Consider the following 114731-nt stretch of genomic DNA (forward strand, 5'->3'; position numbering starts at 1 on the left):
GCTCTCCACTATAAATAATTATGGAGTTTAAGCTCATTTACTACTCGTCGATCTTCAGCAACCGCCTGGTCAATGTGATCATGGAAATGAATGTCATGACCCTTCACCCACTCTTGCTGGGTGGTGCGATTAACATATCCTAATTGTTGCAGTAACTCCATGTACTCGTTATAAAGTAAGCTGCTTGTGCTATTAACAGCGGACTCGACTGATCTTTTTGGAAAAGTAATCACGTCTCCATTCGCCTTGGGCATATAATGTTGAAGAATGAATCTAGTTTGCCACACATAAGGAGCTTCACTTAGGAACAATTGGCTCTTTACAGGCAGATAGCAAACGCTTGGTATAAGCGAAAAGTGAAGTCCTTTCAAATAAAGGAACTGCCTCCATTGTCTTTCTATACTACCCACACGTTTTCTATAGTGAGTACGAAACTGATACTGTTGTTTCTCCCACATAGAATAGAAGGGATGAAAAGAAGATAAAGAAGGTTTAAATAGTTGAGGAAAACGTATCGTTTGTAATGGGAACGTTTGAAAGGAAGCAAAGGAGGAACGAACCGAAGAGCTATTTAACTGATGGACTGTGGTCATAGCCTGTGCATTCACATCTAAAAAATACATACAGTATTGTTTTTGAAATAAATACACCATAGATTTATGAAATTGTTCATGCTGAATTATATATCTTCCTTTTTGTTTTAATTGATTTCTTCCTAAGATCCATAGCGGAAAAATACCAGCCTCCTGAAATCCTGCTGTGCGCTTTAATACATCATCGGGCGGGATGGTCGCACATTGAAGTTCGATCGCTATTTTCTTTTTATTATGGGTGAGAAGCAAATCAGGGCGCTGATTGATTTCTGACAAAAAAGGTTCTACTTCAATTTCATATCCTTGACGATATAACCATTGATATAACAGCAACTTACCAGTTTCGTGGTATTCACTTTCCCCTCGTTGATTTACTTCACACGTACTTGTAGGAAAATGAGCAAAATGTGGAGTGATTTTTTGACCGGCGCGAATCATGAGGGTTTCTTTGCATACGGGGCAATAAAATGAGGATGTTTTCCTTTGTTTTTCTAATGCGGAAAATGAATATTGATAAAGGGCTGTAAGTTTGCCGCTTTTATCATAAGCATGGAACATAGAGCACCTCCTCTATGTATACTAATTCGACAATCCATACAAAAACCCTTTATTTACCCACAAAAAAAAGCACACTCCATGTGTGAGTGCGCTCTTACTTATCAGCTGGAAAATAATCTTTTACTTGATTCAATGCTTGTTCAGCAAAGATCGCTTTTCCATACTCCTGCAGGCGATAAATCGTCACAGACGACTCATGTCCAAATTCCATTAACTGACTTAAAATATTTTCTTGTTCATCATCACTCATATTTTCATCATTGAACTGAATATATAAATAATAGGTACCTTCAAAGTGATACAATGCGTGTTCAATTTGATCGGACTTGTTATCCATATAGTGACTCAATTGAATCACATCTTCAAATTCTTGAAAACGTAATGTGAAATTGAGTGGAGCCAATGCTTCTTGTTCATTCACTTCTTCTTCATCTTGTTCGTTGACTGCTTCGTCTGAATCTGAATGACCTAATTTATCTTCAAGTAAATGTTCTAAGTTCTCGTCTACAGGTACATCAATTGATTTACCCTCATCACTTGGGAGTTCGAGCTTTTGCCCATCTTGGGAAACCTGCGCTTTAGTAACGATCACTTCTAGGCCTTTGTCCATTGCTTGAACTTGGATCCAGAGCGGGCCGTCGGCTTGAAAGTTTTCCTGATCATTCACTTCATCCATCATTTCCCAGAATAGCTGTTCACTTCTTTCGCGATTGTACCAAATCTCTTCGCGGTCAAAGCCCAGCTGTTCGACATCATGATAAGAAACGTAAAACTTAACAGTGTTTTCATTTATGCGTTCGATTTCCATTTCTCTCTCTCCCTTCTATCGTTTAATAGGCGGAAGGGATCGTAACCCTAAGTCGCTTATTCTTACCTTACCCTTCAGGTCAAAGCTTCAACCATCGTGATGTTTTAGCGTAAGGATTGATGTACTTATATTGTATGACAGTAAATCTAAAATGGAAAACAAATTGCTTCGAATCAGCAGATAACTAGAACCCAAGCCCTCTTTGATTTCTCTATAGGGATGGTTGGTTTTTTATTCTAGCTTATTTTTTGAAATTTGTCACTACTTAGAGGGGTGTTTTTTTAATGAACTGGGACTTGCTTGAACCCATCCTGATTATTATTAGTATAGACATTATTCTTGGTGGCGATAACGCAGTAGTTATTGCGTTAGCCAGCCGTAATTTACCTGAGCACCAGCGAAACAAGGCGATTTTCATTGGGACAGGCCTAGCTGTAGCCTCTCGAGTCGTACTTACTACCGTTGCTTTATATTTATTGGCCATCCCTTATTTGCGTTTGATCGGCGGATTGCTTCTCATTTACATAGCGATCAAGCTTTTAATTAATGAGGAAGATACGACCTCCATTAAAAGCAGCGATAGTTTATTATCAGCCATAAAAACCATCGTATTCGCAGATATTGTCATGGGTTTTGACAATGTATTAGCTATTGCAGGCGCTTCACACGGAAACGTTACGTTAGTCGTGATGGGCTTATTAATATCTGTACCCATCATTATTTGGGGTAGTCGGATCATTTTAAAATTAATGGAAAAATTTCCGATTCTCGTTTACATCGGAGCTGGTATATTAGCTTTTACTGCAGCTGAAATGATTTTAGAAGACCCTCATGTCGAAGAGTGGATTCATGTCATTGCTCCGATCATGACCGTCTTTCCGTTTGTGGTTGTATTAGTAACTATCATGTTCGGTTATTTTTACAACAAACAAGTGGCAGAAAAATAAAAAACTGTCTCGATTTTTTTAATCGGGACAGTTTTGCATTTAGTTTACTAAGCGCTGTGCTTCCTTAAGTTGGAAGGTACGTACACTTCTAGGTAAGAAACGGCGAATTTCATCTTCGTTGTATCCAACTTGAAGACGCTTATCGTCAATAATAATTGGACGTCGAAGCAAACCAGGATTTTCTTGAATCAAGTCGAATAGATCCTGCATTGGAAGCTGATCGAAATCAACTTTTAGTTTTTGAAAGACTTTAGAACGAGTAGAGATGATTTCTTCTGTACCATCTTCTGTCATTCTTAAAATTTCTTTAATCTCATCAATCGTCAAAGACTCTGAAAAGATATTTCTTTCAGTGTAAGGAATATCGTGCTCCTCAAGCCAGGCTTTCGCCTTACGACATGATGTACAACTTGGTGAGGTATAAAGTGTTACCATATAGAAACTTCACTCCTCGAAATTTATTATGATTATTTTTTTAAGCAGCTCTAATTTAAAATTAGTATAATCTAATCTTATAGTATAACTATAACATAGTTGTCAACTAAAATCTATATGATGACAGGTAAAAGGCTTACATTCACAGAATTTTAACGATTAGAACAGCACACACTGTAATTTACCACATATGCGATAGATTTAAACCTCTTTTTTTAGATCTTTGTGAAGTTTTTCATTTTCAACTACGCTGAGAAATTGAAAATCCCTGCCTTTTCTATAAGACAGGGATTTAGATTCTCATTAGGTTCTCTTTAAATCTTTTAAAATATCATCAGTATCCCGGTTTTCGTCCAGTGTTAACACTTCGTCAACCGGCTGGTATGATTTTCCGTAAAATTCACTGTCTTTATACGTGTGAATTTCTTCGTACATCCGTTTCATCTGTTCATAGATTTCTTCTTCAGAGGCATCGTCTGGAGACCAGTATAGAATCTCCATTTGGTTTTCTTCGTTAGTAGCAAGTGATCGTCGAGTATAACCAATAGACTGAGCATGTTTGAATCCCTCTCGCTGGTAAAAATGCAGTCTTTTTGCTGTATCTGTTTCTTCATAATCAACAGGTTCTACTTCTAAAATAATCGGTTTCCCTTTTGCTTTCATTTTCTCGATTAATTTATGACCAAGTCCTTGACCTCTTGCATTGGAAGATACATATACATAGTCAATAAAAAGAAAGGATTTGAATTCTGCATACATTAATACGTGATGCTCTCCTTCATCTTTATAGTACACATCACTTTTTTCTTTTAGCAGGGTCTCCATATGCTCTTGCGATTTCATTTCTTCTACAGGAAAATACTGTTTCAGTTTATTATACCAACTCATTGATCTACTCCCTTACCAATTGATAGTTTCATTATAACTGATTATCCATTCATTGTTAAATAACGAGCGGCTCCTATTAGTGTGAACAAAAAAAGCACTGGATATCCAATGCTTCCAGCTTATAAAGAAACCTAAGTTCTCTCTTTTACCTCGCCAGTGTAAACATTTCTTGCATGAGGAAGAGGAAAGGGTTGCAGGAAACGACTCCCTTTCCAGGGGCGAATGGTGTGCCTCCTCAGGCTTTATCAGCCTTCCGGGGTCACACCTTATTCGTATCTCCCCTAGGAGTGTCGCCGTTTCCTACAACCCTTTTTCGAAATAGAGCACTGAAAAAACCATTTACTCAATCTGTACCCTTATGAAAACAGCTTTTGCATAAGGACATTCACTCTATGATGGTTCCAATATCTCACTTTGATCAAAGGAAAGGAAAAAGGGCCGACTCCTGCGGGACGAGCAGACCGAGGAGATTTTCCGTCTTGCCCTTCGGAAAGTAGCGCTTTTCCTATTCCTTTTCTCCATACCAGTAGGAAGGAACCATCCTATAAACTGAAAGCACTGGATATCCAGTGCTTCTTTTTAAGGAGTATAATCAACGTTTTCTGTGTAATTATTGGTTGCATTCCAAAGTAAATATTCTTCTATTCCATTATCTTGTAACGCACGAATTTGATCCTCTACTTCGGCTTTTCCATATTGGAAAGTAGAGCCAGAGTATAGCCAAGGTGCTTCAAAGTCCTGCAGCCATGGACGTGACACTGGAGCTTCTTCAAGCTCACCCAGGATTTGATTTTCCACCTGCGCGTACTCATCAATAATACGATAAGGTTCTGTGTCAGGCTTATCGATGCCGAAGTATGGCCCCCAGTGGCTTGGGTAAATCATCGAGGATATAACGTCTACGTTAGCCGAGATTTGTGAGAAGTTTTGCCCGATACCTGGTGATTCTTCAATGGTTGCAGCGTACCCGAAAATATCGACAGAAACATCAACATCATAATCACTTAAGTCCTGACGAGCGTATTCTACAAAATCAGTAACCGCACTCACTCGTTTTTTTATATTATTTTCTTCTGACTCCGCATAATCTCCTTCACCATAATCAAGTTCTTCATCCCGATTTTCAAAGCCTTCAGGGAATCGAACATAGTCAAACTGGATTTCTTGGAAACCAATCTCAGCTGCCATTTTCGCAATTTCTAAATTGTATTCCCAAACTTCTTTTTCAAAAGGATTAACGAATGCTTCATTACGGCTATTCTTCCATACTTCTCCATTTTTTGTGAATGATAAATCTGGACGTTCTTCAGCTAATAAGCTGTCCTTAAACACTACGACACGAGCTATTGGATAGATACCTTTCTCTTCGAGCTTCTCAAGCATTTTTCTTGGATCGTCTATGTAAGGCTCTGCAATGTCTGCGTATGGTGAATCTTCAGGTGGTTCAAATGATATGTTCCCATGATCTTCTTTTACGTCAATTACCATCGCATTCAAATCTGTTGATTCAACAAGCTCCGTCAATTCAGCCATCTTTGCGCCTCCAGCTGAAGGCCCTGTGACATAAATCCCTCTTACCGCATCCGGATATTCAAACTCAAGTCCTGCATTAAATACAAAACGTGCAATTCGATCAGGTACATCAAGACTCTGCAAATAAATCTCTTTTCCCGTATGTTCTTTCACATCTTTTTGAGCCTTCGCTTCTGAATTATGTACGAATAACGTAGCGGCTAGTGCAATAATGCCAGCGTAGATGACTTTCCTTAGGTGTAATTTCCCCATTTCTACCTTCTCCCACTTTTTTTATTTTCTACTACTTATTATATAGAGAGATGTTTGCCATGAATAGACTAGTTTTGCATATTTTCGCTAATTTTTCCATAAAGTTACCAAATACCTAGAAGTCTCATGACAAAATACCTAAATACTCAACAAAAAAAGAACCTTACCGAAGCAAGGTCCTTTTTCTAAATCAAGTTACAGTACTATGCTCTTTCTGATAATATTCGAATTCTTTAGTTGTACAAAGCACCCAGTGATCTGGACGTACTTCACGAAACTCTGGTTCTTCGCTCGTGTCGTGATCATTTGGATCGTACGTGAAACGCTCACGTGACCGTTCATACACAGGATCCGGCAGTGGAATGGCGGATAGAAGTGACTGTGTATATGGATGAATAGGATTACGGTAGAGCTCGTCCGCGTCAGCGAGTTCCACTATTCTGCCAAAGTACATAACCCCAATTCTGTCGCTGATGTATTTTACCATCGATAAATCGTGAGCAATGAACAGATATGTTAATCCTTTTTCTTTTTGAAGCTGCTTTAAAAGGTTAACAACTTGTGCTTGAATAGAAACATCTAGTGCTGAAATCGGCTCATCCGCGATAATAAACGAAGGATCCACAGCAAGTGCTCTCGCAATTCCAATACGCTGACGCTGTCCGCCACTGAATTCATGAGGGTAGCGGTTTGCATGTTCCTTGTTTAGTCCTACCGTTTCTAAAAGTTCTTCTACTTTAGCTTTCCTTGCTTTCTCATTGCTTTCTAAGCCATGAATGTCCATGCCTTCAGCAATAATATCGGCTACTTTCATACGAGGATTTAAAGACGCATATGGATCCTGGAAGATCATCTGCATTTCTCTATTAAACTTCTTCAGTTCATTACGATTTTTTTTACCGTGAACGTCTTCCCCGTTAAAAATAACTTCTCCATCAGTGGCATTGTATAAGCGAATGATGCTGCGGCCAGTGGTAGACTTGCCGCAGCCAGACTCCCCTACTAACCCAAAGGTTTCTCCTTTGTAGATGTCAAAGCTAATACCGTCTACAGCTTTGACTACACTGTGTCGCCCAGTTTTAAAATGCTGTTTTAAGTTTTTGATTTCTAGTAATTTTTCTTTACTCATACACGATCACCTTTCCCACTGCCCGTAGAGGCCATTGCCGCCATTCGCTTCTTAATTGCTTCGGGCGGGTCAATGTCAGGCGCATGCTCATGCAGAAGCCACGTCGCTGCATAGTGCGAATCAGACACTTTAAACAAGGGCGGCTCTTGTTCTCGATCAATTTGCATGGCAAACTCATTACGCGGAGCAAACGCATCCCCTTTAGGCGGATTCAGCAAGTCAGGTGGTGAACCTGGAATAGCATAAAGCTCGGCATCTTCTGCATCTAGAGATGGCATGGAACCAAGTAATCCCCACGTATACGGATGCTTCGGATTATAGAAAATATCATCGACTGTTCCAATTTCAACGATTCTTCCAGCATACATAACCGCCACACGATCCGCTACGTTAGCCACTACGCCAAGATCGTGCGTAATAAAGATAATCCCAGCGTCCGTCTTTTTCTGAATATCCTTCATTAATTCTAGGATTTGCGCCTGAATGGTTACATCTAGAGCCGTTGTAGGCTCATCGGCAATGAGCAGCTTAGGATTACAGGCTAGTGCAATCGCTACAACCACACGTTGACGCATCCCTCCAGAGAATTGGTGAGGGTATTGTTTCATGCGGTTTTCCGCATCTGGAATTCCTACTAATTCAAGCAATTCTTTCACGCGGGCTTTTGCTTGAGATTTACTCATTTTCTGGTGTTTAATTAAACCTTCTGCAATTTGGTTTCCAACTTTCATCGTCGGGTTAAGTGAAGTCATTGGGTCTTGGAAAATCATTGAAATGTCTTTTCCCCGAATTTTTTGCATTTCTTTTTCACTTAATTTTGCAAGGTCGCGTCCTTCAAAAAGGATTTCCCCTTCTTTAATACGTCCAGGCGGCATCGGAATTAGTTTCATTAAAGCTTTGGTTGTTACTGATTTACCTGAGCCGGACTCTCCTACTATAGCTAACGTTTCCCCTTTGTTTACGCTGAAGTTTACCCCACGTACAGCCTGTACTTCGCCGCCATAGGTGTCAAAGGATACGTGCATGTTTTTTACATCTAATAATTTTTCCATTTTGTACACCTACCTCCTATTCGCGCATCTTCGGATCAAGAGCATCTCGAAGACCATCAGCCAGCAAGTTAAACGCAATCATAATAAGTGAAATGATTACAGCTGGGAATAATAAAATGTGTGGATAGATTTGCAGTGACTGGAACCCATCTTCTACTAATGTACCTAATGATGCTAATGGAGTTGGAAGTCCTAACCCAATAAAGCTTAAAAAGGCTTCAAAGAAAATTGCTGATGGGATCGTAAACATGGTGTTAATAATAATTAATCCTAAAACGTTCGGAATTAAGTGCTTTCTTAAAATCCGACCGTCCTGAGCACCTAACGTTCGGGATGCCAACACGAATTCCTGGTTTTTAAGTTTTAATATTTGTCCCCTGACAATCCGGGCCATCGAGATCCAGCCGGTAATGGTCAAGGCGATCGTAATCGATAGAATCCCAGGATCCAGTATGAGAATCATGAGGATTACGATGACTAAGTTTGGTATACCTACTAAAATTTCAATAAAACGCTGCATATAGTTATCAACACGGCCGCCATAGTAAGCTGAAATACCACCGTAAGCGACACCAATAATCATATCAATGGCTGCAGCCAGGAAAGCGATGTATAACGAAATTCTCGTACCTTCCCAAGCTCTTGTCCATAAATCACGGCCTAGACCGTCTGTTCCAAACCAAAAATTCTGCCCTTCCATATCTTTCGCGGCATAGACATCGTATACGGCTTCTACTTCAGCAGGTTCGCCATTTGTTCCGTCATTCAGAACGGTGGTTTGAATATGATCTTCATCATTGTTAAAGCGCATTAAAGCATTCGTTTCGGCTTGATCCAGAGATTCATGAGTTTGGACTGTACTTAATGTACCATCCATCCCTAGCCATCCCAGACCTTCAACTTTAGGCGGCATTTTCGCTCTTGATAAATCCTGTTCAAATTGATCATATTCATTCATATAAGGTCCTAGTGCTGCTAATGCTATTAAGATGATTAATACGCCTAATCCAGCCATCGCACCTACGTTCTTACGCAGACGGATAAATGAATCCTTCCAGAACGACAAACTCGGCCGGCTGATTTTTTCGCTATCATCATCTCTCGTATCAACTGGTACAAATAAATCCTTGTTAGGCTTATGATTTTCCATAATAGATACTACTCTCCTTCTGCAAGTCGGATTCTCGGATCAATGACTCCATAAAGCAAGTCGATGACCAGAACGATGAGGATGAAAAAGATGGCGAAAAACAATGTTGTCCCCATGATGATTGGGTAATCGTTTGTATTAATTGATTTAACGAATTGTTCCCCTATGCCTGGGACAGCAAAAATGTTTTCGATAACAAGTGTCCCTGTCATTAAACCAATAGCCAGCGGTCCTAATACTGTAATTAGAGGAATTAAAGCATTACGCACTCCATGCTTAAATACAACGCCAAATTTATTTACCCCTTTTGCACGAGCGGTTGTGATGTAGTCAGAGCCCATAACTTCAAGCATCTCTGTTCGCATAAAGCGGGCTGCTATTGCAAGCGGGAATATAGCTAATGCTATCGTAGGCAAGACTGTATGCTGCCATGTACCCCATAGAGCCACCGGAAACCATCCTAGCTTTACGCCAACAAAATACTGAAGTATTCCTGCAAATACAAAGGATGGGATAGATTGACCAATAACCGCTGTAAAAGTAGAACCGTAGTCCAATACTCCATTATGATAAATGGCTGAAACTAAGCCTAACAGCATTCCTAAAATTGTACCAATAATCATCGCTTGAAAACCTAATTGCAATGATGGGCCGATACGATCCAAAATAATTGTCGTTACTTCACGATTATCAAATTGAAAGGAAATCCCCATATCACCTTGCAATAAATTGACCATGTAGTTGAAATATTGAACTGGAATGGGCTCGTCCAAGCCATACTTAGCTAAAACAACCGCTTGTTGTTCTTCTGATAATTTATCGGCAGAGCTTAACGGCGTCCCCGGTAAAAACTTCATTAAGAAAAACGTAAAGGTTGCGATTAAAAACATCGTAATAACCATGTACACTAAACGTTGAGTAATATAACGTCCCATGCCAACACCTCCTGTTAAATTAACCTTTGTCGAAACCCCTTGAAATTAACTGAAATTTGTTTATTATCCGACTATTTCCTTTACAGGGAAAAAGAGAGTATACGCCAACATATGGACATATACTCTCTCCCTTATAAGTTAGCCTATGTTTGGCTCGTTTTTATTCCTTACCGTCAATATAAGCATATTTGTAAGTGTAGTCTGCACCCATCGGGTTAACTCCTACATCTTTAACGTAAGGCTTCCATAGTTGAGCAGCAGCGCGCTGGTAAAGAGGAGCAAGAACTGCATCATCTTCAATTAGCATTTTCTCTGCTTCTAGGAAGTTCTCAAAACGTTCAACTGGTTCTTGAGCTAACTCGTCATTTGCTTCTGCAATTAAAGCATCGTATTCTTCGCTAGCATATCCAGTCTTGTTGTTTCCACCGTCCGTAATCCACATGTTTAAGAATGTGTTTGGATCGATGTAGTCTGGACCCCAACCAGAGTTTTGAAGATCGTAATCCATTTCAGTGTCACGGTCTAGACGCTCTTGGAAAGGTACGGACTGAACATTAACTGTTAGCCCTTCAAGCTCTTCAAGCTGGTCTTTAATGTAAGCATCCATTTGCTGTGCTACTTCAGTGTCTCCACCTAAGTAACCAAGTTCTGCTTCTTCAATTCCTAGCTCTTCTTTAGCAGTTTCCCATAACTCTTGAGCTTCTTCTTTATTTGTTTCGATTAGTTCTCCGTTTAGTTCACGGAAATCTTCTTCAGTTTCTGGGTGCTGCACAAAGTTTTGAGGCATGTGGCCAGAACTTACTAGAGATCCGTTGTTAAGGATTGTATCTACCATCGCTTGACGGTCAACGATTCTTTGAATTGCTTTACGTGCATTTTCGTTTCCAAGAATTTCGTTTTCCTGGTTCATCTTCAAGTAGAATAAAGTCGGCTCTTCTTCAATACGGAACTCTTCAGAAGAACGGTATTCATCTACAAACTCAGATGAAAGACCAACACGATCAATTTCATCTGTTTCATAAAGGTTAACAGCAGAAGCTGTTTCTTTAACAACTGAAACGTTAATTTCTTCTAGGTTAACGTTGTCAGCATCCCAGTAATCTTCGTTCTTTTCAAGCTTCCAGCCATCGCTTCCCCACTCAGTAAACATGAATGGTCCGTTTGATAACAGCGTGTCCGCTTCAAGAGCGTAATCTTCTCCATGCTCTTCAACAAAGTCTTGGTTTAGCGGAAGGAAAGTTCCAAACGCCGTTAAAGACTCAAAGTATGGAGTTGGTTTTTCTAGAGATACTTCTAAGGTATAGTCGTCTGTAGCTTCTACTCCAAGCTCTTCTACTGGAGTATCACCTGCAGCGATGTCTTCAGCATTTTCGATAACTCCGCTCATCATATAAGGACCGTACTCAGATCCAGTGTCTGGGTCTACTGCACGCTGCCAAGCGTATACGAAATCATGTGCAGTTACCGGGTCACCGTTTGACCAAGTAGCATCGTCACGAAGGTTGAACGTCCAAGTTAATCCATCTTCGCTTTCCTCATGGTCTTCTGCAATTGCTGGTTCAGGCTGAGTGTCTAATCCAAGACGATAAAGTCCGTCTGTCGTAGAACCTAACCATTGGAACGCAACGGCGTCAGTAGCCATTGATGAATCCATTGTTGGAATTTCTGCAGAGTCGGTAATGTTAAGTATTTGTTCGCTATCCCCGCCTGATGATTCTTCTGTGTCTTCTCCATCGCTGCCGCTTTCCGCGTCAGATTCAGATCCTGAATCGTCGCCTCCAGAACAAGCTGCGAGGAACATGCTGAGTGCTAATGCAAGCACTAGCAATAACCAATTTGCCTTTTTCATGTAGAAAATGACCTCCCCTAAAAAATAAAAATTTTGACGTGGCACGTTGTCCACATATCGAATTATACAAGTTTTCAAACAATTTTGCATTCCTTTTTTTCAAAATTTTTGCTGAAAGCCTTATATTATTACGTTTAAATGACATAAAATAAGACTAATTACCTAGTTTATTTTACGATTTTTCCGGTTTTATTTTGATAACTATTCAAATAGATGAATAAAAAAGTACCGTTATTTTGTAACCTCAGACATATAGCGCCGAAGTTTTCGCATAGTTGAATATCACATGCATTATTCAATATATGAGGAATTTTCAGTTATTTACTTTTATTTACATGTTTTTTAGAGTGTTCATAGATGATATAATATCTCTTAGTTTAAGATCGTGAAGGATGTGTGACAAAGTGGTATTCGTGCGGAATAAATGGGGGTTTGTTGCCATTAACCTGTTGTTGATCAGCTTAATTTTCAGTCTGCTGGCTCCAGCTTATGATTTGGTTACTTTTATTGATTTGTTGTTTTACTTATGTTTTTTTTATCTGTTCATTGGTTTATTGCTATGGACCATTAAAGGTGGCTTTTTTGATGCGATTACGTACAGTTTTAGAAAAGTAACCAATCGCGTAGCAAAAAATAAAGATTACCTTGATGACTTTGAAAACAAACCGCTCCCTTCCCAAATGTTTAAGAAAAAATTTGTGCATTTCTTCTTATTTCAAGGAGCCATTTTATTAATTGCCCTACTGCTTCTATTAGTGGTTTACTACAATGGATAAGCTCCGCTTGCAAACCATCTTTGAATCATCTATAATTTGATCAAGATTTTAATATGAAAGCTGCGACGAAAAAGATTTAGTAGCTATACCAATCGCTTTTGAAGAGAGGCTGTGGGTGGTGGAAACAGTTGAGCCTGGTATAGTGAATTGGGACTTTGGAGCAGTCCGTTTATTCGGCGTTAACGAATGTGAGCTGACTTTTTAAAAAAGTAATTAGGGTGGCACCGCGAACCAATCGTCCCTTCCATAACGGAAGGATCGATTGGTTCTTTTTTTATAACTATTAGAGAGGTGATTGATGATGAAAACCATTTTTTCAGGTATTCAGCCAAGCGGTACGTTGACGCTTGGAAACTATTTAGGGGCCATGAAACATTTTGTTGACTTACAGGAGGAGTATAAATGTTACTTCTGTATTGTTGATGAACATGCTATCACGGTGCCGCAAGACCGATTAAAGCTGAGAGAAAATATTAAGTCTCTTGCGGCTTTATACTTAGCTTCTGGGATTGATACAGAGCGTTCCACTTTGTTCATTCAATCTGAGGTTCCCGCGCATACTCAGCTTGGATGGATGTTACAATGCGTCAGTTATATTGGTGAACTCGAACGGATGACGCAGTTTAAAGATAAATCAGCAGGTGGGAAAGAAGCCGTCTCTTCTGGTCTGCTTACGTATCCTCCGTTAATGGCTTCAGATATTTTACTTTATCAAACCGATATTGTGCCGGTTGGTGATGATCAGAAGCAGCACTTAGAGTTAACGAGAAATTTAGCTCAGCGATTCAATAATAAGTACAATGATATTTTCACAGTTCCAGAAGTTCGAATTCCTAAAGAAGGTGCCCGCATCATGTCCCTTCAGGAACCCACGAAGAAAATGAGCAAGTCAGATGCGAATCAAAAAGCATTTATTTCCATGCTGGATGACGAAAAACAAATTACGAAAAAGATCAAAAGTGCCGTCACTGATTCAGAGGGCCTCGTGAAATATGATAAAGAGAACAAACCAGGTGTATCCAATCTGTTAACCATTGAGTCAGTCTGCTCCGGTGAGACCATTGCCGATTTAGAGAAAAAATATGAGGGCAAAGGATATGGAGATTTTAAAGCTGGAGTGGCAGAGGCAGTAGTTCATGTGTTAAAGCCGATCCAAGAGCGTTATGGTGAACTTATTCAATCCGAAGAATTGGATCATATTCTTGATCAAGGAGCGGAAGAAGCTTCGTTTAAAGCCAATAAAATGCTAACAAAAGCTAAAAAAGCGATGGGTCTTGGACGTGTGAAAAAGAAAAAATAAGAAAAGCCAGAATTGAGTTCATCACTCAGTTCTGGCTTTTTAAATGTTTGGTGCTTTTTTGATTTTCTGATTGCCACATCGTTTCAAAGAATGGCTGCCCTTTGATTAATTTTCCGCATAACTCTTCGTGTTGTTTGCTCCAGCCTTCCATTGTTCCATAGTATAAGCGCTGCCAGGCTGCTTCTGCTGTCAGTTCCTTCATCAATTCATACTGTGAAGGATCCCATTCTGTTAACCAATAGCCGACTTCTTCCGGGTGATCTGTATGCCGGAGCTGATCAAGTGCCATCATTAATAACTGCTTTAATTGTCTTTCTCTTCGGGTTAATCCTGCCATTTTTTCTGGAGATAATGATAAGATGTGGTATTCTTTAGGTGTAGGGTTATCTAATTCATAGATGGACGGGCGTTTTCCCTCCACCATGTCAAAAACGAGCCGCTCTTGCCGCGGGATCAGTCTGCTCTTCTTAACAGGAAGTGAATAACCTAATGTATCAAATACCAGTACGCTTCTTCCATCTGTTACGACAGCTGCATAATCGATTGTTTTGCGTTCTTGATTTTTCTTCATGTAGGTACGTTTGTGAATATCATCAAGCATAGACTTAGGTAATTCCTGAAGGTCATTCTCGATAAACTCAAACAAGTCTTCATCAATGAGTAACAAAGGAATCTGATCAACTAATTCGATCCCATCTTCTTTTCGCCACTCGTGAAAGTGACACACGTTGTAGCCATTCTCTTCTCCTTCAAACCAATTCACCCACAGATCATGCATATATAACATAGCGCAACCTCTCTTTCATACCGTGAACTCTTTAGGTTACATTATGACCAATGTTGGTTTTTTTATTCTTAACATCCATCATTTAGTAAATTAATCTCTCATAAATATTAGAGCGAGTAAGCTAAAGGCTAGTCCAACTGGGAATAAATAACATTCAGGTCTTGATTGTATGAGCAGTAAAAATTCTATCCAGGTTAACCCGGCAGGGACAAGGTTTAAGTATGTAATGGTCACCGTGCCTCCTGCTACTGAAAAGCCAAAACCCACGAGCAGCAGCATCCATTGCCACATCGCTTGTCCCCCTTCCCTTTGTTTATTTTATGTGGGAGTGTAAAAAGCATGTCTACCAATATCCGACTTGTTCCTACATATTCCTCTTTACTTACAGAGAAAATACAGGTAAATTTAGAAGGGGAGCTTTTTTTTGGAAAGGAATGATGTTATGTCAGAGCAACGCTCCTTGCGTACCCGTCGTAAACGGAAACGTAAAAAAAGATTTTTTATTGCTATTATTTTTCTTATGTTTATCACTGCCATAAGCTATACAGGCTATGAATATATGATGGGGAAACAAGAATCTCAAGGAAGAGTTTCCGGCGATGACGGAAGCGATATTAAACTAGACGATATCTCAAGTAAATATAAAGATGAATTTAAAGGCGTAGATAATAATGACGGGAAAACGAACGTCTTATTATTAGGTGTTGACCAGCGAAGTGACGAAACACCGAGATCTGATACGATTATGATTGCTCAGTATGATGAGAACGGTGAAAAAGCTAAAGTGGCTTCACTAATGCGTGATTTATATGTCAATATCCCCGGTCATGGTTATAACAAAATTAATGCAGCCTTTGCTATTGGCGGCCCTGAACTGATGCGCCAAACCATTAAAGAAAATTTTGGGATTGACGTAGAATACTATTCGATCATTGACTTTGATGGGTTTACTCACATTGTTGATACACTTGCTCCTAATGGTGTAGAAGTAGATGTAGAAAAAGACATGCAATATAAAGCATCCGATACGAACATCGACCTTAAACAAGGTACACACGACTTAAACGGGGAAGAACTGCTTGGGTATGCACGGTACCGCAGTGATTCTAAAGGTGATTTCGCCCGTGTAGAGCGGCAGCAAGAAGTTATTAAACTCTTAAAAGATGAAGCTGTCTCGCTCAACGGAGTAATGAAAGCTCCTCGGTTGATCGGAACTCTCCAGCCTTATATTGATACAAATGTTGGGAGTGGAAAGATCTTAGACTTGGGTAAAGATTTGCTGTTCAATCCGGTAAATGATATTGAGACTTTTAGTTTACCGACCGATGACAACGTTAGGAATGAGCGAGTGGACTATCCTATAGGACTTGTTCTCGCTCACGATGAAGAAAAAAGTGCTCAAGATATACAAGAATTTTTTAATGAATAGTAAAGTGAAGGCATTCGACCATTAGTGGTCGGATGCTTTTTTGTTTGACGTATGTAAGTAAAGGAGCAGCGAACGATTCTTACATTTCCAAGTTCAAAACATAAAAAAGCTTGTAGAGAAAATCCGAGTTTCTCTACAAGCTGATATGAGCAGACCGCTGTTTACGGTCAATTAACCATTAAATTTCTGAAAGATAAGAGTGACATTGTGACCGCCAAAGCCTAAAGAGTTACTCATTACTGTATGAATCTCTTGTTTTCTCACTTCGTTTGGTACATAGTCGAGATCACATTCAGGGTCTGGTGTTTCGTAATTAATCGTTGGCGGCAGGAGACTTTCATTAATAGCTTTTAAGGATATGATTGCTTCTACTGCACCTGCTGCACCAAGGAGGTGACCCGTCATTGATTTCGTTGAAGAAATCGGTAACTTGGCCGCATAGTCTTTAAACACATTTTTAGCGGCTGTTGTTTCGAACTTATCATTAAGGTCCGTTGATGTTCCGTGTGCATTTAAATAGTCGACCGAATCGGCTGTAATTCCGGCGTCATCTAAAGCATGATTCATAGCGCGCGTTGCTCCATCTCCTTCAGGGGCTGGAGAAGTGATGTGATACGCGTCTCCGGTTGAACCATAACCTGTAATTTCACCATATATTTTAGCTCCGCGTTTTTGCGCTGATTCCAGAGACTCAATGATAAGAATTCCTGCCCCTTCTCCCATCACAAAACCATCTCGATTTTTATCAAAAGGCCGGCTCGCTGTATTTGGATCTTCATTTAAAGAAAGAGCTCGGGCTGAAGCAAATCCTGCGAATGACATTTTATTCATAGGAGCTTCAGTTCCACCCGTAATCATAGCATCAGCATCTCCACGCTGGATCACTTTAAAAGCATCTCCAATCGAGTTTGCTCCTGAAGCACAAGCCGTAACCGAACAAGAGTTGATTCCTTTAGCTCCTAATGCAATGGAAACCTGCCCTGCTGCCATATCAGGAATCATCATTGGAATGAAGAATGGGCTGACTCGGCGATACCCTTTTTTCTGAAAGGTTTCAAATTGAGATTCGTACGTGTTCATTCCGCCGATTCCTGACCCGATCCAAACGCCAGTACGGTCGGCATTGCTTTCATTAATTTCTAGTCCAGCATCTTCTACAGCCATATGAGAAGCAACCATAGCATATTGTACGAAAGGATCCATGCGTCGTACTTCTTTTCGATCAATATAAGTGGAAGGGTCAAAATCTTTTAATTCTGCTGCTACTTTTACAGGATAATCATCTTTGTTGACTTTGGTAATTTCGCCTACCCCTGACTTTCCTGCTTTTATGCTGTTCCACATTTCTTCTACTGAATTACCGACAGGAGTAACAGCTCCCACCCCGGTAATTACAACACGTCGTTTTTCCATTACACTATTCCTCCTTGATTACTTACCCCATCTGAGTGCAACGGCTCCCCATGTTAGGCCGCCACCGAATCCGACGAGTACAACAAGATCGTTATCTTTGATTTTACCTGCTTTCACATCTTCTGACAAAGCAAGCGGGATAGAAGCTGAAGATGTGTTCCCGTATTTATTCACCTTCACTGACATTTTTTCTACAGGAATACCTAAACGCTCTCTCGCCGCTTCCATAATACGAATATTAGCCTGGTGAGGTACGAGGTAATCCACGTCTTCTTCTTTTAGACCGATCTTTTTCACGACATTTACTGAGGATTCTGGCATTTGACGGACGGCAAACTTGAATACTTCACGACCATTCATATGAAGGTAATCTTCTTGGTATAAATGAGGACCACCGCTGCCATCTGCTCCTAGTTCAAAAGATAGGATCCCTTTATCATCACTGACAGGACCGATCACAGCGGCTCCTGCTGCATCTCCGAACAAGACACAGGTGTTACGGTCTTCCCAGTTCGTAATTTTAGAAAGCTTTTCAACACCGACTACGAGCACATTTTCATAAGCGCCTGTGTCAATGTACTGCTTGGCGGTAATTACACCATACATAAATCCTGCACAAGCGGCACTAATATCCATCGCTGCTACTTTTCTAGCTCCTAATTTATGCTGAAGCACAGTAGCTACGGAAGGAAACGGATTGTCAGGTGTAACCGTCGCAACAAGAATTAAGTCGATCTGGTCTGCTGTCATATTCGCATCGTCAAGAGCATTTTGAGCCGCACGAAGCGCCATATCAGATGTATCCATATCATCTTCAGCAATGCGTCTTTCTTCGATTCCAGTCCTGGAACGAATCCACTCATCACTTGTATCTACAATCTTTTCCATATCTTTGTTGGTTAATACTTTTTCAGGAGCGTAATGGCCTACTCCAATGAATCCAGCGTTCATATATTCATCCCCTTAAAGGTAATTTTTATCCCGTATGAACGAGCAGCTTTATCCCTCACTATCATAGAGGAACCTGACTTCATTGTAAATTACCCTTCTTTTTTATACTAATTATTATGACTTGGTACTAATTTTAATGTATATCTTTCCTTTAATCAAGCCTTTAGACGTTAGAAAAACACGGGAAAGTATCCCGTGTTAACGTGTGTATGGAAATTGTCCTTTTTCTATATATAATTCTACGGCATCATCAATCTGAAGCTGAACATTCTCAGGTACAGCAGGACTGAATGACCCGATTTCTATTGCTCCATCCTTAAAACCAAACGTAATAGGCTTGTTTGGGAGCCCACCCTCAAGATAGCGATCCATAGCCATTACATAGACGCGGTCAACACGCTGCACCGTGCTTGTAAGGACCGTGTTTTCTGCTATCCCTGATTGATCTTGTACGTAGCCTATCGCGAAGAGTTCATCCTCCTGGGCCTTTTCTATGATGGGAATGTTGAATCCATCGCCTGCCGGATAAAAAACGTCTGCCCCGTCCTTTTCCATCTTTTCATACAGAAACTTCGCTTTCTCTTCATTTTCCCAATCATACGTATACTTTACATCGATTTCTGCCTGTGGGTTATGATAAGTGGCCCCTGCATAGAAACCTTCCACTTCAGGCTGCCATTCAAAAGCAGCGATTAAGCCGATTCGGTTGGACTCTGTCATTTCGCCAGCAACCATTCCAGCAAAGAACCCCATCGCGTCCGCACTAAAGTTTAAGCTTGTCACATTCTCCGCCGTAAATGCTCCATTAAAATAAATAAATTGTACATCTCCATAATCCTCATGTAGTTGTTTAAAATGAGATCCATACATTTGACTATGACCGAAAATGACGTTGACGCCTTGATCGACCAGTTCGTCCACAGCTTCTATCGTTTCTTGATAGGATTGTACTCCTTCTTTAAAGTATACATCCACATCAAAGGTATCTTTAATCGATTGAAGTCCGAGGTAGCCCTGCTGGCCCCATGCCTCATCGTGGATTGTCGTCTCTACTAAAAGACCGACTTTATCCGCATGTCCCATGGCTGTCGGCTGTTGGCAGCCAGTTGTGAGGAGTAATAATATAACCATTAATCCATAAATTCTCACATACGTACACCCCTATAAAGTTATTCCTTTCTCTATTATAGGGTTGTTTCATATAATGTAAATAATCCTTACTGATTTAGATGTCGTACGGCCCAAATTCTTTCTAACACTTCTTGAGGCTGAGTTTCTCGTTCAGTAAGAGAGAACTTTTTCTCTGCTAACCTCAGGATCTCTCCTTTTTCCACGTGATCGATTACTGTTTCAAAGAAGTCGCCTACGTATAAAGCGCCTCTCTCAAGAATCCATAGTTTTAAATCATCAATCGTTTCAATTTCCTTATCCTTCATATCCATCCACTCACCAAATAAAGGAGGCAAATCAATGGTGACCTCATCAAAAAGTTTATACTTAATCACAAGTGTTTCGTTAGAAATTAGAAGATGAGATTCATCATTTGTATAGTGACTATGGTTATCCCGTTCTTCGATCGTATTAAAATGCTGAAAATTACTATTGCGACCTACATACATATACAACTGCTCTTTCATTGGATCATCAATTTCATCTACACCGACGACTTCATGGCCACTATGGAGCAGCTGCCTTGCGCAATGATAGCCCATCCAGTGAAAGCAGTTAAATAATACAACAACCAAACAGACGCCCCCTTTCTATTTGTTTCTATATTATTCGTCGCTTTCATAATTCATGCTATCTAAAGCGATTCCATATTTATTTTTTATAAGGCTTCTGGTAGAATGAACAAAGAATGTGTAAACGAGGTGAGTAGGTATGCGTATGATGTGGACCGTATTATGGGCCTTTCTATTAAGTTTTATGATGGCATACGTTGTCAGCAATATGGCTGGGTCGGAATTTGCATTCTCCCAAGTCATTATTATGACAATTATATTCAGCATTGCCGCAATTGTACTTGGTGAAGGGGTTATTAAGGAAGAAGAAGCTTAGTCTCCTTAGAAAAACGTTGCTACCTTTTAGCAGCGTTTTTTTATTGGTTATATGGGTTTTTTTAAAAGAAATAACATGCATGTGTGATGAAAAACGAAGGTAAGTCGTACATATAATGGAAAGTAAATTCGAATCAATATATTTCGTGAGTTTATTCAAGGGGGACAAGTTTAGATGGAACAAATTTGGTTGATTATAAAGTATTTATTTCTAGGAATATTTCAAGGTTTTACGGAACCCATTCCGATTTCTTCTAGTGGTCATTTAGTCATCGTGCAAGAGTTAATGGACTTACGAATGGATGGTTATGCTTTTGAAGTGCTCGTTAACTTTGGTTCACTAATAGCCGTTATCCTTATTTATCGTGAAGATATCCTTCGGTTAATCCGTAATGGCACAGGTTTTCTACTAACGAAGGACGAGCGTCAAAAAGATGACTTTAACTTCATTATTTACTTACTTATTGGTACTGTACCGGCCGGTGTGATCGGTATATTATTAAGCGACGCGTTTGATAATTTAAAAGGAACACAAACAGTTGGGGTTACTTTAATTATTACGGGGATTGCTCTATGGACGATTCGTAACTTAAGAGGTCTTAAAAATGATGGAATGCTTACGTGGAAGGATGCATTAATTGTCGGACTTTCCCAAGCTGTCGCTCTCATTCCAGGTATTAGCCGGTCCGGTGCCACTATTGTTGCAGCCATGCTGCTTGGGATGAAGCAGCAAACGGCTCTTAGGTTTTCCTTTCTTTTATTTATACCTGTCAGTTTAGGAACGATGCTGCTGTCGATCGACGATTTACTAGCCGCTGACTTTGCTGTAATGTGGCCGAGTTATCTCATTGCTTTTCTTGCATCTATTGTGGCTTCCTACGTATCACTAAAATGGTTTATGAACATTATGGCTCAAGGAAACTTGAAATATTTCGCGATTTACTGCTTTGTCGTCGGTGGACTTGTCTGGTTCTTCTTATAAAGGGGCCCCCTTGCTTTCTGACAAGCAGAGATGTCAAAAAACGAACGATCGAGCAACTCTATTGCAGCGAGGGAGCATAAAGGTACCAGGTACCGAAAAGCTGTAAAAGAGCGAAGTGCCAAGTGTGAATTTCGGTACCTGGTACCCGGTGCGCAAGCGGAAGCTGAGGCCGTGCCCACGGAAAGCGGAGTGTTTTAACGGAGCGATGGTGTGGAGTCTCATTAACATAAATAATCCGAACTGATTTCTCAGAATCGTTCGGATTATTTTTTGTTTTATTTAGTTATGTCCCCACCCCTTTTCTATCCTCCGCTTACAGGAGGGATAAAGGCGATCGTATCATTTTCTTTAATGGTTTCCTCCCCTGGAGCAAACTCCTCATTAATAGCGACCATTGATTCATGTACTTTACTAAGATTATATTCCTGCTCTATATAATCTTTCAATTGCTTCACACTCTGACCTGATGCATCAATTTCAATGGATTGTTTCCCCATCTTTTCTTGTAGTCCGGCAAAGAATAATATTTTATTCAAGAAAAGTCCTCCTTCTCCGGTTTTCCTGCAGAATAAGCTTTCGTTTCTTTTTGGTCGCCGATCCACTCTTCCCCATCTTCCCAATGTTCTTTTTTCCAAATCGGCACAATTTCTTTGATTCGCTCAATGGCATATCGGCTCGCTTCATAAGAATCCGCTCGATGCGGGGTCGACACAGCAATAACTACAGCGATGTCCTCGATATCAAGCCGGCCGACTCTGTGAACAATCGCTGTTTTTGTATTTGGCCATTTAGCTGAAATTTCTTCGCCGATTTCAGCTAATTTTGCTTCGGCCATCGATTGATAGGCTTGATATTCTAAAAAAAGAGTCCTCTTCCCTTCGGTTATTTCACGTACAGTTCCTATAAATGTATTAATCGCTCCGGCCTCAGGACGAGACACGAGCCCGACTGTTTTCTCAATTGATATTGGCTCTTTTGTTATAGTATAACAACGACTCATTGCCACTTCCCCCTTTTTATGTACGAATAAATATCTTCTATAGAAGCACGCCAATGATCCATGTGATAAACAGGAATCTCGAGATTTGTTACGAGCTCTCTATCCCATGTAAAGACAACCTGCACATTAGGAAGTTCAAGCAGCTTCACATCGTTTTTATTTTTCAAAATCACGGCTTTTGGATAACCTTCATGCTTAAACCCTTCTACAAAAATCATATCGGGTTGTAACACGGCATACCAGTCAATGAGCTGTGAGAGTGAAAGTTCACGATTCATGAGCATTTGGGTTTCCCCCGCCCCAGTGACACTCGTTATAAAAGCCCCACATCTATGTAGTTTGACACTATCGACTGTTTCCTCCGGCTGCGAAAGTGGTGATGGATCTCCGTGGTGCTTAAGGCAAGCGACATGATCCCCTAACTCAGCGGCATACTTCACCATCTCTGTCATCCAGGTCGTTTTCCCGCTATTTTTATACCCAACGATTTGAAAGACAACGGGTCTCACGTACGTTCACTTCCCTTCTATGGCTAAACAAAAACCCCTTCCACAACGGGAGGGGTATTGTTTGATCAATCTGGAATGCCTAGAGCAATTTTCGCGTAACGACTCATACGATCTTTGGTCCAAGGCGGATTCCATACGATGTTGACTTCAACTTCGTTGACCTCAGGAAGGTCAGCAAGACAACGTTTAACATCTTGTTCGATATGACCAGCTAAAGGACAGCCCATGGCCGTTAATGTCATTGTCACTGTAGTATTGCCATTTTCATCCATGTCAGCTCCATAAACGAGACCTAAATTGACGATATCAATACCAAGTTCAGGGTCAATTACATTTTCAAGGGCGCCCATAACATTTTCTTCAAGTGCTGCATCCATAATAGTACCCCCTTCTCATTAGTTCATGTTCTATTATAAACAAAATTCTTCATAGATTAAACCACTAACGTTTATAGTACGATTTCTAACCAGTTGACCATCTCTAAAACACCGAAGCGGCTTACCTTATGGTCTACCCCGACATCTCGTAAAAATCTTATATTTTCAGGGTTTTTATATTCCTCTACGATTTCGTTATAGAAATCATACGCGTGTTCAAAAGGCACAACTGGATCCGCATCACCGTGCCAGAAAAATAACGGACGTGCATTTAATTTTTGTTTATTAGCTGATAAATCTATGCTTTGCAGCGAGCTATAAAGGTCATTTAATTCCATTTCGGTAATCGGAAGCTGTAGTCCTGTCTGTTCCACATCTTTAATTAGTTTTTTGGCAAAGTCAACAGGTTTAGGTGACCCCATCATGACTGTGGCTGCTTGAATCCACGGATACATCGTTAAGGCAGCGCTTGTCGTCACTCCCCCCATTGATGTACCTCCAACACCAAATCGACGATTTAATATAAGATCACGTTGATCTAACTCATCTTTAATGTCTTGTAAATCCTTCAGATTTTGATAGACGATGTCCCAAAATTTAAAGCTTAATTCTTCTTTGGATAAATCATCGGTCCGATCGCCATGATACATACTATCAGGTAATACAACACGAAAGCCTTTTTGGGCAAGTAAATAGGCTTGTGGTAAATTGTGCTCTTTAGCTGAAGTAAAGCCGTGAAAGTATGTAAAAACAGGCAGCGGCTGCTCATATTTTTCTGTTTCTACAATAATTAGTGAGGGTATGTTCTTTATTGTTTCCCGATAAATGCCAATCATGAATTCCTATTCCTTTCTTCCAATCTTTACATGAACATCATCGAAATTTACATGTTCTTTTGTATAATTAATATCGTAACACCGAGTGTTTCAATTGGAAAGGATTAGGCTCTGTAACGACAGGGAATGACTTTGCGATGGAGGCTGCAGCTCCCCTAAGATTGCATTCACGTTTTATTATCGCTAAACTGTTACTATGAATGAGGTGAAAAAAATGACAAATCAACATTTAATTGCATTAGATTTAGATGGAACACTTTTAACAGACGACAAACGCATTAACCCTGAAACGAAAGAAGTTGTACTTGATGCGATCGATCATGGACATATCGTATGTATCGCAACAGGGCGGCCTCACCGTGCGAGCATTGATTTCTATAAAGAACTTGGGTTAGAAACACCAATGGTCAATTTTAACGGAGCTCTCATTCACCATCCAAAAAATAAAAACTGGGATGCTCTTCATTCTCCGCTTTCGATACGAACGGCCCATAAAATTATTCACAAGTGTCATGAATTAGGCGTACGAAATATATTAGCGGAAGTAAAAGACACGGTTTACTTGGATCAGTACGATTCAGAAATTATGGAAATCTTCCATACAAATGATGATAATCCTGTAAACGTAGGTAATCTGCAATCAAATTTACAGGATGATCCCACTTCACTGTTGATCCATCCAGAAGAAGAAAAAATAAAAATTCTTCGTGAGGAGCTGGATACTCATGCTGAACTCATTGAACATCGTAAATGGGGTGCACCCTGGCATGTCATTGAGATTGTTCGTGCAGGTATGAATAAAGCGGTGGGCCTTCAAAAAATTGCTCATTATTATCACATCCCTCAAGAGCGAATTATTGCATTTGGCGATGAAGATAACGATTTTGAGATGATTGAATATGCTGGTATTGGCGTTGCGATGGGGAATGCCATTGACGAACTTAAGAACATGGCCAATTATGTAGCCGATACTAATGAACAAAATGGAATTGGTGAGTTTTTAACAGAATTTTTAAAATTAAACCGCAAAGCCATGTAAGTTATTTTTTTCCTTGAGTAACCTTTTTAGCCGGGGCCATACTAAGCTTGGACGCACAAAGCGTTCAGGCTTTTTTTGTGACAGGAGGCGAATGTCATGGATAAGCAAAACAAAGATGACAAACGTTGGACTGAAGTACGTCCATTTGATGAACGTCAAATGGAACCGAAACGACTATCCGATGCAAAACGCAAGGAAATGGAAGCAGACCAACACACAGTAGGAGGGTTTTAAAATGGCCAATTCCCTATTTGAAAACGCACGTAATGCGGTAAACCGAATGACGCAGGGTCGTCAAAAAGGTAACCACACAAGCCAAGAAGATATGCAAGCTGCCAAACAAGCGATTCAATCTGCATATAGCCAGTGCTCTCAAGAAGAGAAGCAAGAGCTACAGCAATTAGAACAAAGACTTGAAGCCGAACACAACGGTCAGCAGCAGCAACAGCAAAATAACATGCGTTAAATCTTATAGATCAGACTCTTTGTGAGTCTGATCTTTTTTTAATACTTTCCATTTTAATGACTTCAGTTAGACTAGAAACCACTTGAAGATTTGGATGTTTGTACGTAAATGGCGTCGTTTGAATCAGAAGAGCTTTCATATTTAAAATGAGTGCTGGGGCAATCTCATTCATAAAGTTATCACCGACGGAGACCACTTCTTCTGGAAAAAGTTCATATTCCTGCAAAATACGTGTAAAATGTTTCTTCGTTAAGGATGGCTTTTGAGCTGAAACGATAATTTCATCAAAAATATTATTCAGTTGCAGCTCGTCCAGCAGCTTGACAACATCGTAAGACTCGCTATTCGTAAGTAAAATTAATGTTTTATCCTGCTTCCACTTCCCAAGCATACGTTTTAATCCTCTCGTCTTTGTGAGGGCAAATTGATCCGAGACCATAAAATCTTTTGTTTGCACATAGCTTTCATAACAATCTTTTAAAGATAGTCCATGATGAACGGCAATCGAAAAAGGCAGCCACCAGCCATCACCAATGGCGATGATGTTCTCAAAATCAAAAGAAACCTCCTCTGGATAGTGATGGGCCACTTGTACATGAGTCCACGGTTCACCTTTCCAGGTCTTAGCTGCAACGACTAAATTTGTATAAGGATCAACCGTCAATATAGCGTCTGTCTTCAAATCATAGGCTTTACCTATCGACAGAGGATGTTCCCCTTGCAATACCTTTATGTAATCCTCTTCAAACGCCTCATGCTTCCCATAGCTGAGTTTCTCTTTCAACTGATTGGCATAATACTCAAAATGATGTATATCCTCATATAATGTTCCATCTAAATCAAAAATGATACATTTCACTTGGTCAAACATGCGCCTCTCCCCTTTTTCATTTCTTCTCTTCTATTATTGTAAAACGCTGTAAATCTTATTAGGGAAGCAAGTAAATTATTGTAATCAAATGGTAAAGCCTCTATGCAACTGGATGGAAGAACAGGACTAAACGAAATGAAATGACTACCTTTTTATGGAGAAGGCCTCTTGGAACCATCGCTTAGTTGATAACCTGCTGCTTTGATTTTGTTCGGCCATGAGGAGAAATAAAAAAGCTTGTAGAGAAAGCTGACGTTTCTCTACAAGCTGAACTGATATCACGTACGGTAATAAGAAGACTTTAATACAATCGCATAAAGGAGGTGACCTATGACCCAATAAATGATAGCGGTTACATCTGTCACTTCAGGAGTTTCTTTAATGGCAAGCACGGTTAAAGGGAAATAAGTAGAAGCGGCCATCCCAGATAAAATCAAAGCAACTCCCCATTGCCGTTTAGATGTTACTTTAATTTTTTTCATAAAAATATAACAAAACAGTATCCCAATGATCCACGAGATAATCATATGAAATAACCATTCCACAAACACCGGCCACTCGATGGAACCAATGACCGGAATGAAATCCACATTCATTAATAGGGTATAAATTTTCTTTTCGGTAATCAACTCGACAAACCACATGTAAATTCCTAAGGCCAGTCCAGAAGTTGTGCCAATGTAAATTCCCCATTTAATGAACATTGTCCATGCCTCCACTACATTTAATACGCTTCTTGTTTTCTAAGTTCCCGTAAGATGGTTTCTAAAACCTGGCGTAGTTGGCCTTCATCACATGGATAGTCAATATTCCTGAAGTATAAAGCACGCAAGAAGTGTTTACTGTTGTTAATAATTATTTCTTCAGCCGGATCATTCCAGCTTTTTCTTTGATATAACAACGTCTCTAACCACTCCACTCTTTCTTCTGGCTCGATCTTTTTAAACATGGTTAAGACGGCCGTCACCATACGTTCTTCTTCATCAAACAAATAGGGCTTATCAATTAAAAACTGACTACGGATAATAGGAAGCATGTCGATAACTTCTTGTCTCGTAATTTCATTACATGCGGCTACACTATCCAACGCGTCAGCCGCATGAGCCATAGAGTGGGCCCAGCCCTTTCCTTGAATATAGCCGCGATGGTCTTTCTCTTGTTCCATATAACGTTTTAAATTCTCCCATACACGATGTACTTCCGCTTCTCCAAGCAATCCAGTCTGCTGATGCTTTTTCATAATTGGCGGAATGAGCAAGACGGCAAAGCTTCTTTTAAAGACGGCATTTTCTTCTCTTGCTGACATCTTTATTCGATAAAACAAGTAATTTTTATTTAACACCGAGCGCAAAATATTCTTCAATTGGTCGTTGTTATAATAATCGCGCTCGATAAGTTTTGTGAAAATGGTATGAATCAAGTCATCCCGCAGCACTGGATCTGGAGACCCTATACGCTGCAGCATAATGGTCGTTAACTCTGACAAGTTCTGTCCTTGCGGGATTTCATAATTATTTTCCTTAATCTGTTGCAGTACATCTACTAATTTGGCTTCCATCTCATACCTCCCTGAAATTGTTCATATTGTATCATATTACTTATAAATTATTGAATCAGAAAGGCTCCCAGTTTAGTGTTCTTCAGTTTTCTGCTAAAATGAGTGAGTATAGAGAAGATTGGAGGAATAATCATGGCAATAACAATTGAAGAAACACCAAACCCGAACGCACGTAAATTTACAACCGACTCCCTCATTTTTCAAGGAGACGGCAGCGTTTCCGTCATGCCTGGACAAACGAGTGAATACGACATTATGAATCAACTTATGGAGCTTGAAGGCGTAGACAACGTCTTTGGATTCCAGAACTTCATTACGGTAAACCGTTTACCTGATGCAGATTGGGATGTACTAACTCCTAAAGTAGAAGGCGTTCTAACTGAATTCGGTTATTAGAACAAAGGCGCAAGTGCCCTGGTAGACACGAAACGCATAAGCAAAACGGCCGGAGGAAGGTGGTCTTCTCTTCCGAAGGGCGGATTGCTTATGACGCGAGTGTCTGGGCGCTGGAGCAGGATACCGCTCTTTTTAAAAAAATGTCCACAGCTTTGAATTTTATAATTTCCTAGACAAAAAAGGCTGACGCTATGTCAGCCTCAGCTTGTAGAGAAACTTTAGGTTTCTCTACATTTTTTTTACGAATGTGTAAGTTTCTTTCCTTCGATAGAATAAAGGGTTTTAGGTAACGACTCCCTTCTCATGCACGAAAGATGTACATCCTCCAGCCAAAATGGGGGAACCGTGATTACGAGAGCATTTTTAAGACTCAAAATTATCCAGAGGAACAAAATTCATATTAATGGGCTGTCCTTCCCCATCCCGGTCAAACATCGTCATGATAAGCGCCCCGTTTTCAGGAAGGTCTTCTTCATTAACCGTTATATCAAGTTCAAACGGGGACCACTCTGCATTCGGATCATCTACTTGCGCGGTTTCTTCTTCTATATATACATTATGACCATCATCGACGCTGTAGAAAAACTCTCCGCCGTCCACTTTAGCTTCTCCTGAGATATTGTACTGGCCATTTTCCCCTGTGAGTGTAAGCTCCCGGAAGATTTCTTCCCCATTTGCGGCAGCTTCTATTTCTTCTCTCACTTGTTCTTCCCCTTCAGCTTCTTCCTCGGCGTCTGCCTCTTGACCAGATTCTCCGCTTCCTACAGTCACAGAATCGGTGATTTCAAAAGGTTTCGTCTCAAGAGGCTGATCATTAATCGAAGTCACTAAAAATGACATGGTTGCATCATATTCTCCAGCAGGCAATTCCTCTTCTAACGTTTCGTTCGCTTCCAGCTTATCACCAGGGTCCAGCTCTTCAGTGGTCAGCTGCTGCGAAAATGCTTGTTCATTAGAATATTTGTAAACCTCTTCTCCATCGGCATTCTCCAGAACAATTTCATATTTTTGACTAGAATTAAAGCCAAGAATAATAGGTTCATCCGCCTCATTTGTAATGTGGAAATTGAAGTCAAGCCCTTCCTCTGTAGATTCTACGTTAGAATCAAAGGTTAATTGTTCAATAAGCGAAACAATATTTTCCGGCTCTGGTTCTTCGCTGGACTCGGAAGACTCCTCTTCTGAATTATTTTTCTCTTCTTCATTGGCATCGTCATTTGAACAACCGACTAAAAATACGACTAAACATCCTGCCACAATCGGAATCCATTTCTTCAGCGTCAACACTTCCTTTTCTCCGTGAGTTTACTTATCATCTTTTCTAAAGAAGCCAAATATACCTGTCGTTTGAACAATATTCGTAAACGCTTGAGGATCGACCTCTGAGATAATGCCTTGCAAGTCATAAAGCTCATAACGTGTTATAACCATGACAAGCATGTTTTTATCTTGTTGAGTAAAAGCACCTTTCGCAGGCAAAGTAGTAATTCCCCGCACCATTTTCGCATGAATGGCTTTTTCGAGGTCTGCCGCTTTTGTTGTGATAATCATTGCTGTCAGTTTTTCGTGACGAGTATGAATGGCGTCAATAACACGCGTCGTAACATATAACGTCAACAACGTATAAAGTGCGTTCTCAGGCTCATAAAGAAGACCTGCTATAGCTATAATAGCAGAATTGATAATTAAGAAATAAATGCCAATCGGACGATCTTTCATTCGTGATAAAATCATAGCCACGATATCAAGACCACCCGTTGAAGCACCCCATTTCAGTGTAATACCGACACCGAAACCACCGATAACACCGCCAAACACAGCGTTAAGAATAATGTCTTCTGACAACTGCAGAATCGGGATGATCTCTAGGAATAAAGTTGTAAAGGCAACAGATATCACACTGTACACCGTAAATCCTTTACCGACTTTATACCAGCCTAAGACCGCAACTGGAATGTTAAGTATGAATAAGATAAGACCTGTACTTACTCCAGGAACGTTTAAAAAGTCTTGGAATATACTCGTCAGTAACTGAGCAACCCCGGTAAATCCGCTTGCGTAAACATTGGCTTCAATAAGGAACAAGTTTAGAGATACGGCGTTAAATACAGCACCAATGAGTACGATTAAAATTCGTTTAATTTCAAATGAAAACATGTCGACCTCCTATCCAGCTTAAAAGTGCTATTCTTTTTTTATCACCGTTAAAATTTAAAATCAAGCTTTTCATTATCGTTTCCCATAAAAACATTTCAATAATCATGCCAGTTTTAAAGATTTCGCTTTACTATCCTCCCTCATAAGCCTACACTTAAAAGTATACAAACAAATGACGGTAGGTGAAAAGATGAATGTATCAATTATAAGTGATTCAGCATGTGACCTATCTTTAGATTATTTACATAAAATAAATGTTGAATGCTTACCATTAGGTGTCACTATTGGAGACAAAGAGTACGAAGATGGCAAAACCATTACTCCTGAGAAAGTTTACTCGCTGATGAAGGATGGAGAAGCGCCCAAAACATCCCAAGTTTCACCTGAAGCGTTTCGTCAAACCTTTACGAATTATGTTGAGAAAGACCAGCCATTCCTTTATTTTGCGCTATCTTCTGAATTGTCAGGGACTTATCACACCGCCAAAATGATTGAACAAGAAATTAAAGAAGAGCACCCTGACGCAAAATTTGAAGTCATTGATACAAAAGCTGCTTCATTAGGATATGGGCTGATTGTTATGAGGGCTGCCGAGCTTGCTCAAGAAGGAAAAAGCTTCGAAGAAATCCAAGAAATCGGTCAATACTACGCAGAGCACATGGAGCACATTTTCACGGTTGACGATCTCGAATATTTATATCGCGGGGGACGTGTGAGTAAGACAGCCGCTTTTGTCGGCAGTTTGTTACGAATTAAACCCCTCCTCCACGTAGAAGATGGAAAGCTCATTCCACTTGAGAAAATCCGAGGGTCTAAAAAAGTACTTAAACGTATGGTTGATATGATGAAAGAACGTGGTTTAGTACTAGACCAGCAGCGAATTGCAATCAGTCACGGGGACGACATCGAGACAGCTCAAAAGCTGGCCGACATGATTAAAGAAGAATGCGGGACAAAAGACATTCATATTGAAATGATCGGCGCTGTTATTGGTGCCCATGCCGGCCCTGGAACGATTGCTTTATTTTTCCTAAATGATGAACCTAAATAACCCCGTTAAAAAACGAAGAAGCCCCGTTGCTTCTTCGTTTATTCGTTCAGCGTTTTTTCTCTCGATTGTGCAGACTGGCGAAGTTCAATTGTAAAGGGAACAATAATACGTTTAGCTGGCTCGAGCTTGTTCTTTACTTTATCGATTAGACACTTCGCCGCTTGATAACCCAGTTCATAAATGTGGATATCCACAGTCGTTAAAGGCGGGCGGGTTACTTCTGATAAATACACATTATTAAAGCTGACAATCGAAACATCTTCAGGTACCAGCATACCAAACTCTTCAAGCATATTAATAACACCAATGCTCATTAAATCATCGGCGATCACTAAGCCTGTGGGCGGCTTTGGCAAGTTAAATAGTTCACTTACGGCCTGGCTCCCTCCGGATTTCAAGAACTCCGTATGCACTCTGTATTCTTCTAAATAAGGAAGGCCTGCCTCTTCAATTGCCAGCTGATATCCTCTCATCCGATCGATAGTCACGATTAAATCTGTAGAACCGCCAATAAACGCGATATTCTCGTGACCGAGATCAATTAAATGGTTGGTGATGTTTTTTCCACTTCGAATGTTGTCATTATCTACGTGAGTAATTTCGTCAACTCGTTCACTCGGTTTCCCAATGACGACAAAAGGGAAGTCTTTCTCCAATAGAAAATGAAGCACCGGGTCATTCACTTGAGAGTAGAGTAAAATAATGCCGTCCACACGGTTGGCATAAACCATCCGTTCTACCCCTTCAAGCATCTCTTCATCTTTCTCTCCCGTTGATAATAAAATAGAATAATCAAGCTGATGGGCCACCGCACTAATACCTCGTAACACCTCGGGAAAGAATGGGTTTTGTAACGCTTTATTTGCACTAGAAGGCATCACCACACCTAACGACTGAGTCGAACGGTTTGCTAATCCACGCGCGTTGGCGTTGGGATGATACCCCATCTCTTTCATTGCTTTTTTTACTTTCTTTTTCGTAGCCGGACTGATGCGGGGATGATCCGCAATTACCCTGGAAACGGTTGACGGAGCTACGCCAGCTGCCTTTGCTACTTCTTTGATCGTTACTCCCATATCCTTCACCTTCTGATTAATAATTGGTCAACTCTTATCCTTAATATATCATACTATTCGGCCAGCGTATGCTAAGCCCCACGCTTATTCTTTAAACTTATCCAAACGACTGCAATGACAAACAGCAGCAGAATGCCTCCGACGAACCCAATAAATAACCAGTTAAAGCCTTGATCCTCTTCCACTACAAATACATCAGAAGTTTCACGTGCCATTCCAAGCTTATAAACTCCATCATTAGACTGCCTGACCACTCCGTCTTCTAATAGACCGCGCATTTGATGATCATCTGGTAAATCCGTTAAATCAGTAGAACGCGTGCCAGAAGCGTTGTTAATGGCGATGACCATGATTTCATCCTCAAATTCTCGTTTGTAAACGGACATTCCATCCTCATTATAAAGCTCCTCGTAATCACCTCGTGTCAAGGCAGGGAATTCATCACGCATAGAATTCAGCTTCTCAATCCGCTGCTCTAATTGCTCATCTCCCCCTTTAAAATTCATCATTTTACGATTGTCCGGATCTTCTCCACCGTCCAGAGGCACTTCACTTCCATAATACGTAATCGGAAAACCTGGAGCCGTAAACATATGCGTTAAAGCCAATTTCCAGCGAGTGACCGGATTTTCGTTCTCTTTTCCAGCCACCCGAGTAAACCTTTTATTATCATGATTATCAATAAAGTTACCTAAAAGATACGGCTCTTCATAATACTCTTTATTCCTCTGCCACACATTAGACAGGGATGTGAGAGAACCATCCGAAGCTTTAAACGTTTCAGTCGCCGCATTATAATAAGGATAATCGACGAAACTATCAATCCCTGTGGATTCATAATCTGCTATATATGTAGGGTCGTCACTCCACACTTCGCCTAATAAAAAGAAATCTTCATCGACCGATTTCACGTGATCATTAAACTCTGACCAAAACTCTTTAGGAACGTGTTTAACCGTGTCCAGTCGAAATCCATCCACACCCGTTTCTTCAATCCAAAATTCAGCCGCATCAAACAAGTATTGCTTCACTTCAGGATTTTCCGTATTTAAGTCCGGCAGTCCAGAGAGCCAGCCATCTTCTAATCGCTGTTGATCATCTCCCATAATCGACTGTTCTTCATGAAACCAATCATCTTTCTCTTCATCATCAAGCCAAGAATGCTGGGAGCCCGTATGATTAACTACAAAGTCAAAGATGACTTTTATATCACGATCGTGTGCTTCCTCTACTAGCTTTTTCGCGTCTTCCATAGTTCCAAAGTGCTCTTCCACTTCCATGAAGTCTTCAATCCAGTATCCATGATAGCCTTTTTCTTCATTTTCCATGATAGGCGTCAGCCATATCGACGTGAAACCTAATTCTTCAATGTAATCAAGCTGATCAATAATTCCTTGAAGATCACCACCATGGTAAGCGGCGGGATCATCGGTGTCCACTTCGTAGTCGTTTTCCTTATCGCCATTCATAAACCGATCCACCATAATAAAATACATGCTTTCGTCCTGCCATTTACGTTCTTCTTTTTCAGCCGCATGGGAGTTATGGGCGCAAAAAAGAAGAAACGGAATGAGCATGAGAATCGTTGCAAACTTTCTCATCTTCCGTTCCCCCTATTTATAACTTATGTCTTTAAGATTATCCCTTTGTACCTCCAGCCGTCAATCCAGAAATGAAATATCTTTGTAAAGACAGAAAAAATTGATATTCGAACAGCAATAAAAACAGAGTCTCTAAGGTCCCTGAGAAGTGAGACTTTCCTTCTTGCCCCTTTTTAAGCAAACGATGTGGACTATTTAAATAGAGAAAAACCCGAGCAAGTTAAATGGTTCGGGTCTTTTTTAGATTACTATTGTTTTATTACAGCCACCTTATTTGATTTGAATATTGTAAGTGGTTAGCCAATAATTAATTTGACAAAGGTGAGCGATTAACTGCGGTCCAGTCATCAGCTGTCCAAACCAAGGGGTATCAATGGTTTTCCCTTCTGACTGATTCAATGCTTTTAATTCATTATGATCAAACAAATCAAAGATTGGAGCATGCGGCACACTCAAAATTTCATCCATCCATTCAGTTACAGCCTTCGTATAGTCAGGGTTAAATGTTTTAGGATAAGGGTTCTTCTTTCTCTTTAACACTCCTTCAGGTAAAATTCCTCTTAATGCTTCCCTTAACAAACCTTTTTCCTGTTCTCCATGATGCTTCATTTCCCAGGGAATATTATAAGCATATTCTACGATTCGGTGGTCACTAAAAGGAACTCGAACCTCCAGGCTCGCCCCCATACTCATCCGGTCTTTTCTTTCTAGTAAGGTCTGCATGAACCAATTCATATTCAAATACAGCATTTGTCTATGCTTAGAAGCAGCAATAGATTCCCCTTTTAAAAGCGGAGCTTCATTAATTGAATCCTGATAACGGTCCAGCATGTATTGTTCTAAGTCATATTGCTGGCCTATGTCCTTTCGAATAAGTTTTTGCCGCTCCTGGATTGAGCGAATCCATGGGAACCCCTTTCTATCCCTGTCTTCTTTGCGATAAAACCATGGATAGCCTCCGAAAATTTCATCTGCACATTCTCCTGACAACGATACTGTCACGTGGTTTTTTATACGCTCACAAAACCATAATAAAGACGAATCAACATCCGCCATCCCCGGCAGATCCCTCAGCTCTACTGATCTTTTCAGTCTAGAAACAAGGTCTTCGACGCTTGCTTCTAATGTGTAATGTTTCGTTTGGTGTGCTTTCTGCACCATTTGAATATACGTAAAATCACGATCAGGCTGAAAAGCATTACTTTTAAAGAATTTCTCTTGTTCTTCATAGTCAATGGAGAACGTTTCTAATGAGCCCAGTCCCTCTTTTTTATAATGATCTGCCGCTATGGAAGTAATTGCACTAGAATCAACACCGCCAGAAAGGAATGTACCGAGCTTTACATCACTTACTAATTGCCGCTCAACAGCATCAATAAACAGCTGCCTCACCTGTTCGACCGTTTCTTTAAATGAAGAATGATGAGCATCACTTGCAACATTCCAATATCGTTTCACTGCAAAAGTTCCTTGATGCCATATTGCACAAAAACCCGGCCTGACTTCATGGATTCCTTCAAATACCCCGTGACCAGGTGTTCGGGATGGTCCTAGCGTAAGAATTTCAAGAATACCTTCCTCAGCGATTCTCGCCTGTTTTTGAGGGTGAGCAAGAATAGCTTTCATTTCTGAAGCAAAAAGCAGCCCGTCTTTTTGTTCACTATAAAATAAAGGCTTTACCCCGAGACGATCGCGTGCTAAGAATAGCCGCTGCTTGTGAACCTCCCACACGCTAAAAGCAAATATTCCATTAAAGTGATCAAGACATGCCTCGCCCCATTCCATATAACTAACGAGAACGACTTCGGTATCTGAATGGCCTCTAAACGTCCAGCCTTTCGCCTTCAATTGATTTCTTACTTCATCCGTATTGTATAGCTCTCCGTTATAACAAAGAACATATTCCTCACCATTAGCCTGCCTCACCATGGGCTGAATGCCGCCTTTAGGGTCAACAACAATTAAACGCTGATGTCCAAATCCTGCCGGCCCTTTCACCCATTTTTGATAATCATCTGGACCTCTATGCTTAATCGTTTCAGCCATCTTATCGATCATGAGAAGCTTTTCTTCTTCTCTGCTTTGGGTATTCACCCACCCTACAAACCCGCACACAGGCGTCACCTTCCTTTTTACGTAACGTACTCAGTTGACGAACTAAGCACTCGGTCTTTTCCTCGTATAAAAAAAGCATCATAGTATAAGGTATGACGCTGGGCTTGGATGCTATGAATTTTTTTAAAAAAAGCGTTGACTTTATCATTGATAATGATTATCATTATTATTGAGAAAAGTGATCATTGTTACCCCCAATAACAATGATCTTAAACAAACCATCCCCCCCCCCCCCTTTACATGAAAAAACCTGCATGCGACGAAAGCATGCAGGTTAATTTTTTTAGGCAGGCAGTATACCTAATGGTAAAACTCCAAAACCAAGGATAAGTGCCAGAATTCCCGCGATAACAAGCTGGGCCCACCATGCGCCGGCTGGTTTTTTCTTCTTGTATTTTACTGTGACCATTTCCATTGCTGCAATGACCCATAAACCAACAAGTAATTTAACAACAGCTAATCCAATTTGGTCAGACCCCATATATTCCGCAAACAGGGATCCACCAGAATATAAGATTAATAGATAGGTTGCACGTAAAATCATTTGTGAGATCTTTGCTGCTTTTTCATTACCACTTCTTGTAAATGTTGTTGCTAGCCCTACTAGGGCAAAGGCAATTACCCATGAGGTAATATGTAAGTGTGCCAACAATATTCCTCCTTTTTCTTCATGAATCTTCCTTCATCATACCATGTGTGTGTCCTTTTTTCTTGAAAAAAGCTTAACTGAATAATTTCTTATTAGTGAGAAAATTGTTACTAAACCTGTTATACTGTACGTGAAGTTTTATTTGAATTTGGAGGGATATCATGGCAGTTCAAAGTCAACAAATTATCGATCAGACTCAAGAATATGGTGCAAAAAACTATCACCCTTTACCTATTGTTATTTCCAAAGCAGAAGGTGTATGGGTGGAAGATCCTGAAGGCAACCGCTACATGGATATGCTTAGCGCATATTCTGCTGTCAATCAGGGGCATCGTCATCCTAAAATCATACAAGCACTTAGAGATCAAGCCGATCGTGTAACCCTTACATCTCGTGCTTTTCACAATGACCAGCTGGGTCCTTGGTATGAAAAGGTTTGTAAGTTAACGAATAAAGAAATGGCTTTACCGATGAACACAGGTGTGGAAGCTGTAGAAACAGCGATCAAAGCTACTCGTCGCTGGGCTTATGATAAAAAAGGTGTACCAGACGGCCAAGCTGAATTCATCGCTTGTGAGGGTAATTTCCACGGCCGAACATTGACAGCTGTATCCTTATCATCTGAAGAAGAATATCAGCGTGGCTTTGGACCGCTTCTTCCTGGTATTAAGCTGATCCCTTATGGTGATATCGATGCATTAAAAGAAGCAATTACGGAGAACACAGCTGGCTTTCTACTCGAGCCGATTCAAGGGGAAGCCGGGATTGTCATGCCGCCTGAAGGTTTCCTAAAAGAGGCGTATGAAGTATGTAAACAAGAAAACGTACTATTTATTGCTGATGAAATTCAAGCAGGATTAGGCCGCAGCGGAAAAATGTTCGCCTGTGACTGGGAAGACGTTTCTCCTGATGTCTTAATTCTTGGTAAAGCTCTTGGCGGCGGCGTGTTCCCGATTTCCTGCGTCGTAGCGAATAAAGAAATTCTTGGTGTCTTCAATCCTGGATCCCATGGCTCTACATTTGGTGGAAATCCGCTGGCAAGTGCCGTATCCATGGCTGCTCTTGATGTCATCGAAGAAGAAAAGCTGGCCGATCGCTCGCTTGAGCTCGGAACGTATATGAAAGAAGAACTTAGCAAAATCGATAACCCAATCATTAAAGAGATTCGTGGTAAAGGGTTATTCATTGGAGTTGAGCTGACGGAGGCGGCAAGACCATACTGTGAAGACCTTAAAGAAAAAGGACTTCTATGTAAGGAAACACATGAAAACGTTATTCGTTTCGCCCCTCCATTAACGATTGATAAAGCTGATCTCGATTGGGCGATTGCACAAATTAAAGAAGTACTCAGCCAATAAAATAAAAGCTTCGGCCGCGGCCGAAGCTTTTTTCTGATTAGTGGAAGTGGTTTTTTGACATTTGAGAAAGGATTTTTTCCATTTCAAGCACTTTTTCTAACATTTCCTTAAATCAGTCAATGGAAGTAATTTTTTTCTGTCCCCACGGAGCAACGACAATCTCTACCACTCGGCTTTCCACTTGTTCGAACGAATCACCAGTATCCTCTTCAATAAAATAACGGTCTAAGCCAATATTGACGTGCAGGTTATTCTGGGACATATCGCTCCAATCATACTTTGCTTTTAGCTCCACTTGACCTTCTTCTGTAGCAGAAGAGGCTGGAGCAGCTTGAACGACCTCATACTTTCCATCTTCCCCTTCTTCTACAGTTACGAACACCATATCTCCTCGCTCTGGATCCTCACTTCCTTGCCAAAGCTCTGCGGGGAAACTTTCAATATCATAACGCAGCGTCACATAATCTCCATAAAACGGGTCCCGTGGATCAATAGGCTCTGTTTCTAGATAGATGGTTTCGCCCCACCGATCCATTGCATAATAAGAGGCTGACATTCCGATAAGGAAGAGAGCTTGTAAGCTGACAACGACATAAAATAGTGTCCACTTCATGATGGCTCCCCTCCTTTAACTTGGCGACGTTTTTTCTCCAAAAAGTAACTGAGGATAAATAGCAAAATGCCTCCGGTGAAAAAGAAGATCGAGCGATCCATAAACGCCCATGCCAATTGAAAATAAGCAACGAATGTTGTAATGAGAAAAGCCAGCGTTCCTTTCATAACCCACTCTGGTTGTTCCTTTCGATAGCCAGCAAGCAGCCATCCGAGCGAATAAGCGAACATAAGCAGCAACGACAAAAGATCGCCTGCCCCGATTCGAAACACTGGAATGAAGAGCACCAAATCAATCCAATTAAATTTTGTGGACTCCATGGCCGATTGAATCACAGCGTACATAAAGAGAATCGACCAGGCTAAGAAGAAGAAGTTTGAATACTCGACATCCTCACTTTCATAGCCTAAAAGAAACACTTGAAAAAGATTCAATGTAAAGATAGACAATACAGCGATTGATCCAAAGGTTTTCAAATGGAGCTGCCCATAAGGCAAATGACTCACGATATAAAGGGCGAGGAAAAGAAGAATCAGCCAATAATAAGACCAGCCATATGAAAAAACAAACACCATCGATTGAATGACATAGCTGATAGCAAACAACCCGGTTAAGAGACGGTTCCCATTTTTGTACAAAACCCAGCCAAGCCCTGCAACAAACAATAGACCAAGTGGAATGTAAAAGTCTTGATACGTACTTCCGCTATAAATTTGGCCAGCTGTAACAATAACTAACGTAGCTAAAAATAAAATGGATTCTTTAAAAACAAGCAATAAGCCAAAACCAGCCAGCGACCAGATTAAAAAAGGAAAAGCACTAAATGACGTAAAGTGATACATTTGTCCGGTTAAAAAGATGCCAGCTCCAAACACACATAAGGCAATAATAATGAAGCTAAGTCCCACTGGCTTTGAACGCCGTTGATATAACATCGCGCCAGTTCCATAAAAAACAAGCAGGAAAAAGAGGATAATCGCCATTTTCACAAGATCTGATAAAGCGGACCAATTTGATGCTATAAACGTAAGAAAACCTAAACCGATAAATAATGCGGCAAAGGTAAGTAAAACCGGATGTCCGGTCTTTTTTTCATAACGTTTTAGAATTTGCACCCTTTGCCCAGAAGTGATCACACCATCTTTTACCCAGCGCTCTGATTCCTTCTCTAGTTGTCCGCGGTTCACAAGATCATCCCTTTCCTAAGAGGCCTGACTGTCAGAACGTTTAAGAGGCTGTTTCTTACCATACGTCATTGTTCTCCATAACCATTCCAGCGGTCCATATTGGTATTTATTAATCCATAGCTTGCTCAATACCACTTGAAAGCTAAATATAATGACTACGATTCCTACACTCGCAAGCGGAGTAACTTCTCCGTACCACCCAAAGCCAACAGAATAAAATAAAATAAAACAGATCACCGATTGAAAAATGTAGTTTGATAGTGACATTCGTCCAACCCACGTTAAAGGCTTCACCAGCTTTTTACCCACTGATGAACGAAAAGCTAAAGTGACCGTTAATAAATAAAAAACAGCTGAGGAAGATCCGCCGATATTATCCTGCATCAATTGAAACCATTCGGGATTCCCTATCACATATGGTCCGGCTTTAAATAAAATAAATAATACCCCGGTCATCACCCACCATCTTTTAATCGTGGCCAAATGGTCCTCCGGGTGATGCAGCCATTTCTTTTTAGCAATATATGCGCCCAATAAAAACATAGGTATTAGAGATAAAGCAAGCAGAGGTAAAGTGGCTAAATTGTTGCTGTACGTCCAATCAGCAAAATTTTGCTGCCAAATATTGAGCAGCGATCCTTCTCCATAATTTTGTTTGGCCGCTTCCACTTCCGCATACGAGCTAAATGCGCCGAGCTTACTTCTCACGGCATAGAGCCCTAAGGTTAACGGGAATGTGAGAACACCAAGCATAGTGAAGGCAGTAATGATCAGAGTCTTAGGTGAAGCATTAAAAAAGGCAAACATAGCAAATCCGAATAATCCGTAAGACAATAAGATATCCCCATGCCAAATGAGAAAGGCGTGAACCGCTCCAAATCCAAGCAGTACCATCAGCCTGCGAAATATGATGGGGCGGTAAGAAACATGTTTTTGTTCTAATCGTTCCTTCATCATATAAAGACCGAAGCCGAACATAAGTGAAAATAATGTATAAAAACTAGCTTGAAAAAAGATATCAATGATCGTTTGAACGGCTTGACTGGTCTCCGAAGGGAAAAATTGATCTTCGCCGCCGTACAAGAAATAAGGTGCGTTAAAGGCAGGAACATTCACCATAAATATGCCCAAAATTGCCAAGCCGCGAGCTGCATCGATCCAGCTCAGCCGATCTCTATCTTGTAAAGGTGCCCCCTGTTGTTTCACTAAGATTCCCCCTTATTAATTTCATTTTACTTTTATTACGATATTTACACAATGTTGGTTCATATAGATGTAGAAAGGAGAATATTTATGCCTGCAAAAGTTGGCTTCGTTAAAATCATTACCGTATCTTCCGCTGGTGTCTTTAATATTGGAGATGTGTTCAGCATGACTCCTCATGCTACTTCGAAAACTTTTGCCGGAGGAGGTTCATTTAATACAGGTAATGGGATTCGAATCCATTTAGATAAAGCAGAAACGTATATTAATGATAAAGAAGTTATCGATCAGTCTTTAAACGAATAAGGGGGGATTTAATGTGAATATGACGATTTATCAAACCATCTCCATTCGCTACATTAAGATTGGAACAGTCGCTAACTCTTCCATTATTCAAATTGGCAGCTCAGGCGTTATTCAAGCACAAGCTGATTTATATAACACAGGTACGTTTACTGAGCCAGCAAAAGAACCAGAGCCCAAAGATGGAGAAGTGTACATTCCTGAAGCAGACTCCGGTCCTCTCGTTCCGCTTACGTAGGCAAATTTCGGTGTCAAACAGCATAAGCTAAAAAGGGGTGAATGCTAATGAACAACTATTATTCCTGGGATCAGTGGATGCAGCAAGTCATGGAACAAATGCAAGAGCAGCAGCGGCTTATTGAAGAACTCACCCAAAAGCTTGAGCATTTACAATCGAAAGAACAGACGAAAACAGTGATCGAAAAGATTGAATACCATTTTGATCAATTAAAAATTGAAACACTGGAGGGCACGTTACAAATTGGCCTGACGCCGAACGGTTCTCCGGAAACGAATATAGAAGACTTGTATACCGGACAAACTGCTGAACCTTATTTAGATGAGCTAATGGGACACTCGGTGCCTCAAGCGATTGATGATTATGTAAGAAGCCATCACCTCTCTCTTCCCGGGGATCACCGAGACCATATGATTAAGGATATTAATCAACAATTGCCTGAACGATTTGAGGCGCATAAAAAGCACGAACCAAACCTTTCCAATGAGCAAATCGCCCAGCGGCTCGCAGAAGAAATTAGACGTTCTGTCGGTCAATATTTAGACCAATATGAAAATGGGGGATCCGAATGAATTTCACCGTTCATAACTATGGATTAGATGTTGGGAACGTTCATGTAACAAGTGTAACGACGTCTTCGGTGTTTTTAATTGGTGATAACCGCACCATTCGATTGCGTTCTTATTTTGACACACCACCGGAATCCTTAATCATAGGTCCTTATACGGAAGAGACAGAGGAAATTGAGAATGACGAATAAGCGAATAGCTGATGTACACCAAGCTGAAATGACCACGATTACCGTCGGTTCTGGTTTGCTCATTGGCGACTTGGTGCATTACCATCCTCGAGCGAAAGTGTTGGCTGTCCAAGAAGAAACACGTACTTTTCAGGACTTTATCGATTTTGAAGATTTACCGTTTTTTCAAGCTGAGCTTTCACCACCGAAACCTCCCATAACTATTGACACCACTATTATCCACCATCATTCTTCCATTCGCGTACAAAATGTCCACATAAAAAGTGCTTCCACTGCCGGTCTTGTCCAAATCGGCAGCATCGATTATGTAGACGGTGAATCTAGACTAAAACATATTCGTATCCTAGAAAGCGAACAGTAAGGATTTTTTCACATACGCTATAATAGTAAGCAGATAAGGAGGACTTCGTTATGCCATCCATTATTGGTCCTTTCCGTATCAATAGTATAAGTGGAGGAGTCGTTAACTTGGGGGATTCGTTCTATATTTCTCCTAAGAGTTCCTCAAAAACGACAACCGGGTCAGGTTCATCCAATACCGGTGATTTTATTGCGACATATAACGGCTTTAGTAACGTACAGCCGGTAGATCCCGATGTCAATGATCAAAATGTAGGCGGCGCCTAGCGTCACCTCGGTACCAGGTACCGAGGCTCTTTTTTTACTGCCTCTGACCGCTTTTTTGTCTCTCGGTACCTGGTACCAATCAGCTCTCTTACCGCAAAAGAGCGGTACCGTCAGCACTCCCATCGTAAAACAGCAAAAAAGCCTTTCATCCCTTTACAGCGGGTGAAAGGCTTTTTAGGCCCTTTTATCTTTTCTTTCGGTTTGACGTTCTTGTCGTTATTTTTTTCTCAGGATCCTGCTTTTTCACCCAGCGCAAATACTTTCTCATTGTTGGGTGATCCGCTAACCGTTCCAGCGTGTGATAAAAATTGGCCAGCTCTTCATTTGTAAACAGAGCGTGGATTTGGCGATGACAGGCACTGCACAGCTTAGCTGTCGGCCCGTCTACTCCTCCATGCTGTTTTGGGATCAAATGGTGCTCCGTTGTCTTTACGGGGCTGCGCTGACACAATTCGCAATTTTCATCCACACTACTCCACCTCCACCGTAAGGGATCCATTAAAGAAATAAAGATAGCTTTTCTCGACCGGCTTCTTCCAGATCTTCTCTAAAGCCGTTTTATATAATTGAATCTGCGTGCGGTACCGTTCCTTTAATTGCTCCTGTACGTGCTCTCCTTCAGGAATGGCATCCGTTTTATAATCCAGGATGAGCCATCCTTCTCCATAAGGAATAACAGCATCGATAACCCCCTGGATAAACACTTTCTCTTCCGTCGCTTCTTCCCAGTCTTGATACACTTCATCTGCCGGTAACGTTAAACTAAAAGGAACTTCGCGCTCAATATGTTCAGCATTTTGCACCAGTTTCCCCATTGGTGTTTCAAAAAAGTTGGCGATGGCTTGATAGTTAATCTCATCAGCTTCTTCGCGGCGAAGAACTTCTTTATGAACAAGATGCTCGACAAACTCTTCCACTTCTTCGAGCGTTTTCGGTTGACGAAGAGGGAGGTGCTGCATGACCGTATGCATCGCTGTACCTCTTTCACCAGCTGATAACCCTTGTTTCTCCTGCATAAATCGAGGCCGCTTTACAAGAGGCGCTCGATTAGGTACTAAAAGCTGATCGCTTGAGTATTCATCAAGTACTTCTCGCTGTCGTTTAATCTCAGTTACCGTTTGTTTTGCTCGTGAATGAGCAGCTTTTTGGTAAGGATAAAGAAAATCAAGACGATCTACTCTCTCATCAGCTTCGACCTCAACAGGATTCCACTGTTCGATGTGCTCCTGCAGCTTTTCATCACGCTGCTGTTCCATCTCTTCTACCACCGCATACTCGCTGCCGTGGGCTAAGTGAATCTCCCATTCAGAGGCATCTTTTTCAATCTCCTCCGCTGTTTTCACCTCGACTTCATCTGTGCGCAGCGCTTCACTGTCCTGATGCCGAATAAGGGAAGGACCGACCCAATCTAAATAAGACTTGGCTTCCAGGCGGTGGTGCGGAGGCAGGACCCAGTCGGGATGGTCTAAATAGCTCATCCATTTCTCCTGTTTCTTTTCAAACGATGCTACATTTCCAACCATAACTAGTTTTTCTTTCGCTCTTGTTAAAGCTACATATAGAACGCGCATTTCTTCCGCTAATAACTCCCGAAGCTTCACACGTTTAATGGCATGGTAAGCAAGTGTCGGATACATGAGGCGTTTATTAGGATCAATATACCTCGATCCAAACCCATAATCTTTATGCAGCAAGTACCGCTCTTTTAAATCCATCATATTAAATTGCTTGTCCATAGCCCCAAGCAGTACAACAGGAAACTCAAGTCCTTTACTCTTGTGGATTGTCATAATGCGAACGACGTCCTCTTGCTCCCCAAGGGCCCGCGCGGCTCCAAGGTCATCTCCTCGCTCCTCCATCCGTTCAATAAAGCGAAGAAAGCGAAACAATCCTCTAAACGAAGTAGATTCATAGGAACGTGCTCGATCATACAATGCGCGCAAATTGGCTTGGCGCTGACGACCTCCAGGCATTCCCCCGACAAAATCGTAGTACCCCGTTTCCCGGTAAATCTGCCAAATCAAATCAGATAACGCTCCTTGCCGGGCACGCTCGCGAAAATCGTCCAATTGCTTAAGGAAATGAGTAATCTTTTTCCCTATTTCTGAACGTCCAGCTGCCAATTTAATCGACTCAAAATAGCTTACTCTTTTCTCCTCTAGCCTAAGCTGCATCAATTCATCTTCATTTAAGCCGACAATCGGTGATTTAAGTACAGAGGCGAGGGGAATATCCTGCAACGGATTATCAATGATTTTGAGCAGGTTAAGCATTACTTTTACTTCAATTGCTTCAAAATACCCTGTCGAAAGCTCAGCATAAACAGGAATACCCTGCTGCTTTAACTCATCAACAATGGTGGAAGCCCAAGTCATCGATCGCATTAATATCACGATATCCCGATACTGAACGGGACGCTTCACGCCGGTTTCTTTATCCACAACTTGCAGCGGCTCTTCCTCGCCATACCCAAGCCATGTACGTATTTTTTCTCCATACGCTCTTGCTTCTAACTGCGCTTTCTCTAAATCTTCGAAGCTTTCTTCTTGGGATTGCTCCTCTTTCGCTTCACGATCAATGATCAAAAGTTCAGCTTTCGCATAGTCGGATGGATTTTCATCGTAGACACTATTGCTGTAAATGAGCTCAGCTTCAGGCTCATAATTCATTTCCCCTACTTCTTCATCCAGCACTTGACGAAAGACGTAATTAGCCGCATCTAATACTTGTTTGCGGCTTCGAAAATTACGAGCCAAATCAATCCGTTCTCCATCATGATCCGCCTGGCCGTAAAGCTTATACTTGGTTAAGAACAGAGATGGTTCAGCGTGACGGAAGCGATAAATGCTTTGCTTTACGTCTCCAACCATAAATAAATGGCCAGCTTCTGGATCATCTGTCAGCAGTCGAAGTAATGTCTCTTGCACGAGGTTCGTATCCTGATACTCATCGATCAGTACTTCTGAAAATTGATCATGAAAACTTTTCGCTACAGAAGAAGGCACAAGGTTTTCTTTCGTGGATGTTTCATCTACTAAGATTTGCAGGCAATAGTGCTCTAAATCCGAAAAGTCAACGAGCGCTTTCTCTTTTTTCAACTGCTGATAACGCTCATGGAAATCCTGGACGACCACAGCAAGCTGCTTCATGACAGGATGCAGAGCTTTCATATCGTTTAAATAGCTCACAAGCTTACGATGGAACCATTCTTCTTTCATGCTCATCCATCGTTTTTTGTAACGATCCCTGATTTTTTTCGCACGCTCTTTTTTCTTTTCATCACATTCCATTTTCTTTCTCGACAGCGCAGCAAACTTGCTCGTACTCATGTACGTTTGCAGCTCCTCCCAGGAGATCTCGAGCGCCCCTTTTGCCTGTTGAACCATCTCAAGATCAAGAGCGGCCGTTTCTCCGTAGCTTGAAGGCCCGTCTGCTTCTCTCGTCAGATCAACCAGCTGCTGAATCTCAGCTTCCATGGAATCAAGCTGGCTTTTCACATCTCGTTTTAGCAGCTGAAGCCATGGCAGATCTTCTTCGTTTTGCACTTCGTTATCCTGATACATAGCCACCATGTCTTCCAGCCACTGCTCAGGCCACGGGTTTTGCATAGAAAAGGTATGAAGATCGAGAACGAGTTTCTCAACATCTAAGTCATTTCGGTCACTGGAAAAGCGATCTACAACGTCGAAAAACTGCTGCTGTTCCTTACCTTCTTTTCCGTACCAATCTTCAAATAAATCTTCCAGCACTTCCTGACGAATTAAATCGGCCTCCACGTCATCTGCAATTCTAAATCCAGGATCTAAGTCTAGAAGATAGGCATACTTTCGTACGACCTCCATACAAAAAGAATGCAGGGTGGAAATGGATGCATTTTGTAATAAAGATAATTGTTTTTTTAAGTGTCGTGATTCAGGGTTGCTTTCTAAGGATTTACTTAATGCTAACCCGACTCTATTTCGCATTTCTTGCGCGGCTGCATTCGTAAAAGTTACAACGAGCAGCGAATCAATGTTGACCGGCGCTTCTTTATTTAAGAGTTTTTGAATAATCCGTTCAACGAGTACCGCTGTTTTACCAGAGCCCGCAGCCGCTGAAACGAGAATATTTTTTCCTTGAGTGTAAATCGCGCGCTCTTGTTCTTTAGTCCAGCTGACCACGGTCATTCTCCTTTCGTTCCGTCATTTGCTGAATGACTTCCTCTTCTTTCAAGTGCTTAAGTTTGCGGAATTGATGATCCTCTAACGCCGGATCAAATTGGCAGACAGAGCGGAACGGACAATAGTCACAAGCTGCCTGATCATCTTTAAGGAATGGATTCAACGCTACTTCTCCATCCGTAACGCGCTGCCCCGCATCTTGCATGAGTTCACGAATATAGTTTCTCAGCTGGTCAAACTTTTCATTTTCCAGCGTTTTTGATCCTTTGTAAAATCCACCGCCTGCCTTTAGTCCTGCGGGAACGATTTGGCTGCGTCCTTTTTCCAGACTGGTATCCATCATGGAAACGAGCTGTTCGTCTTCAAGCAGCAAGCCCGACATTTTAAACTTCTTAAAAATTTCTTGCTCAATTTCGTCATCCGCAAGCCACTGTTTCCCTGAAATCATCGGATTATGAACATGAAAATAAAGCACACCGGCAGGCAGCGCTTTTGAGCCAAGCCAGTGCTCAGCATTTGATAACACAACATCTAAATACGAGAGCATTTGTAAAGCCAGCCCATAATAGACATCTACTAAGTCCAGCCCTTTGGCGCTGGATTTATAATCAATAATGCGTAAATACAGCTCTTCTTCGTTTAAGGCCCGATCGACACGATCAATGCGTCCTCGCAGCATCAATTCGTGACCATTCGGCAAACCGAGCGTTAACGGAGGAAGCTTCGAATTTTGCTCCAACCCAAAGCCCAGCTCCAACCCTACTGGAGAGAAGTGACTTTTTCTCGCCTGCTCACTTAAAATATATGCAGCTCTCGCGATCACGCCTTGAAGTTTATACTTAATATAATGATGGCGGTTCGAGCTGTGCAGGATTTGGTTTTGCAGGATGGGAGCTAGCAAATTAGTCGCTTTTTCTGCATACTTGGTCGTCTCTTGCTGATCTAATTGAGCAAAGTCACGCCCTTCCTGCTGTACCCACTCTGTAATCTGCTTTAAGGCTTCATGAAACAGCTGACCAATATCAGGCGCATCCAGTTTGTACGTTTTTCTCTCTTGTAAGTTCAAACTATGCCCAGCGAAATATTGATAGGAACAGCGATGATAGGTTTCAAGTCGTGACACACTCGTTTTTACCGGCCCATTGAATAACCGCTCTTTCGTAGGTTGAGACAAATGTACGGGCTTGTTTCGGTAAAATAAACTTTGCAAGACTCGATTCGTTAGGCCGTTTTTTTCTTCTTTTTTTATATACCAATTGAGGACATCCCACCAGACGTCTTCCATAGGATACCCTCTTAAATGCCGGGCTAATTGTGATGTTAACGCCGACCTCGTTTTCATTGGTGTTGAAATAAAGCGCGAAGCATCTTTTAGATCATCCGCATCCTGCAGCATCACGTGCTCCTGTACAGAAGGAAACAGTTCTTCCAGCCGCTGAATAATTTGAGAAGGAACTTTCGATTTACCTTCTTCATTGCTTAACGGATAGCTCACCCACACATAATCCTTAGCCATCGTTAGTGCTAAGTACATGTAAAAACGATCATCGAGTAACTGACGATTGGCACCATCAGCAAGCTGCAGACCGCTTCCCGAAAGAATCTCCCTTTCTTTCTCCGTCATCATGCCGTCACTAGATGGTTTCATCGGCCAAATTCCATCTGTGACACCAAGTAAAAATGAAGCCTTAATACCGGTAATACGAGAACGATCGACGTCCCCCACAATGACGTGATCCATGCTTGGCGGTACGTGAGAAAATGTTAAAGACTCCAGTCCGCTTTCTATCGTACTTCTGAACACTTGCAGGGAGACTGTTTCATCACCGGCAATTTCAACCGCTTCGTCGAGCAGCTGCAATACTTCATCCCACACTTGCTCCTGTTCCCGGCCCCTTTCAATTTCACCTCGTTCATCATATCGGTCACGCCACATTTCTAATTGCTGGGGGACACGTAACGTTTCCAGCCAATGATAGATGGCTTTTGCACGTTCAGCGATTGTATCTGCTTCACGTAATTGTTCATCAAATGGCTCAAGCACTTGAGTAATTTGGTCACGGTACGCATTGATGCGGTTTTGTTTTTCTTTTTCCTCGTCTGTTTGAGCTGCTTGTTCAAAGCCTCTAAAACGCTGAAAGATCCACGGTTCCTTACTAAACCAGCGATCTCTTTTTCGAATCCCATATTCGAGGACATAGTTTTCTAATTCATCAATTGCTTCTTCATTCAGCGGATACTGCTGATTGGTTGATGGAATAAAGCCCGTTTTCAACAATCGAAACACAGCATCATATCGGAAGTTTCCTTCAATTACATCGAGACCCGAGCGAATCAGTTCAATCATCGGATGGTTCAGCATCGTTCGCTTTTCATCGATAAAGACTGGGATTTCGTAATCCCTAAACAACGTATCAATAAGACTATGGTATACGTTAGGTTCACGAATTAAAACGGCGATGTCTTTGTAACGGCAGCCTTCCTCACGAACAAGACGTAAAATCTCCTGTGCGGCCCCTTCGACTTCAGCTCTAGGATGAACAGCTTCCGCGACTTTGATCGGAGCCTCCCTTTCAAAAACAGGCGCTGGTCTGTAGTCAAAATATTTTTCTAAATGCTGCAAAGCCGGCCTATCTTTAAAGCGTCCCTGCTGCATATCGAGCACTTCTACGTGATCGACAGCGATCCCGAGTTCTTCAGCCATTTGTTTTAATTTAAAGTACGTATCTTTTGTTTCATGAAAAAGGTCAAGCTCTTCATTTTCATTTTCCTGCGGGTGGTCTGTCGTTAAGGTTACTTTTACCGTGCGGCACTTCTTTAACAAAGCTTCGATTACCGCATACTCCTGCGGTGTAAAGCTATGGAAACCATCCACATACACGTCGGCCCCTTCCAAAAAAGCGGCCTCAGGAATTTTCCCTGATAAAAGCTGCAGCTGATCTTCACTATCTATGTACTGCTCCCGTAAAGCGTCAACTAAGCGATCATAAATATACGTTAAATCATCCAGCTTATCGCGCAGTCCTTCTTCGTGGCTCGTACGATGCATAAATTGATCCATTTGATTCATTTGATGATGGAGCATTTCCGGCGTTACCTGGTAACGTTTAAACTCTGTAATCATATTCTCTAACTGTTCGACAAATCCTTGCTTTTCAATCGCCTTCTGAAAAACCTTCCAGTCCGAAGTCCGCTCCTCAATAATTTTCCGAAGCATCATTTGAACCCCGGTCGAGCTGATAAATTTCTTCGTGCCTCCCCCGGTTTCCTGTAAAACGCGCCAAGCCAGCCGTGAGAAACTAAAAACTTGCGCTCGTATAGAACCTTCAATATTTCCTCCTGTCAGCAGCGCATATTCTTGCTGAAAGGTCATTTGATCAGGAACGATATACATAATGGGTGCTCCATTAGGCTCTTCTGCCAGTCGTGAACGAATTTCTTCTAAACAATGCGTTCCTTTCCCTGTACCTGAACGCCCTAGTGTAAACTGAATGCCCATGGGCTCACCTCTCCTCATTTCTTCTACTTATCTACTATCCTATCATTTTCCTTATTTCCAATGAAGCAAGTCACTTACCTCATTGAAAAAACCGTCCCAAAAAGGACGGCTTAAAATTGAACAGCTACTTGTGAAAATGGCCAATAGCGCATATCTACTTCTCCTACAATCTGTTCAATGGAGACAAATCCAAATGAACGACTGTCTAAACTATCACGCCGGTTGTCTCCCATAACAAACAGCTCACCTTCAGGAACTACTGTCTCTCCCGTGACCTCTTCCAACGTAAAATCCTCGGTAAACACTTCCCCATCATTGGGTCTCAGTTGATCTAAATAAGGTTCAGCTACAGCTTCCCCGTTGATATACAGGATGTCATTCTCAAAGGAAATTTCATCCCCCGGTAAGCCGATCACGCGTTTCACATAATCCTCTTCTGGATTCGCATGAAACACGATCACATCTGTTCGATCAATGTCACGTATGTCGTACGCGATTTTATTCACCATTAGTAAATTCCCGTCGTACAGAGTTGGTTCCATCGATTCACCATCTACTATATAACTAGCAAACAAATATGTTTTAAATACAAAAGCAATGAGCACCGCGATTAAGACTGCCTTAAAAATTGTCGTATACTTTTTCATGATTGTCTCCTCCAGGTTGGTTGCTAATTACACCTTACCCGTTTCACAATCATTTTAACCGCTCCGATGAGCTCGTCTCTCTGCCGTGCGTTGAATTCTTTTTTCTATTAATTTCCCCAGGATCCAAAATGCTAGAATACATACGCCAACCACAATGGACTTCACTGGATTTTGGGCAAAAGACGCCATGCTGCTCCCCACATAAGCAATCGTAAAGATCATAACGGACTTCCCTAGAACAGCCGCTAAAATAAACTGCTGCCGACTTACATTTGATAAACCAGAGACCACATTAATAATGGAAGACGGCGAAAACGGAAAACACATCAGTAAAAACAAAGGGCCGAAGCCATGTTCTTCTACCCAATTCATCACACGTTTGACCTGTTTATGTCGACTGACAAAATTAAAAAACCGCTGTTGTCCCAGCTTTCGCGAAAGAAGAAAGACTAAGATGGCCCCTGTTACGGCTCCAATCCAAGAATAAAGAAATCCTTTAAATAAGCCATAAACCACTGAATTAGCCAGCACAAAAGCTACGAGCGGTAATATGGGCAAGAACGCCTCTATAAGAGGAAGAAGAATGCCCGGCAATGGCCCAAATCGTTCAAGTTGTTCGAGTTGATCAATGGCATATTCAAATAATCGATCATTTTCTGCCATATATTGAATCTCATCTATATCAATCATTAACAGCTCCATAACGGCTCTCCTTATCGATGACAAGCAAAAATCTATACTTCTATTTTAATCTAAAACAGCACCCTGTGCCTACTATAATACAGTTTCCCCACTTCAAAACCTTTTTAATCGACAAAAATTGGTTGCATATACGAGAGATCATCGTGGTATAATATAGAACAAACGTTCGTATTTATAGGAGGAGAAAAACATGCGTCACTTAAAACAGAAAGAATTAGAAACAGCTTCACGCTATCTCTTCTTATCTATGGCCATTACGGTAATCCGTCAAGACCGGAAGCATATTCAGCAAGGAGATTTTAAAATTAAGGAGCCCTATATGGAGCTGCTCGGGAAGATGGAGCTCGAAGCCAGGGAAGAAAGAAAAGCGTTGAGATCACAAATGGAAGCGCAGAAACTCCAAGTGATTGAGTCTGGGCGTAATGATTCGTTTACTTCATTCTTGTTCTTAGCCCACGGGTACGAAGAGAAGAGAAATTACTTCAACCCGGCTATAAGGAAAAAAGTCGAAACCATTTTATTTGAGCTTATGCATAATTCTCTGCGACGACGTCGTTCTTTGGAGCGGAATACTTCAAACGATCTTCCAGGGTGAAGCGAAACTGTGCAGTACGCTGAATTTGGTTAGAGATCATTCCTACGGACACTGGAACATTGATGGATGTACCATTTGTAAATGTAATAGTAGTGGAATGATCGTTTTCACCTTTATATGTGCGAATATACTTATGAGCGATCCAGGAACATTCTTTGCGTTTAGGGGAGATAATTGGAAAGAAATACATGCTCATCTTTTGGGAAATGACAATCGGGGGTTTATGAGTGAAGCCGGCTACTTGCTTTGTACCGGAAATTCGTCCTTCTAAACTACTGGCAAAATAACGACACGAATGATCAACGATCTTACTGGGCCAATCCTTCAAATAAAAACATTGATCACTTTCAATAATTTCAGTAATGATCTGCCCTTGATCATCATAGCCTGCTACAAGAGCCATCGTTCGAGGGTTCACTTCATATTCTTTTTTATATACCAAGTCCATTCTTTTCAACACCCTTCTTTTTTTAAGATCGACAGCCTTCCAGCGTGCTGCCCACCTTTTCTCTATTAATTTACCAAAGTTCGATAAAAAAGTCTAAAAATTCTCAAAAATATTTTCTCTCTGTTATAATTATAAGAAAAAGTAAGAATTTTCCGTCATTAGAAAAGGAGGAATTCTGAATGTGGAAACGGAAGAAAGCAACCGAAGAAAAAACTCCGTTAGAAGTAATGGACTTATCGATTCACGACGTTCGAAAAGCTGTGCATAAATACGCAGAGCGAAAGCCGAATGAGGTGCCTTTAAGCGTCATCATTAATCAGGATTTAACGATCGACTATGATTTACTTTCCCCCTATATCGCTGGCATTCCCAAAAAAACGTACTACATGTCTAAAGAAACCTATGAATTGTTTGAAGAAGAGGATTATGAACTCGCTAAAGAAATGGATATGGTCCAGCAAGCAGTGGATTTGTATATTCAACAAACAGGGGACTCCCCAATTATTGATATGGATCCATACAAACGAATCAGTTACTATAAATTAGAGCGTCTCCACTTACTGACTCATCGACCTGAAAGGGAATTCTATTTAACCAATGAAGAATTTATGATTACGTACCAAAAGCCCAAATAAGGACAAAAAAAGTGCCAATGCTCCGGGAAGAGCATTGGCCAATGAGACGACTGGTTAACTTTTGAGTGAGGGAATTAATGTGAGAAAAAGCTTTCGCCTTTTCATCAACACCACTCATCAGTAACGTACATTACTGACCCACTTATGAAACCGACTCATAAGTGGTGTGTAACAAATAAGCATGATCGCTTATCTAATTCTTATTGTAATATATCTCTTCTCCTGATTCACCGAAAAAAATTTGCGGTGTTCCGCAAAGTGTTGCGCTATTGCCAACTAATGTCATACATCTCGCTGCGCGACCTCCACAATTACCGTTGCGAAAGCTTTTCTCGTAAACTCTTCCGTAAAATTTTCCCCGTTGTGTTTTTCGGTAACTCTTCCATAAAATGAATTCGATTTGGCTGCTTGTACTTCGTTAATGAGCCCTGACAAAATTCTTTTAACTCTTGTTCATCAAGAGAAGGATTAGAAGAGACTACAAAGCTGATCACCGCTTCCCCGCTTTGAGGATCAGGTGCTCCTACAACAGCTACTTCCGTAATATCAGGGTGGCTGTATAATACTTCTTCAACTTCCCTAGGATAGACGTTATATCCCCCCACTAAGATCATATCTTTTTTACGGTCTACGATATAAAAATAGCCTTCGTCATCTCGGCGGGCCATATCTCCTGTATAGAGCCAGCCGTCACGAATCGTGACCGCCGTTTCCTCCGGAAGTTTGTAGTAGCCTTTCATGACATTAGGGCCTCGAACAATGAGTTCCCCTACTTCTCCATCAGGGACTTCTTCGCCAAGCTCATCGACTACTTTATTTTCTACATTTTTTATATTCGTTCCGATCGATCCCGGCTTGCGGGGACGATCTAACGGATTGAATGTCGTTACAGGTGAAGCTTCTGATAATCCATACCCTTCCGACACCCTTACCTTAAAGTGTTTTTCAAAATCGTTTAATAACGCTACAGGCAGCGAAGATCCTCCTGAAATACAAATCCTCATATTTTCAAACGTATGGACTTGATCTTTCCCTGTCTGCAGCAAGTAATTATACATCGTCGGTACACCAGCAAACACAGTAGCTTTGTATTTCTCCGCAGCTTCAAACACTTCAGGCGGGGAAAACTTCGGTACAATTAATACGGTGCCTCCATTCATAATCGGAGCGTTCAAAGCTACTGTAAGACAGAACACGTGAAACATCGGTAAAGTAGCTATGACGCGATCGCTAGATGAAATTTGTAAATATTCAGCGACATCAACAGCATTGGAATACAAATTTTTGTGAGTCAGCATCGCCCCTTTTGGTTTTCCAGTTGTCCCTGATGTATACAAAATAACAGCGACATCTTCCTGTTCCAGCTCAGGGGCTTTAAAATTCACATCCCCTTCAGATATGGTCTTTGTAAACGATTTCATTTTTGCCTTTAATAAAGATTCTCTGGACTCTGCTCCAGTATCGGCTACAAAATAGTCTTGAACGGATAAATGGGCATCCATATGTTCAAACTTATCCATTAGGACATCCATGGTGATAACCCCTTTAACATCTCCGTTCTTTAAAATGTAACTCATCTCGTCCACCGTATACGTGGGATTAATCGGAATTACCGTAGCCCCCGCGCGCAATGATCCATATAGTGCAATCATAAATAAGGGACTGTTTCCACTCACTAAAGCAATATGGTCCCCTTTTCCATATCCTAATTCATGAAGTTTTGAGGCAAATTTAGTAACAGAAGCATTAAACTCTAGATAACTTACACTTTCTCCTTGAAATATGTAAGCCTCCTTCGACGGATCACGATCAGCAGTGCGCATCAGTTGAGCACTTAAATTCATACGTTCCTCCCCTTCCATGCTGTAATGAATGAATAGTCATTCATTTATATTTAAAAAATATTCACTCTAATTATAAAATACTGTCAATTGATGTGCAACATTGTGAAATTTTGAAAGATGCAGTTCTTAGTCCTCCTTTTTAAAAAGCTAAATAACAAAAGACCAGCAGAACTAATCCTGCTAGTCTTTTGTTTAATAAACCATATCAAGGAAATCTTCTTTTGTAATTTTACCTAAATAGTGAGGAATCTCGATATTCTCGAGCGCCTCATCAATAGCTGCGCGCTCATATTTCACATCCATGAGCTGCTCTTCAACTTCAGAAATATCTCCTACTCCAAAGAAATCGCCATAAATTTTAACGTTGCGAATATACCCTTTTGCTACATCAAGACGGATGTCATAGCTTCCTGCTCCTTCAATCCGTTTCGTGTGCTGAATGTTAAACTTAGGTGATTTTCCATAGTTCCAATCCCAATTGCGGTAACGATCATCGGCAATCTTGTAGATCTCTTTCCAGTCTTCCTCTGTTAATTGATACTGAGGAACATCCTTTACATCCTCCACATTAAAGATATAACGCAAAATTAACTGCTTAAACTCATCCATTGTAATCGATTCGTCCAGGTACTCCGAAATGTTTGCTACGCGGCTGCGAATCGATTTTATGCCTTTGGACTTAATCTTCTCAGTCTTTACATTCAATGCAGAAACAACATTCTCAATTTCAGAATCGAGCATTAACGTTCCGTGACTAAACATGCGGCCGCGCGTAGAGAATTGAGCATTTCCAGAAATTTTTCTTCCATCAACCACAATATCATTACGGCCAGATAATTCCGCTTGAACGCCTAACTTGTTAAGCGCCTGAGTAACGGGTTCTGTAAACTTAGCAAAGTCGTGAAAACTATCCCCATCATCCTTCGTAATAAAGCTGAAGTTAAGATTGCCAAGATCGTGATAAACAGCTCCGCCGCCAGATAAGCGACGCACCACGTGAATTCCGTTTTCTTCTACATAGTTTGTATTGATTTCTTCCACGGTATTTTGGTTCTTACCAATAATGATGGAAGGTTCGTTAATATAGAATAATAAATAAGTCTCGTTAATATCTAAGTTCTTTAACGCATATTCTTCGATCGCTAAATTAATGCGCGGATCATTTACTCCCTCATGATCTATAAATAACATCGTCTCATCCTTTCCAACGTTTCACTCTACTTTCCATTGTATAAAATTCGACGATATTTCACAATTTATTGAGCATCCGAGCTCCACGTTAACTCATTTTCAGCCAATTCGATATGACCTTTAAACACATCAGCTGCTTCTTGTTTCAGTAAATTCGTTTCTCCAAAATGAGGCAAATGGCTAAGCCATAACGTATCGACGTCCGCAAGATTTGCAATTTTGCCTGCTTCTTCGCTCGTCATATGCCCTGGTCCGCTTCCGTCCATCCCTTTATAAAAGTTCGTATCTGTTATAAGCAAGTCAGATCCTTTTGCAAATTGAGCTAACTCTTCAAAATAACTAGTATCTGCTGTATAAACGATTTGATCTGTATTACTACAGATTTTCATTGCGTAGCAAGGCACGGGATGCTTTGTTTGTAAAAATTCAATGGTAAACGGTCCGAGTTCTAAGGGCTGATTCGGATCATAAGCGACTCCTTCTGTATATTGATGGGTTAATGATTGTAAACCCTTTTCATCTTGCTCATGGCCGAAAATCGGCAGCACATCGCTCGTTTCTTGAATCGTATTTTGCACGAGCCAAGCATATTGGAGAACTCCAATATCCGCGATATGATCGTGGTGATAATGAGATAACACCACAGCATCCAAATCGGTTACTTCAAGTTTTTGCTGCAGCTGGGCCAATGCACCACTTCCACAATCAATTAATAATTTGTAATTCTCTTCTTCCATTAAGTAGCATGAGGTGGCGCTATTTACAGCTGGATACCCGCCCCAATAACCTATCGTAGTTACTTTCATACTTATCACTCCTAATCAGACTTTTTACCTATTTTTCAATTGTTTTATAACAGATGGTTGAATTCTGAATATTGTTATAATACAATGACTTTACAACAACTTATTGGAGGCGATTTCAAATGATGAATGTCATTGAGTTTTTCCGCAACCTACCTAAAAAGCAGTGTACAAAATGTGGCCATGCGATTCAGGAGCAGGCAGACTGTTACGGCAATGTCTGTGACGAGTGCAGTCATCCTGCCCGTTAATCATAGTATTCCACACCTCTAATGTTTTCGAACATGTAATTTTAATGAGCGGCTATTAAGCGGCTCTTTTTTTTGCATAAAAAATCCACCTCTTTTTTACGAAGAGGCGGATTCTTTTAAGGAGATACGTTCCGTTGACTTTCGTTTAAGCAGTTCATAAGGATAGACAAATCGCTGCTCATGCTGTTGCTGGCTGCTTTTCATTTTATTGACGAGCACCTGAATGGTTTTCATCGCCATCTCCGCGACAGGCTGTTGCACGGTCGTAATAGAAGGAACCATTAAAAGAGAGATCATTTGGTTATCAAATCCAACCACCGATAAATCCTCCGGGATACTGAAACCTGACTGAGCAGCTGCATACACAATGCCCGCTGCTACTTCATCTGATCCTGTAAATATCCCATCTACCTTTTTATTTTGCTGTTGGAGAAAGGCGAACACTTTTTGTCCATCTTTTACATCCAGCGCATCTTTGATTTCTAGGTTTTCATCAAAAGGTAAATGGAAATCAGCTAACGCTTGCTGAAAACCTAATTTACGCTCGCAAGTAATATGCGTCTCCTGACTTCCAGTGGCATAAGCAATCGTGGAGCACCCTTGCTCTATTAAATGGACGGTTGCGTCGTAGGCTGCCTGACGATGATCAATATGTACCATCGACACTTGATCCGTCTCCATGTACTCATTGCAAAGGACAATAGGACCTGATTCGAGATATGGTTCAATGGTTTTCCAGTCATTCGATAAAGAAGCCATAATAACTCCGTCGACTTGCTTTGTTTTTAACAATTGTAAGTAATCCAATTCTTTCTGTTTCTTATCATGCGTCTGGCAAACAATTACTTGGTATCCAAATTCCGAAGCTTCTCGCTCCATTGCTTCAATTAAATGACCAAAAAACGGATTAGTTACACGCGGAAGCAATACAGCAATGGTTTCTGTACGTTGACTTCTCAGCCGACGAGCTGATGAATTTGGTACATACCCCAGCTGGTGCATCGCATCCATGATTTTTTCTTTTTTCTCTTCCGTGACATAGGGTTGATCGTTAATCACCCGAGATACTGTAGTCCGCGACAAACCTGCCAGGCGGGCCACATCCTCAATAGTAGCCATTCTAACTCCCCCTGATTCAGCCACATTTTGAAATCGTTTTCATAACAAATCATACTAAGATCCACCTAAATATGCAAGAGAAAATTTACCATTGCAGGGTACCAGGTACACAATGCAGCTTAACGTGTACCTGGTACCCAGAGAAAAAAGAGAAAAAGGAAATAGAAAAAACTGCTGCCTATTAGGCAGCAGTTAGAGGTTGAGGTGCTCGAGGACTTGTTCGACGGCGGCTTCTCCCTGGTCAATGCAGTCAGGCAGTCCTATGCCTTCATAAGAAGCGCCAGCTAAGTAAACACCTGGCAACTGCCTGTTCATTTGTTCTGTGACTTGTCGGATGCGATCCTTATGACCGACAGTATATTGCGGCATGGAGTCATACCATCTCGTAACAATTGAAAATTCAGGCTGATCACTGATTTTCATTATTTGATTAAGATCGTGTAATGCAATCTCCGTTATTTCTTCATCTGATAAATCAACCACTTCTTGATCATTCGGTTTTCCAACGTAGCAGCGGAGCATCACTTTGCCTTCTGGTGTAGAGTGAGGCCACTTTTTGTGCGTCCACGTGCATGCGGTAATTCGAAAACGGCTGTTGCGAGAGACGACAAACCCTGTTCCATCCACGTCTTTCTTGATCGCCGAGGCGTCAAAGGCCATCGCAACGTTAGCAACAGATGTCGCTTTCAACTCTTTTAATGTATCCATGAAATCGTATTGGGAAAGCATACGCTGTGCTGCAAAATAAGGGACAGCAGCGATCACAGCGTCGGCTTTTTCCACGCTTCCATCACTTAATAGAACGTGATAACCCTCTGATTTTTTCTCAATGTGATCGATTCCTACATTTTTATGAATCGACTCTGGCTTCAACTGTCCTTCAATAGCGTCGACAAGAGATTGAAGGCCATCTTCGAACGTACGGAACATGCTGGGTTTCGGCTTATTTTTTGGCGGCTTCGGCACCGTTTTTCTTAATCCTTTAATTAAACTGCCATGCTCCTGTTCTAACTGATAAAAGTTCGGGAACGTAGCCTGAAGACTTAAATCATCAATATCTCCAGCATATATGCCTGATAATAAAGGTTCAATTAAATTGTCTACCACTTGATTACCGAGTCGGCGTCTAAAGAACAGTCCTAATGACTGATCGCCTTCGATCGGCTGCTTTGATTTTACGAGATCAAGTGCCGCTCTTACTTTTCCAGCAGGCGTGAACAGGCTGGAAAATAAAAAAGGCCGGATTCTCGTAGGAATGCCCATAAACGATCCGCTCGGCATTTTATGCAGCTTGTCTTTAACAAGAATATAAGCCTGCCCTGTCCCATTCGGAACCAGTTTATCTTCTAGGCCAACTTCACGAGCCAGCCGTGTCGCGCTTTTCTTACGTTCTAAGAAAGAATCTGGTCCTCTCTCAATCGTGAAACCATCACGCTTCACTGTGTCAATCTTCCCACCTAAATGATTGCTGGCTTCATACAATTGAACATCAATCGGGAGCTGTTTTTCACGGATTTCTTTTTGTAAATAGTAAGCAGCGGTTAATCCGGAGATCCCTCCGCCAGCTATAACTACTTTTTTACGTTCCATACTTAAACCTGCTCTTCTCTTTTAGCTAGGACAACACCAGCTAGCGTCCGAATAAATTTAGGGTGGGTATTCGGCATTTCTGGTCGGTAATAGTCTGCTCCAACTTCATGACAAACTACTTTACACTCATAATCATTATCGTAAAGAACTTCAAGGTGGTCAGAAACAAATCCTACAGGTGCGTACACAAAGGAACGATAGCCCTTTTCATGAAAAAGATCTCTCGTTAAATCCAGTACGTCTGGACCGAGCCAAGGGTCTGGCGTGTTTCCTTCACTTTGCCAGCCAATCTCGTATTGGGTAATCCCCGTTTCTTCAGAAATTAATTCAGCTGTTCTCTTTAACTGATCCGGATAAGGATCGCCGCCTTCTAAAATTTTCTCCGGCAAGCTGTGTGCTGAAACGATTAAGCATGCTTTTGCGCGCTCTTCTTCAGGCATTTTTTCATATTCAGATAAGATGTGTTCACTCCAGTAATCAATGAAACCAGGAGCGTCATACCAGCTTTCTACTGAACGGATCGTAATGCCGTGTTTTTCAGCTTCTTCCTGAGCACGCCCATTGTAAGATTTCACACTGTATGTGGAATAATGCGGGGCCAATACGATGGATACCGCTTCTTCAATGCCATCTTCAGTCATTTGCTGAACAGCATCTTCTACGAACGGTTCAATATGTTTTAAACCTAAATACATTTTAAATTCAACTTCATCTTGTTCTTCGTTTAACGTGTCTTGCAGAGCCGTCGCCTGGTCTTCTGTAATACGCGCCAGCGGTGAAATACCGCCAATCGCATTGTAGCGGTCACGAAGGTCTTGCAGCATTTCATCCGATGGCTTTCTGCCTCTGCGGATATGTGTATAATAACGTTCTAAATCTTCTTCTTTATAAGGCGTTCCATACGCCATAACGAGCAAACCTACTTGTTTCTTTTCCATTATAATTCACCTCTTAATTCTTTTTTGAATAGTCGTGAATGAGCTGGGTTAGTCGCTTTAAGGTTTCTGGTTTAATGTCAGGCGTAACCCCGTGTCCTAAGTTAAAGATGTGGCTAGGGTGCTGCTTTCCTTCATCTATGATGGCTTTCGCGCGCTCTTCAATGACATTCCAATCAGAGAGCAAAATCGAAGGATCAAGGTTTCCTTGAAGCGGCTTCGTAATCCCCATGTCTCTTGCTTCTTTAATGGAAAGACGCCAATCCAAACCTACAACATCAACAGGAAGGTCATTCCATTCAAGAGCCAAATGCCTTGCTCCCACTCCAAACATGATTAATGGAACCTCTGTTGATTCTAATTCTGTAAAAATCCGCTCCATTACAGGTTTAATAAATGTTCGGTAATCCTCTACATTTAAAGCGCCTACCCATGAATCAAAGATTTGTATAGCGCTTGCTCCTGCAGCAACTTGTGCACGAGCATAAGTGATCGTCGTCTCCGCCAGTTTGTCCATGAGCGCAAACCACGTCGTTGGCTCGCTGTACATAAGAGCTTTCGTCTTATTATAATTCTTAGAAGGTCCGCCCTCAATCATATAGCTCGCCAGCGTAAACGGTGCTCCAGAAAATCCGATAAGCGGGACATTTAACTGTTCTTGAGTCAATAAACGAATCGTATCCATTACGTAAGATACGTCAGTTTCCGGATCAATTGTTCCGAGCTTCTCTATGTCCGCTCTACTACGAATCGGATTGTCAATCACAGGACCGATCCCTTTCTTAATTTCCACATCGACTCCTATGGCTGGTAATGGCGTCATAATGTCTTTATAAAGAATCGCTGCATCCACATCGTATTGCTCAACGGGAAGTCGGGTGACGTAAGCCCCTAATTCCGGTTGATGCGTAATTTCAAAAAGTGAGTATCTTTCTTTTAATTTATTATACTCCGGCTGCGACCGTCCTGCCTGGCGCATGAACCATACAGGTGTATGATCCGTTGGCTCACCGCGAAATGCTTTTAAGATTGTGTCATTAAATGGTTTAGTCATCCCTAAAAACTCCTTTTTCACGTTCAACGTTTATCCGATTACAACTATACTGATTTTTTAAACAGGTGTATAGAAAAACGATCGTTTCGTCACTAGATTGTGCATTTTTTCACAGGTGCTAATTAACCGTAACTTCATTAGAAGGTTCACCCTCGAGTCCAGTCAGTGGATCATATGGAACTACGACATACGTGCGAGGATTCAGCAGGCTGAAGGTACTTACACGGTATTCTCCTTCTCCCTTCACATCCCCGACTAACTTCTTATCGTCTCCACCTTTCTCATAAATTCGATAAATGATTCGATCATCGTCACCAGGTGTCCATTCAATTGTACCTGATACAATTCTGAACCCTCCGAAGCTAACAGAACCTTTAGCATCCGTGATTTCGGGCAGTGTAATCGGTTCAGGTAAGTTTTCCGCACCTTCAGGACGTTTAAATGAAGCAGTCATATCTTTTTGATCATCAACTTCTGACAATATAGACTTCATGAGAGCTGTAGGGTATTCGCTTCCACCCGTTAGATAATAATCGTCTCCGGATTGATCATACCCCATCCATAGTGATCCCACATACTCTGGCGTGTAGCCTACAAACCACGCATCTTTGTTTTCTCCCTCTACAGAAGGATGCTGCTGAGTGCCTGTTTTTCCTGCCAGGGCTTTAGGAAAGCTTCCCGCCTGTGCTGTACCTGTTTCCACAGTCTTTTCTAACATCTGGGTCATGTTCCAAGCTGTTTCTTTATTAAACACTTGCTTTTCAGTTTGTTCATGCTGGTGAATGACCTCACCATTTCGATCAATAATCTGTTGAATCGTATAGCCATTGGTCACTTTTCCTTCGTTCGCAAAACTGCGGTACGCTTCTGTTAATTGCAGCGGCGTATATCCTTCTGATAACCCACCTAACGCAAGGGAAAGTCCCTCGTCTTCTGTTGATAATCCAAGGTCGTCTAAATATTTCTTCGCATAATCGATTCCCATTTGGTCCAGCAGCCAAACGGCAGGAGCATTTTTAGATTCGATAATCGCTTGATAGATAGACGTAAATCCATCATAGTTTCCATCATAGTTTCTCGGCGTATAATCTCCATAGCTTCTCTCTTCGTCTACTAATAATGAATACGGAATATACTTTTTGTCCATGAGGGCAGGGCCGTAGACGGATAGAGGTTTAATAACTGAACCAGGCTGTTTACGTGTTAATGCACGGTTACGTTCCCCATGCTTAAAGTCACGCCCTCCCACCAAAGCGGCTACTGCTCCTGTTTTTTGATTCATTAAAGTAAAAGCTCCTTCGACCTCTCCTTGAGATCCTGGTGCAAATTCTCCATTTTTCATTTGATCGGCAGCGATTCGCTGTATGTCTGGATCCATTTCAACGACGATCTTATAACCGCCGCGTTTAAGTTCGTCTCGAGAAATATGGTAAACCCTCTCAGCTTCGCGTATCGCGGCATCTACATAGCTGTTGCTCCATGTTTCTTCTTTCTCTTCCCTTCGCTCCTCACCTAACGTAGCTCCTTGAAGACTGACCATTTCTTCAGCGGCAATCATATCCAGTGCTTCCATACGAGCCAGCACAGTATTCCGCCTGTTTAATGCGTTCTCCGGATGATCAAAAGGCGAATACGAGTTAGGAGCCTTAGGAAGTCCAGCTAACAGGGCGCCCTGTGCAACAGTTAAATCCTTAATTGACGTATTGAAATAGGTTTTGGACGCTTCTTCTACTCCATAGGCCCCGCTCCCAAAGTAAATCGTATTTAAATAAAGCTCGAGGATCTCATCCTTTGTATACTTTCGCTCCAAGTGTATAGCTGCCATGACTTCCTTCGTTTTACGCATCCACGACTTTTCGTTCGTTAAAAAAAGGTTTTTAGCGAGCTGCTGAGTGATCGTACTTCCACCCTCTACCTTATCCATAGCAATGATATCTCGATAAACCGCACGTAAAATCGCTTTAAAATCCACTCCCGAATGTTCATAAAACCTTCCATCTTCTATAGCAATAAAAGCTTCTTGAACATGAGCAGGAATGTCATCTATATCGACTAAGGTTCGGTTTTCTGTATAAATCCTTTCTAATACTTCCCCTTCTTTCGTCTCAACCGTTGAGGCGGTATTTAAGGCTAAGTCTTTTTCTGAGACAATAAACCGTCCCCCAAAAAGTATGATTAAAAATCCAATGATTGCAAAGAACACAAAAGCCGTAACAATGACAGCCGGCCACTTTACCCGCCTGACCCAACGCGGCATTGGAGGTGCTTTTAATTTTGTTTTCAAGCCTCGTGCATCCTTTCTTCTTCCTTATGTTAAAGCTTGCAGAAGTTTTGTCTAACTTGCTACACTAAAAACGTGATGTAGGAAAGGAGACAAACTTATGACCGTATCTATGACAAATGGTACCTTAAACTATTTAGCAAAGCTACAGCAGGAACATCCTGAACTTTTTTTGATGCAAAATCAAGACAAAACCGTGGCTTTCTATGAAGGAGAGCAATCTTCTTTTTTTGCTGAAGGTCGAGATTATGAAATCGTTGAAGCTGTAGGTAATGTTCAGCCGACTGGATTTGTCGTCATGAACAATATTCCTGTCTCTGACGAAGGCCGCCCTGTATTTGAAGACCGATTCAAGAAGCGCGCCGGCAGTGTGGAAAGCATGGATGGCTTTCAGGCCATTCGCATTCTAAGACCTGTAAAAGGAAATACCTACGTCGTATTTACACAATGGCGCAATGAACAGAGTTTCGAAGATTGGAAGAATTCTCAGGCTTTTGAAAAAGCACACGAGAACTCTGGTCCTCAACATAAAGAAAAGCCTTCCTTTATCGACGGCAAACCTTATATTACAAAATATCAAATGATCCAGCCCGATTAACACATAGCAAAAGTGAGCGGCATTTACCGCTCACTCAGGTTGTCAAAAAAGCTTGGATGGATGATAACTTACTCTGATTAGGTTCCATATTTATCAGAAGAAAAGGAACAGGAAAAATCGTTGCTTTCCGCGGGGCATGACGGAAAGTCTCCTCGGTCTGCGACCTGCGGGCCTCTCCTGTCTGCGTGTCCCGCAGGAGTCGCCGCTTTTTCCATTCCTTTTATCTTTATGGACTTTCGGAACCATCGCAGAATGCATGCCCCTGCTGAAAGTCTCTAATTCCATAACGGCACGGCTTATCCGTCATTTTTATAGTGATCCTTTATCGAAAAAGGGGTTTAGGAAACGGCGAGACTCCTGCGGGAAATGTGAATAAGGTGTGACCCCGGAGGGCTGATAAAACCCGAGGAGGCACACCATTCGCCCGCGGAAAGGGAGTCGCTTCCTAAAACCCTTTCGCCTACCTAATGCAAGGAAGGTTTACGTTCTCAATGAAAAAAGGTTTATTTTCAAGCTGAGTGAGCGGCATTTACCGCTCACTTTTTTATTCACCTGCATTTTCTTCAAAAAAGCTTTCAAACTCTTCCATCGACTGTGCCCCGACGATACGGTCCTGTTCTTCTCCGTCTTCATAGTGAACGACAGTAGGAGTGGACTCAATGCTATACTTATTCCATTCACTCTCAAATTCAAGCAAGTTCATTTTTTTCATATCTACATTCATGTCTTGAGCGAGAGGCACAAGATCAGGTGTAGTCTCACGGCAATACTGGCATTCCGGGCTATAGAAGTAAACCGTTACCGGATCACCGGACTGCACTTCCTCCTCAAGTTCATCAGGAAGAATTTGGTTTCCATAGTCAGGATCATCGAGTTGATCAATCGTTGCCTGTTCCAGGTTGTCTTTTTCATAAGGATTATCTGCTGATTTCTGAGAGTTTTGATAGTTGACGACAAAAGCTAAGATGACGACCAGGGCCACTAGCACTGTCGCAAAAATAATCATATTCTTTTTCATTAACTGTTTCTCCTTTGCTCACGAATCGTTAGTACGTGACTAACAAAAATAATAATAAATGCTGTTCCTGCTAGAAATGGGATGGTTATAAAACCAAGCCAGTTAATATACTCCGCATTACAAGGCACTGCTCCGCAGGAATCACCTGCAGACTGAAAAGCAGGAACTTTTTGAATCATATAATGATAAAGGGAAACACCTGCCCCTATTCCGCTTAATACTAACCCTGCCGCCGCCGCTTCTGTATTTTTCCTAATTAACGAGGCACCATAGATGACAACTAAAGGATACATAAGAATCCGCTGATACCAGCATAATTCACAAGGTGTATAGTTCAGTATCTCTGAAAAAAACAAACTCCCCAGCGTAGCAGCTAATGAGACAGCCCACGCTGTAAATAGTAAGGTTTCGCTTCGCTTTTTCATTTCTAATTTCCTTTCTTCCTCTCTCCCACTGTTATTATACTAGGTATTGTTTTGAAATCAAAACAGGAAATGCAATCTGATTGTTTTTACGTTTAAACGAGAAAGAACAGGGAATATTTTAAATGTGCCAAGATTTTTCAGAAAGGATGATCATGAAATGGACGAAAAAATGCAACAATTAATCGATGGACTCAACGAAGACTTAGCGAATGAATATGCGGCGACCATTATGTATACTTACAACGCTGCCGTCGTATCAGGTTTATACCGATCTGTGCTCAAACCGTTCTTCGAAAGTGAAGTAGCGGATGAACAAGGTCATGCTTTATACCTTGCTGAGAAAATCAGCATTTTAGGAGGCACACCAACGACTACTCCTGCTGAAGTTAAGCAGCATACAGAAGTTAAAGCTATGCTCAGAGAAGCACGTGAAGCAGAACGTGCAACAATTGAGCGATATGAAGAGCGTAAACAGCAAGCTGAAGAACTAAACTTAACTGAATTGTCCGTGAAGCTCGATGACCTTATTTCAGATGAAACGGGTCATATGGAAGAAATCGATCGATTGCTTCAAGATACCCGTCTTCACGAATAATTTTAATTGCTAAAGAAAGCCTGTCGACTCGTTCGACAGGCTTTTTTGCATGTAGAGTTTCTTCCGTTTTCTCTCTGTGCATTGTTTGTCTCGTTATTAATAATGAAAGGTCATTTAGGCTGTTTCAATCTCGCCTTTAGTGTTTCCCCTTGCTTTAACTATTAAAAATAGTCTGATATATTAAGTACAACATAAAGACGAGGAGAGGTAGAAACTATGTGGAACAATATTTTTGAAGCCATTGATGCTCAATATGAAAATATGGTGCACACGCGCCGCTACTTACACCAGCATCCGGAAGTATCTTTTGAAGAAACAGAAACCGCTGCATTTATCCAGCAAACGTACGACCGACTAGGCATTCCATACGAAAAAAATGTAGGAGGGAATGGAGTCCTCGCTACATTAAAAGGTGGAAAACCAGGCAAGAAAATTGCGTTACGAGCCGACTTTGATGCCCTTCCGATTCATGAAGAAAACGATGTGGAATACAAATCAAAAGTTGACGGCGTGATGCACGCATGCGGCCACGACGGCCACACAGCCGCTTTATTAGGACTGGCTGAAGCCATTTTACCTTTCCAGGAGGACTTACCCGGAACGATCGTTTTTTTACACCAGCATGCAGAGGAATACGCCCCCGGCGGAGCCAAGCCGATTATAGAATCTGGAGCATTGGAAGATGTAGACGCTGTATTTGGTACTCACTTATGGGTCAACACACCTACAGGGGTCATTCAAACGACGAAAGGACCTTTTATGGCTGGAGCCGATCGTTTTCATATTACGGTCAAAGGAAAAGGCGGACACGGAGCCATTCCTCACCAGACGAAGGATGCCATTGTGATCGCTTCTCAAGTTGTTTCGTCTTTACAACAAATCGTAAGCCGACGAGTGAATCCATTAGACACCGCTGTGTTAACAGTCGGTACATTTGAATCAGGTGACGCTTTTAACGTTATTGCTGATTCTGCGTTTTTAACAGGTACCGTTCGTACGTTTAGGCCTGAGGTGCAAGAACTAATCATCGAAGAAATGGAAAAAGTGATTAAAGGAGCATGCACGGGGAACGATGCCGATTATGAATTTGACTACTTTAAAGGGTACACTCCTGTAGTCAATCATGAAAAGGAAGCCTCATTGATTTTACAGGACGCACCTAAAGCTGATGCTTCCCTTACCACGGAAGAAGTTGAGCCTGTCATGGCAGGTGAGGATTTTGCTTATTACCTGGAAAACAAACCGGGAGCCTTCTACTTTACAGGCGCTCAAATTCCAGAGCATTATTACCCCCACCATCATCCAAAATTTGATTTTGATGAAAAGGCCCTTCCACACGCCGCCAAAACCTTGATTCAAGCTTACCGTTCGTATCAGGAACAAACTTAATGGAGCAGGCGGAGACGATGAACGTTCATCGTCGTCTCCCCTAACTGTTCCAATAACCTTCCATTAGCTACATACCCTACCACAGCCCCTAACCCGGGTAAAAGCTGCATCAACTTTACGAGATCAATCGTATCTCGATACTCAATCTGCAGCGTTTTCCAATCGATTTGCTTCCTTGCCTCCCCTTCATTTTCCCAATTCACTAACAAGTCTCTCACCTTAACCCGCTGCTGATCACTAGAAAATGCGAGCATAAAAATATGAAGCAAAAATACTCTTTCCTCATATCGATGAACGTCCAGCCCATAATATTGACCCGCATCAAATAAGAACTTCATTTTAATGCTTAACAATAAAGGAAAGTCAGCCACTCCAAGCCAAAAACCGCCTGCTCCAGTACCTGCCCCTTCCCAGGAGGCCGTCGATTTATATTGCTTCAGACGTTCGATCACCAGTTGTTCCCGCTCATAAAATGACCAGTCTTCCTGTTTTTCAATGGGACGAATGTATTGCGACGACGTTAAAGATAATTCGATCATTTTTTTTATACTTTCCGTCACGACGGAATGAACACGCTCTGGAATTTTTTTATTCACCTTCGATTGGAATCCTTTTGATGTTCGTTGAATCACTCCAGAACGCTTCTCAAGCGATCGGCTCCAACGCAGTGCTTCCTTGTACTTCTTCTCTTCATAATTCCTCATTATATCCCTCCAAAAAATGCGGCCCATGAAGGACCGCATATGACTTACATAAGACGTGGTTTCACGTAGCTTTGAATAAAGATATAGGTGAACAACGTACCACCTGCCGCCACGATGAGCACACCTGACAAATTCCACTGAATTAAGAATAACAACGTAAATAATATGGTTTGAAAAAGCATCAGCTGCTTTAAAAAGGTAAGCATCGCTTGCTGCTTCCACTCTTTTTTTACAGGATATAAATCGAGCCACACAATAATTCGGTGATGATTCCAAAGCGACATCATTTGAAAAGCACTTAAGTAAAGGAAAAGAATCGCGAATGCAATCTTCACCCATAGATTAGGGACAAACCAAACCGCAAGACCACCGATCCCAATTAACCGAAAGTACATCCCTAAATAATCACTGCTTCGGATAAACGTAATCCGATACAAATACGTGAACGTCTCATTCTGACGATAATGAATGGAAGCGGTCAATAACCGTACAAGCGCATGTCGTTTCTTTACTGTATTTCGTAAATGGGGCACATCCGTAAACATGTTGGCAATCCGGTAAAAGGTTCGCATTCTAGCTCGATCCTTAAGAACTAGCAAATCAAAGACGAGACCGGCCTTTTTACTTGAGTATTGGAAAATATAAATCACTAAAACGACAAGAATGAGAGTAACAATACCGACAAATAAAAGTTCATTTTCAGCAAAGAAAAAAAACAAGCAAATAGTCAGTAAGGTTCTGATCGCTTGATCAGTCAAACGAATCGTTGGGTTTCTCTCTTTTAACATCCACCAATTCGCAAACATGTTCAACGCTTTAACGACGAGCAATCCGACAAGCATGTAAAGATAGTGGCTCATCCCTAATTCGGGATAGGATTCAAAATAAAGCGGTCCGAGAGCTGCGACGACAAGAAAGATCAAATAAAGCTGGATGACAAAGCTGTATCCTAAGCATCGCTTAAAATAATCCTTTAACTGGTGCTCAGCAGGTAAGAGAAACACTAAATCAGGTTCCTTTAATAAAGTTCGAACAGGACTGTAGCTGGCGGCTAGTCCAAAAACAATACCTACAACCCAAGCAGTAGGAAAGTTTTCCGGAAGCTCCATCAGCCACCTTTGATAGTAATAGGCAAGTGCTGAGATAAAAAAGAACATAGCGATCGCAATATGGCCGTTAAAAATATATTTTAAGTACCGGCTGGTTTCTTTAATATGAGCCTGAAAACGCTGGCTCCACAATTCTTTTGCATTAATCATCGGCGTCTTCCTTTGTTAACTGTATATAAATATCATCTAACGAGGCACGCGGCTTTCCAAATGATTGGCGCAGCTCCTCTAGTGTACCGAGGGCACGGATTTCACCATCGTGCAAAATGACAAAACGGTCACAGTACTTTTCGGCCGTCGCCAATATATGTGTAGACATGAGAATGCCCGCTCCCTTCTCCTTCATTTCCTCCATGAGTTCCAAGTAGGATTGAATGCCTAAAGGGTCTAACCCGACAAATGGCTCGTCGACAATGTAGAGATCTGGCTCAATTAAGAATGCACACATGATCATCACCTTTTGTCTCATACCTTTAGAAAAGTGAACAGGAAACCAGTTCAGCTTTTTAGACAAACGAAATTCTTTGAGCAGTGGATCAAGTCTCTTCTTAAACGTTTCTTCAGAAATATTGTAAGCCATCGCCGTTAAGTGAAGATGTTCGTACAACGTAAGTTCATCATATAGAATGGGAACTTCCGGAATATAGCCGAGCTGCTGGCGATAGCCTTCGGGATTTTCATCAAATGTCGTCCCATTAATAGCCACCTTTCCTTTTTTCGCCTGCATCATTCCGATCACGTGTTTAATCGTCGTACTCTTCCCTGCTCCATTTAATCCTATTAAACCTACTATTTCATTAGGAAAAACATCAAACGAAATCCCGTGCAGCACATTCTTATGAGTGTATCCTCCATGCAAATCTTCTATATGTAATAATGAGTTCAAATCGATCCCTCTTTCTCGCATACTTCTTTCTAATAAAATTTTATCATAATCTGATGAGCGTGGCACTTAAACGCCATAGAAGACTTTCAATCGAGAAATATATTCTTTTTATGATACAATTATACAAACATTCATGTAAGGAGTGACGGAAAATGACTCATGACAGCAACTGTATTTTTTGTAAGATTATTAACGGAGATATCCCATCAGCTAAAGTATATGAAGACGAAGACGTGTATGCGTTCCTTGATATCAGCCAAGTAACAAAAGGACATACTCTCGTTATTCCAAAGACGCATACAAAAGATATTTATTCAACAAATGAACAGGTGGCTGAAAATTTGTTCGCTCGTATCCCTAAAGTAGCCAACGCTATCAAGAGTGCTTTTCAACCTATTGGATTGAACCTCCTCAACAACAACGAAGAGCCGGCTGGGCAATCTGTATTCCATTTACATATTCACCTTATCCCTCGCTATGGTGAAAATGATGGATTCGAACCGAATTGGATCGTGCACTCGGACGATTACTCAAATGATGACCTTCAAGCAATGGCTAAAGAAATTAACGACCAAATCAGCTAGTCAACTTGTAAAATCAACTGGTTTTGCTATAATTATGTATGCATCTGCAATCGGTCATAAGGATACGGTTGAGGTGAAATAGATGAGTTTAGAAGAGAAGAGGAGAGAGAAACAAATGAATACACGTGTTTTAGTCATGCTTTCATTATTAGTCGGAATGGGTGCTGTATTGCATGCTGTCCTGCCGCCATTTTTCTTAGGAATGCGTCCAGATATGATGCTCGCGATGATGTTTTTAGGCATTATCCTGTTTCCTAAACTGCCGTACGTCGTGGTTTTATCCGCAGCTACTGGTATGATTTCAGCTTTGACTACGACGGTACCAGGAGGACAACTAGCAAACTTAATTGATAAGCCCATTACTGCGTTCATCTTTTTTGCACTGTTTTTAAGTTTGCGCAACGTGCTGAAGCACGCAGCGGCACCCGTATTAACAGCTGTTGGTACGCTCATTAGCGGAACTATATTTCTAAGCTGTGTGCTTTTTGTAATCGGAATGATGGAAGCTAGCTTTGGAGCCATGTTCGTGACGATTGTATTGCCTACAGCAATTATTAATACGGTAGCCATGGTGATTATTTATCCAGTGGCACAAACTATACTCAAGCGTACAACACCAGCTCAATCTATGAGCGTTTAAAGCAAAAAGGTGGTCTTAGTCATCACCCAAGGCCGCTACTTGAATTTGTAGCGGCCTGTTTTATTTCAATTATTAGGTTTTAAACGTACATATTAAGAGAAAATAATAAATAGTCATAGTTTCTGAAAGGAGTTTTTCTCATGGCAAATGCGAAATCTTTAGTTTTAGGGATCATTATCGGTGGTGCTGCAAGTGCTGCTTACACGTTACTCAATACTCCATCTTCCGGTCGAGACTTCCGGGAAAACGCTAGATTGAAAAGTGAAAATCTAAAGACCACGATCTTAAGCCTGAAGGAAGAGGGATTACAACTAAAGGATCAAATTGCTCAAACGTCAAAAGAAGGTGCTGAGCTCATTAAAGAACTCTCAGAAGACGTAAAAAGCTCGGTAGAAAGCTGGAAGCGCACGGTTGAACCTCATCAGAAAAACATCCAGAAATATTTAGAGCAAATCGAAGAAAGCTTAAAGGAGTTAGAAGAAAAAGCAAAAGCTGAGCAGAATACAGACCCTGTCGACGAAGATACTCAGCCGAGCCACTAATACCTATACAAAGAGAGTTTTCAGAGTGAGGGACCTGAGAATTCTCTTTTTTAATGGCTGCGTTTATCCCCACGGTGATAAAAAATGCAGCATTACTTACAACATCCTTTTCATAAAAAAATCCGCCTCCTATCTGGAGGCGGATTTTTCTGTTTTATTTTGTTAGGCTTGATCGCCACGCTGGGTATTTAAATTTTGCGCGAAGCGGTCAATAATTATCGCCAGGATTACAATACCAAGTCCTGCGACAAATCCCGTCCCTACGTCGGCACGCTGAAGACCTGTAATTACGGTCTGTCCTAAACCTTTAGCACCGATCATAGAAGCAATAACTACCATTGATAACGAAAGCATGACGGTCTGGTTAATACCAGCCATAATCGTCTTTTTCGCCATTGGCAGCTGAACTTTAAATAACTTTTGGGTCCCAGTCGTACCAAAAGCATCTGAAGCTTCAATGAGCTCATGAGAAACTTGTCTAATCCCCAAGTTTGTAAATCGAACGGTCGGCGGTGTTGCAAATATAACGGAAGCAAATACGCCTGGTACCATCCCGATACTAAAGAAGGCAACGGCAGGAATTAAATATACGAATGCCGGCATCGTCTGCATGAAATCGAGTACCGGGGTAAGAATCTGCTCAACGGGTTTACTTTTCGACATCCATATCCCAAAAGGTACACCAATAATGACTGAAATCAAACTAGCAAATATGACGAGCGTAAATGTATTCATCAACTCAGTCCATAGTTCTTGGTTTTGTATAAACCATAACCCCACTATAGAAAAAACAGGTAACCCCAATCGTTTCTTGGAAACGAAAAAGGCAAGTACAGCTACGACTGTAATAAATAACCAAATAGGAATAGACATCAATACAGTTTCAGCGAAAAACTCAATAAAATCACCGAAATCATCTTTAATAAAATCAAATATACCGCTAAACGTAGTCTTAATCCAATCGGTGGCATCAGAGATCCACTCTGCCACTGGAAGCTTAGGCATTAGTTCCATTTAGGTTCACCTCATTTCCAGCTAATGCTGCTATAACAGCACCGCGTACAATAATCCCAACTAACTTTTCATCTTCGACAACGGCAACAGGTACAGGAGAGTCATGAATAATTGTGAAAATTTCATTCATCGCTGTATCTTTTTGTACTTTTGGAACATCCGTACGTAAGATCGATTTCAATTCTTTAATTTCCTGCTTAGCCGCTTCTGATACATCATCAGCCGTCACATAGCCGTGAAGCTTACGTTTAGCATCTGTTACGTAAATACTTGAAAGCCCTTCTTTACGCATTCTTTCGAGCGCGGTTCGAGGACCATGCTTTTCAATGTCTACGGTTTCAGGCCGTTTCATGACATTTTCAGCTGTTAGAACCTTCGCGCGATCTACATCTTCTACGAACTTTTCAACGTACTCGTTGGCTGGATTGACTAAAATTTCTTCAGGTGTACCAATTTGTACGATACGGCCGTCTTTCATTAGGGCAATACGATCCCCAATTCGTAGTGCTTCATCTAGGTCGTGTGTAATAAACAGAATCGTTTTCTTCATGGTTTCCTGGAGTTCAAGAAGTTCATCCTGCATCTCTTTACGAATTAATGGATCCAATGCAGAGAAAGCCTCATCCATCAGCAGTACTTCTGGATCATTGGCTAACGCGCGCGCTAGTCCCACACGCTGCTGCATTCCTCCTGAAAGCTGGCCAGGATACTGGTGAATGTACCCACCTAATCCGACCAACTCAAGTGATTCTTGTGCTTTCTTTTTTCTTTCCTGCTTGTCCAAGCCTTGTACTTCCAGCCCAAATTCTGCATTTTCTAGAACTGTACGGTGAGGAAAGAGCCCAAAGCGTTGGAAAACCATACTCAGCTTTTCACGACGTACGTTACGTAAAGCTTTACTATCCATCTTAGCTAAGTCTTTTCCATCAATCATGACGCTTCCTTCCGTAGGATCGATTAACCGATTAATGAGTCGAACCAACGTCGACTTACCACTTCCGGAAAGCCCCATAATAACGAAAATCTCCCCTTCTTCTACATTAAAGGAGGCACGGTTGACTCCAACCGTATTTCCTGTTTTCTCTAGAATTTCATCTTTTGAAAGACCTTCATCCAAGTACTTTGTGGCTTTTTTAGCATTCCTTCCAAAGATTTTAGATAAGTTTTTCACTTCGATAATTGGCACTGCGTTCACCTCTTCTTGTTAGCGTTCATTTTAACTATTTTCGCGTTCAACAACACACCTTATACACTGTAACCTATTCGTAACATAAAGTTCAAACCACAAATCCTATTAATTTAGTTTAAAAATAACATACAGTTTAAACTGTACAGAGTTAAGAAGCCTATTTCTTCTGTTTTTCTCTTATTTTCTCTAAAATTCGACCAAATATCCTATTTTTCTATATTTCCCAAATATAGTAATGTGTGAATAGCTAAACGTGAAGGAGGATCTTATGGGATTACAAAACCAAACACTAGAGGATTTACATATAACGATTATCCATGAATTTTCAAAAACACTTGAAATGTTTGGGCTGACACCCGCAGATTCCCGACTTTTTACCAGCCTTTATTTGCATGCGAAGCCTATGACATTAGATGAATTAAGTGACGCGTTAGGTAAGAGTAAAACCGCTATAAGCACAGGGATGCGAAATCTTATCGATCAGGGTCTTGTAGAAAGAGTGTGGAAAAAAGGAGTTCGCAAGGATCTTTATGAAGCAAATGATCAGCTTTATAAGAAGTTTATGTTTTCTTATGTTCAACGTTGGATCGATGCAGCTTCAGCCCAAACAGAAACGTTAGAAAATATTAAACAAGAACTACCAAATGATTATAAAGATTCAAGGAGCGAACCTGTGGATCAACGGTTGGCGCAAATGATTGAATTTCATAAGCAAATCACAGATTCCTTTGAAAAACACTTTAAATCCAACTAATCTCACCTGTTATATCAAACTTACCCTTATCAGACAATTTAAAATATTTTATAAAAATAATATAGTCGCACATTATATCTTGAAAAAAAAATATTTTCTACTAGAATAAGAAGTAAGTAATAGTTTTCGAGGAACCTATCATTTCTGCTTTGAGGGAATTCGACAATGCTTTATGAACGAACTTAAACCCTAGAAAAGGTGAGATGTATGAAGGATAAAATTTCCAAGCAGGATGCGATTTTTTATAGCCATAAAATGGCACAGTTGTCTAAAGCACTCTGGAAAGCTATCGAGAAGGATTGGCAGGACTGGATCAAGCCCTTTAAATTAAATATAAATGAGCATCATATCCTTTGGATTGCTTATCATTTAAAAGGGGCCAGCATATCGGAGATCTCCAAGTATGGCGTGATGCACGTTTCTACCGCTTTTAATTTTTCAAAGAAATTAGAAGAACGAGGACTGCTTCAATTTTCTAAGCGGGAAAACGATAAGAGAAATACGTATATCGAATTAACTGAAAAAGGTACAGATTTATTAGAGGAGACTCTAAAGGAATATGAGCCGAATAATAATTCTGTATTACGCGGTGTACTCCCGATGACAGAAATGTACGGAAAACTTCCGGAATTTCTAGATTTATCAGCCTTAATTAAAGAGATTTATGGCGACGAATACATGGAAATTCTTGAGCGATCCCTCGAAAACATTGAAGATGAAACAGACATTTTGGAGAATCCTACGCATATTGAAGCTTACAAATCAACAACAAGTAAATCATCTTAAACCGCACACCCTTCTCAGTGAGAAGGGTTTTTTTATGTATAATTCCCTGACGTCCAGTTTATAAAAGGACCAGTTAAATCCTAATGAGTGCCTTTAAAAGTATACTGGTCTACTATGTCTAAATTTAAAAGCAATTCTATACGAAAGGACAAATCTTCTGAAAGGTCATTTTTCGACACATTCCCTCTCTCCTTATGTGTTTAAAAACGTTGATCTCATGCATGTTTAAGTGTCTTAAAAAAACTACTTGTTTTTTTACGAAAAACCTATTGCTTTTTCCCTCAAAACATACTATCATTCATCTAGTGTTCGAAGTCGTCAGCACTACCTATCATACTCGAAAATAAACTATATTTCACAGTATTTTTTACAGCAAAGGGGGATTCTAAGATGAATTGCTGGAAAACAGTAAACATCAACAAGGAATTCGGGCTTAACCGTGTCTATCTTATGTCGTTCTTAACAGGACTGATGTCCTTTCTATTTTTATACTTGCCATTTTCCATTATGCATGGGACACAAGATGTCAAGGACCACGGATTCCTTCCATTGGTAGTCATCTTATTGTTCCTTCCGTCGATCCATCGATTAATGCATATATTGCCGCTGTTGTTAACGTATAAAAAAGTAAAGGTACACTTTGCCGTTGTTAATCGAATAACGCCAACATTTTCTTATCAATGCAAGTCAAAGTTATCTAAAAGAACATCCATTCTAATGGCTATGGCGCCGACGTTCTTCATTACAACTCCAGCGCTTGTGATGAGTTTCGTATTTCCGGGCTATTTCGCTTATCTCGTGATTCTTGCCTCAGTAAATATTGGATTGTCGTTTAGCGACTTCCTCTATTTAAATCAATTTATTAGAGCGCCTCGTCAGTGTATAATCGAAAATGCCAAGGATGGTTATGATATACTGATACGCAATCAAGAAATCTAAAAACACAGAGCTCATGAAAGTGAGCCCTGTGTTTTTATTTAAGGTTTTCTTCTGTTCAATACGTAGAATATTTGATAAAGTAGTTTCATAGGGAATAAAGGAGGTTTTCACAATCGTTGCAATATTGTTTGTCATATACGGACTCATCGTTCTTTTCATATTCAATTCTCTTACACATTCCTTATGTTTAAAAACAAAAATGTCTAGTGAAAAACAATCACGAGTATTTCGAACGATCAATATACTCCTAACGATTTTGTTGATTTCATCCTACGTAGATGTGATCAACCATATGTAGGCGACAGGCTATGCTTCGTGCATAGCCTGTTTTTCATTTCATCTTATAGCCAAGCTGCACCTACGATGATGAGTAGAATAAACAATACTACGATTAACGCAAAGCCTCCACCATATCCGTAACCCATATCTTCACCCCCATGCTTAAGACATAACACATAATATGCCTTCTCTTCTTAATTCGAATGGGCAGTCACCTACCCATTTTCCTATTTTTTTAATCCGTATAGAACCGATAAGACAAAATATGTTATATTAGTTTATGGACTACGTAAAACTTCCTTCGCAGGATCTTTTTTCCGAAGAAAGGGGTTTGATCCCTACGATTGAGCCTTCGAAGTGCTACGTCTGTTCACATACCATAAATCCATCTTATGCTTGAGGAGTGTACCAATTGAAAAAGAAAAAAAGAATACTTACTGCTTTACTTGCTTCAGGTTTAATTGTGTTATCCGCTTGTTCAGAAGAAGATGATGCTGAAGCTGTAGTCGAAACAAATGGCGGAGACGTAACCAAAGAAGAATTTTATGAGGAATTGAAAAAGGCTTCTGGTGAAGAAGTACTTCAGCAACTCGTCTTAAATAAAGTATTAGCCGATAACTATGAAATCTCAGATGAAGACGTAGAAAAAGAACTAGAAGGTCTCAAAGAACAATACGGAGAACAATTTGATATGGTTCTTCAACAAAGTGGTTTCTCAGATGAAGAGGAATTTAAAGAAACGATTCGTCTAAGTCTATTACAAGAGCAGGCAGCTGCTGAAAATGTGGACATTTCTGAAGAAGAAATGCAATCTTACTATGATCGCATGAAAACAGAAGTAGAAGCCAGTCATATCCTTGTTGAAGATGAAGAAACAGCAAATGAAGTAAAAGGAAAGCTGGACGACGGAGAAGACTTTGCTGATCTAGCTAGTGAATACTCTACAGACGGTTCAGCTGAACAAGGTGGAGAGCTTGGATACTTTGGTCCTGGTACGATGGATTCTGACTTTGAAGATGCGGCCTACAACCTAGAAGTCGATGAAGTCAGCGATCCAGTACAAACACAGTTTGGCTACCATATTATAAAAGTGACGGACAAGCGTGAAGTAGAAGATGTAGAATCCTATGAAGATTCCAAGGATGAGATCAAGCGTACCCTCGTTAGTCAAAAGGTTGACCAGCAAGAAATGCAAAACCAAATGAACCAGCTGCTAGAGGATGCGGAAATCGACGTAAAAATTGAAGAATATGAAGATCTATTTGAACAGCCTGAAGCCCCTGTAGAAGACCCAGAAGCAGAAGTGCCAGAGGAAGATGCGGAAGAACCTGCAGAAGGCTCAGAAGAATAGTAATATAAAGAGCAAGGCAGACACTTTGTCTGCCTTGCTCTTTGTCAGGCTGTCGAAAAAGCTTAGAGGGATTTAATAGAATATTATAGGGTGGTTCCTTCCTATTGGTATGAAGAAAAGGAAAGGAAAAAAGCGCCGCTTTCCGCGGGGCAAGAGGGAAAATCTCCTCGGCTCGTCCCGCAGGAGATTTTCCGTTCCTTTTACCAAAGTGAAATCGTGGAAACATCGTAGTATGAATGGTCTGTTGCAAAATTTGTTTTCATGAAGGCACAGCTTGAGTTAAGAATGTTTCCAGGTATTAATTTCGATAAAGAATTTTAGGAAACGGCGACACTCCTGGGGGATATACGAATAAGGTGTGACCCCTGAAGGCTGATCAAGTCTGAGGAGGCACACCATTCGCCCCCGGAAAAGGCAGTCGTTTCCTACAACCCTTTCCTCTTCCTCATGCAAGAAACGTTTCCCCTCTCGAGGTGAAAAAATAGAACTAAGGTTTCTTCACAAGCTGCAAAGAGCAAGGGAGACATCAAGTGTCTACCTTGCTCTTTGTCTTAATTGATCGTTTTGTTTACTTCGCTTCTCTTTTTCTTCTTCCATTCGACTTAAATAGACCCTGCCTTCTTTTTCAATAAATTGCTGTTCTATCTTCTGCTCTGCTTTCATCGCGCGAAAGGCCATATACCCACTTAGAAAAATAAATATAATACAAAGAAACACCCATACCGGAAGCCCTAAAATCATGTTGTTTCCTCCCTGTCCATTCTTTTTACAATAAGTTTATGAACAAGCCGTCCAGGTTATGACGAACGATTAGGATTCCTCAAACGATGGTTTATAGAAAGCCCTTTGATCGAGGGCATAAATTCTTTCAGTAAACTCTCCTGGGCTCACCTTTTTTAACGCACGGTTTACCATATTCATCTGCGCATCGATCCTATCAATTTGGTGCAAAAGCTCTGCCTCACGGACTAAAGGTGGTTTTGGGCTTCCCCACTCTGCTTTACCGTGGTGGCTTAAAATCATATGCTGGAGAATCGTAATTTCTTCACCGTCTATTTGCAATTCTTTGGCTGTACTTCTTATTTCCTCCACCATGATTGGAATATGTCCTATTAGCTTTCCTTCTAGTGTATAGGATGGTGAACTTGCATTAGACAACTCTTTGATTTTGCCTAAGTCGTGCAATATAATCCCGGCATACAGTAAATCAGCATTAATATCTGGATATAGATCCTTTAACTGCTGAGCGATATTTAACATGGAAACGATATGGTGAGCGAGACCAGAGACATATTCATGATGATTTCTCACCGCCGCTGGATACGTCAGTAAGTCCTCCTGGTAATGCTTTACAAAATGACGTGTCACTCGCTGAATATTAGGATTTTTCATTTCAAAAATGACTTCTGTCACTTTTTCCATTAAGTCCTCTTTATTTACTGGCGCTTTTTCAACGAAATCCGCTGCCTGTACCCCATCCGTCGGCTGCACCGGTCGAATGCTTTGTATTTTCAATTGGGCCCGATTTCTAAATTGACCAACTTCCCCTACCACTTTTACAAGCTCTCCAGGCGTAAACAGCCCTTCATCTTCTGGAGTGGATTCCCACAGCTTCGCATCAATCTCTCCTGTGGTATCTTTTAATAATAATGATAGAAATGGCTTGCCATTACTCGCCACTCCTTTACTTGCTGTTTTAATAAGTAAGAAATGATCAAACGTTTCCCCAATTTGATAGTTTGAAATTCCTTTTTTCATAAACCCGGCTCCCCTCTTCCCATTGTAAAAAAGACCGTTCCTTCATCAATCCCTCACCATTTTGGCTGGGAAAGAAAAAGAACAGTCTTTCATCATTCATTTCTCTTGGTGCGATTCTCTTCAATCTTAGGAACGTACTCAAAAATTTCACCAGATTCGACGACGTGAATAAAACGCATAAGCCATCTGTAGTAATCCTGAGCATATACAAGACGTTCGATATCGGTATCAATCTTTTGCCTTAACTCTTCGTCTGTTGTCTGCTCCTTTAATTTATTCAGTTCATAAATGGTCTCATCGGCTTCTTCAATATTGGTTTCCGTATGATGTTTCCATCGGCTTCCAAACAATGAAGTGAACGATTTATACCAGTCTTCTTCCGATTTGTATAAATCTTTGCGCACTCCTTTTTTAAAAGAAGGTTCAACCATCTTCATGTCAGATAAGGCACGGACACCAGTGGACATGCTTGTTTTACTCATCTCAAGAGCTTCACGCATATCATCTAAAGTCATCGGTTCCTCAGCAAAGTAAAGTACCCCGTACAGCCGCCCAATGGAAGGCGTAACCCCATATAAATTCATATTTTTTGCGATTACTTGTATAAATTGTTCGATTGTATTTTGATATTTTTCCCACTCTTGATTAGGTAGTTGTTCTGTCAAAGGGGCACCCTCCATTCCCTCAGTCGTTTTTAATCTTAAACATTTTATCATTAATAGTTTAGGTTTGCGACCTTATCTTTTAGATAGCTGAAATAAATTTACAGTCCCTTGATCAACACGCTCGGCTATATCATCTCTCCACGTAAATAATAAGATCTGGTTGTTCTTTGAAAGCTCCTGTATGATTTGAAGCATAATGGCCAGTCTTGCTTCATCAAAATGGACGAAGGCATCATCTACGAGGAAGGGGATGGCTGATTCCTCAGACAATGTTTTAGCTAAAGCTAGTCGTATACACACATACAGCTGGTCGGCTGTCCCCCGGGAAAGTTCATCGGTCGAATAATAAAACCCATTCCTATCTTGAACCATAATTTTCTGCTGATCTTCATCAAGTTGAAGGCTTTTATATTTCCCTAAGGTGACCTGATCAAAGTAGTTTTGAGCCATTTCAAACACGCGTGGCAGGTATTGATTTTGGTACATCTCTTTCGTTTTCGTCAGCACGTCCAGCGCTATTTTGTAGCTTGCCCACTCTTTCGCTCGTTCATTAAAGCGCGCACGATCCAGTTCAAACTGATGAGTAAGACGGGAAAGTTCGTCCGAGCTTTCAAGCTGATTCTTTTTATATTCGTAATCAGCACGTTCCTGCTGAAGTTTTTTTATTTGGACCTGAGAATCATCCATTTCCCTTTCTTGCTTTTCCATTTCAAAGGCAATGTCAGCCTCAGTTGGAGGTAAAGTCCACACGCGAAACCCTTCTTGCTCGTTTAACGTAAGCATCATTTGAATTTGCTGCTTCAATTGCTTTTTCTTTTCGATCTGGTGCTGTTGTTCTTCGTAACGATCAAGGCGTTCATAGAAATCTGATACGTTTATAGCACCGACAGCTTCAAGCAGCTCATTCTGCTGGTCACGAAGTGGAGCCATTTCCTCTTCCAGTCGATTTTGCTGCTTCTCTAATAAATGCATCTCTTGTTTAAGATGAACCATCTCATCTAAGAACTGTTTTTGTTCGTTCATGAACTTTTCAATTGCCAAAAATTTCTCCTGCATGGTTTGTTCCTTATGTTCCCACTTTTGTTCTGCGAAAAACCTGCTTACCTTCTCTTCGATTTCTACCATTTTCAGAGAGTGTTTTTCAGCTTCTTCTTGCCATTTAGCTATCTCTCGCTGCTTATCTTTTAGTTGTTTCAGCAAATGATAAAGCTTTTCCCAGTGAAGAAGCTTCATTGACTCTAAAAATGGATAATCTCGAATTTGTTCTTCCCACCGTTTCCGAAAATCTTCTTTCATATGTTCCAATCGTTCTCTACGATCGTCTAATCGATTGCGTCTTTGCTCATGTTCTTTTTGCTGCTCATGAAGATAGACGGCTTCTCCTTTTGCTTGTTCAAATTGCTGGAGCTCTTGTCTCGCTTTCATGTACATTTCCTTCGTAATCGAAGAGGGTGCTTTCTTTTCCTCTTCTGTCGGACGCTGATTTTTATCAAGCACAATGACACCAATAGCAAATATCAGTGCAACGACAGTCGGAATAAACTGAGAAGTTACAAGCGATAACACGATGCCCCCTAAGAATATCAGGGCAGCCAGGCCATAAGTCCGTTTAGGATCAGTAGATGTATTCGCTTGCTTGGATGGTGAAGAGTGCGCATGGATGTAACGGTCAACGAGTTCTGAATGTTCAACCGCTTCCTCCTCACTAATTGTCGTATCTTTTAGATTCTTCAGCTGTTGAAGCGTTTGGTCTTCTTGATTTCCTAGTGTTTCGATCTCCTGCTTCAATTGTGCTTTATCTTGAGCTAACTGCTGCTCTTCTTCTTTTAGTGACCTCCATGTTTCCTCAAGGTAAAACGGGAACTCATAGTCGTAAAGAGCATTTTTTTGGATTGGTAAATCCAATCGATTCATTTCTTGCTCCATTTCCTCATTCGCCCGGCTTATTTGAAGTTCGAGCCGGGCTGTTTCTTTCTCATGCTCCTGATAAGATAACTTCTCATCAATGAGCGACTGAAGCTCTTCCTGAGGAAAAGGATGTAAGGCTTCCTCAACCGTCGTTAAACGCTCTTGTTTATTCAACTTGTGATCACGTACCGTTCTCCATTCACTTTGAAGCGGTAATAACGCGTCCTCATATTCACGCATGGACATCCGAGCATTTTCAGGGACAGCGTCCTCCCCCTCTTCAATTACGAGCTGATGATATTGCTGTACAACCGGCAGGGCTTTTTTCATTTGCTGATAGCTGTAATATAAACGGCTTAGCTTTTCCCTTTCTATTCCCACTTCCTCAATATTCTCATCGAGCTTCGTCAACTTCTCTAAAATAAGCTGATAATCGCCGACTTCCTTCTCCATATTGTTTCGCTTTAACGCTACTTTCTCTAAATGAAGTAACTCTTGATTAAGCTTTGGGTTTCTTCCTTTAGGTTTAAACTGCTCATTAAGCTCTTTCTCTAACTTTTTCTCGGTTTGATAAATTTGATCAGATCCTGTCAGCCCAATATTTAACAGTACTTCTCCAAGTTCTTCGCCTGTAAGCTGCTGAAGTTTACTTAGATCTTCTGCATTAAAGCTGTAAATCGATTGATAGACTGACTTAGAAAGACCTCCCATGATCTTCTTAAGAAATGCTTCGCCCCGCTTTTCCCCATTTGAAAGCCAGCAGACGGCTTCTCCTTGATCTCGGTCATCCAATCGCTCAATAATAATTTCTCCATATGCTTCCATATAAACGGTTATTCGACCACCTATCGTACCGCCGGTTTTCGGTTGATAAAATGCTCGTTTTCTTGGGGGCAACCCGAAAAAAATAAATAAAATGAACTGTTGAAGCGTTGATTTGCCCGCTTCATTAGCTCCTGTGATTACGGTAAGGGAATGGGTGGATAAGCGAATGGAATGATCTTTCCATTTTCCAAATCCATAAATATGTAACGACGTAATCTTCATTTACTCCTCCTCCCCTGTCACAATCTGTTGAAGCACCATTTCTTTCGCCGCTTCCTTCAATTCGCGTTTGTCTGTATCAGTTAGTTGGTCTAACCATTTAGAAGCTCTGCGATGAGAGAATAAAGGTCCTATAAAGTCATAGAATTCATCCTCTGTCATTTCGTCCAAATTTCTTAAAAATTCGCCAGCGAAATGACTGCTGTTTCTTAATTCTTCTTCATTCCAAGTAGAAACATCTTCAATTTGCACTTGATCGATCCACACCCAGGGACCATCGAGCGTTTCTCGATCATTAACAAGCTCCCTCCACTCATCAACCAGCCCAGCCGCCTTCCACTTTTTCAGCATGCCATGACTGCTTTTAATCATCACTTTCAGCATAACGGCATCGTCGCTAGTAAGCATGGCTTTTGCACGTTCTAACGCTTCCTCAAGCTGCTGAGCGTGGGTGATGGAATCACACTCTACTGTTACTTGCTCGTAAGTAAAACTGTGAAGAGGGAGGAATTGATAGCTAAACGCCTCTCCCTTCCATTCCACTAGGTAACACCCTTTCTCTCCACTCTCTTTATGAGAACGTCCTTGAATATTACCCGGATAAATAACCGGAGGGTCGTCCGATAAAATTTGACGCTTATGGATATGACCAAGCGCCCAATAGTCTATAGACGTTCTATACAAGTCCTGCATGGAGAAAGGAGCATACACATCATGCTCAGTCTGCGTCTCGAGACTTCCGTGCAGCATGCCAATATGAAACGCGGCATCTCCTTCTTTCATATAAAAAGGGGTCATCTTTTTCGTTACTGCTCTTTGTTCATAACTGAATCCATAAATGTTAGCGAGCAACGTATGATCTTTATAAAAAGGGAGGACTTTTACTTCTTCCTCTTCAAAAATATGCACATTTTCAGGATAGGCAATTGGATAGTGGGCACCCATTATATAATCATGATTTCCATAGCTAATATACACTTGAATCCCATACTGTTTCAGGCGGTCAAACCCTTCTCTCAGCTTTACCTGCGCCTTTAAACTTCTCACTTCTTCATTAAATAAGTCACCCACTAACAAAACAAAATCCACCTGGTGATGGATCGCTTGTTGGATGAGGCGTTCGTAAGCTTTAAAGGTGGAAGTGCGCAGTTTTTCTTTCAACTTGTCCGGAAGTTGATTCTTTCCTTTAAAAGGGCTGTCTAAATGTAAGTCTGCGCTATGTATAAACTTTAACAATGCCAAGGTAACCTCCCCTTTTTTATCTATAGTTTAGCACGAGAATGGCTTCAGTGAACATCATACGAACGTACGATCCTTCCCCAAAGGGTTTGTTAAATTTCACTGTTGCTATTTTTTTATAAAAAGGCTCTGTAAAATCGTCCTCCGGGGTCTTACCTGTCATGCTCTTCCCTCAGGGAGTCTCGCAATTTCCCTGTCCTCCCTGCATTTGTGAAAATGATGAAAAAGCTGCAGTGGGTTTAGAAGGAACCTTTTGGACATGGACACTGAGCAGAAAGTGAAACCAATGATAGTCAACCGCAACGTGTTTAATTTAGCTGCCACAAAAGGAGAGTTCACACGTCATGGATAGAAACACAGCCTCTCTAAAAAAATCTTCCTTCCCCATTTTCGTGGAGAAGGAAGATATAATTATTTCTTTCTTTTTGAAAGCTGTATCGCTTGCTTTATATCTTTTAAGGAAGAAGATTTACCGTACATCAGTACGCCGCCTTTATAAACTCGAGCTCCAATTAATGCAAGAATTACAATCGAACCTACAAGAACGCCAATCGATAAAGCAACTTCCCATACAGGTATATTAAGCATTCCGACACGCAAAAACATAATTAATGGTGAAAAGAATGGAATGTAAGAAGTGAATGTAATAAACGGCGTGTCAGGTGCATTTAAACCGAATACCGATATAAAGAAAGCAATGATGATTAAGTAGATCATCGGTGAAATCATTTGCTGAGCATCTTCTAAACGACTAACAAGAGAACCTAGCGTAGCAGCTAATGTAGCATATAAGAAATAACCTAGCACAAAAAACACCATACCGTACACAATAATGTTCAATTGAATATTCCCGATGCCAAAACCTTCAAGAAAGGAGCCTTCTCCAGAATTTTGTTGAACACCAAGATAACCGACCCCAAGAATTAATGAAAATTGCAGCAAGCCTAACAATGCAATCCCAGTAATCTTCGCAAACATTTGCGACACAGGAGACACGCTTGAAATGAGAATCTCCATAACACGACTCGACTTTTCAGTAGCGACCTCGGTCGCAATCATACTTCCATACATCATGACAGTTAAGTATAGCAAGAACAGCATAACGTAAACGAGCCCCTGTGTTTGCTGCATCTCTTCTGTAGTATTTCCTTCTTCTCCTAGAGAGACGGTCTCATAAGCAACTGGAGCATTAATGGCTTCGATGGTGGCAGAATCTACTTGAGCTTCTTCAGCTGCCACAGCCATTTTTACTTGCTGTAATGCCTGCTGGATCATGTCACTATTCATAGGAGTCATCTGTTCACCCACGTATTCCGTCGCTTCAGGTAAACCAGCTTCTCCAACTCTAATTTCAATCGCAGAATCTAATGCCCCATTTTCCACTTCATCTCTAGCTTCATCTAATGTGCGCTCGTTAACCGCTACTGAAAATGCGTCTTCAGTGGCCAGCCTATCCTGGAACAATGCCGCCCACTCTTCCTCTTCGCTGATCACACTTATTTCGGTTGTGCCCTCTCCATCATCGTCGCCACGATCGAACGTTTCCATAATCGTCTGTAGGTTCGTTAAAACTAAAATAAGAGCGAGCGTGATAGCTGTCGTAATCACGAAGGACTTTGATTTCACTCTCGATTTGAACGTTTGCGCCACCATGATAAGAAATTTATTCATACGCAGCCCCCACCTTTTCAATGAAAATGTCATTTAAAGAAGGTTCTTCTAAATCAAAGGTGCGCACGAATCCTTTTCCATTCAGCTCTTTAAATATGACCTGAGAAACTTGTTCATTTTCTACTTGGACTTCACATTGACCTCCAAAGCCTTTAAACTTTGTTACGCCAGGAAGGTCTTGCAGAAATTCTAAATCGAATTCAGCGCTGACTCGAACATTTTTTTTACCAAAGGAACGTTTGATTTCTTTTAGCTCTCCGTGTACGACAGGCTTGCCATGATGGAGAATGCATAAGTTTTCACAGAGCTCTTCTACATGTTCCATACGGTGAGAAGAAAACACGATGGACGTCCCGGAGTTCTTTAATTCAATCACAGCTTCCTTTAGCATCTCTACATTAACAGGGTCGAGTCCGGAAAAAGGTTCGTCTAAAATAAGCAGTTTTGGTTTATGTAACACAGCAGATATAAATTGAATTTTTTGCTGATTTCCTTTTGACAGATCTTCAACTTTCCTTGACTTATAGTCTGGCACCTTAAATTTATCAAGCCAATACGTAAGCTCAGAGATCGCTTCTGTTCGATTCATCCCTCTAAGTCTCGCTAAATAAACAAGCTGATCTTGAACCTTCATTTTAGGGTACAGACCCCGCTCCTCCGGAAGATACCCAATTAAATGACTTTGTTCATATCCTATTTCTCCATCGTTCCAGGATATTTCACCATCCGTTTCTTCGATAAGTCCTAAAATCATGCGAAACGTTGTCGTTTTTCCAGCTCCGTTCGCTCCTAGAAATCCGAAAATCTGCTTTTCAGGTATTTCTATGGATAGATGGTCAACAGCCGTGAATGAGCCAAATTTTTTCATTACATTATGTAATTTTAACGTCACATTTTTTTCCCCTTTCCTTTTTAACATTACGAGACATGGTTAAAATTAGTTTCAACTTTTTTTAAGAATAAGCAGGAATTAAGCACCTTTATGACTAATTTATAAAATGAGTCACCATTCACCTTAGGAGGTTTCTTCTATGAAAAAATATTTTCTAACGGTATTTGAGAAGGATGGCAACAATTTGCTAGATGAAACATTTGAAGCGAAGAATGACGCGGAAGCCAAGCAGATCGGTGCGGAGAAACTTGAGCAGCAGGGCTACTCCGAACATACTCACCGATGCGTAGCTCCTGAAGGCCATCTTATTCTTTTTCACCGATAATAGAACAGTAAAAAAAGTCGCGCTTCATACGCGACTTTTTTACTGCCCTTTAAATGCAGGTATTCTTTTTTCGAGAAAAGCTTCTACTCCTTCATGGTGATCCGCTGTCTGCTTTAACTTCCACTGAGAATGTCGTTCCTTCGCAAGATATTGCAGCAGCTGGTCGATGCCGTATTGGTGATAGATGCTTTTCGTAGCAATCATGGACTGTAGCGGACGCTGCGTCCATTCCTTCACAAGTTTTTCTGCCTCTTGATGAATATTCCCTTCAAAAACTACATCAATTAATTGAAAATCATACGCTTCTTTAGCTCGAAGCTGCTCTCCCTTCCAGGCAAATTGCTTCGCTCGATGAGTACCCAGCCGCTGTTCCAAGAAGAAATGACCGCCTCCATCTGGCGCTAACCCAATCCCAATAAAATTCATCGATAGTTTTGTATCTGCTTCAGCCATAAGGTAATCGGCTGATAAAGCAATACTTAAACCTAACCCGACAACAGGACCATGCAGCGCCGCAATCACGATTTTAGGCATTGTATAAAAACCAGTAACAATGGTTTCGATATGATTCATGACTTGATCATACACTTCTGGTTCACTTACATCCTGCATCATAGAAACATCGCCACCCGCACAAAAACCGTCTCCTGTTCCAGAGAGTACGACGATTTGAGACTGCTCATCCTGCTTTATATCTTGAACGATTTCTGCAAACTCATGCAGCATATCCACATGCAATGCATTATACTTTTCCCCGCGAGCAAGTGTGATATAAACAGCTGATCCCTGTCTGTCTACATTAAAAAATTTCATACGTATCCCCTTTCCACATTCTTATTTTTAGAATTCGCCAGAAGACGTACATGTTCCTGCTCATTTGACAATTTTTTTCATAGTTGTTTCTGATTAAAATTAGTATTGATCAAGTGGAGGCAACTTACAAGATTCCCCCTCATGGAGAGGTTATCGTCAACAGTATATCTTTTGATGGGAGATAGGATAACCTTCAGAAATGACATTATTTCTTCAAGATCACTGCTTTAACGAGTTCACCATCGTTCTGTTACACTTCTTAACATAAAAGGGCTGAGAAAACGGATAAGGTGCGACCCGCAGGACTTATAGCAGTCGCTCTGCGTACTAAAAAAAAAGCTGCCCAGTTGGGCAGCTTTTAGAATTGTTAAAATTACTGTTGAGGCTCTTCAGGATTTCCGTAAAGGTCCTCAAGTGGTTTTGTAATGATTTTACTAATATCATTAATCACTGTATTTAAGCGTTGCTCTTCTTCCATCAGCTTAGAAATTTGAGGATGTTGTTGTACAAGCTCTACAACCTGGCGCGCTTGCTCTACTTCTTCCTCAGAAATCTCTTCACCTTGCATTTGCTTTTGTTGAAGAGTAATTTGTGTTTGACGGAAATCTTCAAACATCTTTTTAGCTGCTTCATCGTTCATTACTGCTTCATAAGCATCTTTTAATCCGTTAAATTCTTCACTATTGCGAATTGCTTTTTCAAGATCATATGCGTGATCATAAATATTAGCCATAAGTTAAAAGTACCTCCTAGAAATGTTGAGTTTTGAACTCCTTCCTCACTATAACAAACATGATTACGCATGTATAGGAATTGACGGTTATCCAATAAAAAGAACGAGAATTCCTTGTAAAATTCCAATGAGTCCCCCAAGGAGCGCACCTAAATAGGTGATCATTTTAAACTCTCTTCTTGAAATATCGAGGACCATTTCTTCCAGCCTGCTCACATTAAATGATTCAACCTGTTCCTGCACAATTTCTGATAAGTTCATCGACTCCATCATTGTTTCAATTTTTGAAGAGAGTAAGTGAGTCGCTTTTGGCACAAGAGCAGGCACAACATCTAAAATGATTTTTGAATGAAGCGGCTTCGTCCAATCAGCAACGGACTGACGGAGCCATTCCTCTATAGGAAGAGATTTCGTGACCGCTTGGCCTAATCCATAGGAGATGGTTTCTTTTCCGATCTTTTGTTCAAAGTAGCCGATGGGCTGGTTCAGCGCACTTTTCAGTTCCGTTTGCAGCATCGATTGCAGCCATTCTGTCGTTTCTCTCGCTGATACGTAGCGTACAATAACAGGATGAACACGATCAATCACTCGCTCTGACCCCATAAATGATTGAATCATATTCCCTAAAAATCCTTGCTTTTCTAAATAATCATCAATGAGAGCGCCTACTTTTTCTTTTCCTTCTCTGCTCGTTAAAAACTGATGAACTTTCTGCTGAATATAATGAGCAAGCTGATCCGTTCCCGCTTCAGCTCTCTGCTGCCAATCTGAAGAGAGAACATCTTTCAACTTTTGCTGCCTCATCTCTTCCATCATTCCGTTATACCTGCGATCAATCCATGCAGCGACCGCATCTTCCACTCGCTCCCGATCAATGTCTACGTCAAACGAATGAAAAAGTTGTTCCAGCGATTGATCGCTCTGTAACGCTTTTTCCACTTCTGTTTGGGCAAAGGTCGTAATTTGATTTTGAAATTCTTTTCCTTCTATTTTACGCTTCAACCCTTCAGCCGTAAGCAAATGATTGACGACCATTTTTCCAAGCTGCCTGGCTAATTCATTTTGACGCTTTGGGATTAACCCAGGTGTAAAAGGGAGACGGAAACTTCCTAAATGGATCGCCCGATAAGGACGAAACAACATTTTAATGGCTAACGAATTGGTAACACCACCAATAGCGGCGCCAACTGCCATCATTAATAAAATTAATATAAATGTACTCATTGATGAGACCCTCATTTCAATCTAGAACTCCTGTCCCATTATAGATCAATATAAGACGCTTAGCTACTCACAGCGCTGCGTTTTTTCAACACTTTCTGATTGTTGCAGCTCCACTTTCTCCATTTATTAGCAAAGCCGCATTTTTCTTAATTGGAAAGACTAAGACATATGGAGGTGAATCAAATGGACAAGCGACCAAAACAAGTGGACGAAGGAAAAGACCGTTTCGAACTCGATGTAGATCGAATGATTAATGAAGGAATGGCAGGAGGCCGACCTCAGTCTGCTTACGGACATGAGCAAATAGGTGAAGATCACCCCATTCCTGAACAAAAAGCAGACCAAAAATAAAAGATGAAGCTCCTATTGGGCTTCATCTTTGCAGCTTTTAGAGAAACCTTAGTTCTCTTTTTTACCTCGACAGCGTAAACGTTTCTTGCATGAAGAAGAGGAAAGGGTTGTAGGAAATGACTTCCTTTCCAGGCCCCACACGACGTGGGGTCGTTCGATGTTGGCACACGATGTGCCGAATGTAATCGAACTTCCTTTCTAAAAGGCCTCCTCGGGTTTTATCAGCCCTGCGGGGTCACACCTTATTCGTATCTCCCCTAGGAGTGTCGCCGTTTCCTACAACCCTTCTTCGAAATAGATCACTGGAAAAATCATTTACTCAAGCTGTGCAGTTATGAAAACAGCGTTTGCAACAGGGCAGTCACTCTATGATGGTTCCACGATCCCACTATGGTCAAAGGAACGGAAAAAGTGCCGACTCCTGCGGGACGAGCAGACAGGAGATGCCCCGCAGGTCACAGACCGAGGAGATTTTCCGTCTTGCCCCGCGGAAAGCGGCGCTTTTTCCTGTTCCTTTTCTTCATACCAATAGAAAAGAACCATTCTATAATCTTATATTAAATCTGTCTAAGCTTTTTCGACATCCTGTAAAAGATGAAGCTCCTATTGGGCTTCATCTTTTACTAGCGGCTTTTGACAATCATATTGACAGCTTCATTAATTAATTCTTCAGCTGATTCGCCTTCCTCTTTCGCTTCTCTAATGCATGTTTCCAGATTCTTAGCCACAATATATCCAATGGCTCGATCCATAGCTGAACGAGCGGCTGAAAGCTGAGTGATAACATCCTTACAATCTTTATCCTCTTCCATCATCTTTAAGACTCCGCGAACTTGACCTTCAATTCGTTTTAAGCGATTTTTCGTTTCTTGCGGATACTCGTATTTATTTTTCACATCTGCCACATTTATTTCCTCCTGTCTCATTATGGAAAGCTAGTCTTGATGTATACTATAAAATGATAAACATTTATTTTATACTGTATATTATCATAATAGTAAATTTTATTTAAAAAAGGAAGTTCTCTATATGTCCTATATTGACCAATTGAAAAAAAACTACCCCTCGCTTATCGTTTACGAATCAGGTATGGAGCAGCCTGTTGATGATTATCGTTTATTTCGTACAGCTGACGAAGTCATCATAGGAATTGCATCTTCTGATTTACCAGAGAGAGAGTATGCTTTATTATCCGCTTTTCTTCAGCCCGTCGAGTGGAATGAGGGGCACCTGACTGAAAAAGAACGCCAATGGAAAGACTTTATTGACCGTAAGGATGAGCAATTATTAGTGCTTGACCAACCGCTTAAGATTCGTTTTATCCTCTTCTCTATTTCAGATCTATCTACAGACCATGATACGTTTAGAGAAGCGCTGCAAGCCTCTTTCCCTTCTGAGATGCCGCTCATATGGTTAGGGACAACGGAAGGCTTAATTATTGAAGAGTTTTTTGAACCAGAACAGGAGGCCGTCTCACTACACAGTGTAGTTGATGTATTAATGAGTGATTTTTATACTAAATTACATTTTTACATAAGCGAAGAAATGAATGAAATTGACAGTGCACCCGATCATTACACCTGGGCTTATAAATGTTTCTCCCTTTCAAAAAAATATAAGCTTGGCAAAGTGGTGACATTTGATCAAGTCGTACCTTATGTGTTTATAGATGCTCTGCCACAAGAAGAATTAGAAGCTCTGAAGCAAACCATCTTAAAGGAAGTAGCATCAGACCGTGATCTGCTTCGCACGATTAAAGTATTTCTTGAATCAGGCTCAAATACCAGCTTAGCTGCAAAGCTTCTATTTATGCATCGTAATAGCTTACAATACCGAGTCGACAAGTTTATTGAAAAAACAGGAGTCGATATTAAACAATTCCAGCAAGGCTTGATCGTCTATTTACTCTTACTTGAAGTCAGTCTCTAATCAGGGTGCACAAAGAACGACAAAATTCTTTGTGCACTTTGTCCATTTACCTGCTTCCTCAACTCAGCTAGACTATAAACATACAAAAGAAAGCGATTTCACCTGAGGAGGAACTTAAAATGGCAGAGTTAAAGCTAAATAATATTGAAAAAGTGTATGATAAAAATGTGAAAGCGGTAGAAGACTTCAATTTACATATCGGCGACAAAGAATTCGTCGTATTTGTAGGTCCATCAGGCTGTGGTAAGTCAACTACACTTCGTATGATTGCTGGTCTAGAAGAAATTACAGGCGGGGACTTCCTAATTGATGAGAAGCGTATGAATGATGTCGCTCCAAAAGACCGTGACATTGCGATGGTATTCCAAAACTACGCCCTTTATCCCCACATGAACGTATACGATAATATGGCCTTTGGTCTTAAGCTTCGTAAAATGGATAAAAAGGAAATTGAACAACGCGTAAATAATGCAGCACAAATTCTTGGGCTAGAAGCATTATTGGACCGTAAACCGAAAGCGCTGTCAGGTGGTCAGCGTCAGCGTGTTGCATTAGGACGTGCCATTGTACGTGATGCCAAAGTATTCTTAATGGATGAGCCGCTTTCCAACCTGGATGCTAAACTTCGTGTCCAAATGCGTGCTGAAATTCAAAAACTTCACCAGCGCCTTCAAACGACAACGATTTATGTAACGCACGACCAAACAGAAGCCATGACCATGGCTACACGCCTTGTTGTTATGAAAGACGGTCTTATCCAACAAGTTGGAGCACCTAAAGAGGTTTATGATAAACCAGAAAACGTCTTTGTAGGAGGATTCATTGGCTCACCAGCTATGAACTTCTTCAATGCCACTCTGCGTGAAGGCCACGTTGAGCTAGGAGATGTGCAAATTGCCATTCCTGAAGGTAAAATGAAAACATTACGTGACCAAAGTTACATTGGTAAAGATATTATTCTAGGTGTACGTCCGGAAGATATGCACGATGAACAACTTTTTATTGATGCAAACCCGGATAAGAAAATTACAGCAGATATTGAAGTGGCCGAGCTGATGGGTGCAGAATCTTACCTCTATTCTCGTATTGCTGACCAAGAGTTCATCGCTCGTGTTGACTCTCGCTCAGATATTCATGGCGGTGACAAAATTGAACTTGCGATCGACATGAACAAAGTACACTTCTTTGATGCTGAATCAGAACTACGTATCCGCTAAGCTCCCCCTAACACACGGTTTCGGCCGTGTGTTTTTTTATGCAGTCCTTTTTATGTATGGAAATGAAAAAGCTTTTTACAATCAATCTAAAAATAAAAAGAGAAAGGGCGCACCCTTTCTCCTCATTCATTTTATTTACTTTTGTTGTCCACCGAACTGCTGTTCAGCCATTTGTACTAGACGCTTAGTGATTTCTCCACCTACAGAACCGTTAGCACGGGAAGTAGAATCAGCACCAAGCTGTACTCCGAATTCTTGAGCGATTTCGTATTTCATTTGGTCTAGAGCTTGTTGTACACCAGGTACTACTAACTCGTTAGATCTGTTGTTAGCCATGTTGTCTCACCTCCTGTGTTGATAGTAGTATGATCACGGACTACGTTTTTTATCACAGAATTAAGTTGGTAATAAACGGTATTTTTTTACCACCCATGGCTAACAATTGATCGACCTTATGCGTTAGGTTTAGTCATTGCTTTTGGATCAACATATTTCTCAAATTGTTCTTCAGTTAACAGTTCTAATTCCACGGCCGTTTCTTTTAATGTTTGATCTTTTTCAAAAGCTGTCTTCGCAATTTTAGCAGCATTTTCATAGCCAATGTGCGGATTTAAAGCTGTAACTAGCATAAGAGAATCACGCAGATATTTTTCGATTTGCTCATGATTAGGTTCAAGTCCGCTTACGCAGCGCTCATCGAACGACACGATGCTGTCAGCCAGCAGCTGCGCGGATTGTAAGAAGTTGTAAGCAATGACTGGTTTGTACACATTTAGTTCAAAGTTTCCTTGACTTGCGGCAAATCCAATTGTAGCGTCGTTCCCCATTACTTGGGCCGCCACCATCGTAATAGCTTCACTTTGTGTCGGATTTACTTTACCAGGCATGATTGAGCTGCCAGGTTCATTTGCTGGAATTGTAACTTCCCCAATTCCACAACGCGGACCGCTAGCTAACCAGCGTACGTCATTCGCAATTTTCATAACGTCTGCTGCAAGCGCTTTGATCGCACCGTGCGTGTGCACAAGCTCATCATGAGAGGTTAACGCATGAAATTTATTAGGAGCGGAGATAAATGAATTGGATGTTTCTTCATTAATATATTTTACAACTTGCTCTGAAAAGTCTACATGCGCATTTAACCCAGTTCCAACGGCTGTACCGCCGATGGCTAATTCTTTTACATATTTTGTGCTTTCAACGAGCATATTTTCTGTTTTTTCAAGCATACGGTGCCATCCGCTTATTTCTTGTCCTAATGTAAGCGGCGTTGCATCTTGCAAATGAGTACGTCCAATTTTAACGATCTCTTGAAACGCTTCCATTTTTTCTTTCAATGTTTGTTTAAATTGTCCGATAGCCGGCAATAATACTTCTTCTACTTTTCTTACGGAAGCTACATGCATAGCCGTTGGGTACGTATCATTTGAGCTTTGAGATTTATTTACATCATCGTTAGGATGGAGGCGCAGCTCACTTCCCTTTTCTTCAAGCCACGTATTCCCAACATTTGCGATAACTTCGTTAACGTTCATATTCGATTGTGTACCACTTCCTGTTTGCCACACAACTAGCGGAAAATGTTCCTCTAATTCACCCTTTAAAATCAGATCTGCTGCGTAGCCGATAGCTTTGGCTTTTTCATCTTCCAACAAACCCAGCTCAGCGTTCGCTTTTGCCGCACTTTTTTTCAAAATCGCAAAGCCTTCAATGACTTCAACCGGCATTTTCTCTTGTCCGATCGGAAAGTTTTGTTTACTTCGTTGGGTTTGCGCAGCCCAATACTTATCGCTTGGTACTTTAATTTCACCTAATGTGTCTTTTTCAATACGATAATCCATGTGGATCCTCCCTTTTAAATGAAACTTAGATTCCATTTATAATTGTATCAATATTCTCACAAACAATCGATAAGCTTGAATACAATCTTGTCGAAATTTAAATAATCAGAGTATTTACATTATTCAAACTTTGTAGTATTATAGGAATAACTTAAAGAAAGGAGGCAGAAACAGAAGAGTTTTACATATTCCTTTAAGGAGGGTTGGGGAACTTTAAGCTGTTTTTGCTTGATCTTTTTCAATGGGTAAATGGTTAAAAAAGAGCCTTACATAGGCTCTTTTTTATGGATTCGAGGAGTGACAGCATGCCAAATATATGGACACATATTCTTTTTGTTGAAGATCTATGCATCAATATTGAAAGAGATGATCTCTTAGCAACTAGTGAACGCCACCTTTATCTTGGAGCACAAGGGCCAGACCCTTTTTTCTACTATAACTTCTGGCCAAAAATAAAAGATCGTGGGGTCAATGATCTGGGACTTACTTTACATAAAGAAAAATGCGGTGATTTTTTAATCGATTTAATTAAGCAGGGAGCCTCCTTTAAGAATAATAAACAGGCTTATATTCTCGGTTTCGTCAGCCATCATATTCTCGATCGAATCACTCATCCATACGTTCACTACAAAGCGGGATATGAAGGAAATAAGCACCAAGCATTAGAAGTTGCGATTGATACGCTTATGCTGGAAAAACATCGTCATATACAAACATGGCAAACGGCTGTGTCACCATTAATCCGTTTAAAAAGGGCAGAGAGAAAAGAAATCGCCTCATGGCTGAAACCAACCATTGAAAAGCACTATTCTCCTGGACATCTCCCTAAACATTTTATTGAAAAATCCTTTAAAGATATGGCAGTGGCCCAGCGTGTGTTATTTGATCCTTATGGCTGGAAAAACAAATGGCTTGGCTCTATGGTTTCTTCTTTTTCCCACCAGCCGATTTCAGATAGGGCCGACTATTTAAATACAAACCGTTATTCTTGGCGGCATTCAGCTACTTATGAGCCATATAATGAATCGTTTGAGGATTTATATCATCAGGCTTTAAAAGAAGCCTCAACACTCTTTGAAACGATTTTAGATTACTGGTCGCCACAACAGCACACACCTTTAGAAAAAGTAAAAAGTTTAGTACAACACATTTCATACGATACAGGGACACCGTTAGCCGAAAAGCACGATAATTTATATAGTGACCCGATCGTATAACGAGACCGCGCACCGGGTACCAGGTATCGAAATTCACACTTGGCACTTCGCTCTTTTATAGAATTTAGGTACCTGGTACCTTTATGCTCCCACTCTACAATAGAGTTGCTCCACTGTTGCGCTTTTTGACATCCCTGCTTGTTTCTACGTTTTAATCATTGTCTCTAGTTCAGGATCCGTCTGCCTTCTAGCTTCTTCTCTGCCCTTCTCAACATCAACAAACTTTAATAGGACGATGCCCGCGATAAAAAACACAATTAATGACAGTATCCCTAAGCGGCTCGAACCCGTTAGTTGACCGACAAGAGCGAAAGCAAAAGGACCAAAAATGGCTGAAAACTTTGCCGAAATTCCGTAAAATCCAAAAAACTCTGCATGTCGATCTCCAGGCACCATTTTACCAAAAATAGAGCGGCTTAAAGATTGAGCACCTCCCTGCACGAGTCCTACACATATCGCAAGTACGTAAAAATGTAACGCCGACGTCATAAAATATCCTAGAGCCACAATGGCTAGATAAATATATAAAGAGATGGTTAATGCTCGCTTAGCGGTAATCTTACCTGCCAGGAAACCGAAGAAAAACGTACAAGGAATACCGACAAATTGAGTAATAAGTAAAGCAATGATTAATGAATTACTATCTATTCCTATGTCTCTTCCATAGATCGTTGCCATCTTAATAATGGTTGATATACCGTCGTTATAAAGCCAAAAAGCAACTAAGAATAATAAAAGCTGCTTAAATTTCTTTATTTCTTTAAATGTGGTCCTTACCCGGTTAAAGCCGACTCTTACGAAAGAATGTGTCCGCTCCCTCTGCTGGTTGTTTTCTTCTTTTATATTTTTAAATAAGGGGATAGAAAAGATGAGCCACCAAACACCAACAGAAATGAAGGCCAGCTTAGTGCCTGCTAATGAGCTGGGGAGGCCAAACCATTGGTAGTTTAAAATCATTAGTAAATTAATCGCCAGGAGGATGCCTCCTCCGATATAGCCAAAAGCAAAGCCCCAGGAAGACACCTTATCCATATTTTCTTCATCAGCTACTTCTGGTAAAAAAGCATCGTAAAATGCATTACCTCCCGAGAAACCAATGGTGCCGACGATAAGGAGCAGTGAAGCTAATAGATAGTCGCCTTCCCCTACAAATGCAAGAAGTACACTGGCAATCATCCCCATAAAGGCAAAAAACATGAGGAATTTTTTCTTTGCGGCAGAAAAGTCACTGATGGCCCCTAGAATAGGCGCTAATAGAGCTACGATTAGAACGGCAATAGATTGGGAATAACCCCAATAGCTCGCCGCTAATGATTCATCTAAGCCTTTAGCCGCTACGTCGTAATAAAACACGGGCAGCACGGCTGCCATAATAGTAGTGGCAAAAGCAGAGTTACCGACGTCATATAGTATCCAGCTCATCTCTCGTTTCTTTTTCATAAGCTTCCCCCCATTTCCATGTCTTCTTATAGCTTAGCAAAAGAAGAAGAGATATAGAGCGAATTTTTAAAATATTTACATGGTAAGGAGTTTTTTTATGAAAATAGCGATCTTTGGAGCTACCGGTCGTGTAGGATCACGAGTAACTAACTTTGCTTTACAAGAAGGTTTTGAAGTGAAAGCTTTAGTAAGAGATATAGAAAAAGCAGAATCCATGATATCAGGGGCACAATTCATCAATGGAGAGGCGACGGACCTGATTGCTGTGGAACAAACGATTGAAGGATGTGACCTCGTGTTTAGCGCACTAAATACGGATAAAACAGATACTCTTTCGACTGCCAAACCACTTATCATCCAAACGATGTTAAAACACGACATCTCACGAATCATTACAATTGGAACTGCCGGAATTTTAAACAGTCGCTTTGAGAAAGGAAAATATCGCTACCAGTCTAACGAATCGAAGCGTCGATCTACTTTTGCGGCAGAAGAACACGAAAAAGCATATCAAGCTCTGAACAAAAGTACATTAGACTGGGTGATCTTATGTCCGACGTATCTGCCGGACGGTGACTCTGAAGGTAAAGTTCGCTATGAGGAAAATTACTTGCCTGAAGATGGCAAAAAAATCACAGTAACGGACACCGCTCTGTTTGCATTAGAAGAAATAAAAAAAGAGGAGTTTCATCATACGAGAGTAGGTTTAAGTTACTAAAAAATCATTCTGAACATAAATCATCCGAACTGATTTCAATGAATCGTTCGGATGATTTTATGCTTTATTCAGTTCTGGTCCAGCCTCTTTTATTCAGGATGGAAGCCGAAAAATTCTTCTAATGTGCCGCCACTTTCATGAATATCTGTTGATAAATCTTTTCCTACGTAACGTAAATGCCACGGTTCATACTCATAGCCAGTTATATCGCTCGTACCTTCTAAGTACCTTACAACGAAGCCATATTCGTGTGCATGATCCGCCAGCCATTTTCCTTCTTTTGTATCAATAAAGGATTGTTGAAGCTTAAATTCCATCTCGGCTGTCGTTACATCCATAGCTAACCCTGTTTGGTGTTCACTTGTACCAGGGCGAGCGGAGAACTTATCGGCTTCTTCTTGACCTTTTTCCGCTACGTTACTCTCATAAATTTGCTCTTGTGTTTCATACGATCGATAGCCAGAAGTCGCATATAATCTCATTCCTTCTTCATTCGCTGCAGCAAATAATTCTTCCAGGGCTGCTGCTGCTTCAGGCTGCATATACTTCTTCGGCAGATCTTCTTCAAAAGGAAATCGGACATCCGGCTTTACTAATTCTTCAGGCTCATACCCTTCAGGAAGCTTTCGGCTTTTATTAACCACCACTTCGATCAGATCCGGTTGTTCAATAATAGTTAAACCATCTTCATCCACTACTTCATCGAGTTCATTGGCGTAAGCATTCGGATTGGCATCTTCATGTTGTTCCTCTGACTCTTCTTCGCTGCTTTCATTTTCCTCTTCGTTCGTCTTATTTTCCTCTTCCTCAACTTGCTGCTCTTCAGATGAAGGTTCTTCTTCAGAAGGATCATTCGTTTGGTTCGTCCACTCATCTAATGAACAGGCCGTTAAAGAAAGACTTAAAGACAGCAAGAGTATAGTTGGTCGAACTCTCATCACTTAAAACCTTCCTACGTAAAAATATTCTCTCCAACTATAACATTGATGTGAATCATCTGCATAAATATTTTCAAAAAAAGTGCCACTCCTGAGAGAGGCACCTGAATATATTATTCCCATGTATATGGCTGATACTTTAAGCTTAATCGCTCAAATTCTGCACGATCATTATTTGCAATGGCCATATTGATTTCTTCATCTAAGCGTTCTTTATTAAACTGAAAACTTAATTCATCGAGCAAAAGCCTTGAGGCTAATTTAATCCCAAAGGACAATTCTCTTTTTGCAGTAATTTCACGATTTCTAAATCCAGGGTCACGACGCAGCACGTAGATTAATTTTTGCTTTCTCATGAGATTACCCCCTAATTGCTTTTTTTCATTATGAAGGATTTCCTAACTTTTAGCAACAATATTCTGAATATTTAGTTATATAATTCCCGAAAATCTTCATTTTAAACCTCTATAGAGGCTTTTTGCTCGTCCGAATTTTTTTAAAAAAATAAAAGCTCCCTTCTAGTTAAGAGAGCTTCTATCTTTTATCCATTTACTATTTTCCCAGCCACTTCCAACGTGCGATTTACCTGATGACGAACCGCTTGTTCAATATCTTCTTTCATATTACCTTCTCCATCTACACTAACACTTGTTCCGTACGGGTTCCCCCCGGCAGAAAAGATGGAATTATCGGAGTAACCAGGAGCCGCAACTATGGCCCCCCAGTGAAACATGCTTGTATACAAGCTTAATAGAGTGGCCTCTTGCCCACCGTGAGGGTTCTGAGCAGATGTCATAGCACTCACTACTTTGTTGACGAGTTTACCTTGCGCCCATAATCCGCCAGCCTGGTCGATGTATTGCTTCGCTTGTGCAGGAAGTGTACCAAACCTTGTAGGAAAGCTAAAAACCAGAGCGTCTGCCCAATCTAAATCCTCCACTTGCGCTTCAGGTACTTTATCTTTCGTCGCTAAGTAATGTTCTTTCCATGCAGGATTTTGTTCAATAGCTTCCATAGGTGCGAGTTCTGGGACACGAACTAGCTTCACTTCAGCTCCAGCTTTCTGAGCTGCATCTTCAGCCCATTGAGCCATTTGATAGTTCGTGCCGGTTGAACTGTAATAAATAATCGCTAATTTCACATTTGCCATAAAAAAACCTCTCCTTTTTGAGTGTAGTTTCCTTATTGTCTCCACCATAAGATGTCATATTCACATATAGCTTTTACCCTTCTCCTCTATTCCTCAAACTAAAGAATCTTAATTTCGAGATATTTACACAAAAAAAGAACCTTCCCACGAAGGTTCTACATCACAAGGTTTAAGTATGTTGGGTATGTCCAGTATGAATCCTGCCAGCCTTGTTCAATGGCGAGTTCTTCAAATGACAGCGCCCGACTCCCATAATAATAAATGAGCGCTTCTTCTACTTCTTGATGATCGGGGTTGTAAGTAAGGTTTAACGTCTTTGAAAATTTCATTCCTTTGACATAACCTTCAATAATAATTTTTTCTTGAATCATAAATACTCCCCTCTCTGGTCAATATAAAATAAATATAAAAACTTATAAATATGTACCCTAACTCCCCGACCTTTAATCCTATGAGTTGAGTTCATGCAAAGAACCTTACCTTCTACAAGGGATGTGCATTGGGATAGCTTTTTTTCTCTAGACCCACATGGGTTGGGTTTGGTAAGCTTAACCATGCTTTAAGTTACGGAGTGGAGGCGCGAAATGATGGGAGAATATGAAAACTTAAGAAAAGGAGAACGCGGGGCCTGGATTAGTATTATTGCTTACCTTATCCTGGCTACAGTTAAACTCATCGTGGCGTCGATCGGTAATTCAGAAGCCTTACGAGCCGATGGATTAAATAATACAACAGATGTAGTAGCGTCTGTCGCTGTTTTAATTGGATTAAAAATCTCAAGAAAACCACCGGACGAAGATCACCATTACGGACATTTTCGCGCGGAAACCATCGCTTCATTAATTGCGGCTTTCATTATGATGACTGTTGGACTTGAAGTCATTTTTGGAACATTCCAAGATATAATCCAGCAGAAATCAAGTGAACCTTCTTTACTAACAGCTTGGACAGCGTTATCTGCTGCTGTCGTTATGTATGGTGTGTATCGCTACAACTTAGGTCTATCTAAAAAAGTAAATAGCAATGCTCTCTATGCTGCTGCTCAAGATAACCGCTCAGATGCTCTTGTCAGTGTGGGAGCTGCAATTGGAATCTTCGGATCACAATTCGGTGCTTATTGGCTGGATCCTTTAGCCGGTTTAATCGTCGGGTTCATCATTTGCAAAACGGCTTGGGATATTTTTAGAGACTCCAGTCATCGATTAACGGATGGATTTGATGAAGAGGAAATCGAGGAAATTCGCGAACTTATAGAGGCTCACCCCGAAGTATGGGCTGTTCGAGATGTAAAAGGTAGACTGCAAGGCAATCAGACATTAGTTGAGGCGACGATTCATGTGAATCCAAAACTAACAATTGAGGAAGGCCATGAGATCACGGATGAAGTTGAATCCATCTTAGAGAAGAAACTTCACATTTACTACGCTCACATTCATATTGAACCTTATGAAGAATAAACCCTGCTTTTTATTAGTCAAGCACCTAAATGGCAAACATTAAAAAAGAGGTTATGCAACCGCCTGATTCCTGTATTCAAGATAGCTCAGGTAATTTAGTTTTCGTTGAGCTTTTTGTCCTTTTACAGCCATACAAATGCCCCCTAAAAATCGTACGTTGACCCTTTGGTTTTTTTCAACGACTATTTTAAGGGGTGCACTTTATATTTAGGGTAGGTTAAATTTCAGAGTTGATATTCTTTGAAAAAGAAGGGTGCCGTTTGCTGGAACGAAATAAGTGTTTAGGAAACGACTCGCTTCCGTCATGATTCACGGAAAGCACCTCTTTCTCCTGTCCCCCTTTTTCCACACAAAAGTAACGGAACCGTCTCGTTTAACAGCCTTTATTTAAAAAGCAGGGGGCTTATAACTTTTCAATCAATTCGTTAATGTCTTCCCATCCATAAGCTGTTTCTTCATAAGTACCTTGTCCAATTGTTACTTCCTCAGCTTCTACAGGCTTCGCCCCGAGAATTTTATAGAACTTGGCTGAAGGGTTTCTCGTAAGGACCCAAACGAGCAGAGACTCGTAGCCTACTTCTTTCATTGCTTTAGCAAACGTGCTAAGCAGCATACTTCCATATCCCATACGCTGATAGTTATCAAGCATATAAATCGCGTAGATTTCCCCATCATAACTGTATTTCTTCGTTCGTTCTTTTCCTCCTGAAACAAAACCAACCACTTGACCATCGTCGTTTTCTATCACATAGGCAATTTGGCCGTTTATTGGCGATTTTAAGATCGTCTCCCATAAGGCTACACGATTTTCTAACGTAATGTTACTTAAATCTTGTTCATCAATTAAGTCCTTATATGTAGATTTCCAGCTTTGAATGTGAATATTCGCAATTTGTTCCGCGTCTTCAAATTTAGCTACCCTCAGTTGGGCCATCATGACCTCTCCTTTTCCACCTCGTTATGTTTTTATTTTAGCAGAAAAAAAGGCATCACGCTTGTGACACCTCTTTCCATCTTGCCTTATTTAAAAACATTGGAAACTGGCAATTCGGTTTGTATCAATGCCAAAATAATCCCACTGACGTCGGTTAGGCCGCCATCTATACCCAGCTACTGAAGTTCTTCCTATAAATACCGGGTAAAACCAAAAACGCCGTCCGTTGTTTAAGCGAACCCAGGTATAGCGATACAGACAGCCATAGAATGAACCAGGATCTACTGCGTATAAGCCTGGGCCTTGTGCAGAGGGCGGCGGGCTTGGCGGAGGCGGCAGCTGGGGCCCTCCACCAAACGGAGGTCTACCTGGTCCTCCAGGGCCAAACGGTCCTCCGGGTCCTCCGCCTGGACCTCCAGGGCCAAATGGTCCACCGGGTCCTCCACCTGGACCTCCAGGGCCAAACGGTCCTCCGGGTCCCATGCCTCCTCCTGGCCCGCCCTGTCCAGGACCTAAACCAGGATATTGTCCTCCAGGAAATCCATTTTGTCTATGCATAACGTTCCATCCCTTCATGGAGTTTCTTTATACGTTATGCGTAAACCTAATGGGCGTGCTAAAAAGTCATGATAAAAACGGAGGCAATTGCCCCTAACACAACGAGGATAATATTAAGGTTAAGCCAAGCCAACGCGCCTGCAACTAAAGCTGCAATTACTCCAATTTGCGGTGCTTCTGGCTTAACGCTTAGGATCCCAGGGAAAATAAGAGCACCTAAGGCGGCATAAGGAATCGCGTTCAGCCATCGGTCCATCCATTTAGGAAAACGAATTTGATCAACGATGAAAGCTGGCAAAAATCGTGGTACGGCCGTAACGATAGCCATTCCTATAATCATCCATACCATTATTCTTCCTCCTCATCATCTAAAATCCAGATACCGCTTGCTCCTCCAAGGAGAGTCCCAACTACGATCGCCCACCCTTGGCTCATCCCCCAAATCTGGCATACATAATTGATAACCATTGCTGCAAGTGCAATGTAAGCAATTCGATTATTTTTTTTTACAGAAGGGATAAGTAAACCAATGAACATTGCATACAATGCTACCCCCATACTCTCGCTTAAACGTTGGGGTATCACATCCCCTAACACCCCACCAAGAAACGAGCCGCCGACCCAAGACAGATAAGCCGTTAACATTAAAGAAGCATAAAACCATGCTCCGAACTCCTCTTTTGCTTCACGCTTATGTAAAGAAGACATCGTAAACGTTTCATCTGTTAAACCCAGAGACAACGGAACTTTAGCTCTTAATCCAATCGTTCGCAGACGATTCATGAAAGATAAACTCATAACAAAATGGCGGAAGTTTAATACAAAGGTAGCGATAATTATTTCAATAGCTCCTGTCCCTGCGGCTGCCATGCTAACCGCTAAAAATTGCGCGGCTCCTGCAAAGACAAGTACGCTCATTAACGTTAGTTCCATATTTGTCATTCCTGACTGTCCAGCTAACACTCCATAAGTTAATGCTACAGGTATATAGCCTAGCATAATCGGGAATCCAGCCATAATGCCCCGTCTAACCATTTGCAGCCGGGTGTATTGCATCATTTGTGCGGCTTCTGAATTCATTGTCCAAGTCTCCTTCCACCAAATTTCCACTATTATACATGATTCGTTTTTAGTTGAAAATAAATTGACATCTTTTAAATTCTATCTTATGATTTACAATGATTCTTCAGCGCATAAAAGCGTTCAAGCATGAAAATACCATCGTGATTACGCTCATCTCGAAGTAAAGGGTCAAAGAGCAGTTAATAGAGACTGGGCAGCCGCTGAAAACCCAGGCCTTTTTCCCTTGAATGACAAGATGAACATTACGCGTGATCCTTACTATAAAGTGGATGATTTTTATCATCAACTAGGGTGGTACCGCGGAGAACAGCTTCGTCCCTATAAACAGGGGCGGAGTTTTTTATGATTTTAGGGGGTATAAAAGATGTTTCATTTAAGTCCAAAACAATTACCTGGAGTATTCGAGTCCGCATCCTTGCTTCTCGTTATCATAGCCATGATCAGCTATTTTATCATCTGGATTGAAAGTGTGCCTCACGTTCCAATTCTGCTTGGTATTCTCATTGTGATCGCCTATGGATCCATGAAAAAGATGCCTTTTTCCAAGCTTCAATACGGAATGATTCAAGGAGCTCAGACCGGATTAGGGGCTGTGCTGCTATTCTTTCTCATCGGTATATTAATTTCCAGCTGGATGGCCAGTGGAACCATCCCAGCTCTTATGAATGCAGCTTTTACATTAACGGGAGGGCCGTGGTTCTATGCCTTAACATTTGCGATTACCGCAATTGTAGGAGTCGCCCTTGGCAGTTCCTTTACTACAGCTGCCACTGTTGGGGTAGCGGTTATGGGCGTCGCTTCTTCAGGAGAATTTTCTATACCTATTACGGCAGGAGCTGTTGTCTCAGGAGCATTCTTTGGTGATAAAATGTCACCACTGTCTGATACGACTAATCTCTCTTCTACCGTAGTTAAGGTTGATTTGTTTGAACATATAAAAAATATGACGTGGACAACGGTGCCAGCTTTCGTCATCAGCTTTATCTTATTTGCTATTCTTTCTCCTTCTGTTCAATCGCGGAGTGGAGAATTAACATCCTTACAGGAAGAGCTTGTTTCCACGCAGCTTATTCATTGGAGTTCATGGATTCCTCTTGGTGTACTCGTTTTATTAACCATTAGTAAGAAATCAGCATTTATGTCTCTTGCCATCACGAGTGTGCTTGCTACGGTGATCGCAGGATTACGAGGATCAGTAACATGGACAGAACTGTGGAATTCTTGGTTTGGAGGGTTTGTCGCTGATTTTGATCACGAAGTTGTGAATGAACTGCTATCAAGCGGGGGAATGAATGATATGCTATTTACTATAGCTCTCGTCATCCTAGCATTAGCCTTGGGAGGTTTGTTTTTTGTTACAGGGATCATACCTTCCATACTACAAAATGTACAGCACGCCTTAACCTCTGCTCGCTCTGTTACGCTTTCCACCGCCTTCACGGCGATAGGCATCAACTTAGCCATTGGAGAACAATATTTATCCATCCTATTAACAGGAGAAGCTTATCAAGATTTTTACGAAAAAGTAAACTTGGCACGAAAGAACTTATCGAGAACACTTGAAGATGCAGGCACAGTAATCAATCCGCTTGTGCCCTGGAGTGTTTGCGGAGTATTTTTAGCTGACGTACTAGAAGTACCGGTGCTCGATTATTTACCTTTTGCATTTTTCTGTTTACTATCTCCATTATTAACAATCCTTTATGGTATTACAGGAAAAACCTTAACCAAAGCATCGAATTAGCAAACAAGAAACTGGGACATAAGTATAAAATTACTGATATAGTTTATAAATAAATAATTTAAAGCGCGTGAAATCAAGATTTATAAATCTCATTTCACGCGTTTTTTCTATATAGACAGGGTATTGTCCCACTGGCTTCAAAAGAACGGTACGGACTGCGTTATTGTAGATTTCATTGAAAAGATAAAGTCAAAGAACAGGCGCTGATAAAAACAGCCTGTCAAGATATGAAAAAGACTCTCGTCCGTCTACCAAGAGTAAGCGTGATGGAAAGAGCCTTTTTATGACTTAAAGAACTTCCAAGGAGCAATCGCATATCATTCTTAGCCAGACAACGTATAAATAGTTTTAGGAGCAGATATTTGTACATACGAATGGGTTTTAGAATGATCTCTGTTGATGCCACGATGAGCGTTCGGTGGTGACGCCTGGTCGATTAAAACCGGCCACGTCCGGTGCGTCGCGGGAAGAGCGCGAGCCGAAGATCCACTTGGTCAAGTGAACTTCTTGACCAAGTTAGCTGAGGTCGTGCCCGCGGCAAGCATCCACCGACAAGCGATTCGTGAGGCTCATTAAGATTAGACAGACTTTTTCAATGACCTCAAGGGGGCTTCGCTTCTGCCGGCAAGAAAAAAGCTTGCAGAAACATGGATGGTTTATTTTTAAGCTGCGAATAGAACCTTGCTTCCTCATCCAAACTATTCATGAGAAGGAGTGATCAGAGCATGAAGGAAGAACATCACGATCTGCCGCAAGATGGCTATTTTGACATGAGCCACGCCGAAGCAGATGATGTGCTAGAGGACGTTGCATATTATCGTACGTTAATGGCTAATGTGGGCTTTATTGGTAAACCCGGAGCTAAGGAATGGGTCCTTGTGGATTGCGGCATTAATCATTACGCAAAAAGAATTATTGAAGCTGCTGAAAAAAGGTATGGCCCTGTGCCGCCGCAAGCAATTATTTTAACGCATGGACATTTTGACCATATCGGTTCAGCCAAGAAGCTGGCCCAACACTACAAAACCCCCATTTATGCACATGAAAAAGAAATGGATTACTTAACAGGCAAGAGATCTTATCCGGTGGGAAATTCAACAGTTGGAGGCGGATTATTTACCGTGCTCTCACCTTTTTTCCCAACGGAGCCCGTGAACCTTAAAAAATGGGTCCATCCCCTGCCGAATGATGGGTCCATCCCTTTTTTAAATGATTGGCGAGCCATTCATACACCCGGACACACACCTGGACACATCTCCCTATTCCGTGATCGAGATCGCACCTTAATCGCTGGCGATGCTTTCATTACTGTGAAGCAGGAGTCCAGTATGGCAGTTTTCATTCAACATCAGCACGTTCACGGCCCGCCGGCTTATTTCACTCCTAATTGGCCAGAGGCTGAGCGATCCGTAAAAAAACTCGCTGCACTTAACCCTGTCACGGCTTTAACCGGTCACGGCCTCCCTATGGATGGAGAATTACTGCAAGAACAGTTGAGTCACCTTGCGCTCAATTTTAAAGAACTCGCCATCCCTAAAAATCAGAATAAGCTTCATTAAAAGACCGATCAGAATAACTGTCGGTCTTTTTATTCGAAGTGGCGTAGAACACCTTTTATTTTTTTCAATCCCTCTAAAAGCCGTGGACTTGGCCGACAAAAAAGCGATTCTTCTAAAACATGAATCCGATCATTTTGTATAGCTTCTAATTTGCTCCACCCTGGACGCTTCTTCACGATTTCGGGGTTCATTTTCTCTTCCTTTACTCCAACCCATACCATACAAATGTGATCAGGCTGCTTCTTTCTCACATCGTCCCAATCCGTTTGTATGCTTGCTTCTTCTTCATTCGAGTATATATTATATCCGCCGGCTAACTCACTGATTTCTGTTAACCAATTTGCCTTTCCTGGTGTAAAAATGGGCTTTGGCCACCACTCCCAATAAAGAGAAGGTCTTTTGTGACTAGATGCCTGAGCAGCTTTACGATACGTTTCAATCTCTTGTAAAAACTCTATTGATTTTTTATCCCCTAAATCTTTCTGTCCAACTGCTTCTCCTACTTTCTTAATATCCTCTGCAATCTCATCAAGAGATTGAGGGTTAAGCACGATATAGGGAATCTGTCTTGCTTTCAAACCTTCAATATTTTTTTCCATTCCTGGTACGCTTAACGAAGCAAGCACGAGATCAGGACTCAAATTAGCTACCTTCTCCATATCTATAGAAAGATCTGGTCCTAATTTAGGCAATTCGTGAACAGCTTCAGGATAATCAGAATAATTGTCGACACCAATCAACATCCCCGTCAAACCTAGATAAGCTACAATTTCAGTATTGCTTGGGCAAATCGACACAATTCGAATAAAACCACCCCTTTTTTCAGAATCATCTGATGTTTCAATTTCTCTTATTATAGCTTATATTTAGGATAAGGAAAAAGATAGAAAGGGTGAACAGTGTGGCATCAACATTGTTTGATACTTCAAAAGGATTGGTCGAGTATTCTTATATTGGCGATGGGCCCGTCCTTCTGCTTCTTAAAGGAGGTCATTGCACAAGAGATACCGACTTGTCACACAATAGCTTAGTTTACGAAGGGTATTCTTTACTAACCATTTCACGTCCCGGTTATGATTGCACAGAAGTATCAACAGGACGTACACCTGAAGAGTTTGCTAATACCATTATTGAAGTACTTGACCATTTAAAAATTGACCAAGTTACCGTTATTGCTATTTCTGCCGCTGGTCCTACAGGCGTCGCTTTAGCAGCTAACCATCACCAAAGAGTAAACAAATTAATCATGGAAGCTGCCTTGCTTAGTCCCTGGGACAATAAAACCTTGACGCAGGCACGCTTCCTTTTTGGCAGAGGGGAAAAAGCTGTTTGGAAAGGCATCAGAACTTTGCTCAAAGTCTCTCCTAACTTAGCGATTAAACAAGTAATGAGCTCGTTAACGACAGACCCTGTAGAAGATTACTTAAACAAACTTTCTCCCAATGACCGTCGCTTCATCTATGATATGTTGTGGTCGTCTCAATCAGGAAAAGGCTTCTTGTTAGACATCACCCATAACGCCGCGAATATGAGTCAAATTAAAGCTCCTGTCTTAGGTATGTACACCCAAAAGGACCGCAGCGTTGATTATTCTAATGCTGTATTGCTGCAATCCACGGTACCAAACTGCGAGATCTATGAGGTTAAATCCGACAGCCATCTCATTTGGATTGGAGAAAATGCGGCTAATGTGTGGAGAAAACGCCTTGATTTCATAACTCAATAAAGGATAAGGGGGATAAATGTGGACGCCATCAAGATTTCTCATTATAAAAATGAATTTCTTACATTTTATGAACAAGCTTCAAATTTAAATGCCGACCCAGAGGAACGGTTTTATATTTGGAAACAACATTATGGCTTCAACCCTTTTCGAAAAGAAGAGCAGAGGGAACAGTTAGCTAAAGAGATGTTAATCCAAGCTTTTCCCAAGTATGAAGAAGCACTTTGCCATATTAGGGATTTCGAGCCTGATGAAGAGGCGATTTACCACTATGTATCCTGTATTCGAGAACAGCTTCGCACCTTTGAACCTATGCACTTAAACGTTGTTTTCTTTATCGGTGACTTTGATACCGATCCATTTATTGAGAAAGAAGACAACGAATCTTATACTCTCTATTTTCCTATCGAAAAAGAGTGGAGACCCATCTATTTCGTGAATGAGCTCGTAAAAGCTGTTTATCTTAACCAATCAAAAATACACCCATCACAATTAGTCAATATTGCTTTTGTTATCTTTCTTGAAGGGCTGGCTCTACATACGGCAAACCTTGTAGCAGCCTCTGATACCAGTCGAACAAGTCTCTATCCTTGGATGTCAAAGTGCCAGCTTGAACCTACACGAATCATGATGAATATCTTTCCTCATTTACGGCGGTCGGACTATAAAGCCATCTATTCTTTTACAAAAGGAACAGGAGCATCTGGTTATCAGAATGAAGCTGGATTCGTCGGCTGGTGTGTTGTTGAACACTTATTAAGGAGAGGATATACCTTACCAGAGCTGCTCCTTATCCCTGAAGAACGTGTCATTACGCTCATTGAAAAATCCCTTTATCAGGTTATGGAAGAATCAAAATATATTCAATCTCAGGAATAGGGGTTGCATTTCCCTCACAACCTGTTATACTTGTATTAATTATTGTTGTTCGATTCATAACAGAGAAGGAAACGTAATAGTGAGTTCGTCTTGATTGAATATCAGAGCAAGAATAGTAATACAATGTGGAGCAAAGTTCCACGCAGGAGGTATTCTACATGGTAGAAGGTACAGTTAAATGGTTTAACGCAGAAAAAGGTTTCGGTTTCATCGAGGTTGAAGGTCAAGACGATGTATTCGTTCACTTCTCTGCTATTCAAGAAGAAGGATTCAAATCTCTAGAAGAAGGACAAGCAGTTAGCTTTGAAATTCAAGAAGGTCAACGCGGACCTCAAGCTGCTAACGTTCAAAAAGCATAAATAAAAAACTCCCTTAATGGGAGTTTTTTTATTAATTATTGAGCCTAAAACAGATCTTATCATAAAAAAATAGGCACTTACGTAAAATTTATTTCTTAAATAGTATCATTTAAATGATTAATTTGTTATACTATTTATAGTTATTGTTGTTCGGATACGATTCAAAGAAATTGCTTCATAGTAATTTTCGTCTTGATTGTGTGAAGAGCAAGAATAGTAATACATTGTGGAGAGAGTTCCACGCAGGAGGTATTCTACATGGTAGAAGGTACAGTTAAATGGTTTAACGCAGAAAAAGGTTTCGGTTTCATCGAAGTTGAAGGTCAAGACGATGTATTCGTTCACTTCTCAGCTATTCAAGAAGAAGGGTTCAAATCTCTTGAAGAAGGACAAGTAGTAAACTTCGAAATTCAAGAAGGTCAACGCGGACCTCAAGCTGCTAACGTTCAAAAAGCATAATATAAAAAAAAGCTCCCTTTATGGGAGCTTTTTTATTATTTTTGCGAGGCTGGAACATAAGTAAAGCTGGAATGTCAAAAAACGACCTTTTGTATAAAAGCAGATCACTAGCGTAGTCAAAATACCCCAACAGTGGAGCAACTCTATTGCAGCGAGGGAGCATAAGGGTACCAGGTACCGAAAAGCTGTAAAAGAGCGAAGTGCCAAGTGTGAATTTCGGTACCTGGTACCCGGTGCGAGAGGAATCTGAGGCCGCGCCCAAGGAAAGCGAAAGATTTTGACGGAGCGATGGTGTGAAGCCTCATTAACATAAATAATCCGAACTGATTTCAATAGAATCATTCGGATTATATTATGCCTTATTCAGTTTTGTCCCGGGCTGGTTTATTATTCTTGTTCGTCCTGCTCAGTCAAAATAAGTGGTCCATCTTTCGTAATCGCAATGGTATGTTCATATTGAGCTGACAATGAACCATCCAACGTTCGTGCCGTCCAATTATTTTCGTCCATTTTATTAGCGTATGTTCCGATAT

124 protein-coding genes, 1 pseudogene and 1 other annotated feature (1 of these 126 running past the window's edge) are annotated in these 114731 nt (G+C 41.0%); of the genes and pseudogenes, 45 read left to right on the forward strand and 80 right to left on the reverse strand.

All coding sequences use genetic code 11. The annotated features are described in order from the left end of the window. Positions 1-8: 8 nt before the first annotated feature. On the reverse strand, positions 9-1151 hold the full coding sequence (locus tag IEV27_RS06305; RefSeq protein ID WP_188376579.1) for a competence protein CoiA: 1143 nt from the start codon (positions 1149-1151) through the stop codon (positions 9-11). 94 nt (positions 1152-1245) lie between these two features. Then, complete coding sequence (gene mecA, locus IEV27_RS06310; RefSeq protein ID WP_188376580.1) at positions 1246-1959, reverse strand: adaptor protein MecA; 714 nt, start codon at positions 1957-1959, stop codon at positions 1246-1248. 284 nt (positions 1960-2243) lie between these two features. Here mecA and IEV27_RS06315 point away from each other — a divergent pair, with 284 nt between their 5' ends. Next, complete coding sequence (locus tag IEV27_RS06315) at positions 2244-2906, forward strand: TerC family protein (RefSeq protein ID WP_188376581.1); 663 nt, start codon at positions 2244-2246, stop codon at positions 2904-2906. Positions 2907-2945: 39 nt separating this feature from the next. On the opposite strand, the gene spxA is transcribed toward IEV27_RS06315, so the two are convergent. From spxA to IEV27_RS06355, 8 genes are all read right to left on the reverse strand, one after another. Next, positions 2946-3341 (reverse strand): transcriptional regulator SpxA, encoded by a 396-nt coding sequence (gene spxA, locus IEV27_RS06320; protein WP_188376582.1) that lies wholly within the window; start codon positions 3339-3341, stop codon positions 2946-2948. A 303-nt stretch (positions 3342-3644) separates the two neighbouring features. Next, a complete protein-coding gene (locus tag IEV27_RS06325; RefSeq protein ID WP_188376583.1) occupies positions 3645-4229 on the reverse strand; it encodes a GNAT family N-acetyltransferase in 585 nt (194 codons plus the stop codon). Between the two features lie 579 nt (positions 4230-4808). Beyond that, positions 4809-6014 (reverse strand): putative glycoside hydrolase, encoded by a 1206-nt coding sequence (locus IEV27_RS06330; protein WP_188376584.1) that lies wholly within the window; start codon positions 6012-6014, stop codon positions 4809-4811. A gap of 190 nt (positions 6015-6204) precedes the next feature. After that, on the reverse strand, positions 6205-7143 hold the full coding sequence (gene oppF, locus IEV27_RS06335; protein ID WP_188376585.1) for an ABC transporter ATP-binding protein: 939 nt from the start codon (positions 7141-7143) through the stop codon (positions 6205-6207). After that, complete coding sequence (locus IEV27_RS06340) at positions 7140-8195, reverse strand: ABC transporter ATP-binding protein (protein WP_188376586.1); 1056 nt, start codon at positions 8193-8195, stop codon at positions 7140-7142. The genes oppF and IEV27_RS06340 overlap by 4 nt, the downstream gene beginning before the upstream one ends. A gap of 16 nt (positions 8196-8211) precedes the next feature. After that, complete coding sequence (gene opp3C / locus IEV27_RS06345) at positions 8212-9345, reverse strand: oligopeptide ABC transporter permease (RefSeq protein ID WP_188376587.1); 1134 nt, start codon at positions 9343-9345, stop codon at positions 8212-8214. Positions 9346-9353: 8 nt separating this feature from the next. Next, entirely contained in the window at positions 9354-10280 is a 927-nt protein-coding gene (gene opp3b, locus IEV27_RS06350) for an oligopeptide ABC transporter permease (protein ID WP_188376588.1), read from the reverse strand. Positions 10281-10440: 160 nt separating this feature from the next. Beyond that, a complete protein-coding gene (locus IEV27_RS06355) occupies positions 10441-12129 on the reverse strand; it encodes a peptide ABC transporter substrate-binding protein (protein WP_188376589.1) in 1689 nt (562 codons plus the stop codon). A gap of 413 nt (positions 12130-12542) precedes the next feature. Here IEV27_RS06355 and IEV27_RS06360 point away from each other — a divergent pair, with 413 nt between their 5' ends. Together IEV27_RS06360 and trpS are read left to right on the forward strand one after the other, a co-directional pair. After that, positions 12543-12905, forward strand: a complete 363-nt coding sequence (locus tag IEV27_RS06360) for a DUF3899 domain-containing protein (RefSeq protein ID WP_229734858.1) — start codon at positions 12543-12545, stop codon at positions 12903-12905. Between the two features lie 56 nt (positions 12906-12961). Continuing rightward, positions 12962-13151, forward strand: a binding site (T-box leader). Between the two features lie 55 nt (positions 13152-13206). Continuing rightward, positions 13207-14205: a tryptophan--tRNA ligase gene (gene trpS, locus IEV27_RS06365; protein WP_188376834.1), complete on the forward strand. Its 999-nt coding sequence runs from the start codon at positions 13207-13209 to the stop codon at positions 14203-14205. 25 nt (positions 14206-14230) lie between these two features. Here the strand turns inward: trpS and IEV27_RS06370 are convergent, their stop codons facing one another. Both IEV27_RS06370 and IEV27_RS06375 read right to left on the reverse strand, forming a co-directional pair. Continuing rightward, complete coding sequence (locus IEV27_RS06370) at positions 14231-14992, reverse strand: YjbA family protein (protein ID WP_188376591.1); 762 nt, start codon at positions 14990-14992, stop codon at positions 14231-14233. Between the two features lie 90 nt (positions 14993-15082). Then, complete coding sequence (locus IEV27_RS06375; RefSeq protein WP_188376592.1) at positions 15083-15283, reverse strand: YuzI family membrane protein; 201 nt, start codon at positions 15281-15283, stop codon at positions 15083-15085. 151 nt (positions 15284-15434) lie between these two features. Here IEV27_RS06375 and IEV27_RS06380 point away from each other — a divergent pair, with 151 nt between their 5' ends. After that, a complete protein-coding gene (locus IEV27_RS06380) occupies positions 15435-16421 on the forward strand; it encodes an LCP family protein (RefSeq protein WP_188376593.1) in 987 nt (328 codons plus the stop codon). 171 nt (positions 16422-16592) lie between these two features. Here the strand turns inward: IEV27_RS06380 and fabF are convergent, their stop codons facing one another. The 4 genes from fabF to IEV27_RS06400 all read right to left on the reverse strand — a co-directional run bounded on the left by fabF (position 16593) and on the right by IEV27_RS06400 (position 20530). Next, positions 16593-17834: a beta-ketoacyl-ACP synthase II gene (gene fabF, locus IEV27_RS06385; protein WP_188376594.1), complete on the reverse strand. Its 1242-nt coding sequence runs from the start codon at positions 17832-17834 to the stop codon at positions 16593-16595. Between the two features lie 18 nt (positions 17835-17852). Continuing rightward, entirely contained in the window at positions 17853-18785 is a 933-nt protein-coding gene (locus IEV27_RS06390; RefSeq protein ID WP_188376595.1) for a beta-ketoacyl-ACP synthase III, read from the reverse strand. 198 nt (positions 18786-18983) lie between these two features. Next, positions 18984-19934: a BMP family ABC transporter substrate-binding protein gene (locus tag IEV27_RS06395; RefSeq protein WP_229734861.1), complete on the reverse strand. Its 951-nt coding sequence runs from the start codon at positions 19932-19934 to the stop codon at positions 18984-18986. A 68-nt stretch (positions 19935-20002) separates the two neighbouring features. Beyond that, positions 20003-20530, reverse strand: a complete 528-nt coding sequence (locus IEV27_RS06400; protein ID WP_188376596.1) for a hypothetical protein — start codon at positions 20528-20530, stop codon at positions 20003-20005. 136 nt (positions 20531-20666) lie between these two features. Here IEV27_RS06400 and IEV27_RS06405 point away from each other — a divergent pair, with 136 nt between their 5' ends. Both IEV27_RS06405 and IEV27_RS06410 read left to right on the forward strand, forming a co-directional pair. Continuing rightward, complete coding sequence (locus IEV27_RS06405; protein ID WP_188376597.1) at positions 20667-20843, forward strand: YjzD family protein; 177 nt, start codon at positions 20667-20669, stop codon at positions 20841-20843. 174 nt (positions 20844-21017) lie between these two features. Then, positions 21018-21824, forward strand: coding sequence for an undecaprenyl-diphosphate phosphatase (locus IEV27_RS06410; protein ID WP_188376598.1), 807 nt, complete (start codon positions 21018-21020; stop codon positions 21822-21824). Positions 21825-22126: 302 nt separating this feature from the next. Here IEV27_RS06410 and moaD read toward each other — a convergent pair whose 3' ends face one another. The 5 genes from moaD to IEV27_RS06435 form a co-directional block, all read right to left on the reverse strand. Beyond that, positions 22127-22360 (reverse strand): molybdopterin converting factor subunit 1, encoded by a 234-nt coding sequence (gene moaD, locus IEV27_RS06415; protein WP_188376599.1) that lies wholly within the window; start codon positions 22358-22360, stop codon positions 22127-22129. Continuing rightward, positions 22357-22824 carry a molybdenum cofactor biosynthesis protein MoaE gene (locus IEV27_RS06420; protein WP_188376600.1) on the reverse strand — a complete coding sequence of 156 codons (468 nt, stop codon included), beginning with the start codon at positions 22822-22824 and terminating at the stop codon, positions 22357-22359. Before IEV27_RS06420 ends, moaD begins: the two co-directional genes overlap by 4 nt. After that, on the reverse strand, positions 22821-23333 hold the full coding sequence (gene mobB / locus IEV27_RS06425) for a molybdopterin-guanine dinucleotide biosynthesis protein B (protein WP_188376601.1): 513 nt from the start codon (positions 23331-23333) through the stop codon (positions 22821-22823). Before mobB ends, IEV27_RS06420 begins: the two co-directional genes overlap by 4 nt. 65 nt (positions 23334-23398) lie before the next feature. Then, a complete protein-coding gene (locus tag IEV27_RS06430) occupies positions 23399-23710 on the reverse strand; it encodes a metal-sulfur cluster assembly factor (RefSeq protein ID WP_188376602.1) in 312 nt (103 codons plus the stop codon). A gap of 71 nt (positions 23711-23781) precedes the next feature. Next, positions 23782-24546: an alpha/beta fold hydrolase gene (locus IEV27_RS06435; RefSeq protein WP_188376603.1), complete on the reverse strand. Its 765-nt coding sequence runs from the start codon at positions 24544-24546 to the stop codon at positions 23782-23784. A gap of 214 nt (positions 24547-24760) precedes the next feature. On the opposite strand from IEV27_RS06435, the gene IEV27_RS06440 reads away from it, so the two are divergent. From IEV27_RS06440 to IEV27_RS06450, 3 genes are all read left to right on the forward strand, one after another. Continuing rightward, positions 24761-25585: a Cof-type HAD-IIB family hydrolase gene (locus tag IEV27_RS06440; RefSeq protein ID WP_188376604.1), complete on the forward strand. Its 825-nt coding sequence runs from the start codon at positions 24761-24763 to the stop codon at positions 25583-25585. 96 nt (positions 25586-25681) lie between these two features. Continuing rightward, the gene (locus IEV27_RS06445; RefSeq protein ID WP_188376605.1) at positions 25682-25819 is read left to right on the forward strand and encodes a hypothetical protein; all 138 of its coding nucleotides are present in this window, start codon (positions 25682-25684) and stop codon (positions 25817-25819) included. A gap of 1 nt (position 25820) precedes the next feature. After that, positions 25821-26051 (forward strand): DUF3813 domain-containing protein, encoded by a 231-nt coding sequence (locus tag IEV27_RS06450; protein ID WP_188376606.1) that lies wholly within the window; start codon positions 25821-25823, stop codon positions 26049-26051. 10 nt (positions 26052-26061) lie between these two features. On the opposite strand, the gene IEV27_RS06455 is transcribed toward IEV27_RS06450, so the two are convergent. From IEV27_RS06455 to IEV27_RS06465, 3 genes are all read right to left on the reverse strand, one after another. Beyond that, positions 26062-26922: an HAD family hydrolase gene (locus tag IEV27_RS06455; protein ID WP_188376607.1), complete on the reverse strand. Its 861-nt coding sequence runs from the start codon at positions 26920-26922 to the stop codon at positions 26062-26064. Positions 26923-27200: 278 nt separating this feature from the next. Further along, entirely contained in the window at positions 27201-27626 is a 426-nt protein-coding gene (locus IEV27_RS06460) for a hypothetical protein (protein WP_188376608.1), read from the reverse strand. A gap of 20 nt (positions 27627-27646) precedes the next feature. After that, positions 27647-28480 carry a DUF2785 domain-containing protein gene (locus IEV27_RS06465; protein ID WP_188376609.1) on the reverse strand — a complete coding sequence of 278 codons (834 nt, stop codon included), beginning with the start codon at positions 28478-28480 and terminating at the stop codon, positions 27647-27649. Positions 28481-28612: 132 nt separating this feature from the next. On the opposite strand from IEV27_RS06465, the gene IEV27_RS06470 reads away from it, so the two are divergent. Beyond that, positions 28613-28876: a NifU N-terminal domain-containing protein gene (locus tag IEV27_RS06470; protein WP_188376610.1), complete on the forward strand. Its 264-nt coding sequence runs from the start codon at positions 28613-28615 to the stop codon at positions 28874-28876. Between the two features lie 363 nt (positions 28877-29239). Here IEV27_RS06470 and IEV27_RS06475 read toward each other — a convergent pair whose 3' ends face one another. Then, the gene (locus IEV27_RS06475; RefSeq protein ID WP_188376611.1) at positions 29240-30163 is read right to left on the reverse strand and encodes a BsuPI-related putative proteinase inhibitor; all 924 of its coding nucleotides are present in this window, start codon (positions 30161-30163) and stop codon (positions 29240-29242) included. Positions 30164-30181: 18 nt separating this feature from the next. Continuing rightward, on the reverse strand, positions 30182-31033 hold the full coding sequence (locus tag IEV27_RS06480) for a YitT family protein (RefSeq protein ID WP_188376612.1): 852 nt from the start codon (positions 31031-31033) through the stop codon (positions 30182-30184). A gap of 190 nt (positions 31034-31223) precedes the next feature. Between IEV27_RS06480 and fakB the strand changes: the two genes are divergently transcribed. After that, a complete protein-coding gene (fakB, locus tag IEV27_RS06485) occupies positions 31224-32084 on the forward strand; it encodes a DegV family protein (protein WP_188376613.1) in 861 nt (286 codons plus the stop codon). 38 nt (positions 32085-32122) lie between these two features. Here fakB and IEV27_RS06490 read toward each other — a convergent pair whose 3' ends face one another. From IEV27_RS06490 to IEV27_RS06505, 5 genes and pseudogenes are all read right to left on the reverse strand, one after another. Further along, positions 32123-33160: a LacI family DNA-binding transcriptional regulator gene (locus IEV27_RS06490; RefSeq protein ID WP_188376614.1), complete on the reverse strand. Its 1038-nt coding sequence runs from the start codon at positions 33158-33160 to the stop codon at positions 32123-32125. Between the two features lie 71 nt (positions 33161-33231). Then, positions 33232-34761, reverse strand: a complete 1530-nt coding sequence (locus IEV27_RS06495; RefSeq protein WP_188376615.1) for an alpha-amylase family glycosyl hydrolase — start codon at positions 34759-34761, stop codon at positions 33232-33234. Positions 34762-34798: 37 nt separating this feature from the next. Next, positions 34799-34889: pseudogene (locus IEV27_RS20075) on the reverse strand (sugar ABC transporter permease); the annotation flags it as partial. Positions 34890-35031: 142 nt separating this feature from the next. Continuing rightward, positions 35032-36876 (reverse strand): asparagine synthase (glutamine-hydrolyzing), encoded by a 1845-nt coding sequence (gene asnB / locus IEV27_RS06500; RefSeq protein WP_188376616.1) that lies wholly within the window; start codon positions 36874-36876, stop codon positions 35032-35034. Positions 36877-37159: 283 nt separating this feature from the next. Next, a complete protein-coding gene (locus IEV27_RS06505; protein ID WP_188376617.1) occupies positions 37160-37525 on the reverse strand; it encodes a YisL family protein in 366 nt (121 codons plus the stop codon). Positions 37526-37686: 161 nt separating this feature from the next. On the opposite strand from IEV27_RS06505, the gene IEV27_RS06510 reads away from it, so the two are divergent. Further along, positions 37687-38883 (forward strand): ornithine--oxo-acid transaminase, encoded by a 1197-nt coding sequence (locus tag IEV27_RS06510; protein WP_188376618.1) that lies wholly within the window; start codon positions 37687-37689, stop codon positions 38881-38883. A gap of 112 nt (positions 38884-38995) precedes the next feature. Here IEV27_RS06510 and IEV27_RS06515 read toward each other — a convergent pair whose 3' ends face one another. Genes IEV27_RS06515 through IEV27_RS06525 form a run of 3 tightly spaced genes read right to left on the reverse strand, consistent with a single transcriptional unit; the run spans position 38996 to position 41889 of the window. Further along, the gene (locus IEV27_RS06515; protein WP_188376619.1) at positions 38996-39496 is read right to left on the reverse strand and encodes a GDYXXLXY domain-containing protein; all 501 of its coding nucleotides are present in this window, start codon (positions 39494-39496) and stop codon (positions 38996-38998) included. Next, positions 39493-40683, reverse strand: a complete 1191-nt coding sequence (locus IEV27_RS06520) for a DUF2157 domain-containing protein (protein ID WP_188376620.1) — start codon at positions 40681-40683, stop codon at positions 39493-39495. The genes IEV27_RS06515 and IEV27_RS06520 overlap by 4 nt, the downstream gene beginning before the upstream one ends. Positions 40684-40698: 15 nt before the next feature. Next, positions 40699-41889 carry a DUF418 domain-containing protein gene (locus tag IEV27_RS06525; RefSeq protein ID WP_188376621.1) on the reverse strand — a complete coding sequence of 397 codons (1191 nt, stop codon included), beginning with the start codon at positions 41887-41889 and terminating at the stop codon, positions 40699-40701. An 87-nt stretch (positions 41890-41976) separates the two neighbouring features. Between IEV27_RS06525 and IEV27_RS06530 the strand changes: the two genes are divergently transcribed. The 6 genes from IEV27_RS06530 to IEV27_RS06555 are packed head-to-tail and all read left to right on the forward strand — an operon-like array spanning position 41977 to position 43814. Continuing rightward, the gene (locus tag IEV27_RS06530) at positions 41977-42192 is read left to right on the forward strand and encodes a spore germination protein (protein WP_188376622.1); all 216 of its coding nucleotides are present in this window, start codon (positions 41977-41979) and stop codon (positions 42190-42192) included. 19 nt (positions 42193-42211) lie between these two features. After that, a complete protein-coding gene (locus IEV27_RS06535) occupies positions 42212-42427 on the forward strand; it encodes a spore germination protein GerPB (protein WP_245345361.1) in 216 nt (71 codons plus the stop codon). A gap of 47 nt (positions 42428-42474) precedes the next feature. Further along, the gene (gerPC, locus tag IEV27_RS06540; protein ID WP_188376624.1) at positions 42475-42999 is read left to right on the forward strand and encodes a spore germination protein GerPC; all 525 of its coding nucleotides are present in this window, start codon (positions 42475-42477) and stop codon (positions 42997-42999) included. After that, positions 42996-43187: a spore germination protein GerPD gene (locus IEV27_RS06545; RefSeq protein ID WP_188376625.1), complete on the forward strand. Its 192-nt coding sequence runs from the start codon at positions 42996-42998 to the stop codon at positions 43185-43187. The genes gerPC and IEV27_RS06545 overlap by 4 nt, the downstream gene beginning before the upstream one ends. Next, positions 43177-43548 carry a spore germination protein GerPE gene (locus IEV27_RS06550; protein WP_188376626.1) on the forward strand — a complete coding sequence of 124 codons (372 nt, stop codon included), beginning with the start codon at positions 43177-43179 and terminating at the stop codon, positions 43546-43548. Before IEV27_RS06545 ends, IEV27_RS06550 begins: the two co-directional genes overlap by 11 nt. Positions 43549-43598: 50 nt before the next feature. Beyond that, positions 43599-43814: a spore germination protein gene (locus IEV27_RS06555; RefSeq protein ID WP_188376627.1), complete on the forward strand. Its 216-nt coding sequence runs from the start codon at positions 43599-43601 to the stop codon at positions 43812-43814. Positions 43815-43998: 184 nt separating this feature from the next. Here the strand turns inward: IEV27_RS06555 and IEV27_RS06560 are convergent, their stop codons facing one another. The 5 genes from IEV27_RS06560 to IEV27_RS06580 form a co-directional block, all read right to left on the reverse strand. Continuing rightward, positions 43999-44313 carry an HNH endonuclease gene (locus IEV27_RS06560; RefSeq protein ID WP_188376628.1) on the reverse strand — a complete coding sequence of 105 codons (315 nt, stop codon included), beginning with the start codon at positions 44311-44313 and terminating at the stop codon, positions 43999-44001. Then, positions 44285-47974 carry a helicase-exonuclease AddAB subunit AddA gene (addA, locus tag IEV27_RS06565; RefSeq protein ID WP_188376629.1) on the reverse strand — a complete coding sequence of 1230 codons (3690 nt, stop codon included), beginning with the start codon at positions 47972-47974 and terminating at the stop codon, positions 44285-44287. Before addA ends, IEV27_RS06560 begins: the two co-directional genes overlap by 29 nt. Beyond that, a complete protein-coding gene (addB, locus tag IEV27_RS06570; protein WP_188376630.1) occupies positions 47958-51473 on the reverse strand; it encodes a helicase-exonuclease AddAB subunit AddB in 3516 nt (1171 codons plus the stop codon). The genes addA and addB overlap by 17 nt, the downstream gene beginning before the upstream one ends. A 110-nt stretch (positions 51474-51583) precedes the next feature. Next, entirely contained in the window at positions 51584-52120 is a 537-nt protein-coding gene (lepB, locus tag IEV27_RS06575; RefSeq protein WP_188376631.1) for a signal peptidase I, read from the reverse strand. A gap of 54 nt (positions 52121-52174) precedes the next feature. Next, on the reverse strand, positions 52175-52822 hold the full coding sequence (locus IEV27_RS06580; protein WP_188376632.1) for a TVP38/TMEM64 family protein: 648 nt from the start codon (positions 52820-52822) through the stop codon (positions 52175-52177). Between the two features lie 190 nt (positions 52823-53012). On the opposite strand from IEV27_RS06580, the gene IEV27_RS06585 reads away from it, so the two are divergent. Then, positions 53013-53417, forward strand: coding sequence for a YhjD family protein (locus IEV27_RS06585; protein WP_188376633.1), 405 nt, complete (start codon positions 53013-53015; stop codon positions 53415-53417). On the opposite strand, the gene IEV27_RS06590 is transcribed toward IEV27_RS06585, so the two are convergent. After that, a complete protein-coding gene (locus IEV27_RS06590) occupies positions 53350-53865 on the reverse strand; it encodes a competence protein ComK (protein WP_188376634.1) in 516 nt (171 codons plus the stop codon). The two genes, IEV27_RS06585 and IEV27_RS06590, sit on opposite strands and share 68 nt — an antisense overlap. 179 nt (positions 53866-54044) lie before the next feature. Here IEV27_RS06590 and IEV27_RS06595 point away from each other — a divergent pair, with 179 nt between their 5' ends. Further along, positions 54045-54500, forward strand: a complete 456-nt coding sequence (locus IEV27_RS06595; protein ID WP_188376635.1) for a DUF3939 domain-containing protein — start codon at positions 54045-54047, stop codon at positions 54498-54500. A 311-nt stretch (positions 54501-54811) separates the two neighbouring features. Here the strand turns inward: IEV27_RS06595 and IEV27_RS06600 are convergent, their stop codons facing one another. From IEV27_RS06600 to IEV27_RS06610, 3 genes are all read right to left on the reverse strand, one after another. Next, positions 54812-56344, reverse strand: coding sequence for a fatty acid--CoA ligase family protein (locus IEV27_RS06600; protein ID WP_188376636.1), 1533 nt, complete (start codon positions 56342-56344; stop codon positions 54812-54814). A gap of 192 nt (positions 56345-56536) precedes the next feature. Next, on the reverse strand, positions 56537-57535 hold the full coding sequence (gene lplA, locus IEV27_RS06605; RefSeq protein WP_188376637.1) for a lipoate--protein ligase: 999 nt from the start codon (positions 57533-57535) through the stop codon (positions 56537-56539). A gap of 65 nt (positions 57536-57600) precedes the next feature. Further along, entirely contained in the window at positions 57601-58341 is a 741-nt protein-coding gene (locus IEV27_RS06610) for an MBL fold metallo-hydrolase (RefSeq protein ID WP_188376638.1), read from the reverse strand. A 119-nt stretch (positions 58342-58460) separates the two neighbouring features. On the opposite strand from IEV27_RS06610, the gene yhfH reads away from it, so the two are divergent. Further along, entirely contained in the window at positions 58461-58589 is a 129-nt protein-coding gene (gene yhfH / locus IEV27_RS06615; RefSeq protein ID WP_101843432.1) for a protein YhfH, read from the forward strand. Between the two features lie 96 nt (positions 58590-58685). On the opposite strand, the gene IEV27_RS06620 is transcribed toward yhfH, so the two are convergent. From IEV27_RS06620 to IEV27_RS06640, 5 genes are all read right to left on the reverse strand, one after another. Beyond that, positions 58686-59708, reverse strand: a complete 1023-nt coding sequence (locus IEV27_RS06620) for a LacI family DNA-binding transcriptional regulator (protein WP_188376639.1) — start codon at positions 59706-59708, stop codon at positions 58686-58688. Between the two features lie 192 nt (positions 59709-59900). Further along, positions 59901-61298: a protoporphyrinogen oxidase gene (gene hemY / locus IEV27_RS06625; RefSeq protein WP_188376640.1), complete on the reverse strand. Its 1398-nt coding sequence runs from the start codon at positions 61296-61298 to the stop codon at positions 59901-59903. Between the two features lie 2 nt (positions 61299-61300). Further along, complete coding sequence (gene hemH / locus IEV27_RS06630; protein WP_188376641.1) at positions 61301-62236, reverse strand: ferrochelatase; 936 nt, start codon at positions 62234-62236, stop codon at positions 61301-61303. A gap of 13 nt (positions 62237-62249) precedes the next feature. Beyond that, on the reverse strand, positions 62250-63287 hold the full coding sequence (hemE, locus tag IEV27_RS06635) for a uroporphyrinogen decarboxylase (protein ID WP_188376642.1): 1038 nt from the start codon (positions 63285-63287) through the stop codon (positions 62250-62252). A 118-nt stretch (positions 63288-63405) separates the two neighbouring features. Beyond that, complete coding sequence (locus IEV27_RS06640; RefSeq protein ID WP_229734862.1) at positions 63406-65571, reverse strand: transglycosylase domain-containing protein; 2166 nt, start codon at positions 65569-65571, stop codon at positions 63406-63408. A 97-nt stretch (positions 65572-65668) separates the two neighbouring features. On the opposite strand from IEV27_RS06640, the gene IEV27_RS06645 reads away from it, so the two are divergent. Then, on the forward strand, positions 65669-66166 hold the full coding sequence (locus tag IEV27_RS06645) for an antibiotic biosynthesis monooxygenase family protein (protein WP_188376643.1): 498 nt from the start codon (positions 65669-65671) through the stop codon (positions 66164-66166). Positions 66167-66710: 544 nt separating this feature from the next. Here the strand turns inward: IEV27_RS06645 and IEV27_RS06650 are convergent. Continuing rightward, a complete protein-coding gene (locus IEV27_RS06650; protein WP_188376644.1) occupies positions 66711-67184 on the reverse strand; it encodes a thioredoxin family protein in 474 nt (157 codons plus the stop codon). Further along, positions 67184-67609: a disulfide oxidoreductase gene (locus tag IEV27_RS06655; protein WP_188376645.1), complete on the reverse strand. Its 426-nt coding sequence runs from the start codon at positions 67607-67609 to the stop codon at positions 67184-67186. The genes IEV27_RS06650 and IEV27_RS06655 overlap by 1 nt, the downstream gene beginning before the upstream one ends. Before the next feature lie 157 nt (positions 67610-67766). Here IEV27_RS06655 and IEV27_RS06660 point away from each other — a divergent pair, with 157 nt between their 5' ends. Together IEV27_RS06660 and IEV27_RS06665 are read left to right on the forward strand one after the other, a co-directional pair. Further along, positions 67767-68204, forward strand: coding sequence for a ferritin-like domain-containing protein (locus tag IEV27_RS06660; protein WP_188376646.1), 438 nt, complete (start codon positions 67767-67769; stop codon positions 68202-68204). A gap of 216 nt (positions 68205-68420) precedes the next feature. Next, positions 68421-69593, forward strand: a complete 1173-nt coding sequence (locus IEV27_RS06665) for a M20 metallopeptidase family protein (protein ID WP_188376647.1) — start codon at positions 68421-68423, stop codon at positions 69591-69593. On the opposite strand, the gene IEV27_RS06670 is transcribed toward IEV27_RS06665, so the two are convergent. The 3 genes from IEV27_RS06670 to IEV27_RS06680 are packed head-to-tail and all read right to left on the reverse strand — an operon-like array spanning position 69590 to position 72292. Further along, complete coding sequence (locus IEV27_RS06670) at positions 69590-70297, reverse strand: EcsC family protein (RefSeq protein WP_188376648.1); 708 nt, start codon at positions 70295-70297, stop codon at positions 69590-69592. The genes IEV27_RS06665 and IEV27_RS06670 overlap by 4 nt on opposite strands. A gap of 44 nt (positions 70298-70341) precedes the next feature. Beyond that, complete coding sequence (locus tag IEV27_RS06675) at positions 70342-71556, reverse strand: ABC transporter permease (RefSeq protein WP_188376649.1); 1215 nt, start codon at positions 71554-71556, stop codon at positions 70342-70344. Beyond that, positions 71549-72292 (reverse strand): ABC transporter ATP-binding protein, encoded by a 744-nt coding sequence (locus tag IEV27_RS06680; protein WP_188376650.1) that lies wholly within the window; start codon positions 72290-72292, stop codon positions 71549-71551. Before IEV27_RS06680 ends, IEV27_RS06675 begins: the two co-directional genes overlap by 8 nt. A 152-nt stretch (positions 72293-72444) precedes the next feature. On the opposite strand from IEV27_RS06680, the gene IEV27_RS06685 reads away from it, so the two are divergent. The 3 genes from IEV27_RS06685 (at position 72445) to IEV27_RS06695 (ending at position 74058) form a co-directional block, all read left to right on the forward strand. Continuing rightward, entirely contained in the window at positions 72445-72876 is a 432-nt protein-coding gene (locus IEV27_RS06685; RefSeq protein ID WP_188376651.1) for an HIT family protein, read from the forward strand. A 115-nt stretch (positions 72877-72991) separates the two neighbouring features. Then, on the forward strand, positions 72992-73516 hold the full coding sequence (locus IEV27_RS06690) for a tryptophan transporter (RefSeq protein WP_188376652.1): 525 nt from the start codon (positions 72992-72994) through the stop codon (positions 73514-73516). 140 nt (positions 73517-73656) lie between these two features. Beyond that, positions 73657-74058 carry a YtxH domain-containing protein gene (locus IEV27_RS06695; protein WP_188376653.1) on the forward strand — a complete coding sequence of 134 codons (402 nt, stop codon included), beginning with the start codon at positions 73657-73659 and terminating at the stop codon, positions 74056-74058. 162 nt (positions 74059-74220) lie between these two features. Here IEV27_RS06695 and IEV27_RS06700 read toward each other — a convergent pair whose 3' ends face one another. Together IEV27_RS06700 and IEV27_RS06705 are read right to left on the reverse strand one after the other, a co-directional pair. After that, entirely contained in the window at positions 74221-75072 is an 852-nt protein-coding gene (locus tag IEV27_RS06700; RefSeq protein WP_188376654.1) for an ABC transporter permease, read from the reverse strand. Continuing rightward, a complete protein-coding gene (locus tag IEV27_RS06705; RefSeq protein WP_188376655.1) occupies positions 75056-76258 on the reverse strand; it encodes a quaternary amine ABC transporter ATP-binding protein in 1203 nt (400 codons plus the stop codon). The genes IEV27_RS06700 and IEV27_RS06705 overlap by 17 nt, the downstream gene beginning before the upstream one ends. 271 nt (positions 76259-76529) lie before the next feature. Here IEV27_RS06705 and IEV27_RS06710 point away from each other — a divergent pair, with 271 nt between their 5' ends. From IEV27_RS06710 to IEV27_RS19810, 4 genes are all read left to right on the forward strand, one after another. Next, complete coding sequence (locus IEV27_RS06710) at positions 76530-77015, forward strand: GbsR/MarR family transcriptional regulator (protein ID WP_188376656.1); 486 nt, start codon at positions 76530-76532, stop codon at positions 77013-77015. A 207-nt stretch (positions 77016-77222) separates the two neighbouring features. Next, positions 77223-77801 carry an HTH-type transcriptional regulator Hpr gene (locus IEV27_RS06715; RefSeq protein ID WP_188376657.1) on the forward strand — a complete coding sequence of 193 codons (579 nt, stop codon included), beginning with the start codon at positions 77223-77225 and terminating at the stop codon, positions 77799-77801. A 390-nt stretch (positions 77802-78191) separates the two neighbouring features. After that, positions 78192-78740: a DUF3267 domain-containing protein gene (locus tag IEV27_RS06720; RefSeq protein WP_188376658.1), complete on the forward strand. Its 549-nt coding sequence runs from the start codon at positions 78192-78194 to the stop codon at positions 78738-78740. Positions 78741-78852: 112 nt separating this feature from the next. Beyond that, on the forward strand, positions 78853-79038 hold the full coding sequence (locus IEV27_RS19810; protein WP_229734965.1) for a hypothetical protein: 186 nt from the start codon (positions 78853-78855) through the stop codon (positions 79036-79038). 43 nt (positions 79039-79081) lie between these two features. Here the strand turns inward: IEV27_RS19810 and IEV27_RS06725 are convergent, their stop codons facing one another. Next, entirely contained in the window at positions 79082-79165 is an 84-nt protein-coding gene (locus IEV27_RS06725; RefSeq protein WP_101844812.1) for a YjcZ family sporulation protein, read from the reverse strand. 266 nt (positions 79166-79431) lie between these two features. On the opposite strand from IEV27_RS06725, the gene IEV27_RS06730 reads away from it, so the two are divergent. Then, positions 79432-80370: a peptidylprolyl isomerase gene (locus tag IEV27_RS06730; protein WP_188376659.1), complete on the forward strand. Its 939-nt coding sequence runs from the start codon at positions 79432-79434 to the stop codon at positions 80368-80370. A 534-nt stretch (positions 80371-80904) separates the two neighbouring features. On the opposite strand, the gene IEV27_RS06735 is transcribed toward IEV27_RS06730, so the two are convergent. The 7 genes from IEV27_RS06735 to IEV27_RS06765 form a co-directional block, all read right to left on the reverse strand. After that, positions 80905-81111: a sporulation YhaL family protein gene (locus IEV27_RS06735; protein ID WP_245345293.1), complete on the reverse strand. Its 207-nt coding sequence runs from the start codon at positions 81109-81111 to the stop codon at positions 80905-80907. A gap of 69 nt (positions 81112-81180) precedes the next feature. Continuing rightward, the gene (gene yhaM, locus IEV27_RS06740; protein ID WP_188376660.1) at positions 81181-82128 is read right to left on the reverse strand and encodes a 3'-5' exoribonuclease YhaM; all 948 of its coding nucleotides are present in this window, start codon (positions 82126-82128) and stop codon (positions 81181-81183) included. A gap of 92 nt (positions 82129-82220) precedes the next feature. Then, positions 82221-82793: a GbsR/MarR family transcriptional regulator gene (locus tag IEV27_RS06745; RefSeq protein ID WP_229734864.1), complete on the reverse strand. Its 573-nt coding sequence runs from the start codon at positions 82791-82793 to the stop codon at positions 82221-82223. Between the two features lie 72 nt (positions 82794-82865). Continuing rightward, positions 82866-85748 carry an ATP-binding protein gene (locus IEV27_RS06750; protein ID WP_188376662.1) on the reverse strand — a complete coding sequence of 961 codons (2883 nt, stop codon included), beginning with the start codon at positions 85746-85748 and terminating at the stop codon, positions 82866-82868. After that, positions 85749-86987, reverse strand: coding sequence for a metallophosphoesterase family protein (locus IEV27_RS06755; RefSeq protein ID WP_188376663.1), 1239 nt, complete (start codon positions 86985-86987; stop codon positions 85749-85751). It abuts the gene before it with no gap. A 408-nt stretch (positions 86988-87395) separates the two neighbouring features. After that, a complete protein-coding gene (locus tag IEV27_RS06760) occupies positions 87396-88655 on the reverse strand; it encodes an ABC transporter permease (RefSeq protein WP_188376664.1) in 1260 nt (419 codons plus the stop codon). Next, on the reverse strand, positions 88648-89547 hold the full coding sequence (locus IEV27_RS06765; protein ID WP_188376665.1) for an ABC transporter ATP-binding protein: 900 nt from the start codon (positions 89545-89547) through the stop codon (positions 88648-88650). The genes IEV27_RS06760 and IEV27_RS06765 overlap by 8 nt, the downstream gene beginning before the upstream one ends. 139 nt (positions 89548-89686) lie before the next feature. Between IEV27_RS06765 and IEV27_RS06770 the strand changes: the two genes are divergently transcribed. Continuing rightward, positions 89687-89872: a YhzD family protein gene (locus IEV27_RS06770; RefSeq protein WP_188376666.1), complete on the forward strand. Its 186-nt coding sequence runs from the start codon at positions 89687-89689 to the stop codon at positions 89870-89872. A gap of 39 nt (positions 89873-89911) precedes the next feature. Here the strand turns inward: IEV27_RS06770 and IEV27_RS06775 are convergent, their stop codons facing one another. The 3 genes from IEV27_RS06775 to IEV27_RS06785 form a co-directional block, all read right to left on the reverse strand. Next, positions 89912-90685, reverse strand: a complete 774-nt coding sequence (locus IEV27_RS06775; RefSeq protein WP_188376667.1) for an enoyl-CoA hydratase — start codon at positions 90683-90685, stop codon at positions 89912-89914. A gap of 373 nt (positions 90686-91058) precedes the next feature. Then, positions 91059-91418: a YlbF/YmcA family competence regulator gene (locus tag IEV27_RS06780; RefSeq protein ID WP_188376668.1), complete on the reverse strand. Its 360-nt coding sequence runs from the start codon at positions 91416-91418 to the stop codon at positions 91059-91061. 87 nt (positions 91419-91505) lie between these two features. After that, complete coding sequence (locus IEV27_RS06785) at positions 91506-92642, reverse strand: DUF445 domain-containing protein (protein ID WP_188376669.1); 1137 nt, start codon at positions 92640-92642, stop codon at positions 91506-91508. Positions 92643-92825: 183 nt separating this feature from the next. Between IEV27_RS06785 and IEV27_RS06790 the strand changes: the two genes are divergently transcribed. Then, positions 92826-92993, forward strand: coding sequence for a hypothetical protein (locus IEV27_RS06790; RefSeq protein WP_188376670.1), 168 nt, complete (start codon positions 92826-92828; stop codon positions 92991-92993). Between the two features lie 623 nt (positions 92994-93616). Here the strand turns inward: IEV27_RS06790 and IEV27_RS06795 are convergent. Continuing rightward, positions 93617-93898, reverse strand: coding sequence for a metal-sensitive transcriptional regulator (locus IEV27_RS06795; RefSeq protein WP_373868069.1), 282 nt, complete (start codon positions 93896-93898; stop codon positions 93617-93619). 124 nt (positions 93899-94022) lie between these two features. Between IEV27_RS06795 and IEV27_RS06800 the strand changes: the two genes are divergently transcribed. After that, positions 94023-94922 carry a PucR family transcriptional regulator gene (locus IEV27_RS06800; RefSeq protein WP_188376672.1) on the forward strand — a complete coding sequence of 300 codons (900 nt, stop codon included), beginning with the start codon at positions 94023-94025 and terminating at the stop codon, positions 94920-94922. A 119-nt stretch (positions 94923-95041) separates the two neighbouring features. Next, positions 95042-96139 (forward strand): ABC transporter ATP-binding protein, encoded by a 1098-nt coding sequence (gene msmX, locus IEV27_RS06805; protein ID WP_188376673.1) that lies wholly within the window; start codon positions 95042-95044, stop codon positions 96137-96139. A gap of 135 nt (positions 96140-96274) precedes the next feature. Here the strand turns inward: msmX and IEV27_RS06810 are convergent, their stop codons facing one another. Both IEV27_RS06810 and fumC read right to left on the reverse strand, forming a co-directional pair. Further along, complete coding sequence (locus IEV27_RS06810; protein WP_188376674.1) at positions 96275-96475, reverse strand: alpha/beta-type small acid-soluble spore protein; 201 nt, start codon at positions 96473-96475, stop codon at positions 96275-96277. A gap of 116 nt (positions 96476-96591) precedes the next feature. After that, entirely contained in the window at positions 96592-97980 is a 1389-nt protein-coding gene (fumC, locus tag IEV27_RS06815) for a class II fumarate hydratase (protein WP_188376675.1), read from the reverse strand. Positions 97981-98285: 305 nt separating this feature from the next. Between fumC and IEV27_RS06820 the strand changes: the two genes are divergently transcribed. After that, entirely contained in the window at positions 98286-99197 is a 912-nt protein-coding gene (locus tag IEV27_RS06820) for a zinc dependent phospholipase C family protein (RefSeq protein ID WP_188376676.1), read from the forward strand. A gap of 144 nt (positions 99198-99341) precedes the next feature. On the opposite strand, the gene IEV27_RS06825 is transcribed toward IEV27_RS06820, so the two are convergent. After that, positions 99342-100637: an MFS transporter gene (locus tag IEV27_RS06825; protein WP_188376677.1), complete on the reverse strand. Its 1296-nt coding sequence runs from the start codon at positions 100635-100637 to the stop codon at positions 99342-99344. Between the two features lie 97 nt (positions 100638-100734). Between IEV27_RS06825 and IEV27_RS06830 the strand changes: the two genes are divergently transcribed. Further along, the gene (locus IEV27_RS06830; protein ID WP_188376678.1) at positions 100735-101355 is read left to right on the forward strand and encodes an NAD(P)-dependent oxidoreductase; all 621 of its coding nucleotides are present in this window, start codon (positions 100735-100737) and stop codon (positions 101353-101355) included. Between the two features lie 89 nt (positions 101356-101444). Here IEV27_RS06830 and IEV27_RS06835 read toward each other — a convergent pair whose 3' ends face one another. The 4 genes from IEV27_RS06835 to IEV27_RS06850 form a co-directional block, all read right to left on the reverse strand. Next, positions 101445-102293 (reverse strand): M15 family metallopeptidase, encoded by an 849-nt coding sequence (locus IEV27_RS06835; RefSeq protein ID WP_188376838.1) that lies wholly within the window; start codon positions 102291-102293, stop codon positions 101445-101447. Positions 102294-102406: 113 nt separating this feature from the next. After that, positions 102407-102649 (reverse strand): IDEAL domain-containing protein, encoded by a 243-nt coding sequence (locus tag IEV27_RS06840; RefSeq protein ID WP_188376679.1) that lies wholly within the window; start codon positions 102647-102649, stop codon positions 102407-102409. A 185-nt stretch (positions 102650-102834) separates the two neighbouring features. Further along, a complete protein-coding gene (wrbA, locus tag IEV27_RS06845) occupies positions 102835-103443 on the reverse strand; it encodes an NAD(P)H:quinone oxidoreductase (RefSeq protein ID WP_188376680.1) in 609 nt (202 codons plus the stop codon). A 155-nt stretch (positions 103444-103598) separates the two neighbouring features. Further along, positions 103599-103814 carry a hypothetical protein gene (locus IEV27_RS06850; protein WP_188376681.1) on the reverse strand — a complete coding sequence of 72 codons (216 nt, stop codon included), beginning with the start codon at positions 103812-103814 and terminating at the stop codon, positions 103599-103601. A gap of 216 nt (positions 103815-104030) precedes the next feature. Between IEV27_RS06850 and IEV27_RS06855 the strand changes: the two genes are divergently transcribed. Next, positions 104031-104900: a cation diffusion facilitator family transporter gene (locus IEV27_RS06855; protein WP_188376839.1), complete on the forward strand. Its 870-nt coding sequence runs from the start codon at positions 104031-104033 to the stop codon at positions 104898-104900. 403 nt (positions 104901-105303) lie between these two features. On the opposite strand, the gene IEV27_RS06860 is transcribed toward IEV27_RS06855, so the two are convergent. From IEV27_RS06860 to IEV27_RS06875, 4 genes are all read right to left on the reverse strand, one after another. Then, a complete protein-coding gene (locus IEV27_RS06860) occupies positions 105304-105834 on the reverse strand; it encodes a GNAT family N-acetyltransferase (RefSeq protein WP_188376682.1) in 531 nt (176 codons plus the stop codon). Between the two features lie 90 nt (positions 105835-105924). Continuing rightward, entirely contained in the window at positions 105925-106392 is a 468-nt protein-coding gene (locus tag IEV27_RS06865) for a hypothetical protein (protein WP_188376683.1), read from the reverse strand. Between the two features lie 58 nt (positions 106393-106450). Beyond that, positions 106451-106741, reverse strand: coding sequence for an AzlD domain-containing protein (locus IEV27_RS06870; RefSeq protein ID WP_245345294.1), 291 nt, complete (start codon positions 106739-106741; stop codon positions 106451-106453). Then, a complete protein-coding gene (locus tag IEV27_RS06875) occupies positions 106741-107472 on the reverse strand; it encodes an AzlC family ABC transporter permease (protein ID WP_188376684.1) in 732 nt (243 codons plus the stop codon). The genes IEV27_RS06870 and IEV27_RS06875 overlap by 1 nt, the downstream gene beginning before the upstream one ends. 367 nt (positions 107473-107839) lie before the next feature. On the opposite strand from IEV27_RS06875, the gene nhaC reads away from it, so the two are divergent. Together nhaC and IEV27_RS06885 are read left to right on the forward strand one after the other, a co-directional pair. Next, on the forward strand, positions 107840-109219 hold the full coding sequence (nhaC, locus tag IEV27_RS06880; protein WP_188376685.1) for a Na+/H+ antiporter NhaC: 1380 nt from the start codon (positions 107840-107842) through the stop codon (positions 109217-109219). A gap of 725 nt (positions 109220-109944) precedes the next feature. Then, the gene (locus IEV27_RS06885; RefSeq protein ID WP_188376686.1) at positions 109945-110778 is read left to right on the forward strand and encodes an MBL fold metallo-hydrolase; all 834 of its coding nucleotides are present in this window, start codon (positions 109945-109947) and stop codon (positions 110776-110778) included. A gap of 29 nt (positions 110779-110807) precedes the next feature. Here IEV27_RS06885 and IEV27_RS06890 read toward each other — a convergent pair whose 3' ends face one another. Continuing rightward, positions 110808-111584 carry a cobalamin-binding protein gene (locus tag IEV27_RS06890; RefSeq protein ID WP_188376841.1) on the reverse strand — a complete coding sequence of 259 codons (777 nt, stop codon included), beginning with the start codon at positions 111582-111584 and terminating at the stop codon, positions 110808-110810. Positions 111585-111679: 95 nt separating this feature from the next. Between IEV27_RS06890 and IEV27_RS06895 the strand changes: the two genes are divergently transcribed. The 4 genes from IEV27_RS06895 to IEV27_RS06910 all read left to right on the forward strand — a co-directional run bounded on the left by IEV27_RS06895 (position 111680) and on the right by IEV27_RS06910 (position 114198). Further along, positions 111680-112504 carry an alpha/beta fold hydrolase gene (locus IEV27_RS06895; RefSeq protein ID WP_188376687.1) on the forward strand — a complete coding sequence of 275 codons (825 nt, stop codon included), beginning with the start codon at positions 111680-111682 and terminating at the stop codon, positions 112502-112504. 18 nt (positions 112505-112522) lie between these two features. Continuing rightward, positions 112523-113380 (forward strand): hypothetical protein, encoded by an 858-nt coding sequence (locus tag IEV27_RS06900; RefSeq protein ID WP_188376688.1) that lies wholly within the window; start codon positions 112523-112525, stop codon positions 113378-113380. Positions 113381-113538: 158 nt separating this feature from the next. Then, entirely contained in the window at positions 113539-113739 is a 201-nt protein-coding gene (locus IEV27_RS06905; RefSeq protein WP_188376689.1) for a cold-shock protein, read from the forward strand. A gap of 258 nt (positions 113740-113997) precedes the next feature. Then, entirely contained in the window at positions 113998-114198 is a 201-nt protein-coding gene (locus tag IEV27_RS06910) for a cold-shock protein (protein ID WP_079529279.1), read from the forward strand. Between the two features lie 387 nt (positions 114199-114585). Here the strand turns inward: IEV27_RS06910 and map are convergent, their stop codons facing one another. Next, positions 114586-114731 carry the final stretch of a type I methionyl aminopeptidase gene (gene map / locus IEV27_RS06915; RefSeq protein ID WP_188376690.1) on the reverse strand. 613 nt of this gene lie beyond the right edge of the window, so the window shows 146 of its 759 coding nt (coding positions 614-759); its start codon lies off the right edge, out of view; it ends in the stop codon at positions 114586-114588.

Source organism: Halobacillus andaensis, from assembly GCF_014636475.1.
In the GTDB taxonomy this organism is placed as follows: domain Bacteria; phylum Bacillota; class Bacilli; order Bacillales; family Halobacillaceae; genus Halobacillus_A; species Halobacillus_A andaensis.

Bases quoted from the DNA above. Each gene is read 5' to 3' on its own strand.
- IEV27_RS06305 (WP_188376579.1), bottom strand. From the start codon at position 1,151: ATGTTCCATGCTTATGATAAAAGCGGCAAACTTACAGCCCTTTATCAA.
- mecA (WP_188376580.1), bottom strand. From the start codon at position 1,959: ATGGAAATCGAACGCATAAATGAAAACACTGTTAAGTTTTACGTTTCT.
- IEV27_RS06315 (WP_188376581.1), top strand. From the start codon at position 2,244: ATGAACTGGGACTTGCTTGAACCCATCCTGATTATTATTAGTATAGAC.
- spxA (WP_188376582.1), bottom strand. From the start codon at position 3,341: ATGGTAACACTTTATACCTCACCAAGTTGTACATCATGTCGTAAGGCG.
- IEV27_RS06325 (WP_188376583.1), bottom strand. From the start codon at position 4,229: ATGAGTTGGTATAATAAACTGAAACAGTATTTTCCTGTAGAAGAAATG.
- IEV27_RS06330 (WP_188376584.1), bottom strand. From the start codon at position 6,014: ATGGGGAAATTACACCTAAGGAAAGTCATCTACGCTGGCATTATTGCA.
- oppF (WP_188376585.1), bottom strand. From the start codon at position 7,143: ATGAGTAAAGAAAAATTACTAGAAATCAAAAACTTAAAACAGCATTTT.
- IEV27_RS06340 (WP_188376586.1), bottom strand. From the start codon at position 8,195: ATGGAAAAATTATTAGATGTAAAAAACATGCACGTATCCTTTGACACC.
- opp3C (WP_188376587.1), bottom strand. From the start codon at position 9,345: ATGGAAAATCATAAGCCTAACAAGGATTTATTTGTACCAGTTGATACG.
- opp3b (WP_188376588.1), bottom strand. From the start codon at position 10,280: ATGGGACGTTATATTACTCAACGTTTAGTGTACATGGTTATTACGATG.
- IEV27_RS06355 (WP_188376589.1), bottom strand. From the start codon at position 12,129: ATGAAAAAGGCAAATTGGTTATTGCTAGTGCTTGCATTAGCACTCAGC.
- trpS (WP_188376834.1), top strand. From the start codon at position 13,207: ATGAAAACCATTTTTTCAGGTATTCAGCCAAGCGGTACGTTGACGCTT.
- IEV27_RS06370 (WP_188376591.1), bottom strand. From the start codon at position 14,992: ATGTTATATATGCATGATCTGTGGGTGAATTGGTTTGAAGGAGAAGAG.
- IEV27_RS06375 (WP_188376592.1), bottom strand. From the start codon at position 15,283: ATGTGGCAATGGATGCTGCTGCTCGTGGGTTTTGGCTTTTCAGTAGCA.
- IEV27_RS06380 (WP_188376593.1), top strand. From the start codon at position 15,435: ATGTCAGAGCAACGCTCCTTGCGTACCCGTCGTAAACGGAAACGTAAA.
- fabF (WP_188376594.1), bottom strand. From the start codon at position 17,834: ATGGAAAAACGACGTGTTGTAATTACCGGGGTGGGAGCTGTTACTCCT.
- IEV27_RS06390 (WP_188376595.1), bottom strand. From the start codon at position 18,785: ATGAACGCTGGATTCATTGGAGTAGGCCATTACGCTCCTGAAAAAGTA.
- IEV27_RS06405 (WP_188376597.1), top strand. From the start codon at position 20,667: ATGCGTATGATGTGGACCGTATTATGGGCCTTTCTATTAAGTTTTATG.
- IEV27_RS06410 (WP_188376598.1), top strand. From the start codon at position 21,018: ATGGAACAAATTTGGTTGATTATAAAGTATTTATTTCTAGGAATATTT.
- IEV27_RS06420 (WP_188376600.1), bottom strand. From the start codon at position 22,824: ATGAGTCGTTGTTATACTATAACAAAAGAGCCAATATCAATTGAGAAA.
- IEV27_RS06430 (WP_188376602.1), bottom strand. From the start codon at position 23,710: ATGGATGCAGCACTTGAAGAAAATGTTATGGGCGCCCTTGAAAATGTA.
- IEV27_RS06435 (WP_188376603.1), bottom strand. From the start codon at position 24,546: ATGATTGGCATTTATCGGGAAACAATAAAGAACATACCCTCACTAATT.
- IEV27_RS06440 (WP_188376604.1), top strand. From the start codon at position 24,761: ATGACAAATCAACATTTAATTGCATTAGATTTAGATGGAACACTTTTA.
- IEV27_RS06445 (WP_188376605.1), top strand. From the start codon at position 25,682: ATGGATAAGCAAAACAAAGATGACAAACGTTGGACTGAAGTACGTCCA.
- IEV27_RS06450 (WP_188376606.1), top strand. From the start codon at position 25,821: ATGGCCAATTCCCTATTTGAAAACGCACGTAATGCGGTAAACCGAATG.
- IEV27_RS06455 (WP_188376607.1), bottom strand. From the start codon at position 26,922: ATGTTTGACCAAGTGAAATGTATCATTTTTGATTTAGATGGAACATTA.
- IEV27_RS06460 (WP_188376608.1), bottom strand. From the start codon at position 27,626: ATGTTCATTAAATGGGGAATTTACATTGGCACAACTTCTGGACTGGCC.
- IEV27_RS06465 (WP_188376609.1), bottom strand. From the start codon at position 28,480: ATGGAAGCCAAATTAGTAGATGTACTGCAACAGATTAAGGAAAATAAT.
- IEV27_RS06470 (WP_188376610.1), top strand. From the start codon at position 28,613: ATGGCAATAACAATTGAAGAAACACCAAACCCGAACGCACGTAAATTT.
- IEV27_RS06480 (WP_188376612.1), bottom strand. From the start codon at position 31,033: ATGTTTTCATTTGAAATTAAACGAATTTTAATCGTACTCATTGGTGCT.
- fakB (WP_188376613.1), top strand. From the start codon at position 31,224: ATGAATGTATCAATTATAAGTGATTCAGCATGTGACCTATCTTTAGAT.
- IEV27_RS06490 (WP_188376614.1), bottom strand. From the start codon at position 33,160: ATGGGAGTAACGATCAAAGAAGTAGCAAAGGCAGCTGGCGTAGCTCCG.
- IEV27_RS06495 (WP_188376615.1), bottom strand. From the start codon at position 34,761: ATGAGAAAGTTTGCAACGATTCTCATGCTCATTCCGTTTCTTCTTTTT.
- IEV27_RS06510 (WP_188376618.1), top strand. From the start codon at position 37,687: ATGGCAGTTCAAAGTCAACAAATTATCGATCAGACTCAAGAATATGGT.
- IEV27_RS06515 (WP_188376619.1), bottom strand. From the start codon at position 39,496: ATGAAGTGGACACTATTTTATGTCGTTGTCAGCTTACAAGCTCTCTTC.
- IEV27_RS06530 (WP_188376622.1), top strand. From the start codon at position 41,977: ATGCCTGCAAAAGTTGGCTTCGTTAAAATCATTACCGTATCTTCCGCT.
- IEV27_RS06535 (WP_245345361.1), top strand. From the start codon at position 42,212: ATGACGATTTATCAAACCATCTCCATTCGCTACATTAAGATTGGAACA.
- gerPC (WP_188376624.1), top strand. From the start codon at position 42,475: ATGAACAACTATTATTCCTGGGATCAGTGGATGCAGCAAGTCATGGAA.
- IEV27_RS06545 (WP_188376625.1), top strand. From the start codon at position 42,996: ATGAATTTCACCGTTCATAACTATGGATTAGATGTTGGGAACGTTCAT.
- IEV27_RS06550 (WP_188376626.1), top strand. From the start codon at position 43,177: ATGACGAATAAGCGAATAGCTGATGTACACCAAGCTGAAATGACCACG.
- IEV27_RS06555 (WP_188376627.1), top strand. From the start codon at position 43,599: ATGCCATCCATTATTGGTCCTTTCCGTATCAATAGTATAAGTGGAGGA.
- IEV27_RS06560 (WP_188376628.1), bottom strand. From the start codon at position 44,313: ATGGATCCCTTACGGTGGAGGTGGAGTAGTGTGGATGAAAATTGCGAA.
- addB (WP_188376630.1), bottom strand. From the start codon at position 51,473: ATGGGCATTCAGTTTACACTAGGGCGTTCAGGTACAGGGAAAGGAACG.
- lepB (WP_188376631.1), bottom strand. From the start codon at position 52,120: ATGAAAAAGTATACGACAATTTTTAAGGCAGTCTTAATCGCGGTGCTC.
- IEV27_RS06580 (WP_188376632.1), bottom strand. From the start codon at position 52,822: ATGGAGCTGTTAATGATTGATATAGATGAGATTCAATATATGGCAGAA.
- IEV27_RS06585 (WP_188376633.1), top strand. From the start codon at position 53,013: ATGCGTCACTTAAAACAGAAAGAATTAGAAACAGCTTCACGCTATCTC.
- IEV27_RS06590 (WP_188376634.1), bottom strand. From the start codon at position 53,865: ATGGACTTGGTATATAAAAAAGAATATGAAGTGAACCCTCGAACGATG.
- IEV27_RS06595 (WP_188376635.1), top strand. From the start codon at position 54,045: ATGTGGAAACGGAAGAAAGCAACCGAAGAAAAAACTCCGTTAGAAGTA.
- IEV27_RS06600 (WP_188376636.1), bottom strand. From the start codon at position 56,344: ATGAATTTAAGTGCTCAACTGATGCGCACTGCTGATCGTGATCCGTCG.
- lplA (WP_188376637.1), bottom strand. From the start codon at position 57,535: ATGTTATTTATAGATCATGAGGGAGTAAATGATCCGCGCATTAATTTA.
- IEV27_RS06610 (WP_188376638.1), bottom strand. From the start codon at position 58,341: ATGAAAGTAACTACGATAGGTTATTGGGGCGGGTATCCAGCTGTAAAT.
- yhfH (WP_101843432.1), top strand. From the start codon at position 58,461: ATGATGAATGTCATTGAGTTTTTCCGCAACCTACCTAAAAAGCAGTGT.
- IEV27_RS06620 (WP_188376639.1), bottom strand. From the start codon at position 59,708: ATGGCTACTATTGAGGATGTGGCCCGCCTGGCAGGTTTGTCGCGGACT.
- hemY (WP_188376640.1), bottom strand. From the start codon at position 61,298: ATGGAACGTAAAAAAGTAGTTATAGCTGGCGGAGGGATCTCCGGATTA.
- hemH (WP_188376641.1), bottom strand. From the start codon at position 62,236: ATGGAAAAGAAACAAGTAGGTTTGCTCGTTATGGCGTATGGAACGCCT.
- hemE (WP_188376642.1), bottom strand. From the start codon at position 63,287: ATGACTAAACCATTTAATGACACAATCTTAAAAGCATTTCGCGGTGAG.
- IEV27_RS06645 (WP_188376643.1), top strand. From the start codon at position 65,669: ATGACCGTATCTATGACAAATGGTACCTTAAACTATTTAGCAAAGCTA.
- IEV27_RS06650 (WP_188376644.1), bottom strand. From the start codon at position 67,184: ATGAAAAAGAATATGATTATTTTTGCGACAGTGCTAGTGGCCCTGGTC.
- IEV27_RS06655 (WP_188376645.1), bottom strand. From the start codon at position 67,609: ATGAAAAAGCGAAGCGAAACCTTACTATTTACAGCGTGGGCTGTCTCA.
- IEV27_RS06660 (WP_188376646.1), top strand. From the start codon at position 67,767: ATGGACGAAAAAATGCAACAATTAATCGATGGACTCAACGAAGACTTA.
- IEV27_RS06665 (WP_188376647.1), top strand. From the start codon at position 68,421: ATGTGGAACAATATTTTTGAAGCCATTGATGCTCAATATGAAAATATG.
- IEV27_RS06670 (WP_188376648.1), bottom strand. From the start codon at position 70,297: ATGAGGAATTATGAAGAGAAGAAGTACAAGGAAGCACTGCGTTGGAGC.
- IEV27_RS06675 (WP_188376649.1), bottom strand. From the start codon at position 71,556: ATGATTAATGCAAAAGAATTGTGGAGCCAGCGTTTTCAGGCTCATATT.
- IEV27_RS06685 (WP_188376651.1), top strand. From the start codon at position 72,445: ATGACTCATGACAGCAACTGTATTTTTTGTAAGATTATTAACGGAGAT.
- IEV27_RS06690 (WP_188376652.1), top strand. From the start codon at position 72,992: ATGAATACACGTGTTTTAGTCATGCTTTCATTATTAGTCGGAATGGGT.
- IEV27_RS06695 (WP_188376653.1), top strand. From the start codon at position 73,657: ATGGCAAATGCGAAATCTTTAGTTTTAGGGATCATTATCGGTGGTGCT.
- IEV27_RS06700 (WP_188376654.1), bottom strand. From the start codon at position 75,072: ATGGAACTAATGCCTAAGCTTCCAGTGGCAGAGTGGATCTCTGATGCC.
- IEV27_RS06710 (WP_188376656.1), top strand. From the start codon at position 76,530: ATGGGATTACAAAACCAAACACTAGAGGATTTACATATAACGATTATC.
- IEV27_RS06715 (WP_188376657.1), top strand. From the start codon at position 77,223: ATGAAGGATAAAATTTCCAAGCAGGATGCGATTTTTTATAGCCATAAA.
- IEV27_RS06720 (WP_188376658.1), top strand. From the start codon at position 78,192: ATGAATTGCTGGAAAACAGTAAACATCAACAAGGAATTCGGGCTTAAC.
- IEV27_RS06725 (WP_101844812.1), bottom strand. From the start codon at position 79,165: ATGGGTTACGGATATGGTGGAGGCTTTGCGTTAATCGTAGTATTGTTT.
- IEV27_RS06735 (WP_245345293.1), bottom strand. From the start codon at position 81,111: ATGATTTTAGGGCTTCCGGTATGGGTGTTTCTTTGTATTATATTTATT.
- yhaM (WP_188376660.1), bottom strand. From the start codon at position 82,128: ATGAAAAAAGGAATTTCAAACTATCAAATTGGGGAAACGTTTGATCAT.
- IEV27_RS06750 (WP_188376662.1), bottom strand. From the start codon at position 85,748: ATGAAGATTACGTCGTTACATATTTATGGATTTGGAAAATGGAAAGAT.
- IEV27_RS06760 (WP_188376664.1), bottom strand. From the start codon at position 88,655: ATGAATAAATTTCTTATCATGGTGGCGCAAACGTTCAAATCGAGAGTG.
- IEV27_RS06770 (WP_188376666.1), top strand. From the start codon at position 89,687: ATGAAAAAATATTTTCTAACGGTATTTGAGAAGGATGGCAACAATTTG.
- IEV27_RS06775 (WP_188376667.1), bottom strand. From the start codon at position 90,685: ATGAAATTTTTTAATGTAGACAGACAGGGATCAGCTGTTTATATCACA.
- IEV27_RS06780 (WP_188376668.1), bottom strand. From the start codon at position 91,418: ATGGCTAATATTTATGATCACGCATATGATCTTGAAAAAGCAATTCGC.
- IEV27_RS06785 (WP_188376669.1), bottom strand. From the start codon at position 92,642: ATGAGTACATTTATATTAATTTTATTAATGATGGCAGTTGGCGCCGCT.
- IEV27_RS06790 (WP_188376670.1), top strand. From the start codon at position 92,826: ATGGACAAGCGACCAAAACAAGTGGACGAAGGAAAAGACCGTTTCGAA.
- IEV27_RS06800 (WP_188376672.1), top strand. From the start codon at position 94,023: ATGTCCTATATTGACCAATTGAAAAAAAACTACCCCTCGCTTATCGTT.
- msmX (WP_188376673.1), top strand. From the start codon at position 95,042: ATGGCAGAGTTAAAGCTAAATAATATTGAAAAAGTGTATGATAAAAAT.
- IEV27_RS06810 (WP_188376674.1), bottom strand. From the start codon at position 96,475: ATGGCTAACAACAGATCTAACGAGTTAGTAGTACCTGGTGTACAACAA.
- fumC (WP_188376675.1), bottom strand. From the start codon at position 97,980: ATGGATTATCGTATTGAAAAAGACACATTAGGTGAAATTAAAGTACCA.
- IEV27_RS06820 (WP_188376676.1), top strand. From the start codon at position 98,286: ATGCCAAATATATGGACACATATTCTTTTTGTTGAAGATCTATGCATC.
- IEV27_RS06825 (WP_188376677.1), bottom strand. From the start codon at position 100,637: ATGAAAAAGAAACGAGAGATGAGCTGGATACTATATGACGTCGGTAAC.
- IEV27_RS06830 (WP_188376678.1), top strand. From the start codon at position 100,735: ATGAAAATAGCGATCTTTGGAGCTACCGGTCGTGTAGGATCACGAGTA.
- IEV27_RS06835 (WP_188376838.1), bottom strand. From the start codon at position 102,293: ATGAGAGTTCGACCAACTATACTCTTGCTGTCTTTAAGTCTTTCTTTA.
- IEV27_RS06840 (WP_188376679.1), bottom strand. From the start codon at position 102,649: ATGAGAAAGCAAAAATTAATCTACGTGCTGCGTCGTGACCCTGGATTT.
- wrbA (WP_188376680.1), bottom strand. From the start codon at position 103,443: ATGGCAAATGTGAAATTAGCGATTATTTATTACAGTTCAACCGGCACG.
- IEV27_RS06850 (WP_188376681.1), bottom strand. From the start codon at position 103,814: ATGATTCAAGAAAAAATTATTATTGAAGGTTATGTCAAAGGAATGAAA.
- IEV27_RS06855 (WP_188376839.1), top strand. From the start codon at position 104,031: ATGGGAGAATATGAAAACTTAAGAAAAGGAGAACGCGGGGCCTGGATT.
- IEV27_RS06860 (WP_188376682.1), bottom strand. From the start codon at position 105,834: ATGGCCCAACTGAGGGTAGCTAAATTTGAAGACGCGGAACAAATTGCG.
- IEV27_RS06865 (WP_188376683.1), bottom strand. From the start codon at position 106,392: ATGCATAGACAAAATGGATTTCCTGGAGGACAATATCCTGGTTTAGGT.
- IEV27_RS06870 (WP_245345294.1), bottom strand. From the start codon at position 106,741: ATGGTATGGATGATTATAGGAATGGCTATCGTTACGGCCGTACCACGA.
- IEV27_RS06875 (WP_188376684.1), bottom strand. From the start codon at position 107,472: ATGAATTCAGAAGCCGCACAAATGATGCAATACACCCGGCTGCAAATG.
- nhaC (WP_188376685.1), top strand. From the start codon at position 107,840: ATGTTTCATTTAAGTCCAAAACAATTACCTGGAGTATTCGAGTCCGCA.
- IEV27_RS06885 (WP_188376686.1), top strand. From the start codon at position 109,945: ATGAAGGAAGAACATCACGATCTGCCGCAAGATGGCTATTTTGACATG.
- IEV27_RS06905 (WP_188376689.1), top strand. From the start codon at position 113,539: ATGGTAGAAGGTACAGTTAAATGGTTTAACGCAGAAAAAGGTTTCGGT.
- IEV27_RS06910 (WP_079529279.1), top strand. From the start codon at position 113,998: ATGGTAGAAGGTACAGTTAAATGGTTTAACGCAGAAAAAGGTTTCGGT.